General features: G+C 71.4%; 108 protein-coding genes, 1 pseudogene and 1 riboswitch (2 of these 110 only partly in view). Of the genes and pseudogenes, 46 read left to right on the forward strand and 63 right to left on the reverse strand.

What is annotated here, in order from left to right; genetic code table 11:
• The 12 genes from OG867_RS08685 to OG867_RS08740 form a co-directional block, all read right to left on the reverse strand.
• Positions 1-1,051: the 5' portion of a CHAT domain-containing protein gene (locus tag OG867_RS08685; RefSeq protein WP_406284067.1), read on the reverse strand. It extends 230 nt beyond the left edge of the window; the window shows 1,051 of its 1,281 coding nt (coding positions 1-1,051); the start codon lies at positions 1,049-1,051; its stop codon lies beyond the left edge, outside the window.
• The gene (locus OG867_RS08690; RefSeq protein WP_406284069.1) at positions 1,044-2,975 is read right to left on the reverse strand and encodes a hypothetical protein; all 1,932 of its coding nucleotides are present in this window, start codon (positions 2,973-2,975) and stop codon (positions 1,044-1,046) included. Before OG867_RS08690 ends, OG867_RS08685 begins: the two co-directional genes overlap by 8 nt.
• Positions 2,976-2,988: 13 nt before the next feature.
• On the reverse strand, positions 2,989-3,936 hold the full coding sequence (locus OG867_RS08695; RefSeq protein WP_406284071.1) for an AAA family ATPase: 948 nt from the start codon (positions 3,934-3,936) through the stop codon (positions 2,989-2,991).
• Positions 3,933-4,340 carry a CU044_2847 family protein gene (locus OG867_RS08700; RefSeq protein WP_328902359.1) on the reverse strand — a complete coding sequence of 136 codons (408 nt, stop codon included), beginning with the start codon at positions 4,338-4,340 and terminating at the stop codon, positions 3,933-3,935. Before OG867_RS08700 ends, OG867_RS08695 begins: the two co-directional genes overlap by 4 nt.
• 72 nt (positions 4,341-4,412) lie before the next feature.
• Positions 4,413-7,400: an FxSxx-COOH system tetratricopeptide repeat protein gene (gene fxsT, locus OG867_RS08705; RefSeq protein ID WP_406284074.1), complete on the reverse strand. Its 2,988-nt coding sequence runs from the start codon at positions 7,398-7,400 to the stop codon at positions 4,413-4,415.
• Between the two features lie 79 nt (positions 7,401-7,479).
• The gene (locus OG867_RS08710; RefSeq protein WP_406284076.1) at positions 7,480-8,871 is read right to left on the reverse strand and encodes an aKG-HExxH-type peptide beta-hydroxylase; all 1,392 of its coding nucleotides are present in this window, start codon (positions 8,869-8,871) and stop codon (positions 7,480-7,482) included.
• Complete coding sequence (locus OG867_RS08715; RefSeq protein ID WP_406284078.1) at positions 8,868-10,094, reverse strand: FxsB family cyclophane-forming radical SAM/SPASM peptide maturase; 1,227 nt, start codon at positions 10,092-10,094, stop codon at positions 8,868-8,870. The genes OG867_RS08710 and OG867_RS08715 overlap by 4 nt, the downstream gene beginning before the upstream one ends.
• Positions 10,095-10,240: 146 nt before the next feature.
• The gene (fxsA, locus tag OG867_RS08720) at positions 10,241-10,429 is read right to left on the reverse strand and encodes an FxSxx-COOH cyclophane-containing RiPP peptide (RefSeq protein ID WP_406284080.1); all 189 of its coding nucleotides are present in this window, start codon (positions 10,427-10,429) and stop codon (positions 10,241-10,243) included.
• A gap of 151 nt (positions 10,430-10,580) precedes the next feature.
• Entirely contained in the window at positions 10,581-14,000 is a 3,420-nt protein-coding gene (locus OG867_RS08725) for an SAV_2336 N-terminal domain-related protein (RefSeq protein ID WP_406284082.1), read from the reverse strand.
• Positions 14,001-14,007: 7 nt separating this feature from the next.
• A complete protein-coding gene (locus OG867_RS08730; RefSeq protein ID WP_406284084.1) occupies positions 14,008-15,033 on the reverse strand; it encodes an AAA family ATPase in 1,026 nt (341 codons plus the stop codon).
• 127 nt (positions 15,034-15,160) lie between these two features.
• Positions 15,161-17,224 carry a trypsin-like peptidase domain-containing protein gene (locus OG867_RS08735; RefSeq protein WP_406284086.1) on the reverse strand — a complete coding sequence of 688 codons (2,064 nt, stop codon included), beginning with the start codon at positions 17,222-17,224 and terminating at the stop codon, positions 15,161-15,163.
• Entirely contained in the window at positions 17,221-17,748 is a 528-nt protein-coding gene (locus OG867_RS08740; protein ID WP_406284088.1) for a CU044_2847 family protein, read from the reverse strand. The genes OG867_RS08735 and OG867_RS08740 overlap by 4 nt, the downstream gene beginning before the upstream one ends.
• Positions 17,749-17,861: 113 nt before the next feature.
• Between OG867_RS08740 and OG867_RS08745 the strand changes: the two genes are divergently transcribed.
• Entirely contained in the window at positions 17,862-18,047 is a 186-nt protein-coding gene (locus OG867_RS08745) for a DUF6104 family protein (protein WP_328902351.1), read from the forward strand.
• 3 nt (positions 18,048-18,050) lie between these two features.
• Here OG867_RS08745 and OG867_RS08750 read toward each other — a convergent pair whose 3' ends face one another.
• Complete coding sequence (locus OG867_RS08750) at positions 18,051-18,875, reverse strand: hypothetical protein (RefSeq protein WP_406284090.1); 825 nt, start codon at positions 18,873-18,875, stop codon at positions 18,051-18,053.
• Between the two features lie 161 nt (positions 18,876-19,036).
• Here OG867_RS08750 and OG867_RS08755 point away from each other — a divergent pair, with 161 nt between their 5' ends.
• Together OG867_RS08755 and OG867_RS08760 are read left to right on the forward strand one after the other, a co-directional pair.
• Positions 19,037-19,894: a hypothetical protein gene (locus OG867_RS08755; protein ID WP_328902349.1), complete on the forward strand. Its 858-nt coding sequence runs from the start codon at positions 19,037-19,039 to the stop codon at positions 19,892-19,894.
• Position 19,895: 1 nt separating this feature from the next.
• Positions 19,896-20,900, forward strand: coding sequence for a helix-turn-helix transcriptional regulator (locus OG867_RS08760; protein ID WP_406284092.1), 1,005 nt, complete (start codon positions 19,896-19,898; stop codon positions 20,898-20,900).
• A 51-nt stretch (positions 20,901-20,951) separates the two neighbouring features.
• On the opposite strand, the gene OG867_RS08765 is transcribed toward OG867_RS08760, so the two are convergent.
• The 4 genes from OG867_RS08765 to OG867_RS08780 all read right to left on the reverse strand — a co-directional run bounded on the left by OG867_RS08765 (position 20,952) and on the right by OG867_RS08780 (position 24,141).
• Entirely contained in the window at positions 20,952-21,530 is a 579-nt protein-coding gene (locus OG867_RS08765; protein ID WP_406284094.1) for a Clp protease N-terminal domain-containing protein, read from the reverse strand.
• A complete protein-coding gene (locus OG867_RS08770) occupies positions 21,530-21,739 on the reverse strand; it encodes a helix-turn-helix domain-containing protein (RefSeq protein WP_018102716.1) in 210 nt (69 codons plus the stop codon). The genes OG867_RS08765 and OG867_RS08770 overlap by 1 nt, the downstream gene beginning before the upstream one ends.
• A 31-nt stretch (positions 21,740-21,770) precedes the next feature.
• On the reverse strand, positions 21,771-22,742 hold the full coding sequence (locus tag OG867_RS08775) for a zinc-binding dehydrogenase (protein ID WP_328902346.1): 972 nt from the start codon (positions 22,740-22,742) through the stop codon (positions 21,771-21,773).
• Between the two features lie 187 nt (positions 22,743-22,929).
• Complete coding sequence (locus OG867_RS08780; RefSeq protein WP_328902345.1) at positions 22,930-24,141, reverse strand: NADP-dependent malic enzyme; 1,212 nt, start codon at positions 24,139-24,141, stop codon at positions 22,930-22,932.
• Between the two features lie 525 nt (positions 24,142-24,666).
• On the opposite strand from OG867_RS08780, the gene OG867_RS08785 reads away from it, so the two are divergent.
• Genes OG867_RS08785 through OG867_RS08795 form a run of 3 tightly spaced genes read left to right on the forward strand, consistent with a single transcriptional unit; the run spans position 24,667 to position 27,378 of the window.
• Positions 24,667-25,635, forward strand: coding sequence for an ABC transporter substrate-binding protein (locus tag OG867_RS08785; protein ID WP_328902344.1), 969 nt, complete (start codon positions 24,667-24,669; stop codon positions 25,633-25,635).
• Positions 25,636-25,663: 28 nt separating this feature from the next.
• The gene (locus tag OG867_RS08790) at positions 25,664-26,620 is read left to right on the forward strand and encodes an amino acid ABC transporter permease (RefSeq protein ID WP_328902343.1); all 957 of its coding nucleotides are present in this window, start codon (positions 25,664-25,666) and stop codon (positions 26,618-26,620) included.
• Positions 26,617-27,378 carry an amino acid ABC transporter ATP-binding protein gene (locus OG867_RS08795; RefSeq protein WP_161209407.1) on the forward strand — a complete coding sequence of 254 codons (762 nt, stop codon included), beginning with the start codon at positions 26,617-26,619 and terminating at the stop codon, positions 27,376-27,378. The genes OG867_RS08790 and OG867_RS08795 overlap by 4 nt, the downstream gene beginning before the upstream one ends.
• Positions 27,379-27,439: 61 nt before the next feature.
• Here the strand turns inward: OG867_RS08795 and OG867_RS08800 are convergent, their stop codons facing one another.
• Positions 27,440-28,213, reverse strand: a complete 774-nt coding sequence (locus tag OG867_RS08800) for a hypothetical protein (protein WP_406284098.1) — start codon at positions 28,211-28,213, stop codon at positions 27,440-27,442.
• Positions 28,210-28,698 (reverse strand): SigE family RNA polymerase sigma factor, encoded by a 489-nt coding sequence (locus tag OG867_RS08805; RefSeq protein WP_328902340.1) that lies wholly within the window; start codon positions 28,696-28,698, stop codon positions 28,210-28,212. The genes OG867_RS08800 and OG867_RS08805 overlap by 4 nt, the downstream gene beginning before the upstream one ends.
• Before the next feature lie 206 nt (positions 28,699-28,904).
• Here OG867_RS08805 and OG867_RS08810 point away from each other — a divergent pair, with 206 nt between their 5' ends.
• A complete protein-coding gene (locus OG867_RS08810; protein ID WP_406284101.1) occupies positions 28,905-29,534 on the forward strand; it encodes a CGNR zinc finger domain-containing protein in 630 nt (209 codons plus the stop codon).
• On the opposite strand, the gene sodX is transcribed toward OG867_RS08810, so the two are convergent.
• Complete coding sequence (gene sodX, locus OG867_RS08815) at positions 29,438-29,893, reverse strand: nickel-type superoxide dismutase maturation protease (RefSeq protein ID WP_406284103.1); 456 nt, start codon at positions 29,891-29,893, stop codon at positions 29,438-29,440. The genes OG867_RS08810 and sodX overlap by 97 nt on opposite strands.
• A gap of 172 nt (positions 29,894-30,065) precedes the next feature.
• Here sodX and sodN point away from each other — a divergent pair, with 172 nt between their 5' ends.
• Positions 30,066-30,461, forward strand: coding sequence for a superoxide dismutase, Ni (gene sodN, locus OG867_RS08820; RefSeq protein ID WP_018102729.1), 396 nt, complete (start codon positions 30,066-30,068; stop codon positions 30,459-30,461).
• A gap of 7 nt (positions 30,462-30,468) precedes the next feature.
• Here sodN and OG867_RS08825 read toward each other — a convergent pair whose 3' ends face one another.
• Both OG867_RS08825 and OG867_RS08830 read right to left on the reverse strand, forming a co-directional pair.
• Positions 30,469-31,623, reverse strand: coding sequence for a tyrosine-type recombinase/integrase (locus OG867_RS08825; RefSeq protein ID WP_406284105.1), 1,155 nt, complete (start codon positions 31,621-31,623; stop codon positions 30,469-30,471).
• Positions 31,624-31,647: 24 nt separating this feature from the next.
• Positions 31,648-32,148, reverse strand: a complete 501-nt coding sequence (locus tag OG867_RS08830) for a helix-turn-helix transcriptional regulator (protein ID WP_406284107.1) — start codon at positions 32,146-32,148, stop codon at positions 31,648-31,650.
• Positions 32,149-32,269: 121 nt separating this feature from the next.
• On the opposite strand from OG867_RS08830, the gene OG867_RS08835 reads away from it, so the two are divergent.
• From OG867_RS08835 to OG867_RS08850, 4 genes are all read left to right on the forward strand, one after another.
• On the forward strand, positions 32,270-32,464 hold the full coding sequence (locus tag OG867_RS08835; protein WP_406284109.1) for a helix-turn-helix transcriptional regulator: 195 nt from the start codon (positions 32,270-32,272) through the stop codon (positions 32,462-32,464).
• A 517-nt stretch (positions 32,465-32,981) separates the two neighbouring features.
• Positions 32,982-34,265: a DUF3631 domain-containing protein gene (locus OG867_RS08840; protein ID WP_406290841.1), complete on the forward strand. Its 1,284-nt coding sequence runs from the start codon at positions 32,982-32,984 to the stop codon at positions 34,263-34,265.
• 315 nt (positions 34,266-34,580) lie between these two features.
• Complete coding sequence (locus OG867_RS08845; RefSeq protein WP_406290844.1) at positions 34,581-35,156, forward strand: hypothetical protein; 576 nt, start codon at positions 34,581-34,583, stop codon at positions 35,154-35,156.
• The gene (locus OG867_RS08850; protein WP_406284111.1) at positions 35,146-36,840 is read left to right on the forward strand and encodes a relaxase/mobilization nuclease domain-containing protein; all 1,695 of its coding nucleotides are present in this window, start codon (positions 35,146-35,148) and stop codon (positions 36,838-36,840) included. Before OG867_RS08845 ends, OG867_RS08850 begins: the two co-directional genes overlap by 11 nt.
• Positions 36,841-36,884: 44 nt before the next feature.
• Here OG867_RS08850 and OG867_RS08855 read toward each other — a convergent pair whose 3' ends face one another.
• Both OG867_RS08855 and hemC (OG867_RS08860) read right to left on the reverse strand, forming a co-directional pair.
• On the reverse strand, positions 36,885-37,406 hold the full coding sequence (locus OG867_RS08855) for a hypothetical protein (RefSeq protein WP_406284113.1): 522 nt from the start codon (positions 37,404-37,406) through the stop codon (positions 36,885-36,887).
• Positions 37,407-38,326: 920 nt separating this feature from the next.
• Positions 38,327-39,241: a hydroxymethylbilane synthase gene (gene hemC, locus OG867_RS08860; RefSeq protein WP_406284115.1), complete on the reverse strand. Its 915-nt coding sequence runs from the start codon at positions 39,239-39,241 to the stop codon at positions 38,327-38,329.
• A 98-nt stretch (positions 39,242-39,339) separates the two neighbouring features.
• Here hemC (OG867_RS08860) and hemC (OG867_RS08865) point away from each other — a divergent pair, with 98 nt between their 5' ends.
• Positions 39,340-40,275 carry a hydroxymethylbilane synthase gene (gene hemC, locus OG867_RS08865; protein WP_406284117.1) on the forward strand — a complete coding sequence of 312 codons (936 nt, stop codon included), beginning with the start codon at positions 39,340-39,342 and terminating at the stop codon, positions 40,273-40,275.
• On the opposite strand, the gene OG867_RS08870 is transcribed toward hemC (OG867_RS08865), so the two are convergent.
• From OG867_RS08870 to OG867_RS08885, 4 genes are all read right to left on the reverse strand, one after another.
• Positions 40,259-41,281, reverse strand: coding sequence for a hypothetical protein (locus tag OG867_RS08870; protein WP_406284119.1), 1,023 nt, complete (start codon positions 41,279-41,281; stop codon positions 40,259-40,261). The two genes, hemC (OG867_RS08865) and OG867_RS08870, sit on opposite strands and share 17 nt — an antisense overlap.
• Positions 41,282-41,353: 72 nt before the next feature.
• Positions 41,354-41,800 carry a DUF6082 family protein gene (locus OG867_RS08875; protein WP_406284121.1) on the reverse strand — a complete coding sequence of 149 codons (447 nt, stop codon included), beginning with the start codon at positions 41,798-41,800 and terminating at the stop codon, positions 41,354-41,356.
• A gap of 429 nt (positions 41,801-42,229) precedes the next feature.
• The gene (locus OG867_RS08880; protein WP_406284123.1) at positions 42,230-42,730 is read right to left on the reverse strand and encodes a hypothetical protein; all 501 of its coding nucleotides are present in this window, start codon (positions 42,728-42,730) and stop codon (positions 42,230-42,232) included.
• A 26-nt stretch (positions 42,731-42,756) separates the two neighbouring features.
• On the reverse strand, positions 42,757-43,131 hold the full coding sequence (locus OG867_RS08885; RefSeq protein WP_406284125.1) for a hypothetical protein: 375 nt from the start codon (positions 43,129-43,131) through the stop codon (positions 42,757-42,759).
• Between the two features lie 238 nt (positions 43,132-43,369).
• On the opposite strand from OG867_RS08885, the gene OG867_RS08890 reads away from it, so the two are divergent.
• Together OG867_RS08890 and OG867_RS08895 are read left to right on the forward strand one after the other, a co-directional pair.
• Complete coding sequence (locus tag OG867_RS08890; protein ID WP_406284127.1) at positions 43,370-44,224, forward strand: helix-turn-helix domain-containing protein; 855 nt, start codon at positions 43,370-43,372, stop codon at positions 44,222-44,224.
• Positions 44,221-44,403: a DUF397 domain-containing protein gene (locus OG867_RS08895; RefSeq protein ID WP_093706308.1), complete on the forward strand. Its 183-nt coding sequence runs from the start codon at positions 44,221-44,223 to the stop codon at positions 44,401-44,403. Before OG867_RS08890 ends, OG867_RS08895 begins: the two co-directional genes overlap by 4 nt.
• Positions 44,404-45,068: 665 nt before the next feature.
• On the opposite strand, the gene OG867_RS08900 is transcribed toward OG867_RS08895, so the two are convergent.
• Together OG867_RS08900 and OG867_RS08905 are read right to left on the reverse strand one after the other, a co-directional pair.
• A complete protein-coding gene (locus OG867_RS08900; RefSeq protein WP_406284129.1) occupies positions 45,069-45,413 on the reverse strand; it encodes a hypothetical protein in 345 nt (114 codons plus the stop codon).
• A gap of 265 nt (positions 45,414-45,678) precedes the next feature.
• Positions 45,679-46,332, reverse strand: coding sequence for a TetR/AcrR family transcriptional regulator (locus OG867_RS08905; protein ID WP_406284131.1), 654 nt, complete (start codon positions 46,330-46,332; stop codon positions 45,679-45,681).
• Between the two features lie 94 nt (positions 46,333-46,426).
• On the opposite strand from OG867_RS08905, the gene OG867_RS08910 reads away from it, so the two are divergent.
• From OG867_RS08910 to OG867_RS08930, 5 genes and pseudogenes are all read left to right on the forward strand, one after another.
• Entirely contained in the window at positions 46,427-46,621 is a 195-nt protein-coding gene (locus OG867_RS08910; RefSeq protein WP_328902274.1) for a hypothetical protein, read from the forward strand.
• A 57-nt stretch (positions 46,622-46,678) separates the two neighbouring features.
• The gene (locus OG867_RS08915; protein ID WP_328902273.1) at positions 46,679-47,080 is read left to right on the forward strand and encodes a VOC family protein; all 402 of its coding nucleotides are present in this window, start codon (positions 46,679-46,681) and stop codon (positions 47,078-47,080) included.
• Between the two features lie 301 nt (positions 47,081-47,381).
• The gene (locus OG867_RS08920) at positions 47,382-47,729 is read left to right on the forward strand and encodes a DUF1330 domain-containing protein (RefSeq protein ID WP_406284134.1); all 348 of its coding nucleotides are present in this window, start codon (positions 47,382-47,384) and stop codon (positions 47,727-47,729) included.
• Positions 47,730-47,968: 239 nt separating this feature from the next.
• Positions 47,969-48,211, forward strand: a complete 243-nt coding sequence (locus OG867_RS08925; RefSeq protein ID WP_328902271.1) for a hypothetical protein — start codon at positions 47,969-47,971, stop codon at positions 48,209-48,211.
• A gap of 130 nt (positions 48,212-48,341) precedes the next feature.
• A pseudogene (locus tag OG867_RS08930) lies at positions 48,342-48,602 on the forward strand (transposase); the annotation flags it as partial.
• A gap of 7 nt (positions 48,603-48,609) precedes the next feature.
• On the opposite strand, the gene OG867_RS08935 reads toward OG867_RS08930, so the two are convergent.
• The 3 genes from OG867_RS08935 to OG867_RS08945 form a co-directional block, all read right to left on the reverse strand.
• Complete coding sequence (locus tag OG867_RS08935) at positions 48,610-49,251, reverse strand: acyltransferase (protein ID WP_328902270.1); 642 nt, start codon at positions 49,249-49,251, stop codon at positions 48,610-48,612.
• 289 nt (positions 49,252-49,540) lie between these two features.
• The gene (locus OG867_RS08940; RefSeq protein WP_406284136.1) at positions 49,541-50,776 is read right to left on the reverse strand and encodes a glycoside hydrolase family 64 protein; all 1,236 of its coding nucleotides are present in this window, start codon (positions 50,774-50,776) and stop codon (positions 49,541-49,543) included.
• A 361-nt stretch (positions 50,777-51,137) separates the two neighbouring features.
• Positions 51,138-54,005 (reverse strand): M4 family metallopeptidase, encoded by a 2,868-nt coding sequence (locus OG867_RS08945; protein WP_406284138.1) that lies wholly within the window; start codon positions 54,003-54,005, stop codon positions 51,138-51,140.
• Between the two features lie 147 nt (positions 54,006-54,152).
• Here OG867_RS08945 and OG867_RS08950 point away from each other — a divergent pair, with 147 nt between their 5' ends.
• A complete protein-coding gene (locus tag OG867_RS08950) occupies positions 54,153-55,163 on the forward strand; it encodes a LuxR C-terminal-related transcriptional regulator (RefSeq protein ID WP_406284140.1) in 1,011 nt (336 codons plus the stop codon).
• Positions 55,164-55,184: 21 nt separating this feature from the next.
• Here the strand turns inward: OG867_RS08950 and OG867_RS08955 are convergent, their stop codons facing one another.
• Complete coding sequence (locus OG867_RS08955) at positions 55,185-56,636, reverse strand: MFS transporter (RefSeq protein ID WP_406284142.1); 1,452 nt, start codon at positions 56,634-56,636, stop codon at positions 55,185-55,187.
• Positions 56,637-56,766: 130 nt separating this feature from the next.
• Here OG867_RS08955 and OG867_RS08960 point away from each other — a divergent pair, with 130 nt between their 5' ends.
• On the forward strand, positions 56,767-57,378 hold the full coding sequence (locus OG867_RS08960) for a TetR/AcrR family transcriptional regulator (protein WP_406284144.1): 612 nt from the start codon (positions 56,767-56,769) through the stop codon (positions 57,376-57,378).
• Between the two features lie 67 nt (positions 57,379-57,445).
• On the opposite strand, the gene OG867_RS08965 is transcribed toward OG867_RS08960, so the two are convergent.
• From OG867_RS08965 to OG867_RS08985, 5 genes are all read right to left on the reverse strand, one after another.
• The gene (locus OG867_RS08965) at positions 57,446-58,069 is read right to left on the reverse strand and encodes a nucleotidyltransferase domain-containing protein (protein WP_406284146.1); all 624 of its coding nucleotides are present in this window, start codon (positions 58,067-58,069) and stop codon (positions 57,446-57,448) included.
• Between the two features lie 5 nt (positions 58,070-58,074).
• On the reverse strand, positions 58,075-58,998 hold the full coding sequence (locus OG867_RS08970; RefSeq protein ID WP_406284148.1) for an SDR family oxidoreductase: 924 nt from the start codon (positions 58,996-58,998) through the stop codon (positions 58,075-58,077).
• Positions 58,995-59,351: a DUF952 domain-containing protein gene (locus tag OG867_RS08975; RefSeq protein WP_328902262.1), complete on the reverse strand. Its 357-nt coding sequence runs from the start codon at positions 59,349-59,351 to the stop codon at positions 58,995-58,997. The genes OG867_RS08970 and OG867_RS08975 overlap by 4 nt, the downstream gene beginning before the upstream one ends.
• A gap of 80 nt (positions 59,352-59,431) precedes the next feature.
• Positions 59,432-60,436: an NAD-dependent epimerase/dehydratase family protein gene (locus OG867_RS08980; protein ID WP_406290846.1), complete on the reverse strand. Its 1,005-nt coding sequence runs from the start codon at positions 60,434-60,436 to the stop codon at positions 59,432-59,434.
• Between the two features lie 122 nt (positions 60,437-60,558).
• On the reverse strand, positions 60,559-61,503 hold the full coding sequence (locus OG867_RS08985; protein WP_406284150.1) for a LysR family transcriptional regulator: 945 nt from the start codon (positions 61,501-61,503) through the stop codon (positions 60,559-60,561).
• Positions 61,504-61,760: 257 nt separating this feature from the next.
• Between OG867_RS08985 and snpA the strand changes: the two genes are divergently transcribed.
• Entirely contained in the window at positions 61,761-62,420 is a 660-nt protein-coding gene (gene snpA, locus OG867_RS08990; protein ID WP_406284152.1) for a snapalysin, read from the forward strand.
• Between the two features lie 65 nt (positions 62,421-62,485).
• Here snpA and OG867_RS08995 read toward each other — a convergent pair whose 3' ends face one another.
• The 5 genes from OG867_RS08995 to OG867_RS09015 all read right to left on the reverse strand — a co-directional run bounded on the left by OG867_RS08995 (position 62,486) and on the right by OG867_RS09015 (position 67,288).
• Positions 62,486-62,845 carry a GntR family transcriptional regulator gene (locus tag OG867_RS08995; RefSeq protein WP_406284154.1) on the reverse strand — a complete coding sequence of 120 codons (360 nt, stop codon included), beginning with the start codon at positions 62,843-62,845 and terminating at the stop codon, positions 62,486-62,488.
• Between the two features lie 2 nt (positions 62,846-62,847).
• Positions 62,848-63,831: a DUF1648 domain-containing protein gene (locus OG867_RS09000; protein WP_406284156.1), complete on the reverse strand. Its 984-nt coding sequence runs from the start codon at positions 63,829-63,831 to the stop codon at positions 62,848-62,850.
• A 102-nt stretch (positions 63,832-63,933) separates the two neighbouring features.
• Complete coding sequence (locus tag OG867_RS09005; protein WP_406284158.1) at positions 63,934-64,614, reverse strand: DUF6304 family protein; 681 nt, start codon at positions 64,612-64,614, stop codon at positions 63,934-63,936.
• A gap of 95 nt (positions 64,615-64,709) precedes the next feature.
• Positions 64,710-65,753 (reverse strand): family 2 encapsulin nanocompartment cargo protein polyprenyl transferase, encoded by a 1,044-nt coding sequence (locus OG867_RS09010; RefSeq protein WP_328902257.1) that lies wholly within the window; start codon positions 65,751-65,753, stop codon positions 64,710-64,712.
• A 128-nt stretch (positions 65,754-65,881) separates the two neighbouring features.
• Positions 65,882-67,288 (reverse strand): family 2B encapsulin nanocompartment shell protein, encoded by a 1,407-nt coding sequence (locus OG867_RS09015; protein ID WP_406284160.1) that lies wholly within the window; start codon positions 67,286-67,288, stop codon positions 65,882-65,884.
• A 201-nt stretch (positions 67,289-67,489) separates the two neighbouring features.
• Here OG867_RS09015 and OG867_RS09020 point away from each other — a divergent pair, with 201 nt between their 5' ends.
• From OG867_RS09020 to OG867_RS09035, 4 genes are all read left to right on the forward strand, one after another.
• On the forward strand, positions 67,490-67,939 hold the full coding sequence (locus OG867_RS09020) for an RrF2 family transcriptional regulator (protein WP_406290848.1): 450 nt from the start codon (positions 67,490-67,492) through the stop codon (positions 67,937-67,939).
• 88 nt (positions 67,940-68,027) lie between these two features.
• Positions 68,028-69,221, forward strand: coding sequence for a globin domain-containing protein (locus tag OG867_RS09025; RefSeq protein WP_406290850.1), 1,194 nt, complete (start codon positions 68,028-68,030; stop codon positions 69,219-69,221).
• A 121-nt stretch (positions 69,222-69,342) separates the two neighbouring features.
• Positions 69,343-69,936 carry an N-acetylmuramoyl-L-alanine amidase gene (locus OG867_RS09030; protein ID WP_026171860.1) on the forward strand — a complete coding sequence of 198 codons (594 nt, stop codon included), beginning with the start codon at positions 69,343-69,345 and terminating at the stop codon, positions 69,934-69,936.
• A gap of 34 nt (positions 69,937-69,970) precedes the next feature.
• Positions 69,971-70,894, forward strand: a complete 924-nt coding sequence (locus OG867_RS09035) for a 1-aminocyclopropane-1-carboxylate deaminase/D-cysteine desulfhydrase (RefSeq protein WP_406284163.1) — start codon at positions 69,971-69,973, stop codon at positions 70,892-70,894.
• Here the strand turns inward: OG867_RS09035 and OG867_RS09040 are convergent.
• Complete coding sequence (locus OG867_RS09040; protein WP_328902253.1) at positions 70,876-72,471, reverse strand: Na+/H+ antiporter; 1,596 nt, start codon at positions 72,469-72,471, stop codon at positions 70,876-70,878. The two genes, OG867_RS09035 and OG867_RS09040, sit on opposite strands and share 19 nt — an antisense overlap.
• 35 nt (positions 72,472-72,506) lie before the next feature.
• Between OG867_RS09040 and OG867_RS09045 the strand changes: the two genes are divergently transcribed.
• From OG867_RS09045 to OG867_RS09055, 3 genes are all read left to right on the forward strand, one after another.
• Entirely contained in the window at positions 72,507-72,767 is a 261-nt protein-coding gene (locus tag OG867_RS09045; protein ID WP_328902252.1) for a UBP-type zinc finger domain-containing protein, read from the forward strand.
• Between the two features lie 230 nt (positions 72,768-72,997).
• Complete coding sequence (locus tag OG867_RS09050) at positions 72,998-73,411, forward strand: anti-sigma regulatory factor (RefSeq protein WP_018105584.1); 414 nt, start codon at positions 72,998-73,000, stop codon at positions 73,409-73,411.
• Complete coding sequence (locus OG867_RS09055; RefSeq protein WP_406284166.1) at positions 73,408-74,385, forward strand: RNA polymerase sigma factor SigF; 978 nt, start codon at positions 73,408-73,410, stop codon at positions 74,383-74,385. Before OG867_RS09050 ends, OG867_RS09055 begins: the two co-directional genes overlap by 4 nt.
• A gap of 67 nt (positions 74,386-74,452) precedes the next feature.
• Here OG867_RS09055 and OG867_RS09060 read toward each other — a convergent pair whose 3' ends face one another.
• On the reverse strand, positions 74,453-74,911 hold the full coding sequence (locus OG867_RS09060) for a hypothetical protein (RefSeq protein WP_328902250.1): 459 nt from the start codon (positions 74,909-74,911) through the stop codon (positions 74,453-74,455).
• A gap of 141 nt (positions 74,912-75,052) precedes the next feature.
• Between OG867_RS09060 and OG867_RS09065 the strand changes: the two genes are divergently transcribed.
• Together OG867_RS09065 and OG867_RS09070 are read left to right on the forward strand one after the other, a co-directional pair.
• Positions 75,053-76,021: a diacylglycerol kinase family protein gene (locus tag OG867_RS09065; RefSeq protein WP_328902249.1), complete on the forward strand. Its 969-nt coding sequence runs from the start codon at positions 75,053-75,055 to the stop codon at positions 76,019-76,021.
• A gap of 319 nt (positions 76,022-76,340) precedes the next feature.
• Positions 76,341-76,598: a WhiB family transcriptional regulator gene (locus OG867_RS09070; RefSeq protein ID WP_003953983.1), complete on the forward strand. Its 258-nt coding sequence runs from the start codon at positions 76,341-76,343 to the stop codon at positions 76,596-76,598.
• Positions 76,599-76,760: 162 nt separating this feature from the next.
• Here OG867_RS09070 and OG867_RS09075 read toward each other — a convergent pair whose 3' ends face one another.
• Both OG867_RS09075 and OG867_RS09080 read right to left on the reverse strand, forming a co-directional pair.
• Positions 76,761-78,227, reverse strand: a complete 1,467-nt coding sequence (locus OG867_RS09075) for a histidine kinase N-terminal domain-containing protein (RefSeq protein WP_328904460.1) — start codon at positions 78,225-78,227, stop codon at positions 76,761-76,763.
• Between the two features lie 357 nt (positions 78,228-78,584).
• Complete coding sequence (locus OG867_RS09080) at positions 78,585-79,655, reverse strand: SIS domain-containing protein (RefSeq protein ID WP_406284168.1); 1,071 nt, start codon at positions 79,653-79,655, stop codon at positions 78,585-78,587.
• A gap of 197 nt (positions 79,656-79,852) precedes the next feature.
• Here OG867_RS09080 and nagB point away from each other — a divergent pair, with 197 nt between their 5' ends.
• Positions 79,853-80,638 carry a glucosamine-6-phosphate deaminase gene (gene nagB / locus OG867_RS09085; RefSeq protein WP_406284170.1) on the forward strand — a complete coding sequence of 262 codons (786 nt, stop codon included), beginning with the start codon at positions 79,853-79,855 and terminating at the stop codon, positions 80,636-80,638.
• Positions 80,639-80,698: 60 nt separating this feature from the next.
• Here nagB and OG867_RS09090 read toward each other — a convergent pair whose 3' ends face one another.
• The 4 genes from OG867_RS09090 to OG867_RS09105 form a co-directional block, all read right to left on the reverse strand.
• Positions 80,699-82,234 carry a glycoside hydrolase family 3 protein gene (locus OG867_RS09090; RefSeq protein WP_406284172.1) on the reverse strand — a complete coding sequence of 512 codons (1,536 nt, stop codon included), beginning with the start codon at positions 82,232-82,234 and terminating at the stop codon, positions 80,699-80,701.
• 9 nt (positions 82,235-82,243) lie between these two features.
• Positions 82,244-83,107, reverse strand: a complete 864-nt coding sequence (locus tag OG867_RS09095) for a carbohydrate ABC transporter permease (protein WP_328902246.1) — start codon at positions 83,105-83,107, stop codon at positions 82,244-82,246.
• Positions 83,104-84,117, reverse strand: coding sequence for a sugar ABC transporter permease (locus tag OG867_RS09100; protein WP_328902245.1), 1,014 nt, complete (start codon positions 84,115-84,117; stop codon positions 83,104-83,106). The genes OG867_RS09095 and OG867_RS09100 overlap by 4 nt, the downstream gene beginning before the upstream one ends.
• 115 nt (positions 84,118-84,232) lie before the next feature.
• Positions 84,233-85,531 carry a sugar ABC transporter substrate-binding protein gene (locus OG867_RS09105; protein ID WP_328902244.1) on the reverse strand — a complete coding sequence of 433 codons (1,299 nt, stop codon included), beginning with the start codon at positions 85,529-85,531 and terminating at the stop codon, positions 84,233-84,235.
• A gap of 281 nt (positions 85,532-85,812) precedes the next feature.
• Here OG867_RS09105 and OG867_RS09110 point away from each other — a divergent pair, with 281 nt between their 5' ends.
• The 5 genes from OG867_RS09110 to OG867_RS09130 all read left to right on the forward strand — a co-directional run bounded on the left by OG867_RS09110 (position 85,813) and on the right by OG867_RS09130 (position 92,469).
• Positions 85,813-86,583 carry a GntR family transcriptional regulator gene (locus OG867_RS09110; RefSeq protein ID WP_018105573.1) on the forward strand — a complete coding sequence of 257 codons (771 nt, stop codon included), beginning with the start codon at positions 85,813-85,815 and terminating at the stop codon, positions 86,581-86,583.
• 257 nt (positions 86,584-86,840) lie between these two features.
• Positions 86,841-87,095 carry a DUF3311 domain-containing protein gene (locus tag OG867_RS09115; protein ID WP_328902243.1) on the forward strand — a complete coding sequence of 85 codons (255 nt, stop codon included), beginning with the start codon at positions 86,841-86,843 and terminating at the stop codon, positions 87,093-87,095.
• A complete protein-coding gene (gene mctP / locus OG867_RS09120) occupies positions 87,092-88,708 on the forward strand; it encodes a monocarboxylate uptake permease MctP (RefSeq protein WP_406284176.1) in 1,617 nt (538 codons plus the stop codon). The genes OG867_RS09115 and mctP overlap by 4 nt, the downstream gene beginning before the upstream one ends.
• Positions 88,709-88,766: 58 nt before the next feature.
• Positions 88,767-88,899: riboswitch (cobalamin riboswitch) on the forward strand.
• A 139-nt stretch (positions 88,900-89,038) separates the two neighbouring features.
• Entirely contained in the window at positions 89,039-91,450 is a 2,412-nt protein-coding gene (locus tag OG867_RS09125; protein ID WP_406284178.1) for a ribonucleoside-diphosphate reductase subunit alpha, read from the forward strand.
• Positions 91,450-92,469 (forward strand): ribonucleotide-diphosphate reductase subunit beta, encoded by a 1,020-nt coding sequence (locus tag OG867_RS09130; RefSeq protein WP_328902240.1) that lies wholly within the window; start codon positions 91,450-91,452, stop codon positions 92,467-92,469. The genes OG867_RS09125 and OG867_RS09130 overlap by 1 nt, the downstream gene beginning before the upstream one ends.
• Here the strand turns inward: OG867_RS09130 and OG867_RS09135 are convergent.
• Positions 92,466-92,678 carry a hypothetical protein gene (locus OG867_RS09135; RefSeq protein WP_406284181.1) on the reverse strand — a complete coding sequence of 71 codons (213 nt, stop codon included), beginning with the start codon at positions 92,676-92,678 and terminating at the stop codon, positions 92,466-92,468. The two genes, OG867_RS09130 and OG867_RS09135, sit on opposite strands and share 4 nt — an antisense overlap.
• An 81-nt stretch (positions 92,679-92,759) precedes the next feature.
• Between OG867_RS09135 and OG867_RS09140 the strand changes: the two genes are divergently transcribed.
• Both OG867_RS09140 and OG867_RS09145 read left to right on the forward strand, forming a co-directional pair.
• On the forward strand, positions 92,760-93,734 hold the full coding sequence (locus OG867_RS09140) for a helix-turn-helix domain-containing protein (protein WP_328902238.1): 975 nt from the start codon (positions 92,760-92,762) through the stop codon (positions 93,732-93,734).
• 89 nt (positions 93,735-93,823) lie between these two features.
• Positions 93,824-95,734: a family 20 glycosylhydrolase gene (locus OG867_RS09145; RefSeq protein WP_406284183.1), complete on the forward strand. Its 1,911-nt coding sequence runs from the start codon at positions 93,824-93,826 to the stop codon at positions 95,732-95,734.
• Positions 95,735-95,783: 49 nt separating this feature from the next.
• Here the strand turns inward: OG867_RS09145 and OG867_RS09150 are convergent, their stop codons facing one another.
• The 9 genes from OG867_RS09150 to OG867_RS09190 form a co-directional block, all read right to left on the reverse strand.
• Positions 95,784-96,515 (reverse strand): D-Ala-D-Ala carboxypeptidase family metallohydrolase, encoded by a 732-nt coding sequence (locus OG867_RS09150; RefSeq protein ID WP_406284185.1) that lies wholly within the window; start codon positions 96,513-96,515, stop codon positions 95,784-95,786.
• Positions 96,516-96,658: 143 nt separating this feature from the next.
• Positions 96,659-97,297 (reverse strand): peptide deformylase, encoded by a 639-nt coding sequence (def, locus tag OG867_RS09155; RefSeq protein WP_406284187.1) that lies wholly within the window; start codon positions 97,295-97,297, stop codon positions 96,659-96,661.
• 59 nt (positions 97,298-97,356) lie between these two features.
• Positions 97,357-98,349 (reverse strand): hypothetical protein, encoded by a 993-nt coding sequence (locus tag OG867_RS09160; protein WP_018549909.1) that lies wholly within the window; start codon positions 98,347-98,349, stop codon positions 97,357-97,359.
• Between the two features lie 91 nt (positions 98,350-98,440).
• Positions 98,441-99,709 carry an HD-GYP domain-containing protein gene (locus tag OG867_RS09165; RefSeq protein ID WP_406284189.1) on the reverse strand — a complete coding sequence of 423 codons (1,269 nt, stop codon included), beginning with the start codon at positions 99,707-99,709 and terminating at the stop codon, positions 98,441-98,443.
• Positions 99,706-101,082 (reverse strand): HD-GYP domain-containing protein, encoded by a 1,377-nt coding sequence (locus OG867_RS09170; RefSeq protein WP_328902233.1) that lies wholly within the window; start codon positions 101,080-101,082, stop codon positions 99,706-99,708. Before OG867_RS09170 ends, OG867_RS09165 begins: the two co-directional genes overlap by 4 nt.
• A 122-nt stretch (positions 101,083-101,204) precedes the next feature.
• The gene (gene rsrA, locus OG867_RS09175) at positions 101,205-101,525 is read right to left on the reverse strand and encodes a mycothiol system anti-sigma-R factor (RefSeq protein ID WP_073964051.1); all 321 of its coding nucleotides are present in this window, start codon (positions 101,523-101,525) and stop codon (positions 101,205-101,207) included.
• A complete protein-coding gene (locus tag OG867_RS09180; protein WP_018105559.1) occupies positions 101,522-102,178 on the reverse strand; it encodes a sigma-70 family RNA polymerase sigma factor in 657 nt (218 codons plus the stop codon). The genes rsrA and OG867_RS09180 overlap by 4 nt, the downstream gene beginning before the upstream one ends.
• Before the next feature lie 285 nt (positions 102,179-102,463).
• A complete protein-coding gene (locus tag OG867_RS09185; protein WP_328902232.1) occupies positions 102,464-103,123 on the reverse strand; it encodes an alpha/beta family hydrolase in 660 nt (219 codons plus the stop codon).
• Between the two features lie 41 nt (positions 103,124-103,164).
• Positions 103,165-103,980 carry an SOS response-associated peptidase gene (locus tag OG867_RS09190; protein ID WP_406284193.1) on the reverse strand — a complete coding sequence of 272 codons (816 nt, stop codon included), beginning with the start codon at positions 103,978-103,980 and terminating at the stop codon, positions 103,165-103,167.
• Between the two features lie 64 nt (positions 103,981-104,044).
• Here OG867_RS09190 and OG867_RS09195 point away from each other — a divergent pair, with 64 nt between their 5' ends.
• The 6 genes from OG867_RS09195 to OG867_RS09220 all read left to right on the forward strand — a co-directional run bounded on the left by OG867_RS09195 (position 104,045) and on the right by OG867_RS09220 (position 109,216).
• Positions 104,045-104,758: a M50 family metallopeptidase gene (locus OG867_RS09195; protein ID WP_328902230.1), complete on the forward strand. Its 714-nt coding sequence runs from the start codon at positions 104,045-104,047 to the stop codon at positions 104,756-104,758.
• A 214-nt stretch (positions 104,759-104,972) separates the two neighbouring features.
• On the forward strand, positions 104,973-106,322 hold the full coding sequence (gene aroA, locus OG867_RS09200; protein WP_406284195.1) for a 3-phosphoshikimate 1-carboxyvinyltransferase: 1,350 nt from the start codon (positions 104,973-104,975) through the stop codon (positions 106,320-106,322).
• Between the two features lie 3 nt (positions 106,323-106,325).
• On the forward strand, positions 106,326-107,342 hold the full coding sequence (gene rsgA / locus OG867_RS09205; RefSeq protein ID WP_328902228.1) for a ribosome small subunit-dependent GTPase A: 1,017 nt from the start codon (positions 106,326-106,328) through the stop codon (positions 107,340-107,342).
• A gap of 111 nt (positions 107,343-107,453) precedes the next feature.
• Positions 107,454-107,777, forward strand: coding sequence for a multidrug efflux SMR transporter (locus OG867_RS09210; protein WP_328902227.1), 324 nt, complete (start codon positions 107,454-107,456; stop codon positions 107,775-107,777).
• A gap of 52 nt (positions 107,778-107,829) precedes the next feature.
• Positions 107,830-108,630, forward strand: coding sequence for a histidinol-phosphatase (hisN, locus tag OG867_RS09215; protein WP_328902226.1), 801 nt, complete (start codon positions 107,830-107,832; stop codon positions 108,628-108,630).
• Positions 108,631-108,814: 184 nt separating this feature from the next.
• Complete coding sequence (locus tag OG867_RS09220; RefSeq protein ID WP_328902225.1) at positions 108,815-109,216, forward strand: CBS domain-containing protein; 402 nt, start codon at positions 108,815-108,817, stop codon at positions 109,214-109,216.
• 80 nt (positions 109,217-109,296) lie between these two features.
• Here the strand turns inward: OG867_RS09220 and OG867_RS09225 are convergent, their stop codons facing one another.
• Positions 109,297-110,721, reverse strand: partial view of a catalase gene (locus tag OG867_RS09225; protein ID WP_406284199.1) — the 3' portion only. Its footprint extends 27 nt past the window's final position; 1,425 of the gene's 1,452 nt are visible here — the last part of the coding sequence; its start codon lies beyond the right edge, outside the window; its stop codon occupies positions 109,297-109,299.

Consider the following 110,721-nt stretch of genomic DNA (forward strand, 5'->3'; position numbering starts at 1 on the left):
CGGCGACGGGCCGGCCGGAGTCCTCGGTCACGGTGTCGACGATGCGGCGGATCATCACCCGGGCCTCGGGATCACCGACCGCGCCCGCCGAGACGATGCAGCCGCCCGCGCCGTTGCGCAGGAAGATCTGTGTGAACCCGCGCAGATACTGCCTGCCGTCGCCGCCGTAGTCGAGGAAGCGCCCGGAATGGCAGGCGTTGAGGCAGACCAGGGCCTCGTCGCGGCCCAGGAGGCGCATGTCGAGGTCGTGGTAGTCGGCCCAGGTACCGCCGGCCAGGGTGAGCTTGCTGAGTTCCTGGTCGAAGGTGCCGTGGGAGCCCATGTACACGAGGCCGGTGCGCTGCCCGGCGAGATCGTCCAGGCTGTTCAGGAAGCTCTCGATGCCGAAGTGCGGCCGGTGTTCGTACGGGGCGAAGAACTCCTGGTCGCGGGTCATGTCGGCGTGGAAGAAGCTCAGGACCCGGCCGTCGGGGGCGACCGCCCGGTCCGGGAAGTCGTCCAGCCAGCGCGCCACGTCCACGAGCGCGCCGAGCGGCCCGCCGCGCAGCCCGGCACCCGGTTCCGGGGGCAGGTCCAGGGCTTCCCAGGGCAGTTCGAAGCCGGTCTGGTCCAGGACGACGATCTGGAGGGCGTCGCCGTGGACCCGCCGGCACCGGTTGATCCAGTCCGTCAGCCGGTGCTGGTACGTCGACCAGCGCCGGATGGACCGGAAGAGCTCGGAGGGCGGGGTGCCGCCCCGGCGCGCGTGGCCGAATCCGATGTCCCCGGGCCTGAGCTGGCCGGGTCCCGTGGTGTACGGGAGGTGGTCCACGCCCGCGCACCACGCCTCGACCCCGAACGCGTCGGGGGCGCCGGCGCCGGTGTGGTGGCGCGCGACCCGGACGCGGGCGTACGCCGTGGCCGGCGGGCGGGCGGCGTCCACGGGCGCGGCGCCCAGGCCGCGCGGCTCCGCGGTGCGCGCCTCCCCCGGGCCCGGCGGGCGCCGGCCGGGCAGCGCCTGTGCGGCGGAGGTGACCATGCTCCGGATCAGCCGGAGCCGGCCGTCAGCCATGGCGCGCCTCCCGGTCCGGGGCGCCGGGGGCGTCCTCGTCGTCGGCCCGCCCGACGACCCCGCCGCCCAGGGCCTCGGCCAGGGCGGCCGGGAGGCGGGTGTACGGGGGCCGGCCGGGGTCCACGACGACGCTGCGGAGGCGGCTGCGGCCCAGGGCGCGGATGTGTGCCGCCACGGCCACGGCGTCGTCGACGCCCGTACGGCGCACCGGGCCGTGGACCGGCCGGCCGGTGCGGCTCACGGCGAGCGGGACGTTGCCCCGGCCGTCGGTGGCGACGACCAGGAGCGCTTCGACCGGTCCGGCGCTGTGGTGCCGGAGCGCCCGCCGCAGCGCCTGTCCGGCCAGGTCGAGACCGTGGGCGAGCGGGGTGGCCCGTCCGGGGCGCCTGGCCAGCGCGGCGGCGATGCGGGGGTCCCGGGTGGAGCGGGCGGTGAACGCGCGGGCCCGGAGCTCGTCCGGTTCGCCCCCGCCGCCGACCTCCACCACATCGACGGAGGCCCGGGTGACGTACGCCCAGCGCAGGAACGGTTCGAGGGCCGGGTACCAGTCCCAACCGCCCCGGCACGTGTGGTCGAGGACGACGGTCAGCATCCGTACGGGCTCCGGGGCCCGGACATAGCCGCGCAGGTCCGCCGGGGCGATCACCAGCGGGCCTCCCGTACCGCCCCGGACGGCCCGGTACTTCGCGGCCTCCATCGCGGTGCGGACCGGGGCCAGATCCCACAGGTCGCGGGCGCGCCGCACCCCGGTGACCGGCCCCCGGGAGGTACGCGCCCCCGCGCCGCGCCGGGCCGGTACCCGCAGCGTGGCCTCGCGGTGCCCCGGACCCGCCGCGTCCTCCGGATACGGGAGGTTCACGGCCGGTGACGGTTCACCGGGGGCCGCCGCCGCGCCGAGCGGCTGCGCGGATTCCGGCCCGTGCACGGGGACACCCGCTTCGGCCTCCTGCTCCGCGCCGCGCGGGGGCTCCGGGCGCGGCAGCGGGCGGCCCGCCCCCGGCGGCTCGGGCGGTTCCCCGTCCGGGGCGTGCTCCGGCCGCGCTTCCGGGCGGTGCGGGGTACGGAGCCGGATGAGCCGCGCGGCGCGGTCGACGTGGGCGGGGGTGACGGGGAGCGCGGTGGCGGTGGGGCCGTCCCGCGGCGGGTCCACCGCGTCCGCCGCGCCGTCCAGCCGGCACAGGGTGCGGGCGATGCGGGCCAGGGCGAGGGTGCGCCGGTTGCCGGCGCCCTCCTGCTCGTCCAGGAGGTCCAGCACGGCGGAGGCGGCCTCGTCGGTGAGTGTGACGCGGGGCCGGGGGGTCTGCGGGGCGAGGGCCGTCGCCCAGGCGGCGGGGAGCGGGCCGAGCGGGTCCGGTCCGGGGCGCGGGCGCAGGTCCGGGGCGGCGAGGCGCAGGGCGAAGCGGTCCAGGAGGTGCGGGGAGAGGAGTGCGGCGTCCTCGGACCGGCAGCACGCCAGCCACCGTGCGCGGGGCCGCCAGTGGTGCCGGATGCCGGAGTGCTCCAGGGCGGCGGTGTCCGAGCCGAGTAACTGGACGGCGGCGCGCCGGCCGGGGACGCTGAGCCGGGCGAGATCGGGGACGACGACCAGCCGGGGCCCGGCGTCCGGCTCGGCGAGGGGGCCGGGACCGAAGGTGAACCCGATGCCTTCCGGGCCCCGGCGCACCCGGGGGCGTATCCACAGGTCCTCGTCCACCGTGGCGGAGTCCAGCACGGTCCGGGGCGCGGGGCGGCCGGGCGGGGCCCCGCACGAGCGGCCGAGCAGGTGGGCGAACGTCCTGGAGACGGCGGGCAGGTGCTCGGGCGGGAGGTCGAAGAGCAGGACTCCGGGGAGCGAGGGCTCCAGCGCGGCGGAGACGAGCACGGTGAGCAGGCGCCGGAGGGGCCCGTCCGGCTCGTCCGGGTCCTGGTCACCTGTCGCTCGCACCGGTGTCCCCATGTCAGCCGAAGAGCTCGTCCAGCTTGGATTCCTCGTCCGGCCCCCAGACCGGCTCGGGCCCGTGCACGGAATCGGGCCGGCGGTGGCGCAGGGCGAGCGGCACCACCCGGCGTACGTGGGCACGCTCCACGGACCGGGCGCACTCGCGCGCGGCGAGCGCGCGGGCCGCCTTGGCCACGAGCAGGTCGCCCCGCTGGCCGACGGCCCCGATGCGGGCGGCGGCCTCGGCGCAGAGCCTGCTGATGTCCGGATCCAGCCGGACCGCCGTGAGCCGTTCCCGGGCGGTGACCAGGGCGTCCCGCAGGCGCTCGTTGTCGTCCTCGGCGGCCCGTAACCAGGCGGAGTCCGCGACGAGGCGTTCCTCCTCGAAGGCGAGCACGGTGGTGATCATCCGGTGCCGCTCCTCGATGTCCAGCTCGGCGGCGGTCACCATCAGCCCGAAGCGGTCGAGCAGTTGGGCGCGCAGGCTGCCCTCCTCGGGGTTCATCGTGCCGACGAGCCCGAACGAGACGTGGGCCTCGGTGTCGATGCCCTCCCGCTGCACGGACAGGACCCCGGTGGAGACGACGTCGAGGATGATGTTGACGATGTGGTCGTCCAGGAGGTTGACCTCGTCCACGTACAGCAGGCCCTTCTCGTGCGCCTCCTCCAGGAGGCCGGGCTGCCGCCGCGCCCGGCCGTGCATCAGGGCGTCCAGCTCCCAGCCGCCGAGCACCCGGTCGTCGGTCGCGTTGATCGGGAGGGTGACGGGCAGGCACCCGCCGGTCATCAGCGCGAAGGCCCGCACCACGGTGGACTTGGCCGTGCCGCGCTGTCCGGCGATGAGGACGCCGCCGATGGCCGGTGCGATGAAGTTCAGCTCCAGGGCCAGCTTCAGCTCGTCCTGCCCGACGATGCGGCTGTACGGGAGGATCGGCACGGTCGACGCCTCGGCCGCCGCGTCGCTCACGAGGGCGCCACCACCGTGGACACCCGCTCCTCACGTCCCGGCTGCCAGCGGAAGGTGACCTGGATCTGCGCCTCCGCCCCGGCCTTCACCACGGCGGCCATCCCCGCCTCGAAGGTGATGCCGACCTGGAGCTCGACCTCGTCGGGCCGCAGCCCGTCCCCGAGGTCGCCCAGCCTGCGCATCGCCTGCGACGCGCAGCGCCGGGCGAGGTCGAGGCCGTCCCCGTACAGATCCTGCGCCGCGCCGAGCGCCCGGCGCCCGGCGTTGTCCCGGGTCTCCTCGCTCCCGTAGAGGGAGTCCGCGTCGGTGACGGGCAGCCCGGTGGCGGCGAACGCGATTGCGTCCACGACCACCGGGATGGGGCCGTCCTCGCCGTGTGCCGGCGAACCCACCACAACTGCCATCGTCGCCCCCGAATGAGTTTTGACCGACCTACTGAGCAGGGTTACCGATCACCGATCACCGACGTCACGGCATCAGGTGGTCACCGGCTCGAAGTCCCAGTAGGGACGGTTGCGGGAGCGGGCCGAGACGGTATGGACGTGCTGGGCGCCGAGGGTCGCCGCCAGGTCCTCCAGGGCCTCGCTCTCGATCTTCTCGGCCTTCGTCCGGTCGCGGAGGCCGCGCAGGTCGGCGGCGTGGGCGATGCGGGCGGACAGCGTCAGCGGATGGGTCCGGCCGAGGACCTCCACGGCGCGGGCGATGACGAAGTCCGTCAGCGTCGCCGCGCCCTCGGGGTCACCCACGAGGTTCCGCAGCGCCGAGGCGTTGATGCCGCAGCCCAGTGTCCACGGATGGTGCTCGCCGACGGCCTGCGTCATGCCGGCCAGCGCTTCCTCCAGTAGCGCGTGGGCGTGCTCCCGCTCCCCCACGTTGCGGAGGATCAAGGCGTGGTTGGACCGGGTGCCCGCCGAGTACGGGTGGTCCTCGCCAAGCATGTCCGTGTACCCGTTCACGACCTTCTCGCTTATGGCCCGCGCCTGGTCGATGTTGCCGTGCTCGCGGGCAAAGCAGCTCTGACCGGACGCGAACAGCCTCGTCAGCGGGTCGTTCTCGCCCAGGACGCGTTCGCCCCGCTCCAGGACGCGGGTGAACAGCGTGGCGGCCTGGGTGCGTTCACCGTTGCGGTAGTGACAGAGCGCGAGGTTGTACTCGGCGCGCAGCGTCTGCGGGTTGTCCGACCCCAGAACGCGTCGGTGCACCTGGGCGCTCTGGCTCTGAAGGGAGAACGCCTCGTTGTAGCGGCCGAGGAGGCGCAGGTCGGTGGAGTAGCTGATCTCGGAGATCAGGGTCCAGGCGTGCCGCTGGCGCAGCAACTGGCGGCGCGCGTCCAGAGTGCGCCCGTCGAGTTCGAGTGCCTCTTGGTACCGGCCCAGCAGCCTCATCGTCACGGCCAGGTTGTTCTGCGCGTTGAGCGTGCGCGAGTCCTGGTCGCCGAGCAACTCGCGGTAGCCGGCCAGGAGCCACTGGGAGATCTCCAGCGCCTCGTCGTAGTGGCCGAGACCGCGCAGGTCGGCGGCCAGTCCGCCGGCGGCGCGCAGATGTTCCAGGTCCTGGGGACCGCGCTCGGCGCGCAGGTGTTCCACCGCCGCGCGCTCGATGACCTCGGTGGCCGCGTAGTCACCGACGGCCCTGAGCAGATTGGCGTAGTGGTAGCCGAGGTCCCAGATCCTGGGGTGGTCCTCGCCGAACAGCTCCCGCCAGGCGGCCATGGCGCGTTCACCCAGCTTGATGCCGGCCCGGTACTCCCCCGAGAGGTACATGTACCGAAGGCAGTTGAGCACCAGCGTCTGTACCGCGGGATCGTCGCTCTTCAGTACGTCGGCCCACTTCAGGTGAGGGGTGATCTCGGCGTACGCGGGCCACAGGCGGGTGTCGGTCGGGCGTCCGGGGTCGGCCGCCGCGAGGGCGCGCCGGACAACGTCGATGAACTCCTGGCGGTTCTCCTCCGACATGTCGTGGCCGACGATCTGGTGGACCATGCGGTGCATGTAGATGGACTCACCGGCGGAGGCCGCGTCGACAGCTGACTCGTGGGACTCCAGCCGGACCACGGAGTACTGGCGGAGTTGGTTGATGGCCTTGTTCCACAACAAGGGGTCGCTCATCAGCCCGGCGACCTGTTCCGGCAGGTCCCCCGGCGGCATCTCCTTCAGCAGCCGTACGGGAATCGAGCCGGGTGCGAAGAAGCTGCACAGCCGCAGCAGGTCGACGGACTCGGGGACGGTGTCCCGGAGCTTGTTCAGCAGTATCGACCAGGCGGTCTGGAAGGCCAGCGGGAAGTCGGCGGAGACCTTGACGACGTCCTGGTCGATGCCGCCTTCGAGGAGTTCGATGTACTCCTCCACCGACAGGTCCGAGTCGTTGAGCCACCCGGCGGTCTGGTCGAGGAGCAGCGGCAGGTCTTCGAGTGCCTCGGCCAGCTGGTCGGCCTCGGCCGGGGTGAGGCGCGGGGCGCGGCGGCGGATGAAGGCCACGGACTCGTCGCGCCGGTAGACGGGCACCTCGACCAGGTTGCTGTTGTGCTCGCTCCACTCCGGGTTGCGGGAGGTGATGAGCACGTGCCCGGGCCCGGTGGGCACCAGGTCCCAGATCTGGTCGGGTTCGTCGGCGCCGTCCAGGATCAGCAGCCAGTGGGCGTGCGGGTCGCCGCGGCGCAACGAGTCGCGGACGGCACGGAGCCGCTCACCGTACTCGGGGCCGGTGGACAGGCCGAGTTCCGGGGCGAGTTCGGCGAGCTTCTGCCGGTAGAGGGCGCGCCGGTCGGCCTGCACCCACCAGACCACGTCGTACTCGGAGCCGAAGCGGTAGACGTACTCCGCCGCCAGCTGGGTCTTGCCGACGCCGGACATGCCGTGCAGGGTCACGACCCCGGCGCCCGGTCCGGACTCCTGGAGCGCCCGGTAGGCGTCGGTGAGCAGTTGCTCACGGCCGGTGAAGCGGATGTTGCGGCGCGGCACTCCGCCCCACACCTGCGGGGTGTCGGACGGGAATCGCGGGCCTGCGGGGGTGCCGTCGGGCAGCGGGTCGGTGGGTAGCCCCAGCCGGACGAGGAGCCGCCGCTCCGCCTCCTCGGCGCCGACGTTGGTCAGGTCGGCGGCGCCCAGCGCGGACGTGGCTCCGGGCAGGGCGGACGTGGTGACGCATACCGCCGCGAACCGGTCCGGGTTGGGGGCGACTTCGGAGCGCAGCGCCCGGTTCCACTCGTCGTGGCTCCGGGGGCCGAGCTGGAAGTACCAGTCACTGAGGACCACCAGGACGCGGCCGCGTGCCAGCGTCAGGTCGCGCAACGCCTCCTCCAGCGGAACCGAGACCGGTGGGTCCCAGCGCTGCTGGACGACCGTCACCCCGCGCCGCTCCAGACGGTCCGCGATCCACGCCGCCCAGGCGCGGTTGAAGCCGGCGAAACTGATCGTGACGGTGTTCGCCCCGACTACTCCAACTGGCCTACGCGTTCCGGGCATTCAGCCGTCTCCCTGCCTCGATACGAGCCTTGTCAACATACACCGGAGCACTGTCGCTCCAGCGGGAATCCCCGGCTTCTCACTGCCTTCGAAAGCCGTTCCTCTGCTGCCATATCACCTTGGTGGTGGACACGTGTGCCTGAGCGCGCGCGAGGTGCCCGGAGGGGGGCGGATTGTCGTCCAAACGGTGGTAGACGGAGATCATCTCGTTGACCAGCGTCCGGCCCTCCGCGGTGAGCGCCGCCGAGCCCGCAAGCACGGGCAGCACGGCGCCGACCTGTTCGCGGCAGCGGGCGTGCTCGGCCCATGCCAGGTCATGGTGGGTGACCCGGCGCGCGTGCAGGGCGAACCGCTGCCAGTAGTCGGCGAGCGCCAGGTGCGAGTAGGCACCCTGGAGCAGACCGTCGAAGGGCCGGGGATCGGGGCGCCAGGGGGCGAAGTACCGCTCGGTCGCGTCCTCGCGGTGGAGCGATACCAGGGCGGTGAGGGCGGACAGCTTGGTGTGCTGGAGTTCGTGGACGAGCGTCGAGGCGAAGAAGGCCGCGGTGGCGGGCTTGCTGCTGAGTACGGCCCCGAATGCCTCGCGCCTGGTGGCACTGCAGTGCGCCGCGCCCTCGCCGTCAGGTCCGGCGCCGCCCGGGTGCCCGAGGGGCACCATGCACCGGAGCAGCACGGCCGTCTCGGCGAGGCGGTGTTCGCCGCCGACCCTGAGCAGGGGTTCGAGACCGGACCAGGACTGGGCCCACTCCTTGCGTTCGCGGTCATCGACGTGGGCGGCCCCGCTCAGCCGGTGCGACGGGCGGTCCCCGACCTCCATGCCGTAGGGATCGACGTCGTCGAGGGATACGGGCGCACTGCCCGGCGCGACGGGGCGGAGCATGAGCACCGGAAGCCAGCGCGGGTCGGCCGAGCTCAGGGTCTGGTCGGTGTGGCGACGGACCGTGAACGGCGGACCGTCCTGCGGGGACAACGTCAACTCGTCCCCGCGGTACGAGAGCCGGACCTGGCCCGTACCGGACCGGACGGCGCCGAGCGTGGGCAGGGAGACCAGCCCCCGGCGCGGGGTGAGCCGGACGTCGAGTCCCACCCCCGCCCGCACCGCCCCCGCCGCCGCCAGCGCCGTCAGATGCGCCAGGTCGGCGCGGAGGTCGGGCCCGGCGGGGGCGCCGGAAGTGAGCCCGCCCAGCAGCCGCCCGGCCCACGGCCCCACCAAGGGGTGGAACAGAACGGTTCGCACCGCCCCCCGGTCCGCGTGTTCGGCGGCTTCGAGGAGGGCCCAGTCCTCCCGGAGCCGGTCCAGCAGCGGGGGTGGGCACACGGTGGCCGGGGCGGCCTCCGCCGCGTCGAGCACGGCGCGCAGGAGGACGAGGCGGCGGGTGTCCTGGTCGCGGACGAGCAGGCCCAGCGACGCGGCGTCGCCCTCGGTGCGGCCGAGCTCGCGCAGGACGTGGTCGGGGACGGCAGAACTCATGGGGGGTCTCCAGCGGTTGCTTCGGCGAGCCGGTCCGCGAGGTGGCGGATCAGCCGTTCGAGGTCGGCGCAGTAGACGGAGGGGTTCCGGAAACCGTTGTCTGCGCGGTAGCGGTGTGCGTAGTGGCCGCCCCCGCACACGGTCAGCAGCGGGCAGGCGCGGCAGGCGGCGGCGAGCGCGCCGGCCCCCGCCTGGCGGGCGGCCACGCCCGGGTGGCGCAGCGCCTCGTCGAAGGTGTGGTGGAAGACGTCGAGGCCGGTGGCGGCCGCGCCGTCGTACGCGGACTTGAGCGAGTCGACCTGCTCGATGGAGCCGTCCGTCTCGACCACGACCGCGTTGAGCGGGTCCAGGCCGAGGGATTCGGTCGCGGCGGGCAGCCCGAGGAGGAGCGCGAAGCACTCCTCGAACAGCCGGATCCGGGTCTCCCGCCGGGGCGCCGCCCACCAGCGGTCGAAGACCGTGCACAGCCAGTCGCCGTACGGGGTGGGGCGCCCCGGACCGGGAGCGGCGGAAAGGCCCGGCGGCGGGCTGGACCAGTTGCCGTGCGGCAGCAGGAGGTCCAGGGCCGGAGGGCGCAGGGCGAGCAGTGACTCGTACATCTCCACCGGATCGGTGCCCGGGTCCACGACGGTGAGGATGCCCGCGTACGCCTCGGGGTGGTGGTCGGCCAGGAGCCTGGCGCCCCGGGAGGCGGCCGGCCAGGAGGGGCGGCCCGCGTGGTCGGTGCGCAGGGTGTTGTGGGCGGCGAGCCCCCCGTCGAGGCTGATGCCGACGCGGATGCCGTGCCCGGCGAGCGTGGCGATGCCCGCGTCCGTGAGCAGGGTGGCGTTGGTCTGCACGGTGGTGTGGACGGCGCAGTCCGCCGGCACCCGTGCGCGCACCGCGTCGGCGAGGGCGGCCAGCCGGCCCGGCCCGGCGAGCAGGGGTTCGCCGCCGTGCAGGACGAGGGCGACGTTCGTGAGTCCGTGGGCGGCCGCGTGCTCGGCGATCCGGGCGGCGGTGCGGTCGAGGACGGCGGGCGACGCGGCGGACGGGCGGTCGCGCCAGGTGCGGTCGGGGCCCTCGTACAGGTAGCAGTAGCGGCAGGCCAGGTTGCAGCGGCCGTGCACCTTCACGATGAACTGCTCGAAGGGCACCGGGTGCGCGCGGCTGCGCGCACGGGCGTCACCGCGCGGCGCCGGCTCCGCGGGCCGCTCCTCCCGCGGCGTCGTCCGTCCAGCCATTCGAGCACCCCCGTGCTGTACGCCGGCCGGGATGGCCCCGCCGTCGGCCCGGGGTGAGTGTCCCCGGAGTACGGCGGACGCAGGCCCGGCCAGGGCCATGATGTCCTGATCAGGCACACCCCCGGCCGAAACCGTGCGGTTCACGCTCAGAACGCGTTGGTGAACCCCCAGAGCATTTCCTTCGGCTGCTCCGCCCGCCCGCGCAGATCGGCCACCACCTCGGACAGCACCGGGTGGTCCATCGTCCGCAGGGTCGCCAGGTCCAGGCCCAGCAGGTCCGGCAGTTCGCCCGCGCCGCCCGCGCCCGTTCCCTCGTACCGTGTCGACTCGCTCATCACGCCTCCCCGTACCGCAGCACCGGGCCGGCCGGTGACCCGCTCGCCGTTGAGCGCGTCCCGCCGGTCCCGCATCCGTGACCTGCCCTGTCGTCCTCTGCCCTACGCGTACGCCGGGGCCCGGGCGCGCTCTCCGTCGAGCGCGCCGCTCTCACCGCTCCAGCTCCGCCAGCCGCTCGGCGGTCGCCTCACCCGCCGAGCCGCCGGTGTCCGGCAGTTTGCGCCACTCCTGGCGGGCCGCCCGGTACGCGTCGCGCGCGGCCCGGGGGCGTCCCGCCCTCTCGTACGTCATACCCCGCCAGTGGTTGGCTGTAGCAGCCAACTCCACGGCTTCCTGGAGATGTTGTGGACTCTCCAGCTCCGTTTGCGCCTCGCCGGCCGCGTCGGCGGCCGACCGGAACGCCTCCGCCGCCTCGTCACGGCGGGCCGGGCGGTCGAGGACGCCGGCGGCCTGGAGGAGGGCCCGGCCCAGCTCCAGCCAGCAGCGGGCGGCGGTGAGCGGGGCGGTGGCCTCCTCGGCCGCCAGCTTGAAGAGGTACTCGGCCTCCCGCAGGTCGACCCGGTCCGCCGTGGCGCGGTGGCGCAGCATCAGGGCGCGGCCCAGCATCAGCAGCCGCTCGGACTGCTGGGCGCCGCCGGCCGGCATCTCGGAGCGGCAGTCGCGCAGGACCCGGACCGCCGCGCCGATGTGCGGGCGGCCGTCCGGGAGTTCGGCGCGGCGCAGCAGCGTGGCGCCCCACTCGGCGAGCAGGTCGGTGTAGGCGCGGGAGTCGCGGGGGATGCCCCGGGCCGCGCGGGCGAACCACTCGGCGGCGGCGACGAGTTCGGCGGGGTCGCCGGTGTGTTCGTAGCGGGCGGCCCGGACCCGGCCGGCCCGGGTCTGGAGCTGGGCGCGCTGCCGCTGGTCGCGTACGGTCTCCAGCGACTGGGCGGTGAGGGTGGCGGCCTCCTCCGGCTCGGCGCCCGAGGCGAGCAGCGCGTCGACCAGGTCCAGGACGACGCGGACCTCGGTGCCCATGGTCTGCCCGGTGCTCCGGGTGAACGCGGTGCGCAGGGACCGGGCCGACTGGCGGGCGTACTCGCGGGACTGTTCGCCGTCCTGGGTGGCGCGGGCCAGCTTCAGGAGGGTGCGGCCGTGCTGGAGGGGCAGGACGGCGGGGCGGTTCTCCTGGTCGGGCCAGGCGTCGGCGAACGCTTCGAGCATGCCGCAGGCGCTCTGGAGGAGGGCGGTGTCGCCGTCGAGCCGCCACTGTGCCTCCAGGGCCCGGACCCGTTCCAGGGTGAGGCGGAGGGCTTCGCCGGGCTCCAGGCCGGGGCTGGCGCAGGCAGCGGTGTACTCGCGGTCGGCGCGCCGGAGCAGCTCCAGCGCGCCGCGCCGGTCGCCGCGCCTGCGCCGGTCGTCGGCGGCCGCGTGCAGCACCTTGGCGAGCACCGCGCGTTCCCGTACGGCGCCGGGGCGGGCGGCGGCCCGTTCCGCGGCGCGTTCGGCCTCTTCGAGCAGGTCGGCGCCGCCCTGGACCTCCCACAGGCGCAGCACGCAGCGCGCGTACTCCGCCTGGAGCTCGGTGTCGTCGTCGGGCGCCTGGCCGTGCTCGGCGGCGCCCCTGAGCAGCTGGACGGCGTCGATCAGGCGCTGCACCATCTTGTCGGTCTCGAAGTGGCGCACGAGTTCCCGCGCGCGGCGCACGGCGAGGCCGGCGGTCTGGGGGTGTCCGGGGGTCTTGGGCTCCCGGGTGACGAATCGTGGCGGTACGGGCATGAATCGCTCCAGTACGCGGGCTGCGACTTCGGCAAAGGCGTGGGGGACGCGCGGACCCCCGGGTCTTTCGTTCCCCCCGTTCCCGTCGTGCTCCTCACTGTCGTCGGCGTCCTCCGTGTCCCCGTCGGCGTCCCGGGCGGGGAGGGGCCAGGCGGTGTCGTGCGTGGCGTCGCGGGTGGTGCCGTCGCCGAGCTGGGCGTAGGCCAGGGCCGGGAAGTTGGGCCCGCCCTTGCCGAACCGCTGCTCTATGTACTGCGAGCAGTGCTTGAGTACGAGGAGGGCCTCGTCGCGGCCGAGGGGCCCGAGCAGTGCTTCCTGGACGTCGGGCTCGAAGACGTACCACTGTCCGCGTCCGGTGCCGCCCTCCTGCCGCTTGAGAAGGCCGCTCAGCAGGACCTCGGCGAGTTCGGAGGGGCCGGAGTGGGGCAGCATCGTGCGCTGGACGAGCTGCATGACGGGCAGGTAGAGGGGGGCCGCCGCGAGGTAGACGGCGAGCTGTCCGGCCGCCGGGGAGGCCGTCGAGCGGAACCGGCTGACCAGGTGCAGCGAGGACGGGGCCTCGCCCGGGCGGCGGGCGGGGGCCGCGGGCTGGTCGGCCCGGACCCAGCCGACGGCGCCCGGGACCGAGGCCGCGCCGGTGCCGGAGAGCAGCCGGGCCCAGGCGGCGAGCGCGTCCGCGACCGGTGGCAGCACGGGGACGGCGAGGGCGCCGGGGTGGGCGGGGCCCGTTCCGGCGTCGCCGCTGACCTTGAGGAGGGTGGCCCCGGCCGGGCCCTCGCCCCGGGTGAGGGAGCCGAAGGTGACCGGCAGCCGGGTCCGGTTCCACATGCGCTGCGGCAGCGGCTGGAGCACGGCGACCGGGGCGAGCCGGGCGAGCTGGTGCAGCAGCCGGTGGGCGTGTCCGGTGCGCCAGAGGGGGCCCGCGCAGTCGCTGACCACGACGGTCACCCGGCGTCCGGTGGGGTCGCTGAGCCGGTCCGCCGAGTGGAGCGGGGCGGCGGTGGGGTCGGGGCTGCGACTGACCGTGCAGCCGCCGTCAGGGCCGGGGTGGAGGTAGCGGATCTGGACGTCCCGGAACGCGCCGATCCGGGCGAAGATCTGCTGGAGCTCCTCGAACAGCCGGTCCCAGACCAGCATCGAGGAGGAGGCGTCCATCACGCACTGCACGACGGCGTCGCCGCGCCGGACTCCCCGGAAGACCGGCATGACCACGCCCCCGGCGCGGGCGCTGCGTTCGGCGGTCGCCGACTCGTCCAGGACCTGGCGCAGTGGTGCGGAGACCGGGCGGTAGCGCTGCAACGGGCGAAGTGCGCGGGTCAGTTCGAGGGGGGCGGGCAGCACGGGCGCGGCCGGTACGCCGAGGGGCAGCACGGCGGCGCGGGCGTCCGCACGGGACCGCGCGCCCGCCGGGTCCGGTGCCGGGTCCGGGCCGCCGGTCCGCGTACGGCCGGGGACGGGGTGCAGGGAGATCCGCTCGCCATCTCCCGATGCGGGCGTCTCCTCGCGTCGGGTGTCCGGGTCCGCGTCCGGGGTGCGGACCTCCGGCGTGGTGGTGCGGCGGGGGTCGGGGCGCTCTTCGGCGGGGCTGTGGCCGGGGCGGCGCGCGGGGTCCGGCCCGGCGCCCTCCTCGTCGGGCGCGGACGCGCCGCGGGTCCACCGGGCCAGCCAGAGGGCGTCGCAGAGCTGCTCGACGTCCGGGTCGAGCCCGGCGCCGCGCAGCCGCGCGACCAGCTCGGGCAGTAACCCGTCGTCGTGGAGCTCCGGGGCCCCGGGCCCGCCGCCGCCACCGTTCTCGTCCGCCGCACCGGACATCAGAACCTCACCTCGGCCGGTCGAGTCGCTGGATGAGCAGGTCGGCGAGCCGGTCGCGGCCCGCCGGTGACGCGGCGTGCGTGAGGTATATCGCGTTCAGCAGCTGGTCCGTGGCGAGGAGTTCGGTGCGGGAGCGTTCCAGGAAGTGGGCGATCAGGTCGTCGCTGGCGCGGGCGGCCTCCTCGCCGAGGTGGGCCTTGACGAAGGAGGCGAGGCGCTTGTGGTCGGGGCGGCCGAGTTCCAGGTGGATGCAGCGGCGCATCAGCGGGGCCGGGAAGTCCCGTTCGCCGTTGCTCGTGAGCACCACGAAGGGGAAGGCCCGGCACTGCACCCGGCCGCCCTTGATGCGGACCTTGTTGCCGTCGTGGTCGAGGACGTCCGCCTCGCCGTCGGGCAGCCGGTCGGCGATCCGCTCCAGCTCGGGGATGGCGAACTCGCCCTCCTCCAGGACGTTCAGCAGGTCGTTGGGGAGGTCGATGTCGCTCTTGTCCAGCTCGTCGATGAGCAGGACGCGCGGCCGGTCCGAGGGCAGCAGCGCGGTGCCGAGCGGGCCGAGCCGGATGTAACTGCCCACGCTCTGCGCCGCGTCGGCCCCTTCCGCGCCGCCGGCCGCCGCGTGCGAGGCGATCTGGACGTCCTGGAGCCTGGCGATGGCGTCGTAGTGGTAGAGGCCGTCCTGGAGCGTGGTGCGGCTGACCACGGGCCAGCGCAGCGCCTTGCCGAGTTCGAGCTCCCGCGCCACGGAGTGGGCCAGGGTGCTCTTGCCCGCGCCCGGGTCCCCGGTGACGAGCAGGGGGCGCCGCAGGTACAGCGCCGCGTTGATCATCTCCAGTTCCTCGGCGCCGGGCCGGTGCTCCTCGGCGACGCGCCCGGGGATGCCGAGCCGCCGGTCGGCGGACTCGCCGCCGTCCGCCCCGCCGGGCCCGCGGCCTCCGGTGAAGTCGCGCCAGGGCGGCGGGGGCGGCAGCTGGGGAACCTCGTCGTGCGGTTCGCCGATGCCCCGGTAGATGAGCCACTCGCTCGGTTCACTCATAGCGTGTCCCTCGTTGTCACTCGTCCGCCAGGGGCGGCCTGCGTCGGACGTGCCCTACCGTAGCGATCCGGTTCAACACCCGTAAGGGGAAGGTCAGTTCGCTTACACGACTGATGCTTCGGGTGGCTCACGGCGCCTCCAGGAAGTCGGAGCCCGGCAGCGGACGGTGTGGGTCGTCGTAGTAGAGGGCGGCGCCGGCGGACCAGTACATCTCCGTCCGCCCCGCGCTCACCCCGCGTCTCAGTTCGTGGATCTTCCACGGCAGCCGGTCGTGGGTGCGGGTGTCCGACACCGCCTCGGCCACGCGCCGGTGGAACTCCTTGCAGACCGTGTCGCCCTCCGCCGTGCGCCGCTGGAGCAGCGCCACGCCGAAGCCGCTGTCGAGCAGCCGCACCACCCCGGCCGTCACGTCGGCGTCCGGGTTGCCGTAGCGGCACAGGACGGGCACGGTCTCGTGAGCCAGGGCGCGCAACCGCGCCGACTCCGGTACACGTACCCGCAATTCGTCCTCGCAGTCGACCACCTCGGCCCGGATCGTGGCCGCCAGACCCGCGTCCCACCGGGCGGGCCGCTCATGGGCCGCACCCTGGTACGGGCTGCGCAGCACCACCGGTCGTACGGCTCCGAGCCGCATCCCGGACGGCGGCAGCTCCCAGTCGTCCACCGGGAGGCCGAAGAGCGCGGGCGCGACCACGACCTGGAGCATGGCGGGGCTGCCCGGTTCGTCGCACCGGCGGAACGCCTCGGTCAGCGCGGCGGCGAGCCGGTCCGGGACGGTGCCGAGCGGCACGCCGCGGCTGTCCTCGTCCACGGGCTCCGCCTCGCCGGCCCGGCGGTCCACGGCGACCCGCCAGTCGTACTGGTCGCGGGCCCAGCCCTGGAGGTCCACATGGAGCACGACGCGGTCGCGGTCGCCGTAGAGGACCGGTTCGTCCGCCGGGGCGCGGGCGGCCCGCTGGCGGTTCTGTTCCAGGCGGAGCCGGATCGCGGCCCACTCCACGTCGAGCTGCCGGCGCAGGTCGCGGGGCAGTTCGGTGTCGGCGATGCGCTTGACCCAGCCCCAGAGCGCCTTGGCGTTGCGCACGGAGAGCTGGCCGCAGGGGCGGTCGGCCGCGAGGACGCCCATGCAGTAGCGGACGATCAGCTCGAACCGCGCCTCGCGGTCGCGGGCCCGGGCGTCGTACAGCGCGCCGAGTCCGTCGCGCCAGCCGCGCGGGGCCGGGCGGTGGTCGCGGGCGTACACCCCGGGCAGCCGGTCGAGCAGCGTCAGCAGCGACCGGGTGCTGGCCGGGGGCGAGAGCTCGGCGAGCCGGCCCAGGAGTTCGGCGCGCAGCTTGGGGCCGAGGATGCCGCCGGGCGGGTCGGGCAGGTCGCTCTGCGCGTCGGTCCAGGTCCGCCCGGTCCCGGCGGAGCTGGTGTGCCGGTCGGCGTGGTAGCGGTCGTGGGCGTGGAAGACGGACTGGTATATGTCGTCGGTCTCGGTCTCGACGGGCCCGGCCGGCACCTCCAGGGTGCGCAGTCGTTCCACGCCGACGGCGGTGCCGCCCTGGTGGCCGTTGATCTGCGACTTGATGACGCCGACGACCTCGCCCCGGGCGAGGTCCACCAGCGGGCCGCCGGACATGCCGAGCTCCACCCAGTCGCCGTCGATCCTGACGACCTGTTCGGCGTCGCCCGACCCTCCGTACGAGCCCTTGACGACGCAGACGCCGCTGCGGTTCCGGAGTCCGCCGCCTTGCTCCTGCGCCCAGCCCACACAGCGGACCTCGCGGCTGCGGAGCATCGCCTCGGACCGCTCGGTGACGTACACGCAGGGGTGTTCGACGGGGCGCTGGAGCTGGATGAGCGCCAGGTCGGGGGCCGGCCAGCCGCCCGGGCCCGGGGGCCGGGCGCCGGGCAGGGCGGCGACGACCCGGCCCGGCACCTCGGTCAGTTCCGTGCTGTAGCGGTCCTCCTTGAACCACACGCCCACCATGCCCGCCTCCCCCCGCATCGCCACGTGCGCGCACGTGAGGACCCAGCTGGGTGCGACGAAGAAGCCGCTGCCCAGGAAGTCCCCTTCCGGTCCGTCCTGGGCATACCCGGACGGCGGGCGATGGATGCGTACGGTGGCGTCCTGGACGAGGTCCATGAGGGCGGCCTGGGCGGGGCCGAGGGACCCCTCTGCGCCCCCCTGTTCCCCGAAGGTCATGCCCCGCCGCCGTCGGTGTCGTCCGCACCGCCGGGGTGTGCCGGTGCGCCGGGGGGTGCCCCGGCGGGCGGGAAGCCGGGAGGTGCGCCGGCGCCCGGCGGGGGCGCGAAGGGCACGGCCGCCTGCGCCGGTACGGGGGCGGGCGGGGGCGCGTCGATGGGTGGCCCACCGCCGTTCCAGGTGAGGGTGACCGTGATGGCACCCTTCGCCTCGCCGTCCGCGAGCAGCCCGACGATCCTCCCGGCCTTGGCGGTCAGCTCGATGCCGAACTCGACGCTCACCTCGTCCGGCCGCACCGCGCGCAGCGGCACGGCGAGCGAGCGCGCGACCCCGGTCACCACCGAGTGCAGGCTCTCGACCCGGGCCTGCACCTGGTCCGCGAAGTCCCCGAAGCCGGTGTCCGTATAGGTCGGACCACCGCCGCCGCCCGGCCCGGTCAGCTCCTCGGCTCCGGAGATCCTGGCCCAGACCGGTGTGCCGTCCGGCAGCTCGATGCGCGTAATACGGGACCCACTGTCACCCATGACACCCCCCGTTTCACCAACTACCCGCAGATTAACGGCCGTAGTCGGCGGATGCGGGGTGGATGGGCGAGGAGGCGTCCTGAGGTGCGCGAAGGCGGCTCTAGAATCGGGCCATGTACTTCACCGACCGCGGTATCGAGGAGCTGGAGAAGCGGCGAGGCGAGGAGGAGGTCACTTTCGAGTGGCTCGCCGAGCAGCTTCGTACGTTCGTCGATCTCCATCCCGACTTCGAGGTGCCGGTCGAGCGCCTCGCGACCTGGCTGGCCCGTCTGGACGACGAGGACGACGAGGACGAGTAGGGGTCACTCCCCGCCGGCGCGGCCTTCGCGTACGCGGTCGTACGCGAGTCCCAGCGCCCCGTGCACCATCAGGAGCACCCCGGCGAAGGCCCAGCCGCCGCTGCGCCGGGCCGCTCCCCACAGGGCGAGCGGCAGTCCCGCCGCGAGCTGGGCGCCCGCGAGTGCCCGCGCCCGCGGACCCCGCACCCACGGTCCGAACCGGCTGCTCTCCACCGCGCCCAGGTCGACCTTGACCGCGTCGCGCCACCCGGGCCAGTCGATGCGCTCGGCCCCTTGCCACCCCTCGCTCCCGGGCTCGCTCCCGGCCGGGAGCGCGAGGCCGGTGCGGGTGAGCACGGCGATCAGCCCGCGCAGCCGGGCCCGGGCGTCGGCGTCCGGGTCGGGCCGGGTGAGCGCTTCGAGCGACTGCACGTCCAGTACGGGGTCGAGCCCCAGCCGCTCGGCGAACGTACGCATGGCCTCGTCCTCACCGGCGGGGGTACCGTCCGCGAGCCAGACGTAGCCCACGGGGCGGCGGAATCCCGAGGCGAGCGTGTATCCGGCCCGGTCGCCGTCCCACCACAGCGCGAGCACCGGCCAGGTGGAGCCGACGGCGAGCGCGGTGGCCCAGCCGCCCAGCACCCGGTCGACGGGCTCGGCCCGCTCCCCCTCCCCCGCCCTGGCCCGGCGGCCGCCCTGCCAGGGCTCCCCCTCTGGTACGAGAACGCTCCAGCCCGGCCCGGCCGGCGCGAGCAGCAGCGGTTCGCGGAGCAGTTGCGCGACCGGGCGCACGGCGTCCGGCACGGTCCGGCACAGCAGCAGGGCACCCACGGGTGAGCTCGCGTCCATGCCTCACACCGTAGGACACCTCGTCACCGTTTGTGGGGTTTTGCGCACACCGCCCCCTCCGCACCCGGGCCCCTTTTCTTGACTTCCCACATCCGCGATATATCGTGTTCTCCAAGAGACGCGATATGTTGCGTCGCCAGTGCTATCGGGAGGTCAGATCCATGCCTGTCTCGACGTGGGCCGTCGCCGAGCCTCGGAAACTGACCTTCGAGGAACCCGTGACCGCGCTGAAGGTGCGCGTCGTCAACGGCACGGTCAACGTGGTCGGCACCGACGAGCCGACCGCGCGCCTGGAGGTCTCCGCCATCGAGGGCCCGCCGCTGGTCGTGACGCAGGAGGACGGCGTCCTGACCGTGGCGTACGAGGACCTGGCCTGGCAGAACCTGCTGAAGTGGTTCGACCGCAAGGAGTGGCGCCGCACCGCGGTCGTCTCGCTCGCCGTCCCGGCCGGCGCCTCGGTGGAGGTCGGCGTGGTCGGCGCCGGGGCGTTCGTCTCCGGTGTCCGGGGCCGTACGGAGGTGCGTGGCGTCACCGGGGACACCACACTCGTCAAGCTCTCCGGGCCGGTCGGCGCGGAGACCGTGTCGGGCAGCGTCGAGGCCCAGTCCGTCACCGGGGACCTGCGCTTCAAGTCGGTCTCCGGCGAGCTGACGGTGGTCGAGGGCGCGGGCGCCTCCGTGAAGGCGGAGTCCGTCAGCGGCGCCATGGTGCTCGACCTGGACCCGACCGGGAAGCCCACGGACATCCGGCTGACCACGGTCTCCGGCGAGATCGCCATCCGGCTGCCGCACCCCGCCGACACGCGGGTCGAGGCGAACACGGCGAGCGGTTCCGTCTCCAACGGCTTCGAGGACCTGCGGGTCGGCGGCCAGTGGGGCGCGAAGAAGATCACCGGCACGCTGGGCCCCGGCACCGGCACCCTGCGGGCGACGACCGTATCGGGGTCGATCGCGCTCCTGCGCCGCCCGCCGGCCGAGGAGGAACCGTACGACGCCGAGCCGACCGGAAAGGTGCTCTGACATGCCCCCCGTATTCGCCCACGGCCGTCTGCGGCTGTACCTCCTCAAGCTGCTGGACGAGGCGCCCCGGCACGGCTACGAGGTGATCCGGCTGCTGGAGGAGCGCTTCCAGGGCCTGTACGCCCCCTCGGCCGGCACGGTCTACCCCCGGCTGGCCAAGCTGGAGGCGGAGGGCCTGGTCACGCACGCCACGGAGGGCGGCCGCAAGGTCTACTCGATCACCGACGCCGGCCGCGCCGAACTGGCCGACCGCACCGGGGAGCTGGCCGATCTGGAGCTGGAGATCCGCGAGTCGGTCTCCGAGCTGGCCGCCGAGACGCGCGACGACGTGCGCGGGGCCGCGGGCAAGCTGCGCAGTGAGATGCGGGCGGCGGCCGACGAGTCGCGCCACACGCCGGGCGCCGCTCCGGGCGCTACTTCGGGCGCCGCTCCGGGCGCCGCTCCGGGCGGCAAGGAGCCGTTCGGCGGGCTCGGTGACTTCGGTGACCACGAGACGTGGCGTACCGCCAAGGACGAGCTGCGCAAGGCCAAGCAGGAGTGGAAGGAGCAGGCCCGCCGCGCCAAGGACGAGTCCCGGCGCGCCCGCCAGGACGCCCAGCAGGCCCGCCGCCAGGCCAAGGAGGCCCAGGACCGGGCGCGCGAGCAGATGCAGAACGCCGCCCGCCAGGTCCAGGAGCACTTCGCCCGGGGCGACTGGCCGGCCGGGGTCCGCGAGGGCCTGGCCGAGATCACCGGCCAGCTGGGCGGCTTCGCCCGTACGGGGAGCTGGGGGCCGTACGTCAAGCCGGACGCCGCCGGAACCGACCCCGAGTGGGGCCGGGACACGGGCGGCACGGGTGACCCGGCCCGCGATCTGGACCGGCTGCTCGACCGCTTCCGCGACGAGATCCGCGACGCCGCGCGGGACCACGGGGTGACGGAGGCCCAGCTCGCGGAGGCCCGCCGCCACTTGGCGACGGCGGCGGGGCAGGTGGGTGCGGTGCTGCGGGGGGACGCGGATAAGTAGGTACGGGGGCCGGTCGCCCGGCCCCCGTCGGCCCTGCTCGCCCCCGCGCGTTCAGCCCGCCTTGCGGTGGCCCTCCGCGCCACCGGCCCCGTTCCCGTACAGCGCGCGCTCGACCGAGGCGTACGTCGCCCCGTGCTCGGCGAGCACGTCGGCGACGGGGCCGGGGGTCGCGGTGAGGGCCAGCAGGAGGTGTTCGCCGCCGATGGACCGGTCGCCGCGCCCGAGTGCGACGCGCAGCGACTTCTCCAGGGTCTTCTTCGCCTCCCGGGAGAAGGACGGCCGGCCCGCCCGGCGCCGGCGCCCGCCGTCGCCCCGCAGGGCCCCCTCGCCGTGCGCCTCCTCGATGCGTGAGACGACGGCGCCGAGGTCGATGCCGATGTCCGCGAGCGCGTCGGCGTCGGCCCTGCTCATGCCGCCGCGCCTGCGGGCCTCGGCGAGCGCCGCCTCGACGGACTCCCTGCGGTCCACGAGGCCCAGCGCGGTGAGCGCGAACGCGGCCCGGCCGCCTTCCTGGTCCAGCAGGGCGAGCAGCAGCTGTTCCCCGGTGACCGTGGCGGCCCCGGTCCGCCCGGCGTGTTCCACGGCGCCGGTCACCGTGGCGCGGGCGTCCTTGGTGAATCGCTCGAACATCAATGCCTCCCGTACTTCTTGTGCACGGCCTGCCTGCTGACGCCCAGTTCGGCGGCGATCTCCTGCCACGACCAGCCCTTGGCGCGGGCGCTTCTGACTTGTACGGCTTCCAGCTGCTCCAGCAGCCGCCGCAGCGCGGCGACCGACCGCAGCCCCACGCGGGGGTCGCGGTCGCCCGCCCGCTCGGCGAGATCCGTTGCTTCGGTCATGATGTCAACTTACGTTGACATGCGGGCCTTGTCAACCGTTGTTGACAGTGAGCACGATCTTCCCGAACTGGTCGCCCGCCGCGAGACGTTCGAAGCCGTCCCGGGCGCGGTCCAGGGGCAGCACCTCGTCGATCACGGGGCGCACGCCGGTGGTGGCGCAGAAGGCCAGCAGATCCTCCAGCTCGTCCTTGGAGCCCATGGTCGAGCCGACGACCTTCAGCTCCAGGAAGAAGATCCGGGTCAGCTCGGCGTGCGAGGGGCGGTCGCCGCTGGTGGCGCCGGAGATGACCAGGGTGCCGCCGGGGCGCAGCGACTTGACGGAGTGGGACCAGGTGGCGGCGCCGACCGTCTCGATGACGGCGTCCACCCGGTGCGGCAGCCGGGCCCCCGCCTCGAACGCCTCGACGGCGCCCAGCTCGACGGCCCGCCCGCGCTTGGCCTCGTCGCGGCTGGTGGCGTAGACCCGCAGCCCGGCGGCCCGGCCGAGCACGATCGCGGCGGTCGCGACCCCGCCGCCGGCGCCCTGCACGAGCACGGAGTCCCCGGGGCGCACCCCGGCGTTGGTGAACAGCATCCGGTACGCGGTGAGCCAGGCGGTCGGCAGGCAGGCGGCCTGCTCGAAGCTCAGCTCCCGAGGCTTGGGCAGCACGTTGTACGTGGGAACGGTGACCCTCTCCGCGAACGTGCCCTGGTAGCGCTCGGTGAGGATGGACCGGGGCTCGTCGGGCCCGACCCCGTGCCCGGTCTGGCCGATGACGGAGTGCAGGACGACCTCGTTGCCGTCCTGGTCGATCCCGGCGGCGTCGCACCCGAGGATCATCGGCAGCTTGTCCTCCGCGAGGCCGACGCCGCGCAGGGACCAGAGGTCGTGGTGGTTGAGGGAAGCGGCCCGGACGTCGACGGTGGTCCACCCGGGCCGGTCCTGCGGGGCCGGGCGGTCGCCCAGCTCCAGACCGTTGAGGGGGTGGGCGGGGTCCAGGGTGGCTGCGTAGGCGGCGAACATGCCGCCGACGATAGGGGGCGCCGTACTGACGCGTAACCGCCTGCGACTGTGACGCGCCGCGCACCGGGGCTCCGCCCCGGACCCCGCGCCTCAAACGCCGGCGAGGCTGAAAGTGGCCGCGCGGCCAAAATCAAGCCCCTCCGGCGATTGAGGACCGGGGGTACGGGGGCAGCGCCCCCGCAACGCCTCAGCGCCGGGCGACACCCTCCGCACGGGCCGCCGCGGCCACAGCGGCCGTCACCGCCGGAGCAACCCGCTCGTCGAACGGCGACGGAATCACGTAATCCGCCGCCAGCTCATCGCCGACCACGTCGGCCAGCGCGTTGGCCGCCGCGATCTTCATCCCCTCCGTGATCCGCGAAGCCCGCACCTGCAGCGCCCCCGCGAAGATCCCGGGGAAGGCCAGCACGTTGTTGATCTGGTTCGGGTAGTCCGACCGCCCCGTCGCCACGACGGACGCGTACTTGTGGGCGATGTCCGGGTGGACCTCCGGGTTCGGGTTGGCCATCGCGAAGACGAAGGCTCCCGGTGCCATCGAGGCGACCGCCGCCTCCGGGACCGTACCGCCGGAAACGCCGATGAAGACGTCCGCGCCGGCGAGCGCCACCTCCAGGGGGCCGGAGATGCCCGCCCGGTTGGTGAGCTCCGCCAGCTCGCGCTTGACGTCGGTCAGGTCCTCGCGGTCCCGGCTCACGATGCCCTTGCGGTCCGCGACGGCCACGTCGCCGAGCCCCGCCTCCAGCAGGAACTTGGCGATGGCGATCCCGGCCGCACCGGCGCCGGAGATCACCGCGCGCAGATCGCCCAGGGCGCGCCCGGACAGCTTCGCGGCGTTGCGCAGGGCGGCCAGCGTGACGACGGCCGTGCCGTGCTGGTCGTCGTGGAAGACCGGGATGTCCAGCCGCTCCTGGAGCTTGCGCTCGATCTCGAAGCAGCGCGGCGCCGAGATGTCCTCCAGGTTCACCCCGCCGAAGGAGGGGGCGAGCCGGACGACGGTCTCCACGATCTCGTCCGCGTCGGTGGTCGCGAGCGCGATCGGCACCGCGTCCACCCCGCCGAACTGCTTGAAGAGGATCGCCTTGCCCTCCATCACGGGGAGGGACGCCTCGGGACCGATGTCGCCGAGACCGAGCACCGCCGTGCCGTCCGTGACGACGGCGACGACCTGCGACTTCCAGGTGTAGTCGTGGACGAGCTCCGGGTGCTCCGCGATCGCGCTGCACACCTTCGCCACGCCCGGCGTGTACGCGAGGGACAGGTCGTCCCGGTCCCGGATCGGGACGGTGGCCCGCACGGCCATCTTCCCGCCGCGGTGGAGCGCGAAGGCCGGATCGAACGGCTCGTCGGTGGTGCTGTCAGTACTGCTGTCGCTGCGAGGATTGACGATCTCCGCTGCCATGGTGTTGACCCCTTAAGTCTTCATCGTTTGAGGGTGGCCACTCCTGGTTGAGGAGGGGTGGGCGGACCCGCGTACGTGCCCTGCGCCTGGCGGTTGGCCCGCCCCGGCAGGGGGAGGTACGTACGCGCGGGCGCGCCGCACACGCGCCCTGAGCCCCGGATGAGGGGTGTAAAGGTCTTTCTTACCGGACGGACCTGGTCACGGACGAGTCCATATGCGCTCCGTGACATGACTCATAGTGGGCTGCCATTTCAACAGGTCAGCCTCGTGCCGGACCTGAGTCCGGCACGCGAGACGCGCCGCAGATCCTCCGGCCGCGAGAAGGAAACCCCATAAAAGGTCCGGCCTTGGTGTACCGGCCTCAAGAGGTTCGGGGATCGCCCGTTACCCGATTTTGACATGCCGGGCCCCCTGTTCGGGCTAATCCGCATGGCAACATGCCGTAATCACACAAGGCGGCGACACCCGACGCCGTGTGCCATTACCGCCTGGCGAACCGTCCCCACCTGCCGGAGGAACCCGAACATGACCGCACGCTTCACCCGTCGTACGGCCGCGACCACCCGCATCGCCGCGGTCGGCGCCATCGCGGTCGCCGGCACCATGCTGCTGACCGCCTGTGGCGACCAGACGAAGAACAACGACTCCGGATCGACCAAGGCGAGCACCGGCGCCTCCGCCGGTACGGCCTCCCCCGCCGACCTGCTGCCCGCGGACATCAAGTCCAAGGGCGTCATCCGGGTCGGCTCCGACATCGCCTACCCGCCGGTCGAGTTCAAGGACAAGTCGGGCGAGACCGTGGGTATCGACCCCGACCTCGGCGCCGCGCTCGGCAAGGTGCTGGGCGTCGAGTTCAAGTTCGAGAACGGCACGTTCGACACCCTGGTCACCGGCCTGCGCGCCAAGCGCTACGACGTCGCGATGTCGGCGATGACGGACAGCAAGGAGCGCCAGGAGGGCATCGACCCGGAGACGAAGAAGAAGGTCGGCGAGGGCGTCGACTTCGTGGACTACTTCACCGCCGGTGTCTCGATCTACACCAAGAAGGGCGACGACCAGGGCATCAAGACCTGGGCCGACCTCTGCGGCAAGAAGATCGCCGTCCAGCGCAACACCGTCTCGCACGACCTGGCCAAGGACGAGTCCAAGAAGTGCGCCGGCGGCAAGAAGATCGCCATCGAGCCGTACGACACGGACCTGGAGGCCCAGACCCGTATCCGCTCGGGCGGCGCCGACGCCGGCTCCTCCGACTTCCCGGTCGCCGCGTACGCGGTGAAGACCTCGGGCGGCGGCAAGGACTTCCAGATCGTCGGCGACCAGGTCGAGGCGGCCCCGTACGGCATCGCCGTCGCCAAGGGCAACGACAAGCTCACCCAGGCCATCAAGGCGGCCATGGACGAGATCATCAAGAGCGGCGAGTACGACAAGATCATCGCCAAGTGGGGCGTCGAGGCCGGTGCGGTCACCGAGGCCAAGGTGAACGGCGGGTCCTGACCGGATCCGGCGCTGAAAGGCATCAGCCGTGACTGACATCAAGAAGGCGGGACCGGCCGACGAGCCGCCCGCATCCTCCGCCTCGGAGGCGGCACCCGCACCGGAGGCCATCCGTGCCATCCCGGTCCGGCACTACGGGCGGTACGTCGCGGCGCTCGTCGCCATCGCCCTGCTCGCGTCCCTCGTCTACGCCTTCAGCCAGGGCAAGATCAACTGGGGCGCGATCCCGGACTACTTCTTCGACGACCGCATCATCGACGGGGTCGGCCAGACGCTGCTGCTGACCGCCCTGTCGATGCTGATCGGCGTGGTCGGCGGCATCCTGCTCGCCGTCATGCGCCTGTCGAAGAACCCGGTGACCTCGTCCATCGCGTGGTTCTACATCTGGTTCTTCCGGGGCACACCCGTCCTGGTGCAGCTGTTCGTGTGGTTCAACCTGGGTCTGGTCTTCGAGTACATCAACCTCGGGCCGATCTACAAGGACTACTGGTCCAGCTTCATGACGCCGCTGCTCACGGCGCTGCTCGGGCTCGGTCTCAACGAGGCCGCGTACATGGCGGAGATCTGCCGGGCCGGTCTGCTCTCGGTGGACGAGGGCCAGACCGAGGCGTCGCACGCGCTGGGCATGAGCCACGCCAAGACCCTCCGGCGCGTCGTGATCCCGCAGGCCATGCGGGTGATCGTGCCGCCCACGGGCAACGAGGTCATCAACATGCTGAAGACGACCTCGCTGGTGGCGGCGGTGCAGTTCTACGAACTCTTCAAGAACGCCCAGGACATCGGTCAGGCGTCCGGGGCTCCGGTGGAGATGTACTTCCTCGCCGCCGCCTGGTATCTGATCATGACCTCGGTGCTGAGCGTCGGGCAGTACTACCTGGAGCGGTACTACGCGCGTGGATCGAGTCGCAGCCTGCCGCCGACCCCGTTCCAGAAGCTGAGGGCCACCGTGCTCTCGGTGGGCCGCCCGAAGGGAGGCATCGCATGACCGCGATGGTGAAGGCCGAGGGCGTCCACAAGTCCTTCGGCGCCGCGCACATCCTCAAGGGCATCGACCTGGAGGTCGCCCCGCAGGAGGTCTTCTGCCTGATCGGCCCGTCCGGCTCCGGCAAGTCGACGTTCCTGCGGTGCATCAACCACCTGGAGCAGATCAGCGCCGGACGGCTGTACGTCGACGGCGAGCTGGTGGGTTACCGCCAGAAGGGCGACAAGCTCTACGAGCTCAAGGACAGCGAAGTCGCCCTGAAGCGCCGGGACATCGGCATGGTCTTCCAGCGCTTCAACCTGTTCCCGCACATGACGGCGCTGGAGAACGTCATGGAGGCGCCCGTCCAGGTGCGCCGCGAGTCCAAGGCGGTCGCCCGGGCCCGTGCCGAGCGGCTGCTCGACCGGGTCGGCCTGCGCGACAAGGCCGGGAACTACCCCTCGCAGCTCTCCGGCGGGCAGCAGCAGCGGGTGGCCATCGCCCGGGCGCTGGCCATGGAGCCGAAGCTGATGCTCTTCGACGAGCCCACGTCGGCGCTCGACCCGGAGCTGGTCGGTGACGTGCTCGACGTGATGCGGGGCCTCGCCGAGGACGGCATGACGATGATCGTCGTCACGCACGAGATGGGCTTCGCCCGCGAGGTCGGCGACGCGCTGGTCTTCATGGACGACGGCGTGGTCGTCGAGTCGGGCCACCCGCGCGACGTCCTGAGCAACCCGCACCACGACCGGACGAAGTCGTTCCTGTCGAAGGTGCTCTAGGCGGTGCGGAAGAAGGGCGGTACGGACCCCGGGGTCCGTACCGCCCTTCTTCCGTACGGGGTCACTGCTTCGGCAGCAGCTCCGGACGCAGCACCAGTTCGCGCAGCTGCGCGCGGGTGAGCGGCGGGGACGTGAGCATCGGCCCCTGGACGACATCGGCCTCGAAGCCGGTGCTGTCGCGTACGCCCACCAGCGAACCGTCCGCCAGGGTGAGCCGGGCTGCCAGCTCCGGCCCCCACTGCGGGGTGCCGTCGCCGTAGTTCATCTCGTCGCTCCAGATGGTGAGCACCCGCCCGCCGGACAGCTCCTCGCGCACGCAGTTGTCGGGGGCCGGCTCCCCGTTCGTCGGCTTGCACAGGTTCACGACGGGCGACCCGCCACCGAGCTTCTTCGCCACGGCCTTCGCGTCCATGACGTCGATGGTCAGGTAGCCGACGCCGCCGTCCCGGCGGATCTCGTACTGCCCGTCCAGCGGCCCTGTCCTGGGGGGCTCGGGCGGCAGGGGCGAGGCGTGCTTGATGATGTCGGCGAACGACACCTCCTCGACCGTGCCGGTCAGATCCGGCAACAGCTTGAGCAGCCGCACGTCTCGCGGCGTCTCACCGGGCTCCTGCGCCAGGGACCCCACGGACGAGGTCCGCGGGGAGGCCGGCGCCGAGGAGAGCTGGGGCACGAGGAACGCCCCCGCCGCCACCGCGCACACCGCCGTCGCCGACACCGCGGTCCGGCGCCGCCACTGCACCCGCCCGGCCTTCGCGTACACCGCCTCCGTGCTGATGACGGGCCGTCCGGCGTCGTCGGCGGCCTTCCCCAGCAGCTCACGCACGTCGTTCATACCCATACCTCCGCCATCTCGGCGCGCAGCGCCGCCAACCCCCGAGCCGTGTGGCTCTTGACCGTGTTCTCCCGCATCCCGAGCGTCGCGGCCGTGGCCTCGACGCTCAGGTCCTCCCAGTAGCGCAGCACCAGGACCGCCCGCTGCCTGGGCGTGAGCCGGGCGAGCGCCGCCCGTACCGCCAGGCCGGTATCGGTGTCGGGTGCCTCGACGGCCCGCTCGGGCAGCTCCCCGTATGCCTGCTCGCGGCGCCAGAACCGGCGGCGGCCCGCGATGAAGGTGTTGACCAGGGTCTTGCGCGCGTACGCCTCGATGTTGTCGAGCCGCCCGTACCGCCGGCCGCCGAGCACGACCTTGACCAGGGTCGTCTGGACCAGGTCCTCGGCCTCGTGGCGGTCGCCGCAGAGCAGGAACGCGCTGCGGAACAGCGCGGTACGCCTGCCCTCCACGAAGGCGTGCAGCGCGGCGTGGTCATCGCTCCGCATCCGGTTGTCCCTCCCCCGGCCCGCGGGCGCGGACCGTCTCACCCTTCCAGTGCGGTGGCCGGCCCGGCGGGTTGCGGCGTGTACGGGGCCAATTCCACGGCATGGCCGCTTTGGCCCGCCACCCCTCCCCCGTAATAGCCTGTACGCTGAGCGACCCATTACGCCTGCTTCGCACCGCCCCTGGACCGACGCCGTAAGGACACCTCGTGGAACTGGCCTATTACGCGGACTATGCCGTGCGCCTGGTCAACACCGAGCAGCCGGCCCGGAACACGGACGCCCTCACCTCGGTCGACGCGGTCCGGGACCTCTTCGGCCCGAGCGGCCAGGCGGCCCGCCGGGCGACCGACGCGGACGTGACCCGGTTCCGTTCCGTACGGGCCCGGCTGCGCGCGGTGTTCGAGGCGGCCGACACCGGGGACGAGCGGCTCGCGGTGGACCGGCTGAACTCGCTGCTGATGGAGTTCCCGGTCAGCCCGCAGGTCTCCGGGCACGAGGAGCGCGACGCGGACGGCAGGCCGGACTGGCACATGCATCTGGCGGACCACCCGTCCAACGCGACCGCGGGGTACGCCGCGATCGCCTCCATGGGCCTGGCCTTCCACCTCACCTCGCACGGCGTGGACCGGCTCGGCCTGTGCGAGGCGGCGCCGTGCCGCAACGCCTACCTGGACACCTCGACCAACCGCTCCCGCCGCTACTGCTCGGACCGCTGCGCGACCCGGGCGAACGTGGCGGCCTACCGGGCCCGCAAGCGCCTGGAGACGGAGCGCGCCGCCGATACCGGGCGCAGCGCGGAGACCGCCCAGCTCACCACCCCGCGCACCGAGCGCTGATCCCTCGTCAGGGGCCGGTAGCGCGCCCGGACCCGAGCCAGCACCAGCTCCTCGGGCACCGCCCCGTAGTCCGTACTGTCCCCGCCCGCGTAGCCGTTGTCCCCCAGCACCCACCAGCCTTCGGCCCGCCGCTCCACGGCCCGCTTCACCACCAGCAGGTCCTGCTGGAACGGGTGGCGCAGGATCACCACGTCACCGGGGCGCACCGGCGCCCCGTACTGCACGAGCAGCCAGTCCCCGTGGTAGAGCGTGGGCACCATCGAGGGCCCCGTCACCTCCACCACCTGGAACGGCACCCGCCCCAGCCCGCGCACGGGCTGCTCGTCGGCCGGCTCCGGCACCTCCGGCACCTCCCTCATCTCCTCCTCGGTCCGTCCAGTACACCGTCCCTCACAGGGTTTCGTACATTCGGTCACTGGTCCCACACTCATCCCGGACTTTTGGCCTAAGCCTCCGGGGGCACTCGCTGAAACAGGCTTCTCACGGAGTAATGTCCCACCTGAGAAGACGATCACGAGGAAGGACAGCTCAATGCTTTCCCGCCTGTTTGCCCCCAAGGTGAAGGTCAGCGCCCACTGCGACCTGCCCTGCGGCGTGTACGACCCGGCCCAGGCCCGCATCGAGGCGGAGTCCGTCAAGGCCGTCCAGGAGAAGTTCCAGGCCAACGAGGACCCGCACTTCCGGGCCCGCGCCGTGGTCATCAAGGAGCAGCGCGCCGAGCTCGCGAAGCACCACGTCTCGGTGCTGTGGAGCGACTACTTCAAGCCCCCGCACTTCGAGAAGTACCCGGAGCTGCACCAGCTGGTCAACGACACCCTGAAGGCCCTCTCGGCCGCCAAGGGCTCGACCGACCCGGCCACCGGCCAGAAGGCGCTGGACCTGATCGCGGAGATCGACAAGATCTTCTGGGAGACCAAGAAGGCTTGATCTACGGTTAGGCCGTCTGACCTGCGGTTTCGCTGGCCAGACTCCGTACCGGTCCGCACCCGGTCCGCAGGCCGCCGAGCACGGCGTCCATCGCGGACCGGGTGCGGTCTTCTTCTCCCGGCCACAGATGTGCGTAGATCCGCAGCGTGATGACGGCGGACGCGTGGCCGAGGACGAGCTGCACCTGCTTGACGCTCGCCCCGCCCGCGATGAGCGCGGAGGCGTAGAAGTGCCGCAGGTCGTGGGTCACCATGTGCGGCAGCTCGACGGGCTTGCGGCCGTCACACTTGGCCGCCTTGTTCTCCTCCGCCTGGAGCGCCTTACGGGCGCAGTTCCACTCGGTCTTCCAGCGGCGGTAGTTGAGGGGCTCCCCCTCCTCCATCGTGAACAGCCACTCCGTGGAGGGGCGCGCGGCGAGATGCCCGAGGAGCGCGTCGGTGACGACCTCCCCGACCGGGACCGTACGCCGGGACTTGGCTGTCTTCGGCGGGCCGATCTTCCCGGACTGAAGCCGCTGCCGGTCGACCCGGATGGCGCCGGCCTTGAAGTCGACGTCCGACACCTTCAGGCCGAGCAGCTCGCCGATGCGCAGCCCTGATCCGGCGAGGGTAACGATCGCCGCGCGGATGTACGGCGGCATCACGCGGGCCATGGCCTCGACCTGGGCGACCGTGGGCGGGGTGACCTCCTCGTCAGCCATGGCCGGGAGAGTGATCCGGCGGCACGGGCTGGAGGCGATGACCTTGTCGTCCACAGCCGCCGTCATGACGCGAACGAGGACGTCGTAGACGTTCCGCACGCTGCCGGGGCCGAGCTGGTCGGAGAGGCGCTTGAAGAGCACCTGTATGTCGTTGCGGCGTATCGCCGCCATGGACCGGGCGCCCAGCGCCGGTACGAGGTGGAGCCGGAGTGCGTTGTCGGTTATGCGCTCGCCCGCCTCACTGGCGATGAGCGAGCCCTCCCACCTCTCGGCGTACTTCTCGAAGGTGACGCGGCCGGCTCGCGGGTCGACGTACTGGCCGGTGACCATGCTGGTCGTGACCTCGTCGAGCCAGCGCTGGGCGTCGAGCTTCCGGTCGAAGTGGCGGGCGTGTTCCTTGCCGTCAAGGTCGCGGTATCGGGCCCGCCACTTGCCGGTGGGGCGCTTCTGAACGTTGGCCAAGTGGCCTCTCCTTCGTCTCGGTTGTCAGTAGTGGCCGCCGTCCGCAATGTCGTTGCTGAGCGTGCGAGCGTCGCGCTCGTCGCCCATGAGACGGAGGCACTGCTCGTGGATCGCCCGCGAGCTGTCAGGGTGGGCCTTGATGTGGTCGGCAACGGCGACGACGGCACGGTGCAGGCGGTCCCGGGCGTCACGAGTCTCGTAGAACGCCTCAACGGCTTCCTGGACTAGCCGCCGACTGTCGATGTCGAGCCCTTCGAGGGGCGGTGACATCAGCTCTTCGAGGGGCAGCTCGAAGACGCGGGAGAAGGCGAGCGCCTCATCGAGATTGATCCGCCTGCGGGGTGATCCGTTCTCGATGCGCCAGACAGCCGTCTGGTTCATCTTCACGCCCGCTCTGGTCACGCGCTCTGCCAGCTCGGTCGTGCTCCACCCTCTGACCTCGCGCTCCAGGGCCACACGGCCTGCCACGTTGCCTTCGCTGTAGAGCAGCGGCACCTCGCCGCCCTCGGGCCTGTCGCCTGCCATCGAACCTCCATCATCACCGTCACTATCCCAATTGAAACATGAGCTTCCCGATTTGGGTATCCGCCGATCCTGGGGTACAACTTTATGCAGATCGAATCGCCATCTAGCCGAATGGGAATGCATGCGATACCTGACCACCGCCGAGGTCGCCAAGCGCTACCGCACAGCCGAGAGCACCGTCCGCTACTGGCGCCAGCTCAAGAAGGGGCCGCGCGGCATCAAGGTCGGCAAGCGGGTGCTCTACCCCGAGACCGAACTGCTGCGCTACGAGCGCGCGCTGGCCGACGGAGGAGACGAGTGGGGCCTGGCCTCATGAGCCGCAGGCAGTCCCTGACACAGCAGCGGCCCCCGGCGCGCCAACGCCGAGGGCCGGAGATTCCCCTGCCCATCGCCCATCCCTGAACGAACGAACCGGTGAGGGGCGGGACCTTGCCCGTCCCGTCCCTCACCTGAGAGGAACGTCGATGGAGGACTCTACGTCCCCCGCCAACTCGAACCCATCCCACAAGGTCGTCTGGCCTGCCGCTGCGGTCCCTGGCCAGGGCATCCCGTGCCACCGTCCGGACCGAGCGGACGACCGGTCCCCTTCTCCGGGGATCGGCGATCGACCGGTCCGTGCCGCTGGTCCGGTCGGTCCGGTCCCGGACCGGTCCGCGACCGAGCCCCGGACCGAGGTTTCGGTCAACCCGGACCAGGGGCCCGGACCAACGGAGAACGCGCAGCTCAGTGGCCTATCGGACCGGACCGGGAACCCGGACCATGGACCCGGTCCGGAAGCCGGGGACCGGGCGGAGAGTTCCGGTCAGTCGGCTGGCGAACCCGGACCAACAGTCCTGGCGGACCACGGTGCTCCGGGGACGGTCCGCGAACCCGGACCGGGGACCGGGGGCCGTGAGGGTGCCGGACTCACGACGGACCGGGACCAGGAAGGGACCGTCGTACTGGACGATCTGCGGGCTGCGATCGGCCGGTATGTGGTGCTGCCGAGCGAGGAGGCGCTCTCGGCGGTCACGTTGTGGGTGGCGGCTTCCCATATTCAGCCCGCTCTCCAGCATGCGCCGCGTCTGGCGGTGGTGGGGCCGACCAAGGGCTGCGGCAAGTCCCGCGTCCTGGACGTGCTCCACGAGACTGTCCATCAGCCGATGATGACGGTGAACACCTCGCCTGCGGTGGTCTTCCGCGTGATTGGCAATAACCCGCCGACGCTGCTGGTGGACGAGGCCGACACCATCTTCGGCCCCAAGGCCGGGGACAAGGAAGATCTGCGCGGTCTGCTGAACGCCGGGCACCAGCGCAACCGCCCGGCCTGGCGGATCTCCGGTCCGGAGCACAAGCCGACGGCGTTCCCCACCTTCGCCATGGCAGCGCTCGCCGGGATCGGCGACCTACCGGACACGATCATGGACCGGGCGGTCGTGCTCCGCATGCAGAAGCGCAAGCCGGGCGAGCGCATCGCCCCGTTCCGCTCGCGGTACTCGGTTCCGGAGCTGAACGCGCTGCGGGACCGGCTGACCGCCTGGCTGGCCCCGCTGCGGAGCACCGCTGGGGGCCTGGTTCCCCGGATGCCGGTCGAGGACCGTGCTGCCGATACGTGGGAGCCGCTGGTGATCGTCGCCGACCTGGCCGGCGGGCACTGGCCTTCCCGGGCCCGTGCCGCCTGCCTGGCGATGACCAGGAACGAGGTGGTGCAGGACGAGCAGACGACGCTGAAGACCCGGTTGCTCCGGGACATCCGCCGCGTGTTCGAGCAGCAGGGCGACATAGGGGCCATGCGCAGCCACGACCTGCTCGCCGCCTTGGTCCAGGACGCCGAGGCGCCGTGGGCCGAGTACGGCACCAAGGGGTTGAACGCCTATCACCTGGCGAACTTGTTGCGCGACTTCGGCATCAGCCCGGCCAATCACCGCTTCGAGAACGGCAGGCAAGCCAAGGCGTACGCCCGCAACCAGTTCGTCGACGCCTGGGCCCGCTACTGCCCCGATTCCGCCCCACCGGCCCCCGCAGCCGGCGAAAGCGCCCTCGCGCGTCGGATCCAGGGCAAGCCACCGATCTCTCCGTCCGGGACACCGCCCGTTGGCCCGCCCGGCGGGCCTGCCGGCCCCCGGCGCACTCGCTGACCCCAGCTCCGTATCCATCCGTCGCATCCGTCCCCGCGCAGGTCAGCGCGGGGACGGAGTTCCATGCCAATACGGATCACTCCGTACCTGCAAGGGTCTCCGTACCTGTGCTGACCAGCAACGGGACGGATGCGACGGACGTGACGAAGCCCCACCACACACGACCACCGGAGCACCGCCATGCCCGAACCGAGCACCGACAACGCTCCCACCCGCCGCCGCAAGGGGTTCTTCGGCCTGACCCGCCGATCAGCAGCAAGCTGGAGCGAACGAGCCTCTAACGAGGCTTCGTCCGCGCTTGCCCCCGCCCCAGGGGTGGCGGAGGAGAAGGCCGGGCGCCAGGGGGCGCCCGAGCCGGAGAAGGCAGGAGCCGAGAACATCCGCCCGCCGGCAGTCGACTCCGCCGCCCCGTGCACTCAGCCGTCGACCGACGTCCCGCCGACCGTCGAGCAACCCTCTTGGCGAGATCTCGACGCCCCAGCCCTGCCCTCACTGATGAACCGCAAGCGCACCGTGGAGAGGCGAGACCAGGAGAAGACCATCCGCTTCACACGAACCGCGGTCGGTGTGATCAGCGCCGCCGCTCACCAGCGCGGTCAGAAGTTCGCCGGATTCGTCGGTGACGCCGCCCTCGCCGTCGCCCAGGGCAAGCCAGGGCTGGTCGGCAGCCCGGAGGACGATCCCCTCCGCCCAGTGATCGCGGCTGTCGAGGCACACACCGTCGCGCTCGACCGCATCGGCCGCAACCTCAACCAGATCACCGCGGCCATCCACCGAGGAACCGTGCCCGAGCGCGCCGAGGCGGTGCTGGACCGCGTCGAGCAAGCCGCCGAGAACAGCTACCGACTGATCGACCAGCTCCTGACGGAGGGCACCGCGCATGGTTCCTGACGTCTCCACCGGCTCCGACACCCGCGGACTGATCGCCTACCTCTTCGGCCCCGGCCGACGCGACGAACACACCGACCCTCACATCGTCGCCGCCTGGAACATGGCCGGCGCCCCCGACCCCGGCCGCGTCCCCGAGGCCACCTACACCCAGCTCGCCAAGCGCCTCGACGCCCACGTCGACCTGCGCACCCGCGAGCTGGGCGGCAAGAAACCATCCCAGCACGTCTGGCACTGCCCGGTCCGTACCGCGCCCGGCGACCGCTACCTCACCGAAACCGAGTGGGCCGAGGTCGCCCGCCGCATCCTCCACGCCACCGGCATAGCCCCCGAAGGCGACGAGAAGGCATGCCGGTGGATCGCGGTACGCCACGCCGACGACCACATCCACCTCATGGCCACCACCGTCCGCGCCGACGGACGCCGCCCACGCACCCACCACGACGGCCAGCGCGCCCAAGCCGAATGCCGCAAGATCGAGGCCGAGTTCGGCCTGCGCCGTCTGAAGTCCGGCGACCTCACCGCGCCGCGCACCCCCACGGGCGCCGAACGCGCCAAGGCCGAGCGTCAGGGCCAGACGGTCACGGCACGGCACTGGCTGCGCGAGCAGGCGTACGCGGTCGCCGCCGCCGTACGAACCGAGGCCGACTACTTCACCGTGCTGCAGTCCCTCGGCATCAAGGTCAAGACCCGCCTCGGCCCCGAAACCGGCGACATCATCGGCTACAGCCTCGCCGCCCCCGGCGACACCAACGCAGCCGGCGAACCCGTCTGGTACGGCGGCTCCAAACTCGCCCCCGACCTCTCCATCAACCGCCTACGCGAACGCCTCCCCAACCAGCAGGCTGCCGACTGCCCCCGGTACGTGGCTGACCCCGCCGCCCCGTGGCGGCACACCACCACCGCCATACACGCGGCGCACACCATCCTCGACTCCGGCGACGATGCCGCCGCCCAGGGCCACCTGGCCGCCTTCGGCGACGCTCTGTACAACATCGCCAGCGCCACACCCGGCCCACACCGGACAGAACTACGAGCGGCGGCAATGGCGTTCAACCGCGCCCGCCGCTCCGCCACCCGCGCCGACCACCAGGCCGCCACCGCCCTACGCAAGGCCGCCAAGGCACTCGCCTACGCCTCCAACCAGCCGGGCGGACTCGCCATCGCCCTGCTCTTCGCCACCGTGCACCTGGCCCGCGCCGCCGCCAAATGGCACGAACAACGCGGCCACGAACAACAAGCCGCAGCAGCCGAGGAAGCCTTCCGCCACCTCCAGTCGGCATACCAGCAGGCCGCCACACCCGCCCTCGCGGACTTGGCCCGCCGCGCACCACGAGCCACAACCGCCCACCGCTACGAGCAAGACGTGCGCGCGGCCCTCCCCGACCACGCCAACCGAATCCTCACCGACCCCAACTGGACGGCCCTAACCACCACCCTCGCCCACGCTGAAACCGCCGGCCACAACCCCCGACGCCTCCTAGCAAAAGTGGGCACCGAGCGGGAACTGGACAGTGCGGAGCGCCCCGCCGAGGTCCTCAACTGGCGCATCACAGCTCAGCCGAACCGACGGACACAAGCGGCTTACAGCCGAAGCACCATCAACGGAACATCGCCCATGTCTGCCACCCCACGCCCCTCGGCCCCACCGGTGGCCGCGAGGCGAGAGGTAATCAGTCGGCACTGATGACGCCTCTGCTTGGGGCCGCCGCACTCCGTCCATGCCCCCAGTCACGGCCCCTTCGCCAGCCGTTGGATCGTCCTCCAGCGCGGGGCGTCGTCATCAGGGACGTCTGGAGACGCGAAGTGGAAAGGCACGCGAAGGTGGCCGGCCAGCGCCCGGCCGGCCTTGGCTGCGGCAACACCAGGAGGAGGGCCGTCAGATCGGTGGTACACGGTCGCCAGGTGGCCTTCCCCATCTGGGGCGTCCAGGACCGCGACCAGGAGCACGAACCAGTCGTGCACCGTATCGCCGTCCCAGAGCGCCTCCACTGCCGCCACGCGGCCTGGGAGAGCCGCGGCGCGGGCTGCGAGCGAGGGGAGGTCCAGCGGATCGGGCGGGGTGGACTGTACGCGGTCACCCAGAGCCTCATATCGCGCGTGGACCACCCGCTCGGCTTCGTGCAGGCCCACCCCCAACGGGCGCAGCGCCTCCCAGACGGACCTGACCGCCGAAAGCCGGCGGTCGCGCAGCACATCAGCATCGACCTCTCGACAGGTCCGTTCCTCCAAGTAGGCCCACCAGCCGCTCATTGGGCCACCAGTCGGGATCTTCTGAGGGTGCGCGTCATGGGCTCGAACGTACGTCAGGGCTCGGTGCCCGCCCCGGCCGCCCCCTTGGTGGTGCTGTCGAGTCTCGGGCTGCTCTGGCACAACGTCTGTGGAGCTACGCCCACCGGGCCTGCGTTTCCCTCTTGGCAAGCCCCTGTGTCTGGGACGGTCTTCTTTAGCCCCAGGGGACCGGCTTCGTCTGGCCCCACCGCGGAATGCAAGCGGCGGTTGATCGGAGCCCACTCCGCCCGGTCCGGTAGACGAGAGGCCGAGCCTGCTCGTCGGTGACTGACCAGCAATCAGAAGCGGCGCCAAATTGCCGGAATCTGGCATGACGCCCCTTCCCCCCTCCCGGCGTACCGTGCACCTGCCGCACCCCTGGACCGGAGGAACGGATGTATTTGGCACCTCTACTGCTGGGTCCCGGGATGATTCTGGCGGGACTTGCGCTGGCGACGGACTACCGCGGCATCGCGAAACGGACGGTGGACACCTACCTCAACCCTGCCCACGCCGATCCCGGCCTCCTGCGAACGTTCAACCGACTGGGATTCGAGCATCCAGGGATGGACTTTCTCCGCTATGCGCCCCTTCAGCGGAAGCTCTTGCGGATCTGGGGCGGGCTCCTCTGCGCTCTGGGGGGCGCGGCCCTGGCCACAGGCATCGCGCTCATGATTCGCGCTTAGTCGCCGCTGCGCGGGCTACGGCCCGAGATGACGTCCCAGGGCGCGCTCCGCAGGTCGTTAACTGCTCCACGGCATGTGCGCCAGAGCCCGCTACTGGACATCGAGCCGAGAAGGAGGCCACTGCCGGAGGTCGGCTGAGATGCTTCCGCTGACCACCTGGCCGTCGCTCGTTGGTGGCCCGGGACAGGTGTGTCTCCGGGCCACCAAGTACTTCCTTCAAGACCTGGCGGCCACTGCCTGGGCTCCGAGTCGCGTCAGTTCCTGGCTGACGGCCAAGGCCGCCGTCCTGGCGTCGCTGCTGGTGCGGCGAACATCGACCGAAGAACCACCGTCCACCGTGAAGGATCTGGCGCGGACCGTGTAGGTGGCGGCGTCCTGTCCCCCGTCCGTTCGGCAGTACCCCGCCAGCGGGGCATTGCAGAAGCCGCCCAGCCGGCGGAGTACCAGGCGCTCGGCTTCCGCTTCCGTGGCGGTAACGGGGTCGTGGAGGAAGTTGATGGCCTCGCTCGTGGCCTTGTCGTCCTCGCGTGTCTGGAAGGCGATGATCGCAGCGCCGAGCGGAGGACAGATCACCTCCGGGCTGATCCGTTCGGTGATCAGGTGGGGCAGGCCGAGGCGTTCCATGGAGCATGTGGCGACGACCAGCGCGTCGATCCGGCTGTCGGGCTCGTGCAGCGCTCGAAGGCGTTCGTCCACCGGCCCTCGTAGCGGCACGACGTTGATGTCTGGGCGATGGATGCGCAGTGCGGCGGTCCGGCGTAGGGACGCAGTGGCTACCTTCGCCCCGGCGGGGAGGGTGGCCAGCGTGACATCGGGATCGCGGGCGACCAGGCAGTCCCGGATGTCGTCGCGCCGCAGGTAAGCGGACATTGTCAGGCCGGGAGTGTCGATGGTCGGCGCGTCCTTGAGGCAGTGGACAGCGACATCGATCTCGCCCGCCAGCAGGGCGGATTCGATCTCTTCGGAGAAGACCCCGTCCGCCTCCAGCGCGGCCCGATTCACCGACCGATCCCCACCCGCCTCGGTGAAGGGGCGCAGGATGGTGGGGCCAGCGGCGGAGAAAGCGGATAAGACCGGGGCCGTCTGCATGAGGGACATCTTCGAGGCGCGAGCGCCCACACGAAGGGTCACAAGTTTCTCCTTTAGTGACAAACTGTCGGAATCTGCATGGTTCTGGTGCAAGTACGATTGCGAGTCAACGGGACTGCTATCGCAAGGAGTTGACCTGAATGGGCGACGTGGTGCGCATCGGCTCCAGGGCTAGCAAGCTAGCGAGGAGGCAGGTCAGCGAATGGCTGGCGCCTCTGGTCGGGCAGTTCCCGGAAGTCGCCTTCAAGCGCGAGGTCATCCTCGAAGGCGGCGACCAGGACCGCGTCACGCCCACGCTCGCGGAGGTGGCCAAGACGGCCGGCGGGTCCGCTTTTTCCACCAACCAAGAGGCAGCCTTGGTCACGGGCAAGGTCGACGTGATCGTGCACTCCTTGAAGGACCTCCCTACGGCCGTTACCGAAGGAACGACCCTGCTGACCACGCCTGGCCCGCGTGAAGACGTACGCGATGTGCTCTGCGGGGCGACCCTGGCCGGTCTCCCCGAAGGGGCGACCGTGGGCACAGGGGCGCCCCGCCGCGTGGCCCAGCTCCTCGCGCTCCGCCCCGACCTCAACGTCGTACCGATCCGGGGAAACGTGCCAGGGCGGCTTGCCCGCACCACCAAGGGCGCGCTCGACGCGGTGGTTCTCGCCGCTGCCGGACTGAATCGACTCGGGCTGACGCCCGAGATCCACGAGGTTCTGGACCCGCGTCATTTCCTCCCGTCACCCGGGCAAGGCGCACTCGGAATCCAGGTCCGTACAGACTCGCTGGCCGCACGACTGCTCACTGGGACCGGGGACAGCGACGTCGATGCCTGCGTACGGGCGGAGCGCGCCTTGCTTGCCGACCTGCATGGCGGATGCTCCGTCCCCGTCGGCGCATGGGGGCGGGTGGAACGGGACGGACTGCTGCACCTGTCGGCCGCCGTTACGTCCGCCGATGGGACTCGGCAGGTAACCGCGGAAGCCACTGGGCCGGCGGACGAGCCGGAGAAGCTTGGCTTCACCGTTGCGGCAGACCTGCTGAACCAGGGCGCCGCCGACATCCTCTCGGCGATCAGAAGCAGCCTTTGAGCCTGCGCGCGATCTCCATCGCACCGTACGTAATGATCCGATCGGCGCCAGCCCGTTTGAGGACGGTGTACGCCTCAACCAGACCGCTCACGTCGATTTCCCCGTCCGGCTGGCGGTCCGTGAGGCGCAGGTACTCTCCCGACACGGAGAACGGAACCACAGGCACGGGAACCTTGTCCTTGAGGCGGACGAGGGTGTCGACGGTGTGCAGCGCAGGTTCCGTAAGGATCATGTCCGCGCCCTCACGAACCATCTCAAGGGCGAAGCGCACGGCCATCTCTGGCCACTGCGGATTGATCTGGAAGGCCCGCGTCCCGGACTGAGGGGTGGCCCCCATCGTTGCCCGGTAGCCCTGGTAGAGCCCGGACTCGAAGATGAGGTGCGGCATGATCGCCACATCACGGTGCCCGGAACCGTCCAGAGCTTCGCGGACGGCCTGGACGGAGCCCGAGATCATCGCTGCAGGTCCAACGATGTCGGCGCCGGCCTCGGCTTGCATCACTGCCTGGGCCGCCAGGACCTCGGTGGTCCTCACGAGGTCCATGCCGCCGTCACGCTCGTTGGCGAGCCAGCACTCCCCCGAGTCGGTGTGGGAGCACACGCAGGTCTCGGTCATGACCGCGAGCCCAGGTGCGGACTTCTTCACGGCTGCGATCGTACGGGCCATGAGCCCCGTGGGAGAGGTGGCCTGCGAGGCGTGGCCATCCCGGAGACGCGAGCCCGCGAACACCTTGACGGATCGCATGCCCAGGTCCTGGATCATCTGCGCGTCTTCGACGGCCTCTCCCACCGTGTGCGTGGGCATTGAGGTGACTGCCCTGTCGTCGCCCTCGCGCATCAGGAAGACCATCGTGAGGTCCTGGGGGGTGAGTGCCGGCCCACCGAGATAGTTCCGGACCGATAAGCGTGGGGTGCGCAATGCTCCTCCTATGGCCTGCGGGGTGTGCGGTGAAATGGGAGGGCCAGTGGTCAGGGCCCCCACCAGGTCGTGCGGTTCGAATGACATCGGTGCTCTTCTGGCTTGGGCGAACCCGCCCGGCCGCGACCGTCACGCAGCAGCCGGGCGGGAGATTGACGGTCAGGCCGCGTCGGCACGGGCCTCCTGATACGCCTCGTTCATGAGGCTGTTGAAGGCCGCGTCGTGCTTGTCGCGCGCCGTGATGCGGCGATGGTCGCGAGCCTGTTCCCAGAACTGGCGGCCCACAGGGCGCCTCATGAACTCAGCCGCCACCTGACGCATGCTGTTGGGCGGCATGAAGCGCAGGCGGAGCATCGTGCTCCAGAGGCTGACCCACCTGTTGGTGTGAATGAGCCGCGCACGAGTCGGGTCGTCCAGATCTTCCAGGTAGGGGTAGTTCGTGATCTGTTTGAACTCCAGGTTCGCGGCTGTGTCTCGGATCAGCTCGCCATGCATCTGCGCCAGCCCGAAATGCCGCACGTCGCGGTGGTGCCTGGCCGTGAGCGCCAGGTGCGCAGCACCGACAGCCGTACCCAGAGCCAGGGCGAGGGGAATGGTGGACTTCATTCGTTCTTCCTTCGCGATTGGAGAGGGTGTCGGGGCCTCGTCCCGATCCGTCTGCCGCGTGAAGGAGGGGCGGACAGAGCGGGCCAAGGGCCGACTACCGCCTCCGGGGAGCGCTGTGCTCTCACCGGGACGGAGCCTTAACTTCGTCGGGCAGGACGCATCACGTCGAAGGTGCTGGGGAGCATCCAGACGCCCGGCAGGCCGTTGATCACGGCAGCCCTTCCGCCGCGCCCGGTGCGGCGGAGATCCCGAATCGTTCGCCACGACCCCTCGCAGCGGACGAGGTCGCCGGCACGAACCTGCGCAGGGGTCACGGTGACAGTCGTAAGCACATGACTGCCGCTCATCGGCTTGCCCAGATTCCGCCGACGAGCAGAACCGTGAGGCCCGCCAGAACGCTGAGGTAGATCCACTCGGGCGCCTGTCGGCTCACAGGGGCACCTCAGCGACGAGGGCATGGACACGCGTGGCCAGCTCGATGTCCGCCTGAGCCAGCGGCACCCACGTCTGAGGGGCGCCCGGAGCGAAGTGGCAGAGGCCGGCATGCGTGCGAAACAGGTATCGGGCCGCGACCCGCATACGCTCACCATCTTGAGCATCGGCGCGAGCCGCGTGGAGTTGAACCGGGTCTTCGCAACCCGGCTGAGTCCACAACTCATGAACTCCAAGGGCTCGCGCCAGCATCGAAGCCGCTTCAGCGAGGGTGTCCCACCCATCCTCGAACCGAGCCTCGGGAATCCTTACGGTGCCGCGCCCGACCCCGAGCACCAGCACTTCCTGACGCTCGTTGAGCACGATCGGGCTTGCCGTAACAATCGGACAGGTTCCACGGTGGTGGCAGGTCCCCGCCTTCGCGTGCTGGGAGAGCGTCTGCCACAACGGGGCGAGCGTCAGGCTCTCCCCGGGGCGGCGGTGCATGTAGTCGCTCACCGCACGAGCCACGGCGGCCGTCCCGATCACTGGTGCCCTCCCGCCGAACGGTTCAGCCACTGCTGAGCACGCCGCATCTCCAGGACGGTAGGAACCCGGTAGACGCCCTTGGGCTCACCCCTGTCAGTAGCTGCCGGCACTTCCCTCGGGGTGTCGTCCCCCGGGGCTCGGTCCTCGCCAAGCTTCCGGTTGGTGTACTGGGCAACGTGCCGCCGCAGAACGCGGCCCAGCGCCCGCATGCGCGTCCACGTACGCCAGGCCACGTCATCCCCGGCGGGCACTTCCTCCAGGAGCGGGAGGATCTCCTGGCGCTGCGCGTCGGCCTCCTCCTGATCCTCGGGAAGACCGGCCTCGAAGAAGCAGCGGATCTGCGTCACCAGAAGTGCAACCTGGACTTGCATGGCGGGGAGTGTGGTGGTTCCGAGCTGGAGACGCAGCGTTTCGTCGGCAAGGGTGATCGCGGCTGCGGGGCTCAGAGCTGGCGCCTGTTGGGACTCGTTCGGGGGGTGCGACATAGCTGCTCCTGGCTTCTCCTGTGTCCGGTGATCCGTTGCCTTCCTTCGGCCCTCCCAAGATGCCGCCAGTAGCCCTACGATCACTAGGAGTTGAGTACCGGGCGGCGATCGGGATATCCGGCATATGACAAAGACGAGGGATGTAGACCCCAGCCAGGGGCTGGAGCAGTACATCGGGCGGATGGTTCAGGACGCTCGCCTGAGGCGACAGCAGGAGGCCAAGGAAAAGGGCGACTTCCAGGACGCGCCTTGGAGCCAGGCGTTCGTCGCCAAGCGCACGTACACGTCGCAGAGCCGGATCTCCGAGGTCGAGACGGGGGAGGTCCCGCCCGACACCGACCTGGCGCAGAAGCTCGAAGAAACCCTGGGCCTCGACCCCGATGCCCTCGTCAACCTGGTTCGCATCCTGAACCAGGAGAACGTCAACGACTACGCCAGGCCCTACATCCGTCGCCTCCCCGAGGCAACGATGCTCTACGACTTCGGCCTGATAGTCCCTGGCCTTCTCCAGACACCCGGGTACGCCCGAGCCCTGGTACTGGCCGGACAAGCCGGCGATCCCCGGCGCATCCAGCACATCGTGGACCAGCGCATGGAACGCGCTCGCCGCATCCTGAGCGGAGAGCATCAGCCGTGGCTGACGGCGATCATCTACGAGGCCGTACTGCACTGCGACATGGGGGAACCCGAGGTCGCCCGCGAGCAGCTTGAGCACCTGCTGAAGGCGCAGGAGCAGCCGAACATCAGCGTCCGGGTTCTGCCGTTCACGGCCGCCATCGTCAGCGGATCGTTCACCCTCCTCACCCTCAGCAGCGGCCGGCGGGCCACGTACACAGAAGGCTTCGGAACGGGTAGCTACTCTGAGGAAACAGCGACGGTCATGCAGTACCAGCGGGTCTATGATCGCCTTGCCGAGGAGGCGTTGAGCGCCCGTGACTCCACCGGCCGAATCCACGAAGTACTGAAGAGGTTCAAGTGAGCGAGCAGCCGACCTACCGCAAGTCCTCCTACAGCGGCTCCAGCAACGACGCGTGCGTGGAGGTCGCGGACAACCTGCCTCAGGTCATGGTCCGCGACTCCAAGCACAAGGACGAGGTCGGTCCGGAGCTGAACGCCTCCCGGCCGGCCTGGACGGCCTTCATCAGCTCGATGAAGTGACGCCTAGAGCGCCCCGACGGCCCCCCTCTGCGCGAGGGGGGCTTTTTGCTGCCTTTGATGGGCGTACCCGGGGCCCCACATGAAGGATGCCGGTGTCACTCTCCCGACTCTGAGGACCCAATCCTCCACGCGTGAGGGCAAGTCGCGCATTGAGATCGGCTACCAGATCGTCTGCGAAGGCGCCCTACGTACAGTCTCGGCCACATCAACGGCCAGACCGAGGCTCTTCTCCACATCACCCAGGCCCGCGCTTACGCCGCCTGCGGTGAGAAGCCCGCCGCCTCCCACGCCCTGCGCGCCGCGGATGACGCCCTCCTACGGGGCGACACAAGCACGCCCAGGTCCAATGGGTCGACACCGAGGACATCCCGGAGTCCTTCGCGGACACCGCTGCAGGCGCGCGCCCTCCACCAGCAATTCGTGCGCGACGCGGAAGTCTCCTTCGCTGGCTGACAATAGAGCCAAATTGACCGGACTGACACATCCGATCAACCGACTAATCAACCAAAAGAGACATGTCCTCAAGCGCGTTGCAGAACCACGGAATGATCCTCTGTGGTCATTCGCTGGGTGGTGGTCAGGATCACCGAAACGTGGACATACACGGGCACTCGCCCCTGTCTCGGATGGCTGAACTGGGCAAGATCAGCGTTCGGCAGCGCTCTTTAGCTGCGTTGCCACATGGTGGCAGTGAATTCGATCTGAGTGGGGGGTTCGGTGTACGAGTCGCGGTCGCCTCCTACGAAGCGGGTGATCTCAGCGTTAACAATATTCCCCTTATCCGTAGCAAAGCAGAACTTTTGGTGGAGCTTGGTGGGCCATTCCGACATCTTCGCCTCGGTGAAACCGCCAAGGTTGGCACTACGGGCACAGGCTTCTGCGTCGTTTGGTGTCTCATCGATCTGCGCCGCGTTCCGGCCCGCCCGAACCGACAGATAGCCCCAGAGGTCGTTGTTGTAGCTCAGGTCCTGTTCAAGCGGTTGCTCCTGCGACTCTGCGTCCTCCTTCATCTGGTTCCACAGGTTCTCGGCCGTCCGCCGGGGCGGACTGGCCCAACGGCGTGGGAGCGGATAGCGCTTCCGGGAGCCGTTGAACTACTCCCGGCCGGGCGACAACGTGCACACCTACGAGACGTACCGCCTCGTGCATGGCACCGGGCCCATGTGCCGACGCCGGCACGGGTCCAGCACGCCCCTGGAGGTGTGGCCGTTTCGGTGAATCACGTGTGCCGCCAGGGTCCGGGCCGTGCCGGAACACCGACGAGTGACGCGTGGCTCACGCCACGGCGTAGTCGGCGAGCGAGGGTTCCAACAGGCCGAAGGCGGTGTCCGCCTCCACGATGACCGTGGCGGAGATCCGGGCGTTGTCCTGGCCGGCGAGGGTGAGTTCCTGGATCCGCTGGAACAGGGTGCGGTGTACGGAGCCGAGAAGGGCGGCGGCGGTGCGGGGGGTGATGTCGCCGCGGGATGCGCCGACAGCGTCGGCCAGGGCATCGGCCAGGGCCGCCTCGCGCAGGTCGTGCAGATCGCGCAGGCGGGCGGAGAGGGTGGGGCTGTCGGCGACCATGCGGGCGAAGTCGGGGCCGGAGAACCCGGCGACCGGATCGGCATCCGTGGCCGCGTCCAGGAAGGCGCGACGCAGGGCCGACAGAGCCGACTCGCCGACCCGACGGCCTGTCACGGTGCGGGCCAGGGAGGCGGTGAAGGCGTCCTGATGGTCCAGGGCCAGGTCCTCCTTGCGTGGGAAGTAGTTGGTCACCGTCTTCTTCGCCACCCGTGCGGCGGCGGCGATCTCGGCGATGGTGGTCCGCTCGAAGCCCTGGGTGAGGAACAAGCCGGTGGCGACGTCGGAGATGAGCTGCCGAGTCTCTTGCTTCTTCGATTCCCGCAGGCCGGCAGGGGGTGCGGACGACGTGGCGTCTGTAGTCATGAGGCAATCTTACCCTCGTAGCATTTATATGTTGACGCCCCGATGCAGTTCGGGCTAAGTTTACGTCCATCGCAAGTTTTCCACGGAACTAAGAATGGATGTGCCCTTGCTCGAACTCCGCCCTGTCGCCGTTCGAATCGCACCCGTCAAGATCGGCCCGGTCCTGACCGAGCGCACCAGCCGCACCCCGGCCCTGCCTCGCGGAAAGCGCCCCACCCGCGCCATCCCCGCGCCCACCCGCGAAGTTCCCCCGAAGGCCCGCAATCTGCCGCGCCGCGCCGGGTACTGACCTGCACCCACCCGCCACCCGGCCCCCGCCTCCCGGAAACCACAGAGGAGAATCACCTTGCAGATCACCGCCTCCACCGTCTCGCTCACCGTCGACGACGTCGCCACCTCCCAGGCGTTCTTCACCACCCACCTCGGCTACACCGAGCAGGCCGCCGCCGACGGCTTCGCCTCGCTCACCCGGCCGGACGCGGCCGCCGACATCGTCCTGCTCGCCGGCGGCATCGAGATACTGCCGCCCGAGCAGCGGGACCAGCGCGCCTCCGGCCTCATCCTCGCCTTCACCCTCACCGCTGGGATCGAGGACGAGGAGAAGCGGCTGCGCGCCGAGGGCGTGGACATCACCATGCCTCTGCGCGAGGAACCCTGGGGCGAGCGACTCTTCCAGGTCACCGACCCCAACGGCGTGATCGTCCAGTTCGTCGAGTGGGTCACCCCGCCCAGCTCTGAGAACGCGTGACAACCCTCCGCCCCGCTGCGTCACATCGCATCCACATTCGGTACCGCAGGCCCTGATCATGTGGCACGAACCGCAACCCGGCAGCCGCGGCATCCTTGCCCGCTCGGCGAGGCTCATCCGGTCGTGGATGCCGCACCAGATCGAGGTGTCCACCTCGATGCGGCCTCCTTGCGGAACACCGCCTCAGCGATCTGCCCTGTCTGGAACCGCTTGTACCTCGCCCACCCGCCGGCGCGCCTCAGCACGTTGCCGCTCAGCGGTGCGGCCCGCCCCGTGCAGCCCGACCGACCGTAAGGACGCCATGCCCGCCTACGCCATAGCCCACCTGCAAGAGGCCGCACCACACCCGGAGATCGTCGAATACATCGAGCGCATACCCGCCACCTTCGAACCGCACGGCGGCCGCTTCCTCGTGCACGCCACCCAGCACGAGGTGAAGGAGGGCAAGTGGCCCGGACACGTCGTGCTGATCGGCTTCCCCGGAATCGCCCAGGCCCGGGCCTGGTGGAACTCACCCGCCTACCGTGAGATCGCACCGCTGCGCTCACGGCACATCGAAGGCGACATCATCCTGGTCGAAGGCGTTTCCGAGGACTACGACCCGACCGCCACCACAAAGGCTATGCGGGAGGCTCCGTCTGCCGACTGAGACCGACCGGCAAAAGGGTTGCCCTGGGGTGGGTTCAGACGGACGAGAGTGTGCTCTGGGACGCTCGTGTTGAAGCGTCGAGAAGGTCGCTGAGTGACGCGCGAGCCCATCGGAGGTCCGTCATGCGGCTGTCCAGCTCGCGCAGTTGCGTCCGCAGGTGTTCCTGGACGCAGGCATCGAGTTCGGGACCGTCGCCGAGGAAGCACGGCAAGAGATCCCGGATCCCTGGCATCGACGGCATGACAACAACGAAAGCACCCATCTCCCTCTGTGGCTTCCTGCGCCCCAGGCCGGAGCGTGCCGACGAGGTCCGCCGGCTCTTCCTGTACGAGGTCTGGCGTTCCCAAGAAGATCCGGACCGACACAACTCGACCCCGCTGCTGCGCGCCTTCTTGGACCATCTGCTGGATTTCCTCGAAGAAGCCCCTGACGGCTACTTCGACACCATGATCAGCCCGTACCCGACGAAAAACGGCAACTAGTGCCACGTAAGGCCACGTTGGCCCTGGTGTGGGCGTCGTCCGGCTGATGGGCCGGGCGGCTTCGGGCGGTCAGAATGATCGCTTGGCTGAACGTGTGCACGTCGCCTTCTGCATGGACGCGTTCGGCCCGCTCAACCTCCCACGCTGCCGACGGGTCGGGACGTGGGCCGCGGCGAACAATGCCGAGATCGCCTGCACCCCGACCAACAACTCCTGGCTCAACCGCATCGAGGCCCAGTTCACCGCCCTGCGCCACCTCGCCCTCGACGGCACCGACCACGCCAGCCACAAGGAGCAGGGCGGCATGATCCGCCGGTACCTCATCTGGCGGAACAAGCACGCCGCCGACGACCGCCTACGCGCAGTCGTCACCCGGGCCAACGTCTCCTGATGCGGCGCTAGCCGAGATTCAGAACCTCATCGTCCGCGTGCGTGCCGAACTCGGCGACGCGCACCTCCGCGACGTGCTCGTACCGGCTGATCCGGTCGGTCCACTCCGCGTCGACGCCGAACGCCACCTGCGCGAAGCCCACCCGCCTGACCGCCTCGGCCAGGCCGGGATCGCCAGGGGCCAGCAGCCGCACCGGCGCGTCAAGCGCCACGGTGTGCGGCGGCACGAAGTACTCGTCCGGCAAAACGGTGCGCGCATGGATGAGCGCGCCGACAGCGACAACCGAGCCGGCCCCCACCCGTGCGCACTGCAGGACCGTCGCCGCGGTCGCCACGTAGACGCACCTGTCGACCTCGCAGCCCAGCAGCGTGGCATGCGGCCCCACGAAGACGTGGTCGCCGACGAGCACCGGCTGATCGCCGGCGACCGCGGACCCGCGCAATACCGCGTTCTCGCAGATCACCGCCGCCTCCCCGATCTCGATCCGAGACCCCTCGGCATCGAGCACCGCGCCGTACATCACCCGCGCCCTCGGCCCCACGCGGACATCACCGACGAGCGTTGCTGTCGGGGCGATGTAGGCGGTGGGATGGACCTGCGGTTCATGCCCGCGGTGCCGGATGCGGATTCCCTGCGTCTCAGCGATCATGGGCGGACTCTAGTTCGACCGACCACGAGCATGCTGGCGGATTTCCGACGTCGCGTTCACCGAGACGGGCGCCATCCGCGATCTGAGGCGCCGGCTGCTCGGACCGTACGATCGGGCGCCGCATCAGGCAGTGGGCCGAACCAGGCACAGCCCAGCAGGTCCACGCCCCGGCGCCGGCGGGCCTTCCGGTCCGGTGCGGATGGCTGCATCCGCGCCGAACCGGAAGGCCCTCACTCGTTCAGGATCACGCCACCGTGAAACCTGTCATCGACCGCCGGGAAGAGAAGATCTAGTTGAACGGGTCCAGCGTGATGTACGCCTGCTGCGGGTTTCCGTCGTGCACGAGCGATTCGTGCGCGCCGACGTCGTCGAAGGCGAAGCCGTACGCCTTGCCGTCGGCCATCTGGGCGTGGATCTTGGCGGCGTAGTGATTGGTGACCGCGTCCTTGTAGAAGTTCGCGTCACTCGCGTCGGGCTGGTTGGGATTGCTCAACAGCGTCGACCGGTTGTAACCGGCGCACAAAGTGCGGGAGATGGGCCCCCGAACCAGGTCGTTGGGGGCGTCGAGGAGCTTGTAGCAGCCGAAGATGCTGTCCGAGTCGGGCTTCTGGAAGCTGGTGACGACCGCTCCCGAACTGTTGGTGAAGTTCATGGTGTTGCCCTGGACCCGTCCGAAGTACTTCGTGTACGGCTGGTCCGCGAACGGCTGGACGGTCAGCGTCTGCGAGGAGTACTTGCTCCACACCCGGTTGACGTAGTCGTTCATGACGGAGGCCGGCAGCGCCCCCGCCTCGATGCCATGGCCGGGGGCGAGCGCCCGCAGGATCGTCCCGTCGGAGCGGGTCCTGATGAGCCCGCCCCAGCCACCGGACTGGCTGCGCAGCGAGTCGAAGAACGCTTTGTAGCCGCCGGGCTTGAGGTGGCCCGTACTCAGGGTGGTGCCGTTCGGGCGCTTCACCCCGACCGCGTAGGGGGCGGAGAACATGTCGACCTGGGTGCTGTTGATCCACAGGCCGGCGTCGTTGAGCGTGTACTCGGTCCAGTTGAAGAGGATGTTCGCGTTCGGGTCGCTCGGGTTCTGCACCGCGGGCTGCACCAGACCGCCGGTGGTGAGCTTGAAGACCAGCTTCTGCCCGTAGGAGAAGTAGACCCGGCCGGAGAACTTCGGCATCCGGATCGTCTTCGCCTGCCCGTTGGCCGGCCCAGCGATCGACGCGTCGGGAGCGGGCGTCGGGGGGTTGCCCCCGACGGGCCACGGATGGAAAGTGCCGTTCGCGTCGGCCCAGCCCTGACGCCCCGACGAGAGTTCGGTGCCGATGACGTAGACGTGGACCTGATCGCCCCGCCCGGAGTTGTTGGTGAGCGTGAGCGGGATGGTCGCGGGGACGGCCGCAGCCTCGGTGGCGGCGGTGACCTGGGTGGCGACGAGGCATCCACCCGCCAGCGCGAGCGCGGCAATCAGGGCGGCGGCCCTGGGGCGGCGGGCTCGGCGTGTACGGGGGGCGGAAGGAAGGTTGGCAGACAAGCTCTACTCCTCATCCGGAAGGCCGTGCTGTGGAGGTAGCCGGTGCGAGACGCCCGAAGTGGCTTTGAGAGCGCTCTCACGAGAGCTCTTGGAGCGTATCGAGGGGTCAGGGACACGTCAATTGGCTGGTCTGGACCAGAATTCCCCCATCGCCGCCGGGAGCTCGTGCGCTGGTGGCTCCGGCTGATCGTGAACGGCAGCCCGGCGCCCGGCGCGGGCGGTGACCTGATCACGTATGAGGGGCGGCCCACTGGCGGAGTCCGTTGTCGGGGAGGCGGCGCGCCTGCTCCGGAGGCCGGCGTGAAACACGAGCGGCCGGGCCCCCGAAGGAGCCCGGCCGCGCAGGTGTTACGGGGTCAGGTCAGCACTTGCCCGCCGGGCGGTCGCGCTTGACCAGGTTGGTGTAGCCGGTGGTGCCGTCGAGCCACAGGACGCGCTGGCCCTCGTCGGCCACGCCGAGCGCCTGCTCGCCGCGGTTGCAGGACATGCGCTGCGGGCCGCCCTTGCCGTCGGGCGCGACCTGGTACAGCTTCGCCATCGTGTCGTTGGCCCACCACGTGGCCGGCGGGGTGTTCGTGATGGTGACCGCGTCGTCCGAGGCCGTCAGGGTGTAGGCGTAGAGGGAGTCCGCGCCCGCCTCCGGGGTGACGGTGACCGGGTTCGAGCCGTCGAGGTTCGCGCGGCGCACGGCGGCCTTGCCGGAGTCGGTGAGGTCCTTGTCCTCGATCCAGAAGACGCCGTCGTCGGTGATCGCGGTCTGGCCGACGCCCATGACGTCGCCGGCGACGGGCATCTGCGTCTTGGTGCCGGTCACCGCGTCGAAGACCTCGACGCCGAGCTGCATGTTGCCGTTCGCGTCAGGGGCCACCTTGGCGTAGGCGATCTTGCCGTCCTTGATGGAGGCCAGGCCCGAGATGTTGTAGGGGCGGCCGCCGTCGACCAGACCGGTCTCGCCGGTCTTCATGTTGACGTACCGGACGTTCGTGACGCCGAACTGCGGGTTGAAGGCGGTGTACGCGACCCAGTCGCCGTCCACGACGAGGCCGTTGACGTCACTGCCGATCCCGTCGACCACCTTGGCGATCCCGCCCTTGACGGGACGCGCCATGATGTAGATGCCCGTGCTGCTGTAGTCGGCCCACACCACCGTCTTGCCGTCGGTGTTCGCGTAGACGTTGTAGTCGCCGTTGTTGGCGCTCATGAGCTGCGGCTGGCCCTTGCCGGTCGTGTTGCCCATCCACACCGAGTACGGCTCGCTGCCGTCCTCGTTGGAGCGGGAGACGGCGTACTTGCCGCCGCCCGCGCCCACGCCGGTACCGGCGATGTTGACCTTGGAGAGGATCGTGTCGGTGTCGACGCCGAGGGCCTTCTCCCAGCCGGGCGCGATGCCGTGGGCGTCGAAGGACCGCTTGACGATCTTCAGCTGGGCCTTGGTGACACCCAGCTCCTGCGCGGCGGCGATGACCGCGGCGCGGCCCTCGGTGAAGCCGTCCAGAGGGGTCATGTACGCGGACAGGGCGCGGTAGACGATCTGGTCGGCGAGCTCGGCGCCGAGGTCCTGGCGCATGTCCCACAGGGCGCCGGAGAAGATCGTGGAGTTGAGGTGCACCCCGCCGTTGTCGCCGCCGTAGGTGGCGCCGATGAAGTTCTTCGACGTGGTGGCACCGTCATTGAGGTCGCGCAGGGCGCACTCGCGGGGGCTGAGCGTCGTGCACAGGTCCTCACCGAGGAGGCCGGCGTCCGGGTCGTTCATCGACTGGCCGTTGGCCTCCAGGTCGATGGCGTTGCCGAAGTAGTCGGCGAGCGCCTCGTTCATGGCGCCGGACTGGCCCGCGTAGACCAGGTTCGCGGTGTGCTCGACGACGCCGTGCGTCATCTCGTGGCCGACGACGTCGGTGTCCGCGGAGAAGGTGCGGTAGTCACCGCCGCCCTGGCCGTACACCATCTTGGAGCCGTCCCAGAAGGCGTTGTTGTACGGCTGGCCGTTCTGGACGACGCCGACCAGGGAGTAGATGTAGCCGTCCTTGCCGTCGAGGCTCTTCCGGCCGAAGTGGTTCTTGTAGTAGTCGTAGACCTTGCCGGCTGCCCAGTGGGCGTCCACGGCACCGGAGTTGGTGTACTCCTCGCCGAGGTCCGGGGTGGCGGGCTGGAAGTACTTGACGCCGGTGGGCCAGACTCCGGAGGCGCTGCCCGCCTCACGGCCGCGGGCGTCGTAGGTGGCGATCATGGGGCCCTCGTACGGGGAGTCGTCCGCGGCCCGCTTGCTGTAGTCGATCATCTGCAGGAGACCCTTGGTGTCCTTGTACAGATTGATGTCGACCTTCTGGCCGTTGTAGCGGACCCCGCTGCCCTTGACGACGAGCTGGTCGGCGGCAGCGGCGGAGGCGTCGGCGGGAGCCGCCGCGCCCTCCGTGGCGCCGGAGGCCGTGCCCGTGGCACCGAAGGTCTTGATGCCGCTGTACTGCATGACCGGGAAGCCGGAGTGTGCGTCGATGTACACCTCCTGCTGGACCGGCGAGCCGTCGGCCGGGTTGGTGCCCGTGACGGTGATGTGGCGGGTCAGCACGCCGGTGCCCTGCGGGAGGATCGTGACGTCGCCGGCGCTGCCCTTGAACTCGGCCTCGGCCTGCTTCTCGCCCTTGGCCGGGGCACGCAGGAGGCCACCGGCGAACTGGGTGGAGACGGCGCCGACCGCCCGCTCGATCGCGGTCTTCTCGGAGACCTTCGGGGTGACCGTGTCCAGCTTCAGCTTCGTGAAGTAGTTGCCGGAGGTGCCGGTGACGGCGCGCTTGCCGCCCTTCTTGGTCATCCGGACGAGGTACTGGCCGCCGAGGACCTCGACGCCCTTGTACTTCTGCTGGAGACGGACCGTCTCCTTGCCGCCCTTCTCGGTGGTGGTCCCGACGGAGGTCAGGTCCTTGGCCGAGGTGTCGGCGATGTGGTAGCGGCCCTTCTTGGCCTTGAGGTGGCCCCGGGCGGCGTCGGCCGCGGTGCCGGAGGCGGCGACCTCCTCGTGCAGACCGGTGACGAGCGAGGGGGTGTCGGTCTCGCTGCCGGGCGTGGTGTCGGAGGCGGCGGGGGCGGCCGCCGCGGTGTCGGCGTGTGCTGCCGGCATGGCGGTGGCCATCAGGCCCGCCGTGGCCAGCAGCGCGGCTATGCCCTGACCGACAACGACGCCGGTGCGGCGCCCCTGGGAGCCAGCTGCTCGTCTGCGTACTGAAGTCCGCACGGTGTTCCTCCGGTTGCCACAAGGGCGTGAACGGTTATCGGATGCCGTCATGGAAGACCCGGAGCGGGATGTGAACAATGCGTTCCACCTGCAGACTTCTGTACGTGCACACTTGTGTGGCCTGCACGCAGCGGCGAAAATCGGCTGGTGAAATGGGCTGATCTGGACGAACAGTGGCAGGCCCTCGGGCTCGGAGCGGACGAACTCCGGGTGTACGAGGCCCTGCTGAACACCCCCGGCGACACCACCCGGTCCGCCCTCGCCCAGGGCGTCGCTCTCTCGCCCCGGCAGCTCCGCCACGCGCTGGACCGCCTCGACGAGCGCGGCTTCACCCGCCCCGCCCGGGGCTCCGGGCTGCCGGTCCCGGACGCCCCGGCCACCGCACTGCGCAACCTCATCCATCTGCACCAGGCGGAACTGCTCAGGCGTGAGGCGGAGTTGGAGGAGCTGACCGGCTCCGTGGACCGGATCGCGGCGCAGCTCATGTCCGCCTCGCACACCCCGCGCACCCTGGGGATCGAGACGCTGCGGGGGCGGAAGGCGATCGCCGAGCGGGTGACCTCGCTGGTGGTGTCGGCGACCGAGGAGGTGGCCCTCCTGGACCGTCCCCCGTACGCCGCGAGCGAGCCGGACGGCATGCCCGAGCCGATCAACATGGCCGAGCCGGTCCGGCGCGGGGTACGGGTGCGGGCCGTGGTCGACCGGGAGGGGCTGAGCTTCCACGGGCGGGCGCGCGGGCTGAACGTGCTGGCCGCGGAGGGGGTGCAGATCCGGCTCGGCATGGCCCTGCCGACGAAGCTGATCACCGTCGACCGCCGGATGACGCTGCTGCCGCCGACCGACGCGGCCGACCCCACCGCCACCGCCCTGGTGGTCAGCGACGCGCTGCTGAGCAACGCGCTGGTGCCGCTGTTCGAGGCGGTGTGGGAGCGGGCCGTACCGATCGGCTCGGTCGACAACGGCCAGGTCACGGACGAGGACCGGGAGCTGCTGACGATGTTGTCCTCCGGCCTGAAGGACGAGGCGATAGCCCGCCGCCTGGATGTGCACGTCCACACGGTCCGCCGACGCATCAGCCGCCTGATGCAGGAACTGAAGGCGGAGACCCGCTTCCAGGCCGGCGTACAGGCGGCTTCGCGTGGGTGGCTGACGCTTTAGCGGCGCCCTTCCCCCGTACGCTCACCCCTCCCGGCGCGTCCGCAGAAACGTACCGGCGAGCAGCGCTCCGGCCAGGACCAGCGCCGAGTTGACCAGGACGGCGACGGAGACCCCGGAGAGCACGCCGTCCGGGCCGGTGTCGCCCAGCGCGGTCATCCGGGCGGTCGCGAGGGCGCTCATGACCGGGATGCCGAGGGTGATGCCGACCTGCTGGGTCATCGTGGCGAGCCCGGTCGCGAGGCCCTGTTCCTCGTCGGGGAGGCCCGAGGTCGCGGTGACCATGAAGCCGACGATCATCAGCATGTTGCCGATGCCCCCGATGAACGTGGCGGCCAGCAGCAGCCAGATCCAGGCGCCCGAGGTCCCGAGCGCCACCAGCGAGAGCGTGGCGAGGGCCTGGACGACTCCCCCGGCGACGATGGTCCTCCGGTTGCCGAAGCGGCCCACCACCCGGCCGCCGAGGGTGCCGCCGATCACGGTGCCGATGCCCAGCACTCCAAAGGCGAGACCGGTCGCGAGCGGGGTGTAGCCCAGGACCTCCTGGAGGTAGAGCGTCAGCAGGAAGACCAGGGACGTCTCCGTGACGAAGGCGATGAGCCCGGTGGCGTTGCCCCAGATGACGCTGCGGCGCTTGAGGATGCGTACGGGGACGAGCGGCGCGGTCGCCCGCTTCTCCACGAACCAGAAGGCGACGAGCAGGGCGAGTCCGGCGAGGAGCGCGGCGAGGGTGGCGGGGGTGGTCCAGCCGGTCGTCCCGGCCTGGGTCAGCCCGTAGACGAGGAGCAGCAGGCCGCCGGTGACGGCCGCGGCGCCGGGGACGTCGAGCCGGGGGCGCTCGGCGGGGCGGGAGTCGGCGATGACGGCGGGGGCCAGGGCGACGACGAGGGCGGCGACGGGGACGTTGACCAGGAAGGCCCACCGCCAGGAGAGCAGGTCGGTGAGGAGCCCGCCGAGGATCGCGCCCGCGGTGAACCCGGCGGACATCAGGGCGCCGTTGAGGCCCAGGGCACGTTCGCGCAGCGGGCCCTCCTTGAACGCGGTGGTCAGCAGGGCGAGCCCGGCGGGCGTGACGGCGGCGGTGGCGAGGCCCTGGAGCACGCGGGCCGTGAGCAGGGTCTCCGGCGAGGTGGCCAGGCCGCCCAGCAGCGAGGACAGGCCCAGGACCGCCATGCCCGCGATGAACAGGCGCTTACGGCCGACGAGGTCGGCGACGCGCCCGAACAGCAGCGTGAACCCGGCGGCGGCGAGGGCGAACGCGGTGGCGATCCACTGGAGGTCCTGGAGCGCGAAGCCGAGCCCTTCCCCGACGACGGGCAGCGCGACGTTCAGGATCGAGAAGTCCACGGCGATCATGAACTGGGCGCCGAGGAGCAGGGCCAGGACGAGCTTCTGGCGCCCGGTCATCCGGGCGGGCGGCGGCGGTACGGAGGCGGTGGGGGCGGGGCGTGACGGGGTGCGGCTGGGCGCGGACATGGTCGTCCCTCCTCGGACGGAAGCTGAACGGACGGAAACGGAACGGACGGAAGCTAAACGGTTCCGTGGTTCCGTTAAGATGGAGTGACCGTAGCAGAGGAATGCTTCCTAATGGAACTGGAGACCCGTTATGCCATCCGAGAGCGTGGAACCGGGCACCGTACGGCCCGGCGGGCGGACCGCCCGGGTGCGCGAGGCCGTCCTGCGCGCGGCGGGCGACGCACTGGCCGAGCACGGCTTCGACCGGCTCGACCTCGCCGATGTGGCGCGCCGCGCGGAGGTCGGCAAGACGACCGTCTACCGGCGCTGGTCCTCGCCCACCGGTCTCATCGCGGACCTGCTGGACGACATGGCCGAGCAGTCGTCGCCGCGCGCGCGGACCGGCTCGCTGGAGGGTGACCTCAGGGCGAACGCGCGGCTGGTGCTCAAGACGCTGACCGATCCGCGCCAGGGCGCGCTGTTCCGCTCGGTGATCGCGGCGGCCACCTGCGATCCGCGTACGGCCCAGGCACTGCACCGCTTCTACGCGATCCGGGTCGAGGAGTGGGCCGGCTGTGTCACCGAGGCCGTCGAGCGGGGCGAACTGCCGTCCGGGACCGACGCGGACGAGGTCGTACGCGCGGTCTCCGCGCCGCTCTACTACCGCCTGCTGGCCAGCGGCGGCCCGCTGGACGAGGCAGCCGCCGACCGCGCCGCCGACGCGGCGGTCCTGGCGGCGAAGGCGGGGGCGTACGTGGTGTGAGTGCGGGGTGCTCTGCGGAGGCGGGCTCGGGGCTTCCGGGCCGGGCGCCCCGGTCCGCCGCCCCGCCCTACCCCGCGAGTGCCGCCCGCAGCCGGACCGCCCACGGGTGGTCCGCGCCCTCGGCCAGGGTGATCGTCTCGGCCAGCCAGGCGCGTCCGTGGTCGTCCAGGACCGGCAGCGCCTCCTCGAAGTCCCGCTCGTCCTTGGGCCTCCGGGACGTGGACTTGTAGAGGAGCTGGATCCCGGGCGCGAGGTAGGGGACGCCGTCCGGCGAGACCCGGCCCAGCCGCTCCAGCGGCAGGCGGACCCGGGGGTCGCGGCGGAACACCCAGTCCTCGCCGTCCGTGTCGTCCAGCATGAACTGCAACCGCCACGGCTCGTCCGGCCCCGGGCGGCACCAGATGTCGTGGACTCCGGCGGGCAGGGTCTCGCCGGGGCGCCAGGGCCGCAGCGTGCCGGGCGGATCGGCGGCCCACCACTCCCAGCCGGCCAGGACCCGCTGCGCCTCCGCCTGGTCGCGGCGCAGCAGGAGCACGTCGATGTCCCCGTGCGCCCGGTAGGCGCGGCCCACCGCCAGCTCGACCGCGTACCCTCCGGCGATCCACCACGGGGCGCGCAGCGGGGCGAGCAGGCGGACGGCATCGGCGAGCGGCGGCGGGTCCCAGACGCCCCAGGGGGTTTCCGTGCGCACGGCGGTCAGTCCTGCTTCAGGAGGTGGCGGTAGCTGTCGGGGTGCTCCCGCAGATAGGTGGCCAGGTCCGTGGCGGGGCGGCCGGTCAGTGCCGGGACGGCGTCCGAGACGGTGTCCATCTCCCCGGCCGCGATGGCCTCGTACGAGGTGACCCAGCCGGCCACCTCCCAGTCCTGGGCCCCGTAGCCCGCCCGTGAGGCGTACGCCTCCTCGCGGGTCTCCGGCACATAGCTGACGGCCCGTCCGGTGACCCGGCCCAGCTCCTCCGCCGCCTCGGCGAGGGTGAACGCCTCGGGGCCGGTCAGGTCGTAGGTGCGGCCGTCGTGCGAGGGGCCGGTCGCGTCGGTGTCCGCGAGGAGCACGGCGGTCGCGGCGTCGGCGATGTCCTCGTGGGCGACGGCGGCGACCCGGCCGTCCCCACCGGGGCCGCGCAGCACGCCGTCGGCGCCGGTCATGGCGGGGAGCCCGGCGAGATACCAGCTGTCGCGCAGGAAGGTGTACCGGACGTCGGCGGTCCGGATGTGCGCCTCGGTGTGCCAGTGGTCCCTGGCGAAGGTGAAGGTGGCGTCGGGGGCGGCGCCCAGGAAGGAGACGTACACGATGCGTTCGACCCCGGCCGCGACCGCCGCGTCCACCGCCGTCGTGTGCTCCCGGACCCGGTCGGGGCTCTCGTGCGCCGAGACGAGGAACAGGGTGTGCGCCCCGGCCAGGGCGCGCCGCATGGCCTCGCCGTCGCCGTAGGGCGCGGGCGGTGCGAGGTCGGCGCCCGGGAGGGCGGGCAGCCGGGACGGGTCGCGGCCGAGCAGCCGGACGGGGACGCCGGCCCGGGCCAGCCGGGTCGCGACGCGGCCGCCGAGCGCGCCGCTCGCCCCGGTGACGGCGGTGGGCGGGCCGCTGGTGACGGGCCCGGAGGCGGGGTCGGGGCTCATGCGGGGGTGCCCTCCTCGGACGGCCAGGGGCGCACCTCGACGACCGCGTCGACGGGAAGCGGTCCGTAGAGGTGCGGGAACTCCTCGCCGCCGGGCGCGGCCGCCTCGTACCGCAGGGGTGCGGTGAGCCGGGCGGGGTCGATGACGAGGACCACGAGCTCCTGGTCGGCGGCTCCGGCCCGGCTCTCAGCGCCGTACAACAACTCGGCCACACCGGGGAGCTGGTGGGGCAGCGAGCAGTGGATGAAGCCCTCTTCGTGCAGGGTGCGGCCGCGGGTGGACATCTCGTACGTCCCGATCCCGCGCGCCGCCTCCCAGAGCGGTCCTTCGGTGAGGTGCAGCAGTTCGGCCATGGGCCGAGGCTAACGCCGTGACGTGCCTCGGGCCGGACCCTGTGGATAACTCCTCGCCGCGTCGGCGCGGCGGCCGCTCCTCAGCCCGCCAGGAGCTTCGCCTCCGTCTCCGGGGCGAGGCCCACGGCGGGGCGGTCGGGGCGCTGCGGAGCCGTACCGCCCAGCTCGCGCAACCAGGCCCAGGTGTCCGCGACGGTCTCCTCGACCGGGCGGCAGCGCAGCCCGTTCGCGTGGGCGAGCCCGACGTCGCCCTGGTGGAGGGCGTCGTACGTCTCCCCCGGCGGCAGCCACACCGGCAGGTCGGTCCACGGCTCGACGCCCGCCGCGAGGATCTGCTCCGCCGGGGTCCAGCGCAGTTCGGCGTCCGAACCGGTGGCGCGCACGCAGGCGTCGAGCAGTCCGCCCATGGTGGTGTGCCCGGGCCTGCTGACCAGGTTGTACGGGCCGTGCAGCCCGCGCTCCGCCGCGTCGAGCACCCAGTCGGCGAGGTCGCGGGCGTCGATGTACTGGATGTCCGCGTCCGGGGTGCCGGGGGCCAGGACCGGGCCGCCGCGGGCGATCCGGTTCAGCCACCAGGGCAGTCGGCCGATGTTCTCCCAGGGGCCGAGGATCAGGCCCGCCCGGGCGAGGAGGGCACGGTCGCCGAAGGCGTCCTGGGCGGCCAGTTCGCCGCCGCGCTTGGCCAGGGCGTACGGCTGGTCGTCACCGGCGTCCGGCGAGGCGCCCGCGACCACGGGGCCGTCCTCCGGGAGGCCCGCCGGGGTCGGGTGGGCGTAGACGGAACGGCTGGATATGTATGTGTAGCGGGCGGCTCGGCCGGAGAGCAGCCGGGCGGCGTCGCGCACCGCCGAGGGCGCGCCGCTCCAGGTGTCGACCACCAGGTCCCAGGTGGGGCCCTCGCCGTCCGGGGCCCCAGCGGCGGCGAGCGCGGCCAGGCCGTTGCTGCCGGTGGTGCGGTCGCCGATGATCTCGGCGGTCCCGGGCGGGGGCGCGTGGTGGCCCCGGTGGAAGACCGTGACCTGCCAGCCGCGCGCGAGGGCCGCCTCGGTCACGGCCCGGCCGACGAACTGCGTACCACCCAGCATCAGAAGCCTCATGTCCCCGACTCTGCCCTGTCGCGGCCCGGTCCGGAACGGCACACGCTCTCGGCTGAATTACCCGGAAGCGGGAACTCCCCGGGCACGCCGCCGGGCCGGACGCCCCGGCCTCAGGAGAGGGCCAGCGGGCTGCGGTGGCGCAGCAGCCACTGGTGGTATCCGGCCACCCGTCGCGCCGCATCCCGGTAGGCGGCCTCCAGTTCCGCGTAGACCGCGGTCATGTCCGCGCCGGGCCGGGAGACCAGGAGCAGCCGGACCGCGAGCGGGTCGTCGCGCAGCGGGCGGATCGCCATGTCGTCGCGGGGGCCCGAGGTCGGCTGGCAGGGGGCGACCGCCTCGCCGAGGACGACGAGGGAGGCGGCGGTGAGGTAGTCGCCGTGGAGCACGACGGGCGCCAGCCCGGCTTCGCTGAACATCCGGCGCAGTCCGTCCCATTCGCCGTCCACCGTGGGGTCGACCATCCACCGGTCGGCGGCCAGGTCCGCCAGCTCGACCACGGGCAGCGCGGCGGCCGGGTGGTCGCGGGCCATGGAGACGAACTGCGGTTCGCGGTCCACCAGGACCCGCTGTTCCAGCCCGTCCGGCACGGCGAGCGGGCAGCCCTCCACCTCGTGCACGAAGGCCACGTCGAGCCGGCCCGCGTCGACCGCGCGGAGGAGGGCGTGGGCGGAGACGTCGACCCGCAGCGAGATGTCGGTCCCGGGCAGCCTCACCCGCAGCCGGCGCAGCCAGCCGCCGATGACCCGGCTGGCGGTGCAGCCGATGCGCAGCCGGGGCCCTTCGACGGCCGCGGCCTCCGCCTTCGCGTCGCTGACCAGGGCGCTCAGGCCGTCGACCAGGGGGCGGGCGCGGCTGAGGACGGCGCGGCCGAGGAGGGTGGGGCGGCAGCCGGTGCGTTCGCGGCTGAAGAGTTCGGCGCCGAGCGCGTTCTCGATCCGGCGCAGCTGGGTGGTGAGCGCGGGCTGGCTCACGCCCAGGGTGCGGGCCGCCCGGTGCAGGCTGCCGCTGTCGGCGATGGCGCACAGCGCCCTGAGGTGTCTCACCTCAAGCTCCATGGTGCCGAGATTAGGGCGGGCCGTCCGGGCGCACCATGGGCCGTAACCCTGTCAAAAGCGAGCAATTCAGCGGTGGTTGGGCATGGGGGCCGCATACGTGCACGAGATGTGCACACGAGGGCGATAGGGCCGCGTTATCACCGGCTGACATCATCCGCGCGGGCTCCGCTTCCCCGACACTCACTCCGTACCGTCCCCGTCCGAGTCCGATCATCGGACGGGTTCCTCTGACAGGTAACTGGTAGGAGACCCCCCACATGAGACACCCCAGGACCGTCATGTCGGCCGTGCTCGGACTCGGCCTCTCGCTCGCCGCCGCATTCGGCACCGCCCCCGCCGTCGCCGCTCCGGACGCCTCCGCCACGGCCCCCCACGTGGCGTTCACCGGCCCGTCCGACTCGCACGAGAGCGCCGCCGCCAACAAGGCGTTCTTCGAGGCGGTCATGAAGTCGGTGGCCGAGAAGCGGGCCGCCAACCCGGGCGCCCAGTCCGTCACCATCGTCTACAGCACCGCGAACGCCCCGAGCTTCCGCACCCAGATAGCCAACAGCGCGTCGATCTGGAACGGCTCGGTCTCCAACGTCCGGCTCCAGGAGGGCTCGAACGCCGACTTCACGTACTACGAGGGCAACGACCCCAGCGGCTCGTACGCCAGCACCGACGGGCACGGCAACGGCTACGTCTTCCTGGACTACGCCCAGAACCAGCAGTACGACTCGACCCGGGTCACCACCCATGAGACCGGGCACGTGCTCGGCCTGCCGGACCACTACTCGGGGCCGTGCAGCGAGCTGATGTCCGGCGGCGGTCCCGGCCCGTCCTGCACCAACCCGTATCCGGACGCCAATGAGCGCAACCAGGTGAACTACCTCTGGCAGAACGGCTTCGCGGCCGCGCTCGCCGGCGCCCGTTCCTGACCTGTTCCGCTCGCACGCGCGCCGATGGGCCGCCCCGCAGGACGGGGCGGCCTGTCGGTGTGCCGTCAGCCGGTGCCGTATTCGGTACGGACCAGGGTCAGCAGTTCGTCCACCGTGAGCCCCAGGCCCCGGGCCTCGCCGACGGTCTCGCGGACCCGTTCGAGAAGGCGGGCGCGGTGCGGGGACGCGCCGTCCGCGATGGCTGCGCCCCGGCCCCGGCGCAGCTCGATCAGGCCCTCCTCGCGCAGCCGCTGGTAGCCCCGCAGCACCGTGTGCACGTTGACGCCGAGCGATTCGGCCAGGACGCGGGCGGCGGGCAGCCGTTCGCCGGGGGTCGCCGCACCGTCGGCCACGGCGCGGCGCACACAGGCGGCGATCTGGTCGCCGAGCGGCACGGTGGAGGTGGGGTCGACCCGGAAGAGCATGGTCAGTGGTCCGTTCGGCGCTGGTCGATCAGGGTGTTGAGGAGCGCGGCCCCGGTCGCCGAGTCGTCCACGGTCACCGCGAAGTCGCGGCCGTTCGTCAGCCGGGCCACGATGCCCTCCCCCGACCGGATCATGACACCGCTGCGCCCGGGACGGATGCGGTAGCCCCAGCCGCCGTACTCGGCGAACGGCCTGATGTCGCGGCTGGCCGCCGCCTCTATCCGGTCCAGCGGGACCCGGATACGCGGCCGGGGGAGCAGCCCGGAGACGGTGATCCCGCGCCGGTCCACGGTGACGTACGGGCGGGCGAAGGTCGTGAGCAGCACGCCGATGACGAGGGCCGGCAGGGCCGCGGGCCAACCGGCCGTGAACAGTATGGTGACGCCGGCCCCGATGACCAGGAGCGCGGTGAGCGGCAGCCACCAGGAACCGGCGCCCCGGCCCCACCCGGCGACCTCCCCGGCGCTCAGCGCGATGCGCGCGCCGTCGCCCTCGGGGCCGTCGTCCGCGACCGGTTCGGGGACGGGCGTCAGCATCGCCGCGAGGTAGCCGATCCCGAAGGCGACGACGCCCACCCCGAAGGCCGCGGCCATGTGCCACATGGGGAAGTGGACGTCCTGCCCCCGGCCCTGCGCGTCCTCGACGGCGTCCACGTTGATGAGGAGCACGGCCCCCATGAGGTAGCCGAGGAAGGCGGCGAAGGCGTACCCGAGGCCGACCATCACGCGGTAGGCCGTGCCGGCGAACTTCCCGAACCCCGTCATCAGCGCCCACAGGAGACCGATGCCGAGCAGTACGAGTGTGGTGACCACGAGGTACGAGGTCTGGCCGGCGTAGTCGTCCACCCGGCCGTTGCCCACGAAGTGGCTGGCCAGTTGCGAGGGCAGCCGGTCCCGGCGGGTGGCGAAGAGCAGCAGGTCGACGGCGAGCGCGAGCAGGAACGGCAGGGCGGTGAGCACCACGCGGCCGATGGATTTCAGGTTCATCAAAACCTCCCTTGTTCGCATGTTAGTAGAACAATGGAGGTGGTCGCAATGAAGGTGTCGCCCTTGACCAAGGGGTACGCGGGTGGCCAGGCGCCCGGCCGGTCAGGCCGTTTCGAGCGGGAACGCTCCCCGGTGGCCCGTACCGGCGCCCTCCGTCGGCCGGGATTCGAACTCCCGGCAGCTCCAGACCTCCTGGACGAAGCCGGTCCGCCGCTCCCACAGCCCGAGCACGTCCTGCTCACCGGCCGTGCCCCGGTACGCCTCCTTGGCGCCCCGGAAACAGGCGAGCCCGCCGGACAGACCGCGCCCCGGCGCCGGGTCCGGGGCCGGGAAGTAGTCGGAGAACGCGCAGGCTATGCAGGTCCGCAGCCGGACCCCGGGCGGCAGCTCCCGCTGGATCGTCGCCAGCGCGGACCCGAAGTCGCTCTCGGCCCGTTGCGAACCGAAGGCCGCCCCGTCGAACCGGAGTTCCAGGTAGAGGTACGGGTCGGGCTTGCGCAGCGCGAGCAGGCAGCTCAGGGTCGCCTGCCGCTCCGCCCCTTCCGCCACGACGGGGAACGGCAGGTCCCACTCCAGGACGCAGTCGCCCAGGACGCCGTCCGTCAGCGCGAACAGCCCCTGCTCGGCCGGTCCGGCCGCCACCGGGCGCAGGCCGTCGAAGCTGCCGCCCTCGAAGTCCACGCCCCGGACGCGGAGGCGGAGTTGCTGCCCGTCGGTGGTGAGGATGACGGCGTCCGATCCCTGCCGGTCCCGGTACCACCCTGCCCACGACTCATCTGTCATGAGCAGGGACTGTAGCCCCTGCCTCCGACACCGCCCCTGCCGCCCTCCGCTTGGCCGGCGACGCCCTTCGACACCTCCTTCCGGTGGGCGGCCTGTCAGTGCTTCCGGCGGGTGACGAACTCGGCCAGGGCCAGCAGATCGCCCGCCGCCGAGAGGTCCGGGACCGCCCTGGACAGGTGGTGCACGGCCCGCGCCATGCGGTCCGCGGCGCAGCTCTGCGCCCAGTCCCGGCCGCCCGCCCGGTCCACCGCCTCCGCGGCCCGGTTCACCTCGGCGCGGGTGTTCATCGCGCCCCGGTACAGCTCGGCGAGCTCCGCCGAGGCCGGGCCGCCCGCGGTGAGCGCGGCCACCACGGGCAGCGACTTCTTGTGGGCGCTGAGATCGGCGCCGACCGGCTTCCCCGTCTGGGCCGGATCGCCCCAGATGCCGATCAGGTCGTCGATCAGCTGGAAGGCGAGCCCCGCCTCCCGGCCGAAGCCGTCCAGGGCCCGGACGGCCCGGTCGTCGGCGCCCGCGTAGAGCGCGCCCAGGGCGCAGGCACAGCCGAGCAGCGCGCCGGTCTTCGCCGTCGCCATGGTCAGGCACTCGTCCAGCGACACCTGGTCCGGGTCGCGGTCCTCGAAGGCGCAGTCGGCCTGCTGGCCCGCGCACAGCTCGATGACACAGGTCGAGAGCCGGGCCGAGGCGCCGGGCGACATCGCCCTGCCGTCCTCGGCGAGCAGCCGCTGGGCGAGGGCCAGCATCGCGTCTCCGGCGATGACCGCGTCCGGGACGCCGAACACCGTCCAGGCGGTGGCCCGGTGGCGGCGGGTGTGGTCCTCATCGATGACGTCGTCGTGGAGCAGGGTGAAGTTGTGGACGAGCTCGACGGCGACGGCGGCCCGGACGGCCTGTTCGGGGTCGCCGCCCAGGGCGCGGGTGGCCGCCAGGACGAGCGCCGGTCTGATCGCCTTGCCCGCCCCGCCCGCCGCCGGGCTGCCGTCGGCGTGCTGCCAGCCGAAGTGGTACATCGCGACCCGCCGGATCGAGCCGGGCAGGGAGGCGACCGCTGCCCGCAGGTGCGGGTCCACGAGGGTCCGGGTGTACTCAAGGAGCGCCGCGGCCTCGTTGCCCTCGGTCGCGGCGTCTGTTCGGGTCATGGTCAATCGGTCACCCCTGTCGTTGCCGCCCCGCCCCGGCCGCTGGCGCGGCGGGGCCGGGGACGTGGGTGGTTGCTGGGAACGCGGGCGGCCGGGGGCCCGGACCGCGAGGGTCCGGGCCCCGTGGCTCACCGCCAGCGGCTGACCTCGACGTTCTCCAAGACGCCGAGGGCGTCCGGGACGAGGATCGCCGCGGAGTAGTAGGCCGTCACGAGGTAGGAGATGATCGCCTGCTCGTCGATGCCCATGAAGCGGACCGAGAGGCTGGGTTCGATCTCGTCCGGGATGCCCGTCTGCTGGAGGCCGATGACACCCTGCTCGGCCTCGCCGGTCCTCATGCAGATGATCGATGTGGTGCGGGCGTCGCTGACCGGGATCTTGTTGGACGGGAAGATCGGGACACCGCGCCAGGCCGGCACGTGGTGGCCGCCGATGTCGACGCTCTCCGGCACCAGTCCGCGCTTGTTGCACTCGCGGCCGAAGGCGGCGATGGCGCGCGGGTGGGCGAGGAAGAGCTTGGAGCCGCGCCGGCGCGAGAGCAGTTCGTCCATGTCGTCGGGGCTCGGCGCCCCGTCGTGCGGCTGGAGCCGCTGGCCGTAGTCGCAGTTGTTGAGCAGGCCGAACTCGCGGTTGTTGATGAGCTCGTGCTCCTGGCGCTCGCGCAGCGCCTCGACCGTGAGCCGCAACTGCTGCTCGGTCTGGTTCATCGGCTGGTTGTAGAGGTCCGCGACCCGGCTGTGGACCTTCAGGACGGTCTGGGCGACGCTCAGTTCGTACTCGCGCGGCGCCGCGTCGTAGTCCACGTACGTGTGCGGGACGACGGCCTCGCCGATGTGGCCCGCCGAGAGGTCGATCTCCGCCTCGCCGTACGTGTTGGTGCGCTGCTGCGGGACGGACAGCAGCCCGGCGAGATGGCTGCGCAGCGAATCGGCGCGTTCGGCGAGGTTGAGCACGTCGGCCCGCCGCAGTGTGAGCACCGTGCACGCGGTGACGGCACGGGCCGTGTACTCCCAGACGGCGTCGCCCTCGATGAGGGAGTGGTCCCCGAAATAGGCCCCGTCCGCATGGACCCCCAGCACCGTCTCGTCCCCGTAGGGGCCGGTGCCGACCTTCTCGACCTTGCCGTGCGCCAGCAGGTAGACCCGGTCCGCCGCCTCGCCCGCCGTGGCCAGGAGCTGCCCGGCGGGGATCTCGCGCTGCTCGCACCTCCGGGCCAGCTCGGCGAGCGCCTCCTCGTCCTCGAAGTCCCTCAGCGCCGGGAGCTCACCCAGCTCGGCGGGGATGACCGTGACCCGGTCCCCGGTCTGCACGAACGTGACCCGGCCGTCCCCGACCGAGTAGCTCAGCCGGCGGTTCACCCGGTACGTGCCGCCCTGCACCTGGACCCACGGCAGCATCTTCAGCAGCCACCGTGAGGTGATCTCCTGCATCTGCGGAGCGGACTTGGTGGTCGTCGCGAGGTTCCGCGCGGCCGCCGTGCCGAGACTCTGCTGCGGCGGCACCTGCACGTTCTGAACCTCTTCACCAACGGACATCTGTCGTCCTCTCGATCTATCGGCTGACCTGCGGGAAGAACACTTCCAGCACGAGGACGGGGCACGCCATTACACAAAAGAGTGTGACTAATCGGGCTTTGGGCGGGGCACAACGCTGCGCGATGCCCACGCGGCGCCCCTGCCATGCTCCCCGCCGGCTTGAATTTGGATCCGGAATGCCAATTAACTAATCTGACCGCCATGCGGCTGACCAAGTTCACCGACGTCGCGCTGCGCGTCCTGATGCGCCTCGCCGTCGTGAAGCACGAGGACCCGCCGACCACCCGCGAGGTGGCGGCGGTCATGCGGGTGCCGTACTCGCACGCCGCGAAGGTCGTGGCCCGTCTCCAGCACCTCGGCCTGGTCGAGGCGCGACGGGGCCGGGGCGGCGGCCTCACCCTCACCCAGGCGGGCAGGACCGCGTCGGTCGGCGCCCTCGTCCGCGAGCTGGAGGAGCCCGGCGACGTGGTCGACTGCGAGGGCGCCACCCCGTGCCCGCTCCGGGCGGCCTGCCGGCTGCGCGGCGCGCTGCGCCAGGCGCAGGAAGCCTTCTACGCCTCCCTGGACCCGCTCACCATCGCGGAGTTGACCGCCGCACCCACCGGCCCCCTGCTGATCGGCCTCGGCGCCGGGCCGCCCCCCGGGGACTGACCCCCGCCGCACCGGGCCGCCGGCCCGGTGCCTACACTGCCGTTAAATGCGCATCCAAGATGCCAATTCAATATCCGAGGAGTCACCGATGCTCTCCGAGTCGTCCACCGCCACCGTCCGCGCCACCCTGCCCGCCGTCGGCGCGGCCATCGGGGACATCGCCGATCTCTTCTACCGCAAGCTGTTCGACGCCCACCCGGCGCTCCTTCGCGACCTGTTCAACCGGGGCAACCAGGCGTCCGGCGCCCAGCGCCAGGCGCTCGCCGGCTCCATCGCCGCCTTCGCGACCCAGCTGGTCGAGCAGCCCGACACCCGCCCCGATGTGATGCTCGGCCGGATCGCGCACAAGCACGCCTCGCTCGGGGTCACCCCGGCCCAGTACGACGTCGTCCACACCCACCTGTTCGCCGCGATAGCCGAGGTCCTGGGTGACGCGGTGACCCCCGAGGTCGCCGCCGCCTGGGACGAGGTCTACTGGCTGATGGCCAACGCCCTGATCGCGATCGAGGAGCGGCTGTACGCGGAGCAGGGCGTCGTCGCCGGCGACGTCTGGCGCGCGTGGGAGGTCGTCTCGCGCACCGAGGAGACGGACGACGTGGCCCGGTTCCGCATCCGCCCCGCCGACGGCTCGCCCGCCCCCGCCTTCCGCCCCGGCCAGTACGTCTCCGTCCAGGTCGAACTCCCGGACGGCGCCCGTCAGATCCGCCAATACAGCCTCTCCAGCGCCCCCGGCTCGGCGCTCCGCTCGATCACGGTCAAGCGGGTGCACGGCAACGACGCCCCGGACGGCGAGGTCTCCCGCCACCTGCATGCCCGGGTCCGCGCCGGTGACCGGCTCCGGGTCTCGGCCCCGTACGGCGACCTCGTACTGAAGTCCGACGAGGCCCCGCTGCTGCTCGCGTCCGCGGGCATCGGCTGCACCCCGATCCTGTCGATGCTGGAGCACCTCGCGGAGTCGGAGCGCCGCGCACCGGTCACCGTCGTGCACGGCGACCGCTCCCCCGCCGGCCACGCGCTGCGCACCGACCACCTCGCGCTCACGGCCAAGCTGCACGACGCCGCGGCCCACTTCTGGTACGAGAACCCGGAGGACGGCCACCCCGCCGACCGCACCGGGCTCGTGGACCTGAGCGGTCTCGCCGTCCTGCCGGGCACCCACGCCTACCTCTGCGGCCCGCTCCCCTTCATGCGCTCCGTCCGCACCCAGCTGCTCGCCAAGGGCGTCCCGGCCTCCGACATCCACTACGAGGTCTTCGGCCCCGACCTGTGGCTCGCCTCCTGAGCCAGGACATGTCCGGATCGGCTCGCACAGGATCCGAACAGGGCCCCGCCGTCGCCCCGCGACCGGTCGGGGCCCCTCCGGCCGGGTAGAACCGCTCCCACCCGCACAAAAGGAGCCGGTCATGTCCTCACCCATGTCCGCGAGCGCGTTTCTCGCCGCGCTCAAGAAGGAAGGGCTCACCGTCGTCGAGGTCGGCGACTGGCGCAGCCACAACCGGAACCACAAGGGCCCCTGGGGCCCCGTGAACGGGGTGATGATCCACCACTCCGTCACCAAGGGGACCGACGCCACGGTGAAGATGTGCCGCGACGGCCACCCCGACCTGCCGGGCCCGCTGTGCCACGGCGTCATCGCCAAGGACGGCCGGGTCCATCTGGTCGGCTACGGCAGGACCAACCACGCGGGGATGGGCGACGACGACGTCCTGCGCGCGGTCGTCGCCGAGAAGAAGCGCCTTCCCCACGACAACGAGGCCAACACCGACGGAAACCGGCACTTCTACGGCTTCGAGTGCGAGAACCTCGGCGACGGCAAGGACCCCTGGCCCGACGCCCAGCTCGAAGCGATCGAGAAGGTCTCGGCGGCCATCTGCCGCCACCACGGCTGGACCGCCCGCTCGGTCATCGGCCACCGCGAGTGGCAGCCCGGCAAGGTGGACCCGAAGGGCTTCTCGATGGGCGACCTGCGCGACCGCATCCACGACCGCCTCAAATGAGCCCGGGGCGGCGACCGCCGCCACAATGGAGCGCATGTCCGCCCCGTCTCCCGCATCCCGGCTGCGCCCGCTGCTGCCCTCGCCCGTGCAGCAGGCCGAGGACGAGCGCTTCGCCCGGCACGGGGTGACGCTGCTGCTCAAGCGCGACGATCTGATCCACCCGGATCTGCCGGGCAACAAATGGCGGAAACTCGCGCCCAATCTGGCGGCCGCCGCCGGGCGCCCGGTGCTCACCTTCGGCGGCGCGTACTCCAACCACCTGCGGGCCACCGCCGCCGCCGGACGGCTCCTCGGATTCCGCACCATCGGGGTCGTACGCGGGGACGAGCTGGCCCACCGCCCGCTCAACCCCTCGCTCGCCCGGTGCGCCGCCGACGGCATGCGGCTGCACTTCGTGGACCGGGCGACGTACCGCGCCAAGGCCGACCCGGCGGTCCTGGCCGGGCTGCTGGCGGCGTACGGGGACTGCGAGGTCGTCCCGGAGGGCGGCAGCAACGCGCTCGCGGCCCGGGGCTGCGCCGACCTCGGGCGCGAGCTGCGGGGCGTGGCCGACGTGGCGGCGGTGGCCTGCGGGACCGGCGGCACCCTGGCCGGGCTCGCCGCCGGACTCGCGCCGGGGCAGCGCGCGCTCGGCGTCCCGGTCCTGCGCGGCGGCTTCCTGGGCGAGGCGGTGCGGGAGCTCCAGCGGGAGGCGTTCGGCGGCCCGGCGGGCGACTGGTGGCTGGACGAGCGGTTCCACTTCGGCGGCTACGCCCGTACGACACCGGCCCTGCACGCGTTCGCAAAGGATTTCGAGGACCGGCACGGGCTGCCCGTGGAGCGACTGTATGTGGCCAAAATGCTGCACGCGCTCACGGTGCTGACCGAGGAGGGTGCCTTCCCCGCCGGGACCACGGTCGCGGCCGTGATCACCGGCCGCCCGGAGGATCCCGAAGGCGCTCAGCCCTCCTCCCGGTAAGCCGCCGCCTCCTCCAGGTCCAGGCGGCGCAGCAGGGTCCGCATCATCTCGTCATCGATCCTGCGCGCGTCCCGCAGCCGTACGAAGACCTCCCGCTCGGTCTCGATCATCTCGCCGGCCAGCCGCCGGTAGGTCTCGTCCGCCGACTCCCCGGTGACCGGGTTGGCCGCGCCCAGGCGTTCCCAGACCGCGTTGCGGCGGCGTTCCAGGACGGTCCGCAGGCGGTCGGCGAGCGGCTGGGGCAGCCGGTTGCGCTCGTCGGTGAGCAGCTCGTCCAGGCGGGCCTCGGCGGCCGTGGACGCCTCGTTCTGGGCCTGCGCCTCGGCCAGGGTGTCGGCCTGCCGGTCCCGGCCCGGGAGCTTCAGCACGCGCACCAGGAGCGGCAGCGAAAGCCCCTGGACCACCAGCGTGCCGATGACGGTGGTGAACGTCAGGAACAGCACCAGGTTGCGGGCCGGGAAGGCGTCGCCGTCGGCGGTGACGAGCGGGACGGAGAAGGCGATGGCGAGCGAGACGACCCCGCGCATCCCGGCCCAGCCGACGATGAGCGGCGAGGTCCAGTCCGTACCGGTCTCCCGCTCCCTGATCCGCCGCGACAGCCACCGGGGCAGATACGTCGCCGGGTAGACCCAGACGAACCGGACCACCACCACGGCCACGAAGACCAGCACCGCGTACCCGAAGGCGTCCGCCACGGAGTACGTGCCGAGCCCCTTGAGCACGAACGGCAGCTGGAGGCCGATCAGCGCGAACACGGCCGACTCCAGGACGAAGGCGACCATCTTCCAGACGGCGGCCTCCTGGAGCCGGGTGGCGAAGTCGACCTGCCAGGACCGGTGGCCCAGGTACAGCGCGACGACGACCACGGCGAGCACCCCCGAGGCGTGCACGCGCTCGGCCGCCGCGTACGCCACGAACGGGATGAGGAGCGACAGGGTGTTCTGGAGCAGCGGCTCCCTGAGACGCGTGCGCAGCCAGTGCAGCGGGACCATGAGCAGCAGGCCGACCCCGACGCCCCCGACCGAGGCCAGCAGGAATTCCCGCGCTCCCGCGCCCCAGCTGATGCCCTCCCCCACGGCGGCGGCGAGCGCCACCTTGAACGCGGTGATCGCGGTGGCGTCGTTCACCAGGGACTCGCCCTGGAGGATCGTCGTGACACGCGCGGGCAGTCCCACCCGCCGGGCGATCGCCGCGGCGGTGACGGCGTCCGGCGGAGCGATCACGGCGCCGAGCACCAGCGCGGCGGTCAGCGGCAGGTCGGGCACCAGCAGATAGGCCAGCCACCCCACCGCGACCGTCGCGAACAGGACGTACCCGACCGACAGCAGGGCCACCGGCCGCAGGTTGGCCCGCAGGTCCAGGTAGGAGCTGTCCACGGCGGCCGTGTAGAGCAGCGGCGGCAGCAACAGGGGGAGCACGATGTGTGCGTCCAGGGTGTACGACGGCACCCCCGGCACGTACGAGGCGATCAGTCCGGCGGCGACCAGGAGAAGCGGGGCCGGCACCGGGGTGCGGCGTGCGAGGCCCGCCGTCGCGGCACTGCCCGCGACCAGCGCCACCAGGGGCAATGCGTCCATCTCGTGATCCTCGCATCCGTCGTAACCTGGCCATCATGAGTGGTTGCCCGCATGTACCGGACCTGCCGCGCCCCGAGCCCGCGCCCCTCGGCGAAACCTGTCCCGAGTGCCTGGCGGCCGGCACCCACCCCGTGCAGCTGCGGCTGTGCCTGAGCTGCGGCCATGTCGGCTGCTGCGACTCCTCGCCCGGGCGGCACGCGACGGGGCACTTCGAGCGGACCGGCCATCCGGTCATGCGGAGCTTCGAACCGGGCGAGAACTGGCGTTGGTGCTTTGTCGACGGTTCGATCGTCTGACGCACGGGTACGTCAAACCGGCGCGCGTTGTTCGTAATTGAGCGACGCAGACCCCTAGGCACTGTGCGTACCCATGGGCCTACCATGAGTGACAGCCACAGGAGGGGGTTCCGGCGACACGGCATCATGGATCGCGATAGCGTCGCCGGACCGAGAACCGAAGACGTACCGCATGGCTCCGGGCGTTCTCCCGGAACCTCGAATGAGTTTGTGCCACCTTGGAGGTGAGGGTGTCCCAGATCGCAGGCGAGCCCGGGAATCAGGACTTCGTAGAGGTCCGGCTGCCCGCTGCGGGTGCCTACCTGTCGGTGCTGCGCACGGCCACGGCCGGGCTCGCAGCACGCTTGGACTTCACCCTCGACGAGATCGAGGATCTCCGCATCGCGGTGGACGAGGCGTGCGCGATCCTGCTCCAGCAGGCCGTGCCCGGTTCCGTCCTGAGCTGCGTGTTCCGTCTCATCGACGATTCACTCGAGGTGACGGTCGCGGCCCCGACCACGGACGGCCGCGCCCCGGAGCGCGACACCTTCGCCTGGACGGTGCTCTCCGCACTGGCCGGAAAGGTCGACTCCTCGGTCGCCGACGACCGTACGGTCAGCATCAGCCTGTACAAACAGCGCGGCGCGGGACCCGGGCCGGCGTGAGCAACGGGAACGGGGACGGTCCTGTGCGGGACGAGACGATCCGACCAGGGGTGGTGCGTGCGGGCATCCCGGAGCAGCAGGCCCTGCCTCATCCGGTGGACGGGGCGGAGCTGCCCCGTGCGGTGGACGGGACGGACGGGCCCGCCGGCATTACGGTCGCGGTGGAGCAGTCGCAGGCGGAGCGGGCAGGCCAGATGAGCGAGCACGGGCACCACGATCCAAACGACCGCAGCGAGGCGCGGGCGTTGTTCATCGAGCTGGGCAAGCTCGCCGACGGTTCGCCGGAGCGGGCGGAGCTGCGCAACCGGCTGGTGCGGATGCACCTGCCGCTGGTGGAGCACCTGGCGCGCCGCTTCCGCAACCGCGGGGAGCCACTGGACGACCTGACCCAGGTCGCCACGATCGGGCTGATCAAGTCCGTCGACCGGTTCGACCCGGAGCGGGGCGTCGAGTTCTCGACGTACGCCACGCCGACGGTCGTCGGGGAGATCAAGCGCCACTTCCGCGACAAGGGCTGGGCGGTGCGGGTGCCGCGCCGCCTCCAGGAGCTGCGGCTGTCGCTGACCTCGGCGACGGCGGAGCTCTCCCAGCTGCACGGCCGCTCGCCGACGGTGCACGAGCTGGCGGAGCGGCTGGGGATCTCCGAGGAGGAGGTCCTGGAGGGCCTGGAGTCGGCCAACGCGTACAGCACGCTCTCGCTGGACGTGCCGGACACCGACGACGAGTCGCCGGCCGTGGCGGACACGCTGGGCTCCGAGGACGTGGCGCTGGAGGGCGTCGAGTACCGGGAGTCGCTGAAGCCGCTCCTGGAGGACCTGCCGCCGCGCGAGAAGCGGATCCTGCTGCTGCGGTTCTTCGGCAACATGACCCAGTCGCAGATCGCGCAGGAGGTCGGCATCTCGCAGATGCACGTCTCGCGGCTGCTGGCCCGCACGCTGGCGCAGCTGCGCGAGCGGCTGCTCGTGGAGGAGTAGCGGGCGCGGTGACGCGGAGGAGGCCGCCGGATCGTCTCCGGCGGCCTCCTCGTGTGTCCGGGAGCCGTCAGGCGTCCTCGGTGTCCGCGTCGGGCGTGGCGCCCGGCCCGCGGATGCCGAGGGCGTCGATGGTGGCGGGCCTGACCAGCTGGTAGAGCGCGGTCAGCGCGACCGCCGCGAGGACGATGCCGGCCGGGATCAGCACGCCGTGGGAGCGCAGCAGCGTCCAGGCCACCGGCAGCGCGATGATCTGCGTGATGAGCGCCGGGCCCCGGCTCCAGCTGCGGCGCAGCAGCAGGCCGCGGGCGGCGACGAGCGGGATCAGGCCGAGCGCGATGACGGTGAGACCACCCATCTCGGCCTGCTCGGGGCTGTCGGGCCGGCCCAGCAGGCCCATGACCAGCATGTAGATCCCGCCGATGACGAGGGCCGCGCCTTCGAGGCCGCTGAATGCGGCGACCAGCGTGATCCTGGCCGGTTTCGCCGGCTCCGCCAGGGGCGAGGGCGCGTTCTGCTGAGTGCTCACCCTTGCAGGTTGGCATCCCGGACCCGGCGAAGGAAAGCCGGGGTGGCGCGCGCCACCACCACACCCCCGCACCATCACTGAGCGTGAGGGCCTGCGGTCAGGACTTCAGGGGGGTACCCCGCGGTAGGTAGGCTGGCAGTCATGCGCGCACTTCTTGTGGTCAATCCAGCCGCCACCACCACCAGTGCGCGGACCCGTGACGTGCTGATCCACGCGCTCGCGAGCGAGATGAAGCTGGAGGCCGTCTCCACGGAGTACCGCGGGCACGCCCGCGACCTGGGGCGGCGGGCCGCCGACAGCGACGACATCGACCTCGTGGTGGCGCTCGGCGGTGACGGCACGGTCAACGAGGTCGTCAACGGCCTGCTGCACCGGGGCCCCGATCTGGACAGCCTGCCGAAGCTGGCCGTGGTGCCCGGCGGCTCCACCAATGTCTTCGCGCGGGCGCTCGGGCTCCCCAACGACGCGGTGGAGGCGACCGGCGCCATTCTGGACGCGCTGGCGAACCGGACCGAACGCACGGTCGGCCTCGGGCTCGCGGCGGGGACTCCGGGCACGGAGGACGAATCGGTGCCGGAGCGCTGGTTCACCTTCTGCGCCGGCCTCGGATTCGACGCCGGAGTGGTCGGGCGGGTCGAACAGCAGCGGGAGCGCGGCAAGCGTTCGACCCATGCCCTGTACGTGCGCCAGGTGCTCCGGCAATTCCTGGAGGAGCCGCACCGCAGACAGGGCGTGATAACGCTCGACGTGCCCGGCGAGGAGCCGGTCACCGATCTCGCGCTTTCCATAATCTGCAACACGACCCCGTGGACGTACCTGGGGAACCGGCCGGTGTACGCGGCCCCGAAGGCGTCCTTCGACACCGCCCTGGACGTGCTGGGCCTGCGGAAACTCTCCACGGCGGCGGTCGGCCGGTATGCCACCCAGCTGCTCATGTCGAGCCCGGAGAAGGGTCCGCGGGGGAAGCACGCGGTTTCACGGCATGACCTCACGGACTTCACCTTGCATTCAAAGGTTCCACTGCCCTTCCAGATGGACGGTGACCACCTCGGAGTGCGTACCAGTGTGACGTTCACAGGCGTACGCCGTGCACTGCGTGTGATTGTGTGAGCGGAAGGGACCAAAGTCCTTTAACTCGAACGTTTGGACTGGCTTCCACCCTCTAGAAGTACGGCTGTGACCTAGCCGACACCGAGGAATCAAAAAAAACTTTCCTGAAGGGGTTGTATCCGCCGCCGAGGTTTGCGAATCTCTACATGGCGATCGGGACGGCCCGCAACAACGGCCTCCACTGAGAGCCAGAACCCCTCCTCACTTCACAGGACCACAACCAGTTCATCTGGGCGTCGGGCCTACACCTGTGGGGGGATTCGTGAAAGCGTTCACATTCACAAGCCACAGTACGTATCACCAAGGAGAGGTAGCAGCCATGGACTGGCGTCACAACGCCGTTTGTCGTGAGGAAGACCCGGAGCTGTTCTTCCCCATCGGCAACACCGGTCCTGCGCTGCTGCAGATCGAGGAAGCCAAGGCCGTCTGCCGTCGCTGCCCCGTCATGGAGCAGTGCCTGCAGTGGGCGCTCGAGTCCGGCCAGGACTCCGGCGTCTGGGGTGGCCTCAGCGAGGACGAGCGCCGCGCAATGAAGCGCCGCGCCGCTCGCAACCGGGCGCGCAACGCCAGCGCCTGACCGACGCCACCGCTACGAACCTCAGCGCAGGCGGCGCGTACAGCGCGTACGCACCACCCCGCCCCCCGAGTCGCAGCGCGCAGTACCCCCGAAGCGCATGCTTGACCAGAGAGCCCGGACCGTTCACCTACGGTCCGGGCTCTCTGCTGTGTTCGGGCCCTGCTACGTCTCGTTGCGGACCGGGATGTCGAGGACGACCTGTGTCCCGCGTTCCGGCGCCGGCACCATGCCGAACGTGCCGCCGAGCTCGCCCTCGACCAGCGTGCGGACGATCTGGAGGCCGAGGTTGCCGGCCTTCTGCGGGTCGAACCCCTCGGGCAGACCGCAGCCGTCGTCCTGGACGGTGATGAGCAGCCGTCCCTCGGTGGGCGAGCCGCCCCGGACGGCCGAGACCTCGACGGTGCCGGACTCCGCGACGGAGAAGGCGTGTTCCAGGGCGTTCTGCAGGACCTCGGTGAGGACCATCGAGAGCGGCGTCGCGACCTCGGCGTCGAGTATCCCGAAGCGTCCCGTGCGGCGGCAGGTCACCTTGCCCGGCGAGATCTCCGCGACCATGGCGATGACCCGGTCGGCGATGTCGTCGAACTCCACCCGCTCGTCCAGATTCTGGGACAGCGTCTCGTGGACGATGGCGATCGAACCGACGCGCCGCACCGCCTCGTTGAGCGCCTCGCGGCCCTGCGGCGAGTCCATCCGGCGGGCCTGGAGGCGCAACAGGGCGGCGACCGTCTGGAGGTTGTTCTTCACCCGGTGGTGGATCTCCCGGATGGTGGCGTCCTTGGTGATCAACTCGCGCTCCCGGCGGCGCAGTTCCGTCACGTCGCGCAGGAGGACCAGGGAGCCGATGCGGACGCCCTTGGGCTTGAGCGGGATCGCGCGCAGCTGGATGACCCCGCCGGTGCACTCCACCTCGAACTCACGGGGCGCGTAACCGCTGGCCATCTTGACCAGAGCCTCGTCCACCGGGCCCCGGGACGGGGCGAGTTCGGCGGTGATCTGGCCGAGGTGCTGGCCGACGAGGTCGGAGGCGAGGCCGAGGCGGTGGTAGGCGGAGAGGCCGTTGGGGCTGGCGTACTGCACGACCCCGTCGGCGTCCAGCCGGACCAGGCCGTCGCCGACGCGCGGGGACGCGTCCATGTCCACCTGCTGGCCCGGGAAGGGGAAGGACCCGGCGGCGATCATCTGGGCGAGGTCCGAGGCGGACTGGAGGTAGGTCAGCTCCAGCCGGGACGGTGTGCGGACGGTGAGGAGGTTGGTGTTGCGCGCGATCACGCCGAGCACCCGGCCCTCCCGGCGTACGGGGATCGACTCGACCCGTACGGGCACCTCCTCGCGCCACTCCGGGTCGCCCTCGCGCACGATCCGGCCCTCGTCCAGCGCGGCGTCGAGCAGCGGGCGGCGGCCGCGCGGGACCAGGTGGCCGACCATGTCGTCCTGGTAGGAGGTCGGGCCGGTGTTGGGCCGCATCTGCGCGACGGAGACGTACCGCGTGCCGTCGCGGGTGGGGACCCACAGGACGAGGTCGGCGAAGGACAGGTCGGAGAGCAACTGCCACTCCGAGACCAGCAGGTGGAGCCACTCGAGGTCGGTGTCGCTCAGAGCGGTGTGCTGGCGTACGAGGTCGTTCATGGAGGGCACGTGTGCGAGCGTACCCGTGGATGCGTGCCGGTCCGAACCGGAAGCGCCGCCCGTACGTGCGGTGAACCGGGGCCGACATTGGCGCCGCGCATGGATGGACACGGCCCAGTGGTCTAGTCCACAATGCTTGATGTAGGGCCTCCGCTCTCCCCGCACAGGAGAGCGGAACGAGGTACCCGCGCTCTCTGCCCTGACTGCGCCGGTGCCTCTCCCCCGGCCGGGGGCACCGCACACCGCCGGCCGAGCCGGCCGCCCGCGAGGGCGGCCCTACTCCGGGCTGCGGTGCTGGTCGGGCTGAGGGTCCCGGCCCGGCGCCGCGGCCCGCGGGTTCTTCCGGGGCCTCCCGCCTCAGCGGGTCTCGGTGACCTTCGCGAGCGCGCGCGGCGCGTCCGGGTCCTGGCCCCGCGCGATCGTCACCTCGTACGCCAGCATCTGGAGCGGCAGGATCTCCAGGACCGGCTGGACCTCCTCCGCCACCCCGGCCGTCGGCAGCACGAACCCCGCCGACGCCGCCGCCACCTGGGCCGCGGGCCCGACGACGAAGAGGTCGGCGCCCCGGCCGCGCAGCCGGTCCAGGACGGGCTGAAGGGCCTCGCCGCCCCGGCCGTCGGTCACCACGGCGATGACCGGCGAGATGTTGTCGACCATCGCGAGGGGGCCGTGCAGCAGGTCGGCGCCGGAGTACGAGAGAGCGGGGATGTAGCTCGTCTCCATGAGCTTCAGGGCGGCTTCCTTGGCCGTGGGGTAGCCGTACCCCCGCGAGGTGATGACCATGCGCTCGGCGAAGCGGTAGCGCGACGCCAGGGACCTCACCTCGTCCTTGCGGGCGAGCACCTCCTCCGCGAGGTCCGGCAGGGCGGCGGCCGCCGCCCCGTCACCGCCGCGCAGTCCCTCCACGAACAGGTACAGCGAGAGCAGGGACGCGGTGTACGTCTTGGTGGCCGGCAGCGCCTTCTCGGGCCCGGCCAGGATGTCGATGTGGTACTCGGAGACTGCCGCGAGCGGCGAGTCCGGGTTGTTGGTCACCGCCAGGGTCACCGCGCCGGCCTCCCGGGCCGCCTTGGTGGACGCCACCAGGTCGGGCGAGCCGCCGGACTGGCTGACGGTGACGACCAGGACGTCGCGGAGGTCCGGCTTCGCGCCGTACGCCGTGGTGGTCGACATCGAGGCCAGCCCGCAGGGCAGCCCCAGCGTGATCTCCAGCAGGTACTTCGCGTAGAGCGCGGCGTTGTCGGAGGTGCCGCGGGCGGTGAGCAGGACGAAGCGCGGGTTCCTGGCCGCGATCCGCCCGGCGGTCTCACGGATGGCGGGCGCGCCGCGCTCCAGGATGCGGCGGAGCACCGCGGGCTGCTCGGCCATCTCGCCGGACATGATGCGGCCGGGCCACTCGCCCTCACCGGCCGGGTACGTGGCGGACATGTCTGGTACCTCCCGGGGGTCGCGCTACCTCGCCCAAGTCGAACACGGGGTGCGCGGGGGCCGCCAGCGGGCGGCGGCCGGCAGGTCGCGTCCGAGTGCCGGTACGGACTCCTCGGGGCAGGGTGAGTCTGCTAGATTGGAACCTTGATTGGTCTATACCACATATCGTCACTCTCGATCGGATCGGCAGGCCCCGCGTGGAAGTTGTCATCGTCCCGGACGCCAAGGCAGGCGGCGAACTGATCGCGGGGGCCATCGGCACCCTGCTCGGCCGCAAGCCCGACGCCCTTCTCGGCGTTGCCACCGGCTCTACCCCGCTGCCCATCTACCAGGCCCTCGCGGACCTGGTCCGCTCCGGTGCCGTGAACGCCTCGCGCGCCCGCGTCTGCCAGCTGGACGAGTACGTCGGGCTGCCGGCGGGCCACCCGGAGTCGTACCGCTCCGTGGTGCTGCGCGAGGTGGTCGAACCGCTCGGGCTCTCCGAGGCCGCGTTCATGGGCCCCGACGGCTCCGCCGAGGACGTCCAGGCGGCCTGCGAGGCGTACGACAGGGCGCTGGCCGAGGCCGGTGGCGTCGACCTCCAGCTGCTGGGCATCGGCACCGACGGGCACATCGGCTTCAACGAGCCGTGCTCCTCGCTCGCCTCCCGCACCCGGATCAAGACGCTCACCGAGCAGACCCGGGTCGACAACGCGCGCTTCTTCGACAACGACATCGACCAGGTGCCGCACCACGTCATCACCCAGGGCATCGGCACGATCCTGGAGGCCCGCCACCCGATCCTGCTCGCGACGGGCGAGGGCAAGGCGGACGCGGTGGCCGCGACGGTCGAGGGACCGGTCGCCTCGATCGTGCCGGCGTCGGCGCTCCAGCTGCACCCGCACGCGACCGTGGTCGTGGACGAGGCGGCGGCGTCGAAGCTGAAGCTGGCGGACTACTTCCGGGCGACGTACGCGGCGAAGCCGGCCTGGCAGGGGCTGTAGTTCCTACGCGAGAGGGCCGGGACACCGTGGTGGTGTCCCGGCCCTCTCGTATGCGCGGGGTCAGCTCCCGGCGATGATCTCCGCCGCCGCCCGGCCGCAGACGCGGGCGGCACCGTGCGTCGCGATGTGCAGGGCTCCCCGGGGCTCGGCCTGGGGGACGCCCATCTCGACCACGACGGTGTCCGGGCGCGCCGCGAGCAGCGCGTCCAGGGCCTTGGTCATCCACGCGTGGCGGTGCGCGTCGCGGACCACGGCGACGATGCGCCGCTCCCCCGCCGCCCGCAGCGCGGCCTCGGCCGGGGCCTCGGACTCGCCGTCGTACGTGTCGGTCCCGGTGCCCGGGACGAGCCGGGTCAGCTCGGCCGCGACGCCCCAGGGGGTCTCGTCGCCGACCGCGATGTTCGCGACCGGGGTGAAGGCGGCCACGTACGCCGGACCGGTGAGTGGTGCGACCTCGCCGGTCACCGTCACCGCGCGGCGGGCGGCCACCAGACCGATGTCCGAGGCGATGCCGGTGGTCTGCGCGGTGCCGGGCCCGGTCCCCTCCTGTGCTGCCGCGCCCGGCTCCCGTACAGCCCCCCGTGCCTCCCGCGTCCAGGACGCGAGGGCGCGGACCCGGGCAGCGGCATCGGCGAGCCGCTCCTCGGGAAGTTCACCGGAGCGCACCGCCGCGACCAGCGCGTCGCGCAGCCGCAGGACGGTGCTGTCGTCGTCGAGCCCGCCGCCGACGCAGAGCGCGTCGGCACCGGCCGCGACGGCGAGGACGGAGCCGCGTTCGATCCCGTACGTCGAGGCGATGGCCTGCATCTCCACGGCGTCGGTCACGATGAGCCCCTGGTACCCCAGCTCCTCGCGCAGCAGACCGGTGAGGATCTGGGGGCTGAGGGTGGCCGGGCGGTGCGGGTCGAGAGCGGGCAGCAGGATGTGCGCGCTCATCACCGACTTGGAGCCGGCCGCGATGGCCGCCCGGAACGGGACGAGCTCCCGGGCGTGCAGCGTTTCCAGGTCGACGTCGATGCGGGGCAGTGCGTGGTGCGAGTCGACCGCGGTGTCGCCGTGCCCGGGGAAGTGCTTGGTGCAGGCGGCGACCCCGGCGGCCTGGAGGCCCTCGACGTACGCGGCGGTGTGCCGGGCGACCAGGTGCGGGTCGGCGCCGAAGGAGCGGACGCCGATGACGGGGTTGCCCGGGTTGGAGTTGACGTCCGCGGACGGGGCCCAGTTGAGGTTGACCCCGCACGCGGCGAGCCGGCGGCCCAGCTCGTGGGCGACGGCCCGGGTCAGCTCGGTGTCGTCCACCGCGCCGAGCGCCAGGTTGCCGGGGAAGGACGAGCCGTGCCGCACCTCAAGACGGGTGACGTCGCCGCCCTCCTCGTCGATGGCGACGAGCACGTCGTCCCGCTCGGCCCTGAGCTGGGCGGTGAGCGCGGCGAGCTGTTCGGGCGTCTCGATGTTGCGGCCGAACAGGCCGACGGAGGAGAGCCCTTCGCCGACCCGGCGCAGCAGCCACTCGGGCGCCGTGGTGCCGGTGAAACCGGGCTGCAGCACGGCGAGCGCGTCACGGGTGACGGTGTCCGTGGTGGAGGTGAGGGTGGTCATGGGGCGGCGTTATCCCTTCACGGCGCCGGAGGTGAGCCCCGCGGCCATCTTCTTCTGCACGAACATGAAGAAGATGACGACCGGAAGAGCGATCATGGTGGACGCCGCCATCAGGGCGCCGTAGTCCGTACCACGCTCGCTGGTGAACGTCATCAGCCACACGTTGAGCGTGTACTTGGAGTTGTCGTTGATCAGGATGTAGGCGAAGAGGTACTCGTTCCACGCGTTCACCAGCGCGAAGATCGACGCGGCGGCGAGGCCGGGCGCGAGCAGCGGCAGGATCACGCGGCGGAAGGCGCCGAAGCGGGTGCACCCGTCCACCATGGCGGACTCCTCCAGCTCCACCGGGATGTTCACCACGAAGCCGCGGATCATGATCGTCGCGAACGGCAGCGTGGAGACCAGGTAGACGACGATGAGGCTCCAGTACTCGTCGATGCCGCCCATGGCGTTGAGCTGGGCGTAGATCGGGATGAGCATCGCCGTGGGCGGCAGCATCTGGACCAGGATCAGGATCAGGACCAGGGGCTTGCGGCCGAAGAAGCGGAACCGGCCGATGGCCAGGGCCGCCAGGGTGGCGATGATCATGCCGCCGACGACGGCGGTGATCGTGACGATGAGGCTGGACTGGACCGCGGTGCCGAAGTTCGGCTGGTCGACCGCCTTGACGAAGTTGTCGAAGGTGATCGAGGAGGGCCACAGGGTCTGGTCGTACGAGCGGATCTCGCGGCTGGGCCGCAGGGCGCTGATCACCAGCCAGTAGACCGGGAAGACCATGACCAGCGCGACGGCGAGGCCGAGGATGTTCAGGCCGACGCGGGTGTTCTTGCGGTCCGGGCGCAGGACCTGTGGTGTGTCGGTCGTGGTGCTCATTCGACCTCTCCCGTCTTCATGAGCTGGCGCAGGTAGTACACGGCCACCGCGGACAGCAGGATCACCGTGATCAGGGCGATCGCGGTGCCCTGGCTGAAGGAGGTGGACTCGAATGCCTTCGAGTAGGAGTACAGGCCGAGGGTCTCGTACTCGGGCTCGGGCTTGCTGCCGCGCAGCAGCCAGATCTGGCCGAAGACGTTGAAGTCCCAGATCACCGACAACGTGGCGACCATGCTGAAGACCGGCTTGATGACCGGCCAGGTCACGTAGCGGTAGACGCCGAAGCCGGTGGCGCCGTCGAGGGACGCGGCCTCCTCCAGTTCCTGGGGGACCTGGGTGAGGGCGGCGTACAGGGTGACGACGACGAAGGGGATGGCGCCCCAGACGACCAGCAGCGTGATGATCGCGAAGCCCTGGACCGGGTCGAGGTACCAGTTGTGGCCGAGCCAGTCGTCGCCGACGACCTTCGCGATGAGGGTGTTGATGAGGCCGTAGTCGGAGTCGGCCATGAACCGGAAGATGGAGGCGGCGACCATCAGCGGCATCGCCCAGGCGGCGATGAGGCAGAAGGTCAGGATGAGCCGCACCCAGTTGGACAGCCGGCGCATCAGCAGGGAGATCAGCAGACCGATGCCCATGGTCAGCGACACGCAGACGGCCATGAAGACGACGGTGCGGAAGGTCACCCACCAGAACTCGGAGTCACCGAGGATGTTGGTGAACTGGTCGAAGCCGACCCAGGGTGCGGGATCACCGGTCCACAGCTCGCGCCGGCCCATGTCCTGGAAGGACATGATGACCGTCTTGGCGAGCGGGTAGAGATAGACGGCGGCGATCGCCACGATCGCCGGGAGGATCAGGAAGTAGGGCAGCAGTTCGCCCTTCTTCCGCTTCCTCTTCTGCTTCAGGGGTGCGTTGCCGCCCTCATCGGACAGCGGGCCCCCGTCCGCCTTGAGATCACGTGGTACGGGGACCGGTGGCCCGGCGGCCTTGGTATCGGCGGCAGTCACGTGGCTGACCTTCCATCGCGGGTCCGAGGCAGCCCCCGGAAAACACGGCGTTCTTGAGCTAAAGGGAGCGGGGGCCGCGGCGCAATGCCGGGCCCCCGCCTGGCGATCGGAAGACTTACGCCTTCTTGTTGATCAGTGCGTCGATCTCGCTGTCGGCCTTCTTGGTGGCGTCGGCGACGGACGTGCCCTTGAGGATCTTCAGGAGCATGTTCTCCAGAATCTCCTCCTTCTCGATGGAGGCCCAGCCCGGAGCGATCGGCGTGAACCAGGCGTCCGGCACCGCGTTGGCGATGGCGGCCGTCTCGGGCTTGGCCTTCAGCGGCTCAAGCTGCTTCTCGTTGTTCGGGAGGATGTTCTTCGACGCGAGGACGTCCATGGACTTCGCGTTGGTGAAGAGGGAGATCCACTCCTCGCCGAGGTCCTGGACCTTGGACTTGGAGATGGTGGCGAGGTCGGAGCCGCCGATGAAGGACGGGAGCGCCTTGCCGTTCGGGCCGGGCATACCGGCCGTGGCGATCTTGCCCTCGAGCTTCGGGTTGCCGTTCTCGCCCGTGGTGACGCCGCCGGCCTCCCACGCCTGGCCGTAGATGACCGCGGCCTTCTCGTTGGCCATGACGTTGGCGTGGTCCTGCTCGTCCTTCGTCTGGTCGGCCTTGTTGTACTTCTTGACCAGGTCGACGAAGTGCTGGATGCCCTTCTGCGCCTCGGGGGTGGAGAGGCTGGCCTTCCACTCCTTCGAGCCCTCGTCGTACTTGGCGATCTGGCCGCCCTCGGCCGCGACGTAGGACATGGCGGCGTACCAGTAACGGCCCGGGTAGTACAGGGACGAGGCGCGCTTGTCCTTCTTCGCGAGCTCGGCCTGGACCTTGTCCATCGCCTTGAGGAAGTCGTCCTCGTTCTGCGGGAGGACGTCGCTGCCGGTACCGGCCTTCAGCATGTCCTTGTTGTAGACCGCCAGGCGGGCACTGGCGTAGTAAGGAACGCAGTAGATCTTGCCCTCGTAGGAGCAGGTGTCCTTCAGACCCTTGATCCAGGTGTCCGAGTTCTCGTACTTCGAGGTGTCGATCTCGCCGAGCGCGCCGTTGAGGATGTACTGCATGGTCTCGGTGTTGCCGAGTTCGACAACGTCCGGGAACTTGTCGCCACCGAGGGAGGTGTCGAGCTTCTTGACCTTGTCAGCCCAGCCCTGGTACTGGATCTTGACGTTGACGTTCGGGTACTTCTTCTTGAACTGGGCGTTGACGTCCTTGACCAGTTCGGGCCAGGTCGACTGGGCCTCGCCCATGAGCCAGACAGTCAGGTCTTCCTTGCGGTCCTTCGGGTCCTTCGAGGACGTCTTGTCGTCCGAACCACACGCCGCGATGGAAACCAACATGCCCGCGACGCCGATCGCCGCGATGAGCTTGCGCTTCACGCCACCCTCCTCAGGGATGCTGCAACCCCTCCCCCACCGCGCGAAAACGTCGACGAGTACCTCTGGGGCTGAGACCTGGTCTTTAATGGTTTAGACCAGTACCGGGAGCTTGGCCTAGACCTTTAGGGGTGTCAAGGGTGTATAAGAAGTGCACTCGCGTCCGTTATAGGACCGACACCTGAGGGAGGGCGACGAGCCGTGACCGGACCGTGCCACCATGTGAGCCGCGACAGACGGAGGAGCCGGTGACGGCAGCAACGCAGCAGTCGGGAAGGCGGGCCATGGGTGCCGACGGGGGCAGTTCGGAGAACGAGACGGGCGCGGGCGCCGGGACGCGCACCGCGCGCGTACCCAAGTACTACCGGCTGAAGCGACATCTCCTCGACATGACGGACACCATGCCGCCGGGCACCCCCGTCCCCCCGGAACGGACCCTGGCAGCCGAGTTCGACACCTCGCGCACCACCGTGCGCCAGGCGCTCCAGGAACTGGTGGTCGAGGGCCGGCTCGAACGCATCCAGGGCAAGGGCACGTTCGTCGCCAAGCCGAAGGTCTCCCAGGCCCTGCAACTCACCTCGTACACCGAGGACATGCGCGCCCAGGGGCTCGAACCGACCTCGCAGCTCCTGGACATCGGCTACGTCACCGCGGACGACACCCTCGCCGGACTGCTCGACATCAGCGCCGGCGGCCGGGTCCTGCGCATCGAGCGCCTGCGCCTGGCGAGCGGCGAGCCGATGGCCATCGAGACCACGCACCTCTCGGCCAAGCGCTTTCCCGCGCTGCGCCGTTCACTGGTCAAGTACACCTCGCTCTACACCGCGCTCTCCGAGGTGTACGACGTCCGGCTGGCGGAGGCCGAGGAGACCATCGAGACCTCCCTCGCCACCCCGCGCGAGGCCGGGCTGCTCGGCACCGATGTGGGCCTGCCGATGCTGATGCTCTCCCGGCACTCGCTGGACGAGCAGGGCGAACCGGTGGAGTGGGTGCGCTCGGTCTACCGCGGCGACCGCTACAAGTTCGTGGCCCGCCTGAAGCGGCCGCTGGACTGACCCTCGTACGGACTGACCCGTCGTACGCATGTGCTCCTCGAACGGCCCCCGGACCCGCCCCCGGGGGCCGTTCGGCGTTCCCGGGGCGCGAGTTGGTCCGGACCAAGCCTCGGACGTTTGCCGCCATTGGGGCCATCCACCCGTCCCCTGACGACCGTTGCCGGACCGCAATGCGGACGGGGGGTGACGGTGGCCGGGACCCTCGCCTAGATTTCCTGCGCATTACAGGTGATCAGCGAGGGGACGGAGTCGCCGCCATGGCGGAAGAACCAGAAGGAAAGCCACCGACGGTCACACCGTTGCGGGTGGTCATCGCCCTGTGCCTCGTCGCGCCGTTCGTGGCGATGCTCTGGGTGAGTTCGTACGCGAAGGTCGACCCGGCCTTCATCGGCATCCCGTTCTTCTACTGGTACCAGATGCTCTGGGTGCTGATCTCCACCGCGCTCACCATGATCGCGTACAAGCTGTGGCAGCGTGACCAGCGCGCCCGCAAGGGGGGTGTGTCGGCATGAAGGACGGCGTGAACGGCGTCGCGCTCGGCGTCTTCATCTTCTTCTTCCTGGCCGTCACGGTCATGGGCTTCCTGGCCGCCCGCTGGCGCAAGGCCGAGAACGAGGCCACGCTGGACGAATGGGGCCTGGGCGGACGGTCGTTCGGCACCTGGGTCACCTGGTTCCTGCTCGGCGGCGACCTCTACACCGCGTACACCTTCGTCGCCGTGCCCGCGGCGATCTACGCGGCGGGCGCGGCCGGCTTCTTCGCCGTGCCCTACACCATCCTGGTGTACCCGCTGATCTTCACCTTCCTGCCGCGCCTGTGGTCGGTCTCGCACAAGCACGGGTACGTCACCACCTCGGACTTCGTCCGCGGCCGGTTCGGCTCGAAGGGGCTGTCGCTGGCCGTCGCGGTCACCGGCATCCTCGCCACCATGCCGTACATCGCGCTCCAGCTCGTCGGCATCCAGGCGGTGCTGGACGTGATGGGCGTCGGCGGCGGCGAGAACACCAACTGGTTCGTCAAGGACCTGCCGCTGCTGATCGCGTTCGCGGTGCTCGCCGCGTACACCTACTCCTCGGGGCTGCGAGCGCCCGCGCTGATCGCGTTCGTCAAGGACGGGCTGATCTACCTGGTCATCGCCGTCGCGATCATCTACATCCCGATCAAGCTGGGCGGCTTCGACGACATCTTCGCCTCCGCCCAGGACAAGTTCACCAAAGCGGGCGCGGGCGGCCTCGCACCCGCCGCGGCCGGTCAGTGGGGGTACGCGACCCTGGCGCTCGGGTCCGCGCTGGCGCTGTTCATGTACCCGCACTCGATCACGGCGACGCTCTCCAGCCGCAGCCGTGAGGTGATCCGCCGCAACACCACGATCCTGCCGCTGTACTCGCTGATGCTGGGCCTGCTCGCGCTGCTCGGCTTCATGGCGATCGCCGCCGGCGTCAAGGTGGACAACGGCCAGCTGGCCATCCCGCAGCTGTTCGAGAACATGTTCCCCGACTGGTTCGCGGGGGTGGCGTTCGCCGCGATCGGCATCGGCGCCCTGGTGCCGGCCGCGATCATGTCGATCGCCGCGGCGAACCTGTTCACGCGCAACATCTACAAGGACTTCCTGAAGCCGGACGCGACGCCCGCGCAGGAGACCAAGGTCTCCAAGCTGGTCTCGCTGCTGGTCAAGGTCGGCGCGCTCGCCTTCGTCCTCACCATGGACAAGACCGTCGCGATCAACTTCCAGCTGCTGGGCGGGATCTGGATCCTCCAGACGATGCCGGCCCTGGTCGGCGGCCTGTTCACCCGGTGGTTCCACCGCTGGGCGCTGCTCGCCGGCTGGGCGGTCGGCATGATCTACGGTACGGCTGCCGCGTACGGGGTCGCGAGCCCGACGCAGAAGCACTTCGGCGGGTCCTCCAAGGAGATCCCGGGCCTCGGTGAGATCGGCTACATCGGCCTCACCGCGTTCGTGCTGAACGTCGTGGTCACCGTGGTCCTGACCTTCGTCCTGAACGCCGTGAAGGCGCCCGCGGGGATCGACGAGACCTCCCCGGGCGACTACACCGCGGACGCGGGCGACCCGGGCGTCAAGGAGAAGCTGCCGCCGGCCACCGCGGGAGCGCCGGGCGGTCACTGACCGCACACCTTTACGCCTCGCGACACAACATGTGGGGGCTGCCCGGCAGGGCGGCCCCCACATGTATGCTCATGCTCGCTGTCGCCGCAGGGGAATCCGGTGCGAATCCGGAACTGTCCCGCAACGGTGCAATCGGTGCGCTTTCGCGCACCCGTGGAGTCCGAGGACCTGCCGACGGCGCATCCGGCTCGACCGAACCGGATGCCCAGACGTCCGGGCCTCGTGGATGGGCCGGTGGACGCCGCACGGAGTGCCGCCCCACCCGGGCCCGCTCCTGCCCGGCTGCCCCCGCCCCCCGCCGGCCCAGAGCCGAGCGAGGGAGAGCACCACGTGACCATCGCGCCAGCCGATCCGGTTTCAGCACCGAAGACGGCCGCGTCCGCAGCCACCGGAACCGCGAGCGACGGCCCCGGCACCGCACTGCTGCGGACCCTGACCGACCTCACCGCCGACCTGCCCGACACCGACCCCGGCCGCGTCGCCGCCGCCGCACTGCGCGGCCGCAACGCCCGGTCGGACGAGGCGGAGCTGCGCTCGCTGGCCACCGAGGCCGCGGCGGGCCTCATCTCCGAGGACCCCGCCTACTCCCGCCTCGCCGCCCGGCTGCTCACCCGGACCATCGCGGACGAGGCCGCCGGGCAGGGCGCCACCGCGTTCTCCGCCTCGGTCGCCGTGGGCCACCGCGAGGGCCTGATCGCGGACCGGACCGCCGAGTTCGTCACGCTGCACGCCGCCGCCCTGGACGCCCTGGTCGAACGGTCCCTCGCGGACGGGGCGGACGACCGCTTCGGGTACTTCGGGCTGCGCACCCTGCACAGCCGCTACCTGCTGCGCCACCCGATCACCCGCCAGGTCATCGAGACCCCCCAGCACTTCATGCTCCGGGTCGCCGCCGGGCTCGCCGAGGACACCTCCGTGCGGGCACTGGACGAGGTCGCGGCGCTGTACGGGCTGATGAGCCGGCTGGACTACCTGCCGTCCTCGCCGACGCTCTTCAACTCCGGCACCCGCCACCCGCAGATGTCCTCCTGCTACCTGCTGGACTCGCCGCTGGACGAGCTGGACTCGATCTACGACCGCTACCACCAGGTGGCCCGCCTGTCGAAGCACGCGGGCGGCATCGGCCTCTCGTACTCCCGCATCCGCGCCCGGGGTTCGCTGATCCGGGGCACCAACGGGCACTCCAACGGCATCGTGCCGTTCCTCAAGACGCTGGACGCCTCCGTGGCCGCCGTGAACCAGGGCGGCCGGCGCAAGGGTGCCGCCGCGGTCTACCTGGAGACCTGGCACGCGGACATCGAGGAGTTCCTGGAGCTCCGCGACAACACGGGCGAGGACCAGCGGCGCACGCACAACCTGAACCTGGCGCACTGGATCCCGGACGAGTTCATGCGCCGCGTCGACGCGGACTCCACCTGGTCGCTGTTCTCCCCGGCGGACGTGCCCGAGCTGACCGACCTGTGGGGCGACGACTTCGACGCCGCGTACCGGGCGGCCGAGGCGAAGGGCCTGGCCCGCAAGTCCATGCCGGCCCGCGAGCTGTACGGCCGGATGATGCGGACCCTGGCGCAGACCGGGCAGGGCTGGATGACGTTCAAGGACGCCTCCAACCGCACGGCGAACCAGACCGCCGAGCCGGGCAGGGTCGTGCACTCCTCGAACCTGTGCACCGAGATCCTGGAGGTCACCGACGACGGCGAGACCGCCGTCTGCAACCTCGGCTCGGTCAACCTCGGCGCGTTCGTGGACGGCGGCTCGATCGACTGGGAGCGCCTGGACGCCACCGTGCGGACCGCGGTGACCTTCCTCGACCGGGTCGTGGACATCAACTTCTACCCGACCGAGCAGGCCGGCCGGTCCAACGCCCGCTGGCGGCCGGTGGGCCTGGGCGCGATGGGGCTCCAGGACGTCTTCTTCCGGCTGCGGCTGCCCTTCGACTCCCCCGAGGCCCGGGCGCTCTCCACGAAGATCGCCGAGCGCGTCATGCTCGCCGCGTACGAGGCGTCCTGCGACCTCGCGGAGAGGTCCGGTCCGCTGCCCGCCTGGTCCGAGACCCGGGCCGCGCGCGGGGTGCTGCACCCCGACCACTACGACGCGGAACTGAACTGGCCGGAGCGCTGGGACGCGCTGCGCGCCCGGATCGCGCAGACCGGGATGCGCAACTCGCTGCTCCTGGCGATCGCCCCGACCGCGACGATCGCCTCGATCGCGGGCGTCTACGAGTGCATCGAGCCCCAGGTCTCCAACCTCTTCAAGCGGGAGACCCTGAGCGGTGAGTTCCTCCAGGTCAACGGCTATCTGGTGGACGAGTTGAAGCGGCTCGGCGTGTGGGACGCGCGGACGCGTGAGGCGCTGCGCGAGTCGAACGGCTCGGTGCAGGGCTTCGCGTGGATTCCGGCGGACGTGCGGGCGCTGTACCGCACCGCGTGGGAGATCCCGCAGCGCGGCCTGATCGACATGGCGGCGGCCCGTACGCCGTTCCTCGACCAGAGCCAGTCGCTGAACCTGTTCCTGGAGACGCCGACGATCGGCAAGCTCTCCTCGATGTACGCGTACGCCTGGAAGCAGGGCCTGAAGACGACGTACTACCTGCGGTCGCGTCCGGCGACCCGGATCGCCCGTGCCGCGTCCGGGGCCGCGTCGGCCGCCGCCCCCATCCCCGTACAGCAGGCGCAGGCTCCCGACGCGGACGCCATCGCCTGCTCCCTGGAGAACCCCGAGTCCTGCGAGGCATGCCAGTAATGAGCACCACGACCACCGAGAAGAACCTGCTGGACCCGGGATTCGAGCTGACCCTCCGGCCGATGCGCTACCCGGACTTCTACGAGCGCTACCGGGACGCGATCAAGAACACCTGGCACGTCGAGGAGGTCGACCTCCACTCGGACGTGGCGGACCTCGCCAGGATGACGCCCGCCGAGCAGCACCTGATCGGGCGGCTCGTGGCGTTCTTCGCGACGGGTGACTCGATCGTCGCGAACAACCTGGTGCTGACGCTGTACAAGCACATCAACTCCCCCGAGGCGCGGCTGTACCTGTCGCGGCAGCTGTTCGAGGAGGCCGTGCACGTCCAGTTCTATCTGACGCTGCTCGACACCTATCTGCCCGACCCGGACGACCGCGCGGCGGCGTTCGCGGCGGTGAACAACATTCCGTCGATCCGCGAGAAGGCGCAGTTCTGCTTCACGTGGATGGACTCGGTGGAGAAGATCGACCGGCTGGAGTCGAAGTCCGACCGCCGTCGCTTCCTGCTGAACCTGATCTGCTTCGCGGCGTGCATCGAAGGGCTGTTCTTCTACGGCGCCTTCGCGTACGTGTACTGGTTCCGCTCGCGCGGGCTGCTGCACGGTCTCGCCACGGGGACCAACTGGGTCTTCCGCGACGAGACCATGCACATGAACTTCGCGTTCGAGGTGGTGGACACGGTCCGCAAGGAGGAGCCGGAGCTCTTCGACGACGCCCTCCAGCAGCAGGTCACCGACATGCTGAAGGAGGCTGTCGAGGCGGAGCTGCAGTTCGGCCGCGACCTGTGCGGCGACGGGCTGCCCGGCATGAACACCGAGTCGATGCGCGCGTACCTGGAGTGCGTCGCCGACCAGCGGCTCACCCGGCTGGGCTTCCCGGCGGTGTACGGATCGCAGAACCCGTTCTCGTTCATGGAGCTCCAGGGGGTCCAGGAGCTCACGAACTTCTTCGAGCGGCGCCCCTCGGCGTACCAGGTGGCCGTCGAGGGCACGGTCGGCTTCGACGACGACTTCTAGATCCTCGCCCAGCTCCTGACGTACGGACGCCGTGCGGCCGCCACCGGCCGCGCGGCGTCCGCCGTTCGCGGTGGACGGGTACCGCGGTCCTGTGCCGCTGCGCGCAGCTCGCGGTCGATGCGGCGCTCGCGGGCCATGCCGGCCAGCGCCGGCAGCAGGACGAGGGCGAAAAGAGCGGAAATGCCGAGGAAGTTCTGGAATGTGTTCATGCCTCTACTGTCCTCGTTCCGGAGGGACTGCGGCAGTGGCAGGACTGTCACACAGCATCGAATTACTGCCACACTGGTGCCATGCTGAACAACGTTGCCGCCCTCATGCTCGATGACGTCCACCCCTTCGAACTGGGTGTGCTCTGCGAGGTGTTCGGCCTCGACCGCAGCGACGAGGGCCTGCCGGTGCACGATTTCGCGGTGGTCTCCGGCGAGGGGCCGCAGCTGCGCACCCACGCCGGCTTCACGATCAACACCCCGTACGGCCTCGACCGGCTGGAGGAGGCCGACCTCGTCGCCGTACCGGCCGGCAGCCGCTTCGGGGAGCGCGAGTTCCCCGAGGAGGTCCTGACCGCCCTGCGCCGGGCCGTGGAGCGGGGCGCCCGGGTCCTCAGCGTCTGCTCGGGGGCGTACCTCCTGGGCGCGGCCGGACTGCTGGACGGCCGCCGCTGCACCACGCACTGGCGGCACGCCGACGACCTGGCCCGCCGCTTCCCCGAGGCCGCCGTCGAGCCGGACGTGCTGTACGTGGAGGACGGGCCGGTCACCACGTCGGCGGGGACGGCCGCGGGGATCGACGCCTGTCTGCACCTGGTCCGCCAGGCGTACGGCCCGGCCGCCGCCAACACCATCGCCCGGCGGATGGTGGTGCCGCCGCACCGGGACGGCGGCCAGGCGCAGTACATCCAGCGGCCGCTGCCGCGCACCCGGTGCGACACCGTGGGCGACACGCTGGCCTGGATGGAGCGCCACCTCGACCGCGAGATGACCGTCGAACAGCTCGCGGACCGGGCGCACATGTCGCCGCGCACCTTCGCCCGCCGCTTCCAGCAGGAGACCGGGACCACTCCGTACCGCTGGCTGCTGCGCCAGCGCGTCCTGCTGGCCCAGCATCTCCTGGAGACATCCGACGAAACCATCGACACCATCGCCGACCGGACCGGCTTCGGGACGGCGGCGGCGCTGCGCCATCAGTTCGTACGGGCACTGGACACCACGCCACAGGCGTACCGGCGTACCTTCCGGGGGCCTTCCGCCCTCACCGAGGCGGCCTGAGGCGAGCGGGGTACATCCGATCATTCGTCCAACCGATCGCACGACCTGTCCATGGACCGGGCTTTCGCGCGCGCGTCAGGGTCGATGCCATGAACATGCTGAAGGCAAGACGAAGGACCATCGGGGTCGTGGTGGCCGCGCTCGCCGCCGCCCTGCTCCCCTGGCAGACCGCCTCGGCCCAGGAGGCCCCGGCGACGGCTCCCCCGCCGGAGGTGCTGCCCACCCTGCGCCAGTGGCAGCCGGGCAGCGGGGAGTTCGTCCTCACCGGCCGGGCCCGGATCGTGCTGGACGGGGTGCGCGAGCGGCGTACGGCGGACGACGCGGCCCGGTTCGCCGCTGAGCTGGCGGGCAGGCAGCAGGTGTCCCGGGGCCGTCCGCGCGCCGGTGACATCGTGCTGCGCCAGGACGCCTCGCTGAAGGGCTCACTCGGGGCGGAGGGCTACCGGCTGGAGGTCGGCGACCGGGTCACGGTCACCGCGGCCACCTCGGCGGGCGTGTTCTACGGCTCGCGCACGGTGCTCCAACTCCTGAACGACGACGGGCGGGCCGCGCGCGGCGCGGCGACCGACGTGCCCGCGTACCGGGAGCGCGGGGTCGGGGTCTGCGCCTGCTACATCAACGTGTCGCTGCCCTGGTTCGAGCGGCTGATGAAGGACATGGCGTCCCAGAAGCTCAACCAGCTCTGGATCGAGGCGAAGGTCCGCAGCGACACCGACCCGGAGTCGGCGTTCTGGGGCTACTACACCAAGCCGCAGATCCGCGTCCTCGCCGCGATGGCGAAGAAGTACCACATCGACCTGGTCCCGGAGATCAACTCCCCCGGCCACATGGACCCCTACCTGGAGAAGCATCCCGAGCTCCAGCTCAAGGACAAGGACGGCGTGGCCTCTCCGCCCCGCCTGGACATCTCGCGGCCCGAGGCACTGACGTACTACACCTCACTGGTCGATGAGGCCCTGGACGTCTGGGGCACCGACACCTGGCACATGGGCGCCGACGAGTACATGCTCGGCTCCTCCTACCCGGACTATCCGCAGCTCCAGGCGGCGGCCGTCGCGAAGTTCGGCGCGTCGGCCACCCCGGACGACCTGTTCGCGGACTTCGTCAACCAGGTCAACGCCCATGTGAAGGAGCGGGGCCGTTCGCTGCGCATCTGGAACGACGGGCTGCTGGGCCGCAACACGCTCGTCCCGCTGGACCGTGACATCACCGTCGAGCACTGGCTCGGCGGCGGCGCCATCCAGCAGCCGTCCGCCCTGCTCGCCGAGGGCCGCCCGGTGATGAACTCCGCCTACGCGCTCTACCTGGTGCGCGGCGGCTACACCACCAAGACCCAGGAGCTGTACGAGAGCGACTGGACGCCCCTGCGCTTCGAGGGCGAGACGCTGCCCGCCACGGCGGCGAACCTGACCGGCGCGAAGATCAGCCTGTGGCCGGACAGCGCGGCGGCCGAGACCGAGAACGAGGTCGAGGCGAAGGTCTTCATGCCGCTGCGCTTCCTCGCCCAGGCCACCTGGGGCGGCCCGAAGCCCAGCCCGACGTACGCCGGTTTCGAGGCCATGGCCCGCCGCATCGGGCATGCCCCCGGCTGGACGGACGCCGACCGCGCCCCGCTGGCCGACGGCACCTACCGGCTGACATCCGGCGCGAAGGCGCTGGCCCCGGCCGCCGACTCCGGGGTGGCCCTGGTGAAGGGCACGAAGGCCGCCTGGACGCTCACCGCGACCGCCGACGGCTACTACACGGTCCGCTCGGCGGACGGGCTGTGCCTGGACGCGGTGCGCGGCAAGAAGTATCTGGGCGCCCCGCTGGAGGTGGGCGCCGAACTGTCGCTCGGGGCCTGCTCGGCGGGCGCGCGCACCCAGCGCTGGCAGCTGGACGCGGGCCACGGGACGTTCGTCCTGCGCAACGCGATCTCGCAGCTGCGGCTGACCGAGCGCTCATCGGACGGCGCGGCGGTGCAGACGACGGGCGGCACTCCGCTGCGCGCCGGGGCGTAACCACGCGGGTGGGGGCCCGCCGGTCACCGGCGGGCCCCCATGGCGCGGGTCAGATACCGCAGTTGGGCGCCGACCAGTAGTGGCTGGGGCCCTGGTTCACGTGGACGTGGTCGTTGTGGTCCGGGTAGCCCGGGCCGAGGATCCCGTTGAACCCGTGGTTGCGGGCCTCCTTGGCGAGGGTGCAGAACGCGATCCCGCCGAGGTCGGCCGCGTCACCATACAGATGGCGGCTGTTCGAGGCTCCGCCGACGGCACTGTTGCAGGACGTCGAGCGGAACCCGCTGTTGATGTTGATGGGCCGGTCGCCGAGCGCGTGGCGCAGCGCCTCCAGCCTCCACATGGTGCTCAGCGCGTTGGCCTTGGCCGTGGCCGCCGAGACCGCGCCCCCCGACCAGGTGCTGTTGCAGCGGTTCATCTCGGCGTACGTGAAGTGCACCGGGGTGCAGTCGTTGTCCTGGAGGGCGTAGAGCTTGGCCTGTGTGGCGGGGCCCGCGACGCCGTCGGCGGCCAGCCCGTAGGCGGCCTGGAAGCGCTTGACGGCGGCGGTGGTGGCGGGGCCGTACGAGCCGTCGATGGCCAGGACCGAGTTGTAGCCGGGGTAACCGGCGACCCGGATCTGGAGCTGCTTCACGTCGTTGCCGGTGGCGCCGGACTGCAGGGTACGGGTCCAGGTGTAGCAGCCGTCGGCGTGCGCGGTACCGGCGGTGACCACGGCACCGCCCAACGCAAAGGCCATGGTCATGACAAGGCTGAGCAGGAGTCGTGCGGAACGTCTGATCACGGGGGCTCCCTACCACGGTCGAAGGTGTGGTGCACGAGCCTGTCGGATGAGGCGGAGCACGTCAACTACGCGTGTAGAAACGGGTGTTGACGGAAAAACGAACGCGGCGCGGGACGGGCCCGCGCCGCGTTCGCCGCAAAGGATCAGTCGTTCGGGACGACCTCGTAGCGCGGGGTGTTCTCCGCCATCTGCCGCAGCGCGTCCTTGCGCTCGCGCTTGGAGAGCCGGTCGATGTACAGGTAGCCGTACAGGTGGTCCGTCTCGTGCTGGAGGCAGCGCGCGAAGTAGCCCGTGCCGCGCACCCGGACCGGATGGCCCTGCGCGTCCTGGCCGCGCACCACCGCGTAGTCCGGGCGGGCCAGCTTGGCGTACGCCGTCGGCACGGAGAGGCAGCCCTCGCCGGAGTCGTCCAGGACCCGCGCCTCGGGCGGCAGCTCCTCCAGGACCGGGTTGCAGATCGCGCCCACGTGCCGCACGCCCTCGTCGTCGGGGCAGTCGTAGACGAAGACCTTGAGGTCGACGCCGATCTGGTTGGCGGCGAGGCCGACGCCCTCCGCCGTGCGCTGGCTCGCGAACATGTCGTCGATCAGCGCGGCGAGCTCGTCGCCGAACTCCGTGACGTCCTTGCACTGCTTGTGCAGGACCGGGTTGCCCACGACCGTGATCGGACGGGAGGTACCGCGCTCGCGGTGTGCCGTCTCGCGCGCCTCACAGTCCTCGGTGTCGATGAGGAAGCCCTCCTCGTCGACGCTGACCTGCTCGTCCGTCTCCTGCTGCGCCATGTCCGCCGTACGCCTTCCTCAAAACCCGAATCGGTGCGTACACAGACTACGGGCAGCGCTCAGCAGACTTCTTCGAGATCGCGCCACTCGCGGCTGTCCGGGCTGTCCGCCACCCAGCCGTCCAGCAGCCCGCGCACCAGACCGGCCGGGGCCGCGAGGCCGCACTCGCGCTCCGGCACCCACAGCTCACCGGCCGTGCGGTGGCCCAGCGGGCCCGGGTGCCCCGGCTCGCTGTGGTCGTGCGGGTCCAGATGCTCGCCGTCGCCCTCGTCGCTCTCCATCCGGCTCTCCGAACAGGAACGGCACAGCAGCCGCACCGACGAGGACCAGTCCTCGGCGGCGAAGCCCGCGTCGGAGGCCAGCTGCTCCAGCGCGTCCCGGTCCGCCTCCGTGGCCGCCTCAAGCAGCACCACCCAGGTCGGCACGGGCGACGGGGCCCACAGCTCGATCTCGTCGAACACCGGGTAGGACGGGCCCGCCGCGGTGATCCGCTCGCCGTTCGGCACCCCGTCGTGCAGCACGACCTCGCCCCAGCGCCGCCCGGACGACGGCAGCGGGATCGACAGCACCTCTATGCGGGCCGGGTCGAGACGGCGGCCCCACACGACCTCGGCCTCGCCCTCCGGCGACAGCCGTACCGCCGCGCTGCCCAGCTCCATGCCCACCGGCTCGCTGCCCGCGGCCGGGGTCTGCTGCCCGCCGCCGGGGACCTTCAGGCCGTACGCCTGCCAGGCGCGGCGCGCCAGCGGCCAGTCCTGAAGGGCGGTCGCGGCGATGCCCACGTTCCACCAGTCCGGCGCCCCGGACTCCTTGTCGAGCAGGGCGACGGCCCGCAGACCGGCGGCCCTCGCCTGTTCCCAGTCGTGCCGGAACTTGTGCAGCAGCGCCAGGTTGAACCACGACTCGGAGAGCCAGGGCTCCAGGTCCGCGGCGCGTGTCAGCAGCGCCCCCGCGTCCTCGTACCGGCCGTCGCCGATCAGCGTGAACGCGCGGTCCGTGGCCTGCCGCCAAGAGGCGGACGGCCGATGCCGTACCTTCCCGAAGATCCTCACGATTCCCGCCTGTCCCGACTGGACACCCTCGTTCTACCGCTCTCTTCGCATCCAACCATGCCGGGCCTGGGGCCCGCTCATTACCCATCGGTTACCCGGGCGGGACGGGGGTCAGACCACCCCGGGCCAGAACCCGGGCCAGCGACTCCACGACCTGCGGCTGGTAGTCGTGCCCGGTGCCGAGCCTGAGCTGTTCCAGCGCGCCCAGTGGCCCGGAGAGACTTTCCCCGCTGAGGTCGTCGTATGCGTTCACCGCCCGGACGATCCTGGCGGACAGCGGCTGCTCGCGGTAGGGATCGGCCTGCCGCTCCACCACGACGGCCACCTTCGCGTCCACCCCGGTCTGCCGGACCACCGCACCGCCGAGCAGCGCGATCCGGCGCTGCTCGGCGGCCGGCAGCAGGGCCGTCGCCCCGTCCGGCACCGGGTCGAGCAGGGAGAGCTGGCCGATGTCGTGCATCAGAGCCGCGTACTCCAGGACGGTGAGCTCCGGCCCGGACAGGCCCATCTCGCGCCCGACGGCCGTGCACAGCTCGGCCACCCGGCGGGCGTGGCCGTGCGGGGTGTAGCCGGCGATCTCGGTGGACCGGGCGAGCGAGGCGATGGTCTGCCGGTACGTGGTGCGCACGGCGGCGAACCTGCGGTACGAGAGCTGGGTGAGCAGCAGCGGTACGCAGAGCACGGGCAGCGCCCACAGCCCGGCGGCGGCCACCCCGAGCGCCATGACCGCGCCGGTCGCGCAGACGGCCGAGCCGATGCCGGTGAGCGCCCGCAGCTCGTCGCGGAGCAGCGGCCCGTACGGGGCGGGGGCGGCGCGGGAGCCACGCGGCCGGGTGCGGGCGCGGTGCAGGAGCGCGGCGAGCACGGCGTCGCAGAGGGCGGTCAGGCCGAGCAGCAGGAGCAGGAAGGCCGCGTAGTACGGGCCGTCGCCGAACCATCGCTCGCTGCGTCCGGCGTTGTACAGCGGCTGGAAGCAGACCGCCGCGAAGGTCACGGTGAGCAGCCGCCGGGCCACCTGGTCGGCGCCCGGCCCGTCGTCCCGGGCCAGCTGCGGCACCGAGGCGACGAGCTGGGCGGCGGCGAGGACGGCGACGACCTGGAGGACCCCGTGGCTGGTGGGCTGCCCGCCGCTGCGCCCGAGCAGGGCGTACGCGAGGGCCCCGGCGGCCCCGAGGGGCGCGGGCTCCCGCTCCCCGGGCAGGGCGCCCCAGCGGGCCAGCTCCCCGATGGTGATGAGGGCGCCGAAGGCGAGGGCGTGCCCCGGATCGTGGACCCCGCGCCACAGGGTGTACCCGAGCCCGGCGGCGGCGAGCAGCAGGGCGGCGCCGCGCACGCCGAGGGTCGCGGGCCCCGGGGTCACCGCGGCCCCTCGGTGGCGTCGGGCGGCTGTGCGGTCAGCGGTGTTTGGAGGGCGCCGACGCCCCCGCCGCCGTCCTCCTCCTCGCGCGGCGGCGGGAGCTGCGCGTCGTCCGCCGTGACGGCCCCGAACCAGCCGTACCGCTCCAGGCCGCGCGCCAGGGCCCGCACCATCTGGGGGTCGAACTGCGTGCCCGCGCACCGCTTCAGCTCCTCCACGGCGACCGGGACCGGCCGGCCCCGCCGGTAGGAGCGGGTCGAGGTCATGGCGTCGAAGGCGTCGGCGACGGCGACGATGCGGGCGCACTCGGGGATGCCCCGGCCGGAGAGCCCGTACGGGTAGCCGCTGCCGTCGAGGCGTTCGTGGTGGTGCAGGATCGCGGCCCTGGCCTCGCCGAGGAAGCCGATGCCCCGGACGATCTCGTGCCCGTACTCCGGGTGCAGCTCGATGACGCGCCGCTCCTCGGGGGTGAGGGGGCCGTCCTTGCGCAGCACGCGGGTGGGGACGCCCAGCTTGCCGACGTCGTGGAGGATGCCGGCGAACCGGAGGACCTCGACGCGTTCCCGGTCGAGGCCCAGTTCATGCGCGATGAGGACGGAGGCGCGGCCGACCCGTTCGCTGTGGCCCCGGGTGTAGGTGTCCTTGATGTCGACGGCCTGGACGAGCGCCCTGATGGTGGCCCGGTGCGCGGCGTGCTCGCGGTGGTACTGGGCGTACACCCAGCAGGAGATGTACATGGGCAGCAGCACGAAGAGCGCGGCGAGCGGCCCGTAGGAGCTGTTCCAGAGGACGGCCATCATCAGCCCGGCGAGGCCGTGGACCAGGTGGGGGGCGAGCGAGCGCGGCAGGAGCCCGCGCCAGGCGCGCCGGACCGGGAGCTGTTCCGCGGCGACCAGGATCGATCCGTCGAGGGTGGCGAGCACGGCGCTGAAGGCGAGGGCCGCCGCGCAGACGGGCAGCAGCGCGTACGGCAGGTCGGGCGGGCTGCCGAGCGCGGCGGGCCCGCCGAGCAGCGCGTGGACCCGGGCGGCCGCCCAGACGGCGAGGGCCAGCTCGGCGGTGCGCCAGATCCGGCGGGCGGCGGCGGGCGGTTTCCCGGCCCGGCCCGCGAGGGAGCCGGGGACGGCGACGAGCGCCGCCGCCGCGGGTGGCAGCAGGAAGGCGGCGGCGAGCAGCAGCGGGAAGAAGGAGCCCGCGCCGACGAAGCCGACGGGGAAGGGGCGGCGGCCGAGGAGTTCGCAGGCGAGGTAGAGCCCGGCGAGCAGGGCGAGGGTGGTCCAGGGGGTGCCGGGGCGCAGGGCGGGCGCGGCGCACAGGGCCGCGCCGAGGGCGACGGCGCCGATATGGGCCCGCGCCGCCCCGCGTGTGGCTCTCACCCTCGCTCGCCCCCCAGCTCCGCTCGTGGAGGGGCCACGCTAACGAGCGGGGCGATCCGGGCGGGTGCCGTTGGGGGCGATTAGCACGTTCGGGTGAAGCGCGGAGGTGAAGCGCGGGGCGTCTACTCCTTGGCGGCGCTCGGGACCTCGGGGCCGGAGACCGTGACGTCCTGTTCCGGCACCGCCTGTCCCGAGCGGATGAGGTCGATGCGGCCCATCACCTTGGAGCGCAGGTCGGCCGGCACGTCGTCCTGGCCGCAGCAGCGCTTCACGAGCTTCTTGACGGCCTGCTCCAGGCCGTATTTCTCCAGGCAGGGGGAGCACTCCACGAAGTGCTCCTCGAACTTGGTGCAGTCGCTGTCGGGCATCTCCCGGTCAAGAAACTCGTAGAGGTGATCGAGGACCTCTGCGCACTCCGTCTCGTGCGGCTCTCCGCAGCTCATGAGCCCGAGCCTTTCCGATCGTCCGACTCCCCGGCGCCGGCCGGGACGAGCCCGCGGTCACGGGCGTAGTCCTCCAGCATGCCGCGCAGTTGACGGCGGCCCCGGTGCAGTCGGGACATCACCGTACCGATGGGAGTCCCCATGATGTCCGCGATCTCCTTGTAGGCAAAGCCCTCGACATCGGCGAGATAGACCGCGATGCGGAACTCCTCCGGGATCGCCTGCAGAGCGGACTTCACGTCCGAGTCGGGCAGGTGGTCCAGGGCCTGCGACTCAGCGGAGCGCAGCCCGGTCGACATGTGCGACTCGGCGCGGGCCAGCTGCCAGTCCTCGATCTCCTCGGCGGCACTGCGCTGGGGTTCGCGCTGCTTCTTGCGGTACGAGTTGATGAAGGTGTTCGTGAGGATGCGGTACATCCACGCCTTGAGGTTGGTGCCCTCACGGAACTGGTGGAAGGAGCCGTACGCCTTGGCATACGTCTCCTGGACCAGGTCCTCGGCGTCCGCGGGATTGCGCGTCATGCGCAGGGCCGCCGAGTACATCTGGTCGAGGAAACCGAGGGCGTCGCGCTCGAAACGCGCGTTGCGCTCGGCCGTCGTCTCCTGCGGGCGGCCGTCGTCGGTCCCTGTGTCGGTCCCTGTGACCGGACCCACCTCCTCCAACGCTGGGGCGGAGCCGAAACCGGACCCGCTCGAATCGGAGAATAGTCGACCTTGGTCCGGCGCGGGCTGTCGTTCCGTCCCGCCGAGTGACCGCTCGGGAGTGGTCTTGGCCGCGTGCAGGACCGTCCACTCCAGGTCAGCGGTGTTCGAGCGACGTGGGCAGATGGTCGAACCCATGCGACGGACTCCCTCTCCACTTACGACGTTGGCGTACCGATGTCCCTCACAACAGCGGCCCCCCTCGGGGCATTCCCGGGTGTGCGAGGGGCCCACGCGTCACGCGAGAGCCGCCAGCCACTCGGTGACGGACGCGGTGAGGATCTCCATCGCCCGCTCCTCGGTGAGCCCGGACTTCTTCGGTACGGAGAAGCCGTGGTCGCCGTACGGCACTTCGGTGATCCGGTAGTCGCCGGGCGGGAATTCGGCGGGCTTCCCGAACGGGTCGTTGCCGCCCTGGACGACGAGGGCGTCCACCCCGCAGCCCAGCAGCTCGTCGGCGCGGGTCTTCTCGGGGCGGCCCGGCGGGTGCAGCGGGAAGCTGAGCGCGAGGACCGCCCGGGCGCCGAGCTCCGCGGCGGTGCGGCAGGCCACGCGGGCCCCGGCGCTGCGTCCCCCGGCGACGACCGGCAGCCCGGGGCCTTCGAGGGCGGGCCAGAGTCCGCGCCAGCCGGCGTCCAGGGTCTTCGGGGCGGGCGCGAGCTTCTTGCCGGCCACCCGCCAGGGCTGCTCCACGAGGGCGACGCTCACGCCGTGCGCGGGCAGGGCGGCGCCGAGGGCCTTGAGGTCGCGGGCCTCGATGCCGCCGCCCGCGCCGTGGCCGAGGGCGAGCACGAGGCGCGGGGCGGGGGCGTCCAGCCAGGTGACGCGGGCGGTGCCGGCCCCGGTCCCGACGGTCTCGGCGCGGGGGGTCACGTCGTCGGTGTTCACGGTGTCCATCCAACCAACACCCGGTGGGCGGTACGGGGATGGCGCGTGGCTCAGAAGAGGGTGCTCACCTCGGGCTCGGCCAGCTCGTCCTTCAGCTCGGGCCCGTTGTTGCGGACGTTGCTGACGGCGGTCGCGACCGGGTAGGCGCGCATCAGGCCGGGCGGCGGCGGTGCCAGCAGGGCACGCAGCTCGTCCATGTCGGTGTGCGAGGGGTCCAGCCAGTCGTCCCAGCGGTCCGGGGTGAGCATCAGCGGCATCCGGGGGTGGATGTCGGAGAGCGAGGCCGGTCCGTCGGCGGGGGCGACGGCGAGCGGGCTGGTCTCCGCCTCGGTGGTGATCACCGAGCAGGTGACCCACCACGCCTGCGGGTGGTCGTCGGGCAGGGTGTCGTCGCGCCAGAACTCGTAGAGACCGGCCATCGCGAAGACCGAGCCGTCGGCCGGGGTCACGAAGTAGGGCTGCTTACGGGGGCGCTTGCGGCGCCCCTTCTCCTCCAGCTGCCGTTCCTCGGCGCCGGTCACCCACTCGTAATAGCCGTCGGCGGGCAGGATGCAGCGCCGGGAGACGAAGGGGCGGCGGAAGGAGGGCTTCTCGTGGACGGTCTCGGCCCGGGCGTTGATCATCCGGGCGGCGCCCTCCGGGTTCTTGGCCCAGGACGGGACGAGCCCCCATTTCAGTGCCCGCATCTGGCGAACCGGGCGCTGGTCGTCCGCGTCTTTCACAGGACGTTCCAGTACGGCGTAGACCTCCTTGGTCGGCGCCACGTTGTAGTCGGGCTCCAGCGCCTCGGCCGGTTCCCACTTCTCCACCTGGAAGAGTCCGGTCAGGTCCTCGGGCCGCCGACTCGCTGCATACCGTCCGCACATAAGTGCCAGACTGCCACGACCGCCGTCCCGAACGGACCCGATCCGGTAAGGAGCCGCCCGCCCCATGGACAGCACCGATCTCGGCAACCTGTGGGACCGCGTCACCGGCACCCAGCCCGCCCCGGAGCAGTGGCTGGTGGTGGTGACCGCGACCGCGGCGCTCATCGCGGTCGTGCCGAACATCCTGTGGCGGATGTCCCGGAACGCGATCACCATCGCGCACGAGGGCGGCCACGGACTGGTCGCCCTGCTCACCGGCCGGCAGCTCTCGGGCATCCGGCTGCACTCGGACACCAGCGGCCTGACGGTGAGCCGGGGCAAGCCGACCGGGATCGGGATGGTGCTGACCGCTGCGGCGGGCTACACCGCGCCCTCGCTGCTCGGGCTCGGCGGCGCCTGGCTGCTGGTGGACGGCCGGATCACGCTGCTGTTGTGGCTGGCGACGGCCCTGCTCGCGGTGATGCTGGTGATGATCCGCAATGTGTACGGGGCGCTGACGGTGATCCTCACCGGTTCGGTTTTCCTGCTGGTCTCGTGGCTGGCCTCGCCCGCCTGGCAGTCGCTGTTCGCGTACAGCGTGGTGTGGTTCCTGCTGCTGGGCGGTGTACGCCCGGTGTTCGAGCTCCAGTCGAAGCGGCGGCACGGCGGGGCGCCGGACTCGGACGCGGACCAGCTGTCCCGCCTGACCGACGTCCCGGCCGCGCTGTGGCTGTTCCTCTTCCACGCGGTGTCGCTGTGCTCCCTGATCGGCGGCGGGCGCTGGCTGCTGGGGCTGTGACCGGGCTCGCTCCGGACCAAACCTCTAGGTCCTGTCTGGAGTTCCCCGTCGTCCGCGCGGAGCGCGGGCGCAGCGGCGGTCGGTGCGTGCGATCGGTGTGCGGGGTCGCAGGTCCTGTGGCGGAGCCACCTGTCCTGCGACCCCGTGCGGCGAGCGTGCGTGCCGGGCGTCGGGGCGCAGGCGGGGAACTCCAGACTGGACCTAAAGTAGGCGCATGACCGAAAGCGCCGTGCACCCCGTCCTCTGGCCCGCCCCCTTCGCGAGCGGGGCCGTCGACGCGACCGTCACGGTGCCCGGTTCCAAGTCGGTCACCAACCGGGCGCTGGTGCTCGCCGCGCTCTCCTCGGAGCCGGGCTGGCTGCGCCGCCCGCTGCGCTCCCGGGACACCCTGCTGATGGCGGACGCGCTCCGCGCCATGGGCGTACGCATCGAGGAGACGGTGTCCTCCAGCTCCGCCGCGACCGGCGCGGCCGCCGGGGCCGAGGCCGCGGGCGAGGCGTGGCGGGTCATCCCGGCCCCGCTGCACGGCCCGGTCACCGTGGACGTCGGCAACGCCGGTACGGTCATGCGCTTCCTGCCCCCGGTGGCCACGCTCGCCGGCGGACCGGTCCGCTTCGACGGCGACCCCCGCTCCTACGAGCGCCCGCTGACCGGGGTGATCGAGGCGCTGCGGGTCCTCGGCGCCCGGATCGACGACGACTCCCGGGGCTCGCTGCCGATGACCGTGCACGGCGGCGGCGCGCTGGACGGCGGCCCGGTCGCGATCGACGCCTCCTCGTCCTCCCAGTTCGTCTCGGCGCTGCTGCTGTCCGCGCCGCGCTTCAACCAGGGCGTGGAGGTCCGGCACACCGGCGACCGGCTGCCCTCGATGCCGCACATCCGGATGACCGTGGACATGCTCCGGGCCGTCGGCGCGCAGGTGGACGAGCCGGAGACCGGCGGCGAGCCGAACGTCTGGCGGGTCTCCCCCTCGGCGCTCCTCGGCCGCGACCTGACCATCGAGCCGGACCTGTCCAACGCCCAGCCGTTCCTGGCGGCGGCGCTGGTCACGGGCGGCCGGGTGACCATCCCGGACTGGCCGGTGCGCACCACGCAGCCCGGTGACGCGCTGCGCGACATCTTCACCGCGATGGGCGGCGGCTGCGAGCTCACCGAGCACGGGCTGACCTTCACCGGCTCCGGCCGGATCCACGGCATCGACGTGGACCTCTCCGAGGTGGGCGAGCTCACCCCGGGCATCGCCGCCGTCGCCGCCCTGGCCGACTCCCCCTCCACGCTGAGCGGCGTCGCCCATCTGCGGCTGCACGAGACGGACCGGCTGGCCGCGCTCACCAAGGAGATCAACGGGCTCGGCGGCGACGTCACCGAGACCGCCGACGGCCTGCACATCCGCCCGCGCCCGCTGCACGGCGGTACCTTCCATACGTACGACGACCACCGGATGGCCACCGCGGGGTCCGTCATCGGCCTGGCCGTCCCCGGAGTGGAGATCGAGAACGTGGCGACAACCGCCAAGACCCTGCCGGACTTCCCGCAGATGTGGGCCGGAATGCTCGGGGCCTGAGACATGCGCCGCTACGGCAAGAACCCCGACGAGGACGACATCCGCGTCCGCCCCAACCGCAAGGGCAACCGCCCGCGCACCCACACCCGGCCCAAGCACGAGGACGCCGAGGACGGCATGGTCCTCACCGTGGACCGGGGCCGCCTCACCGTCCTGGTCGGCGACCGCACGATCGTCGCGATGAAGGCCCGCGAGCTGGGCCGCAAGGCCACGGTGGTGGGCGACACCGTCTCGCTCGTCGGTGACCTGTCCGGGGACAAGGACACCCTCGCCCGGATCGTCCGCATCGGTGAGCGCCGCTCGGTGCTGCGCCGGACGGCGGACGACGACGACCCGTTCGAGCGGGTGGTCGTGGCCAACGCGGACCAGCTGGCGATCGTGACCGCGCTGGCCGATCCGGAACCGCGTCCGCGCATGATCGACCGGTGCCTGGTCGCCGCGTACGACGGGGGGCTCTCCCCGCTCCTGGTGCTGACCAAGTCCGACCTCGCGTCCCCGGACCCGCTGTTGAGCGCGTACACCCCGCTGGGTGTGCCGTTCATCGTCACCAGCCGCGAGGAGCTGGAGAACGGGGACGCGGCCGACCGGGTCCGCGAGCAGCTCAACGACCGGGTGACGGCCTTCGTCGGACACTCCGGCGTCGGCAAGACCACGCTGGTCAACGCGCTGGTACCGAAGGAGAAGCGGCGCACCACGGGGGTCGTGAACGCGGTGACCGGCCGGGGTCGGCACACCACCACGTCCGCCCTGGCGCTGCCGCTGCCGGGCTACCGGGGCTGGGTGATCGACACCCCCGGGGTGCGTTCGTTCGGGCTGAACCACATCGACCCCTCGCGGGTCATCAACGCCTTCCCGGACCTCCAGCCCGGTACGGAGGAGTGCCCGCGCGGCTGCACCCACGACAGCCACGAACCGGAATGCGCGCTGGACGCCTGGGTGGCGGCGGGGCACGCGGATCCGGCGCGGCTGGACTCGCTGCGCCGGCTGCTCTCCACCCGTAACCGGCGCGAGGGCGACTGAGCGGCGACCGGGCCGGGCACGTTTGCGATCACTCGCTTCCGGTAAGTGCATAATCACGCCCAGCGGCACCGGCCGGTGCCGGGCGGTCGGCGATGCGGGAGGGTGCGGACGATGGCATGGCTGCTGGTCGTGGTCGCGGGACTTCTGGAGACCGGGTTCGCGGTCTGCCTGAAGCTCTCGCACGGCTTCACCCGGCTGTGGCCGACCGTCGCGTTCTGCGTCTTCGCGCTCGGCAGCTTCGGTCTGCTCACCATGTCGCTGAAGAAGCTCGATGTCGGGCCCGCGTACGCGGTGTGGACCGGCATCGGCGCGGCGGGGACGGCCATCTACGGCATGATCTTCCTCGATGACGTGGTCTCCACGCTCAAGCTGGTGTCGATCTCGCTGGTGATCCTCGGCGTGATCGGCCTCCAGCTCTCCGGCTCCGCGCACTGACCGCCCAGGGCCCGTGTGGCCCGGCTCGCCGGCGGGTCGATACTGTGACGGCATGCCCGATTACCACGATGATCTGCGCCTGGCCCACGTACTGGCGGACGCCGCCGACGCGGTGACGATGGACCGGTTCAAGGCTCTGGACCTCAAGGTCGAGACCAAGCCGGACATGACGCCGGTGAGCGAGGCCGACAAGGCCGCCGAGGAGTTGATCCGGGGCCATCTGCACCGGGCGCGCCCGCGCGACGCGATCCTGGGCGAGGAGTACGGCATCGAGGGCACGGGGCCGCGGCGCTGGGTGATCGACCCGATCGACGGCACCAAGAACTACGTGCGGGGCGTGCCGGTCTGGGCGACGCTGATCTCGCTCATGGAGGCGGGCGAGGGCGGCTTTCAGCCGGTCGTGGGGGTCGTCTCGGCGCCCGCGTTGAACCGGCGCTGGTGGGCGGCGAAGGGCTCGGGGGCGTACACCGGCCGCAGCCTGACCTCCGCGACCCGGCTCAAGGTCTCCAGCGTGGAGCGGATCTCGGACGCCTCGTTCGCGTACTCCTCGCTGACCGGCTGGGAGGAGCAGGGGCGGCTCGACGGCTTCCTGGACCTGACCCGGGCCTGCTGGCGCACCCGCGGTTACGGGGACTTCTGGCCGTACATGATGGTCGCCGAGGGGTCCGTGGACATCTGCGCGGAGCCCGAGCTGTCGCTGTGGGACATGGCGGCGAACGCGATCGTCGTCCAGGAGGCGGGCGGCCGGTTCACCAGTCTGGATGGAGTGGACGGGCCGGGCGGCGGGAATGGCGCTGCCTCGAACGGCGTGCTCCACCGCGAGCTGCTGGGGTATCTGAACCAGCGTTACTGAGTGCGCTCCGCCCGCAGGGCGGCGTAAAAGCATTCGAGGGGCGTGCGGCGGGGCCGCGCGCCCCTTTTGTGATCTTCGCGACCCCTTGTCGCCTTCCCGCATCGGTGCGACTCTGAACATTCCCCCACTTGTGAACTTGTGAATCGGCTCACGCGGTCGCTTCACCGAGGAGGTGGCACTCTTCATGCTCGTCCGTGACGCCATGAGCACGATGGTCCTCACCATCGGCCCGGCCCATACGCTGCGCCAGGCCGCCCGGCTGATGTCGGCCCGCCGGATCGGGGCGGCCGTCGTCCACGACCCCGATACCTGCGGGCTCGGCATCCTCACCGAGCGCGACATCCTCAACGCCGTCGGCTCGGGCCAGAACCCCGACACCGAGACGGCCTCCGCCCACACCACCACCGACGTGGTCTTCGCCGCGCCCGGCTGGACGCTCGAAGAGGCCGCGGCCGCCATGACGCACGGCGGCTTTCGCCATCTGATCGTCCTCGACGACGGCGGCCCGGTCGGCGTCGTCTCCGTACGCGACATCATCCGCTGCTGGTCCCCGTCCCGCCCCCGCCCGGCCGAACTGGTCGGCTGACCGCCCCCGCGCATGCGACCGGCCCGGCCCCCGGGTGCGGGGCCGGGCCGGTCGTACGGCCGGACAGGCCCCGAGGGGACTCAGGGGCGCAGCGCCTGCACGGCCGCCTCCAGCCGCTTGCCGAAGTCCTCGTCGGCACGGCGGAAGTTGCCGATCGCGCGCTCGGCGATGTCGTCGCGCGATACCTTCGCGATGAAGCCGGACAGGTTGTCGACCAGCCGGGCCTTCTCATCCTCGGACATGAGCCGGTAGAGGTTCCCGGCCTGCACGAAGTCGTCGTCCTCGGCGTGCGGCGGAGTCGGGTGACCACCCGTGACGCCCGAGACGGGGGTGGCGCCCGAGAGCGGCCGGCCCGTCTCGGCGGGGCCGCCGAAGCTGTTGGGCTCGTAGTTCTTCGCGCCCTTGTGGCGGCCGTCGTACAGGTAGCCGTCCCGGCTGTTGGTCCGCGCCTCGGTGGCATGCGGGCGGTTCACCGGGAGGTGGTCGGCGTTGATGCCGACGCGGTAGCGGTGCGCGTCGCCGTACGCGAAGAGACGGCCCTGGAGCATCTTGTCCGGGGACGGACCGATGCCGGGGACGAAGTGCGCCGGGCTGAAGATGGACTGCTCGACCTCGGCGAAGATGTTCTCCGGGTTGCGGTTGAGCTCCAGCTTGCCGATCTCGACCGGCGGGTAGTCCGCGTGCGGCCACACCTTGGTGAGGTCGAACGGATTGAAGCGGTACGTCGCCGCCTCGGCCGCCGGCATGATCTGCACCTGCACCGTCCAGGACGGGAAGTCGCCGCGCTCGATGGACTCGCGCAGATCCCGCTGGTGGCTGTCCGGGTCCACACCGGAGAGGCGGACGGCCTCGTCGGTGGTGAGGGTCTTGATGCCCTGGTCGGTCTTGAAGTGGTACTTGACCCAGAAGACCTCGCCCGCCGCGTTCTGCCACTGGTAGGTGTGCGAGCCGAAGCCGTCCATGTGCCGGTACGAGGCGGGGATGCCCCGGTCGCCGAAGAGCCAGGTCACCTGGTGGGTGGACTCGGGCGAGAGCCCCCAGAAGTCCCAGACGTTGTCCGCCTCCTGGGAGCCGGTGTACGGATCGCGCTTCTGGGTGTGGATGAAGTCGGGGAACTTGATGGCGTCCCGGATGAAGAAGACCGGGGTGTTGTTGCCGACGAGGTCGTAGTTGCCGTCCTCGGTGTAGAACTTCAGCGCGAAGCCGCGCGGGTCCCGTACGGCGTCGGCGGCACCGAGGTTGCCCGCGACGGTGGAGAAGCGCAGGAACGTCTCGGTCTGCTTGCCGACCTCGGAAAGGAAGGTCGCCCGCGTCCACCGCGACACGTCACGGGTCAGCGTGAACGTCCCGTACGCTCCGGCGCCCCGGGCGTGCACCACGCGCTCCGGGATGCGCTCGCGGTTGAAGTGCGCCAGCTTCTCCATCAGCAGCTGGTCCTGCACCAGGACCGGGCCGCCGAGCCCGGCGGTCTCGCTGTTCTGGTTGTCGGCGACCGGTGCGCCTGC

This window comes from Streptomyces sp. NBC_00209 (assembly GCF_045206345.1).
Lineage (GTDB): Bacteria > Actinomycetota > Actinomycetes > Streptomycetales > Streptomycetaceae > Streptomyces.

What these genes read in the sequence shown, in the direction of transcription:
- OG867_RS08835 (WP_406284109.1), top strand. Translation starts at nt 32,270, where the DNA reads ATGCGATACCTGACCACCGCCGAGGTCGCCAAGCGCTACCGCACAGCC.
- OG867_RS08875 (WP_406284121.1), bottom strand. Translation starts at nt 41,800, where the DNA reads ATGAAGTCCACCATTCCCCTCGCCCTGGCTCTGGGTACGGCTGTCGGT.
- OG867_RS08735 (WP_406284086.1), bottom strand. Translation starts at nt 17,224, where the DNA reads ATGACCTTCGGGGAACAGGGGGGCGCAGAGGGGTCCCTCGGCCCCGCC.
- OG867_RS08900 (WP_406284129.1), bottom strand. Translation starts at nt 45,413, where the DNA reads ATGAAGGAGGACGCAGAGTCGCAGGAGCAACCGCTTGAACAGGACCTG.
- OG867_RS09075 (WP_328904460.1), bottom strand. Translation starts at nt 78,227, where the DNA reads ATGAACGACCTCGTACGCCAGCACACCGCTCTGAGCGACACCGACCTC.
- hisN (WP_328902226.1), top strand. Translation starts at nt 107,830, where the DNA reads ATGCCCGATTACCACGATGATCTGCGCCTGGCCCACGTACTGGCGGAC.
- OG867_RS08910 (WP_328902274.1), top strand. Translation starts at nt 46,427, where the DNA reads ATGGATGTGCCCTTGCTCGAACTCCGCCCTGTCGCCGTTCGAATCGCA.
- OG867_RS09130 (WP_328902240.1), top strand. Translation starts at nt 91,450, where the DNA reads ATGAGCACCACGACCACCGAGAAGAACCTGCTGGACCCGGGATTCGAG.
- OG867_RS09190 (WP_406284193.1), bottom strand. Translation starts at nt 103,980, where the DNA reads ATGTGCGGACGGTATGCAGCGAGTCGGCGGCCCGAGGACCTGACCGGA.
- OG867_RS09195 (WP_328902230.1), top strand. Translation starts at nt 104,045, where the DNA reads ATGGACAGCACCGATCTCGGCAACCTGTGGGACCGCGTCACCGGCACC.
- OG867_RS09145 (WP_406284183.1), top strand. Translation starts at nt 93,824, where the DNA reads ATGAACATGCTGAAGGCAAGACGAAGGACCATCGGGGTCGTGGTGGCC.
- OG867_RS09030 (WP_026171860.1), top strand. Translation starts at nt 69,343, where the DNA reads ATGTCCTCACCCATGTCCGCGAGCGCGTTTCTCGCCGCGCTCAAGAAG.
- OG867_RS08715 (WP_406284078.1), bottom strand. Translation starts at nt 10,094, where the DNA reads ATGGCTGGACGGACGACGCCGCGGGAGGAGCGGCCCGCGGAGCCGGCG.
- OG867_RS09015 (WP_406284160.1), bottom strand. Translation starts at nt 67,288, where the DNA reads ATGTCCGTTGGTGAAGAGGTTCAGAACGTGCAGGTGCCGCCGCAGCAG.
- OG867_RS08805 (WP_328902340.1), bottom strand. Translation starts at nt 28,698, where the DNA reads ATGCGGAGCGATGACCACGCCGCGCTGCACGCCTTCGTGGAGGGCAGG.
- OG867_RS08980 (WP_406290846.1), bottom strand. Translation starts at nt 60,436, where the DNA reads ATGCTGGGTGGTACGCAGTTCGTCGGCCGGGCCGTGACCGAGGCGGCC.
- OG867_RS08785 (WP_328902344.1), top strand. Translation starts at nt 24,667, where the DNA reads ATGACCGCACGCTTCACCCGTCGTACGGCCGCGACCACCCGCATCGCC.
- sodX (WP_406284103.1), bottom strand. Translation starts at nt 29,893, where the DNA reads ATGAGGGAGGTGCCGGAGGTGCCGGAGCCGGCCGACGAGCAGCCCGTG.
- OG867_RS09035 (WP_406284163.1), top strand. Translation starts at nt 69,971, where the DNA reads ATGTCCGCCCCGTCTCCCGCATCCCGGCTGCGCCCGCTGCTGCCCTCG.
- OG867_RS08960 (WP_406284144.1), top strand. Translation starts at nt 56,767, where the DNA reads ATGCCATCCGAGAGCGTGGAACCGGGCACCGTACGGCCCGGCGGGCGG.
- OG867_RS09220 (WP_328902225.1), top strand. Translation starts at nt 108,815, where the DNA reads ATGCTCGTCCGTGACGCCATGAGCACGATGGTCCTCACCATCGGCCCG.
- fxsT (WP_406284074.1), bottom strand. Translation starts at nt 7,400, where the DNA reads ATGCCCGGAACGCGTAGGCCAGTTGGAGTAGTCGGGGCGAACACCGTC.
- rsrA (WP_073964051.1), bottom strand. Translation starts at nt 101,525, where the DNA reads ATGAGCTGCGGAGAGCCGCACGAGACGGAGTGCGCAGAGGTCCTCGAT.
- OG867_RS08740 (WP_406284088.1), bottom strand. Translation starts at nt 17,748, where the DNA reads ATGGGTGACAGTGGGTCCCGTATTACGCGCATCGAGCTGCCGGACGGC.
- OG867_RS09065 (WP_328902249.1), top strand. Translation starts at nt 75,053, where the DNA reads ATGCGCGCACTTCTTGTGGTCAATCCAGCCGCCACCACCACCAGTGCG.
- OG867_RS09095 (WP_328902246.1), bottom strand. Translation starts at nt 83,107, where the DNA reads ATGAGCACCACGACCGACACACCACAGGTCCTGCGCCCGGACCGCAAG.
- OG867_RS08920 (WP_406284134.1), top strand. Translation starts at nt 47,382, where the DNA reads ATGCCCGCCTACGCCATAGCCCACCTGCAAGAGGCCGCACCACACCCG.
- OG867_RS08800 (WP_406284098.1), bottom strand. Translation starts at nt 28,213, where the DNA reads ATGAACGACGTGCGTGAGCTGCTGGGGAAGGCCGCCGACGACGCCGGA.
- mctP (WP_406284176.1), top strand. Translation starts at nt 87,092, where the DNA reads ATGAAGGACGGCGTGAACGGCGTCGCGCTCGGCGTCTTCATCTTCTTC.
- OG867_RS08995 (WP_406284154.1), bottom strand. Translation starts at nt 62,845, where the DNA reads ATGCTCTTCCGGGTCGACCCCACCTCCACCGTGCCGCTCGGCGACCAG.
- OG867_RS08970 (WP_406284148.1), bottom strand. Translation starts at nt 58,998, where the DNA reads ATGAGCCCCGACCCCGCCTCCGGGCCCGTCACCAGCGGCCCGCCCACC.
- OG867_RS08975 (WP_328902262.1), bottom strand. Translation starts at nt 59,351, where the DNA reads ATGGCCGAACTGCTGCACCTCACCGAAGGACCGCTCTGGGAGGCGGCG.
- OG867_RS08755 (WP_328902349.1), top strand. Translation starts at nt 19,037, where the DNA reads ATGCCTGTCTCGACGTGGGCCGTCGCCGAGCCTCGGAAACTGACCTTC.
- OG867_RS08750 (WP_406284090.1), bottom strand. Translation starts at nt 18,875, where the DNA reads ATGGACGCGAGCTCACCCGTGGGTGCCCTGCTGCTGTGCCGGACCGTG.
- OG867_RS08745 (WP_328902351.1), top strand. Translation starts at nt 17,862, where the DNA reads ATGTACTTCACCGACCGCGGTATCGAGGAGCTGGAGAAGCGGCGAGGC.
- OG867_RS08890 (WP_406284127.1), top strand. Translation starts at nt 43,370, where the DNA reads ATGACAAAGACGAGGGATGTAGACCCCAGCCAGGGGCTGGAGCAGTAC.
- OG867_RS08760 (WP_406284092.1), top strand. Translation starts at nt 19,896, where the DNA reads ATGCCCCCCGTATTCGCCCACGGCCGTCTGCGGCTGTACCTCCTCAAG.
- OG867_RS08780 (WP_328902345.1), bottom strand. Translation starts at nt 24,141, where the DNA reads ATGGCAGCGGAGATCGTCAATCCTCGCAGCGACAGCAGTACTGACAGC.
- sodN (WP_018102729.1), top strand. Translation starts at nt 30,066, where the DNA reads ATGCTTTCCCGCCTGTTTGCCCCCAAGGTGAAGGTCAGCGCCCACTGC.
- OG867_RS08935 (WP_328902270.1), bottom strand. Translation starts at nt 49,251, where the DNA reads ATGATCGCTGAGACGCAGGGAATCCGCATCCGGCACCGCGGGCATGAA.
- OG867_RS08955 (WP_406284142.1), bottom strand. Translation starts at nt 56,636, where the DNA reads ATGTCCGCGCCCAGCCGCACCCCGTCACGCCCCGCCCCCACCGCCTCC.
- OG867_RS09115 (WP_328902243.1), top strand. Translation starts at nt 86,841, where the DNA reads ATGGCGGAAGAACCAGAAGGAAAGCCACCGACGGTCACACCGTTGCGG.
- OG867_RS09185 (WP_328902232.1), bottom strand. Translation starts at nt 103,123, where the DNA reads ATGGACACCGTGAACACCGACGACGTGACCCCCCGCGCCGAGACCGTC.
- fxsA (WP_406284080.1), bottom strand. Translation starts at nt 10,429, where the DNA reads ATGAGCGAGTCGACACGGTACGAGGGAACGGGCGCGGGCGGCGCGGGC.
- def (WP_406284187.1), bottom strand. Translation starts at nt 97,297, where the DNA reads ATGGCGCAGCAGGAGACGGACGAGCAGGTCAGCGTCGACGAGGAGGGC.
- OG867_RS08830 (WP_406284107.1), bottom strand. Translation starts at nt 32,148, where the DNA reads ATGGCAGGCGACAGGCCCGAGGGCGGCGAGGTGCCGCTGCTCTACAGC.
- OG867_RS08775 (WP_328902346.1), bottom strand. Translation starts at nt 22,742, where the DNA reads ATGTTCGCCGCCTACGCAGCCACCCTGGACCCCGCCCACCCCCTCAAC.
- OG867_RS08725 (WP_406284082.1), bottom strand. Translation starts at nt 14,000, where the DNA reads ATGTCCGGTGCGGCGGACGAGAACGGTGGCGGCGGCGGGCCCGGGGCC.
- OG867_RS09110 (WP_018105573.1), top strand. Translation starts at nt 85,813, where the DNA reads ATGGGTGCCGACGGGGGCAGTTCGGAGAACGAGACGGGCGCGGGCGCC.
- OG867_RS08710 (WP_406284076.1), bottom strand. Translation starts at nt 8,871, where the DNA reads ATGAGTTCTGCCGTCCCCGACCACGTCCTGCGCGAGCTCGGCCGCACC.
- OG867_RS09090 (WP_406284172.1), bottom strand. Translation starts at nt 82,234, where the DNA reads ATGACCACCCTCACCTCCACCACGGACACCGTCACCCGTGACGCGCTC.
- OG867_RS09010 (WP_328902257.1), bottom strand. Translation starts at nt 65,753, where the DNA reads ATGACCCGAACAGACGCCGCGACCGAGGGCAACGAGGCCGCGGCGCTC.
- OG867_RS09020 (WP_406290848.1), top strand. Translation starts at nt 67,490, where the DNA reads ATGCGGCTGACCAAGTTCACCGACGTCGCGCTGCGCGTCCTGATGCGC.
- OG867_RS09040 (WP_328902253.1), bottom strand. Translation starts at nt 72,471, where the DNA reads ATGGACGCATTGCCCCTGGTGGCGCTGGTCGCGGGCAGTGCCGCGACG.
- OG867_RS08730 (WP_406284084.1), bottom strand. Translation starts at nt 15,033, where the DNA reads ATGAGTGAACCGAGCGAGTGGCTCATCTACCGGGGCATCGGCGAACCG.
- OG867_RS08855 (WP_406284113.1), bottom strand. Translation starts at nt 37,406, where the DNA reads ATGAGCGGCTGGTGGGCCTACTTGGAGGAACGGACCTGTCGAGAGGTC.
- hemC (WP_406284117.1), top strand. Translation starts at nt 39,340, where the DNA reads ATGGGCGACGTGGTGCGCATCGGCTCCAGGGCTAGCAAGCTAGCGAGG.
- rsgA (WP_328902228.1), top strand. Translation starts at nt 106,326, where the DNA reads ATGCGCCGCTACGGCAAGAACCCCGACGAGGACGACATCCGCGTCCGC.
- OG867_RS09135 (WP_406284181.1), bottom strand. Translation starts at nt 92,678, where the DNA reads ATGAACACATTCCAGAACTTCCTCGGCATTTCCGCTCTTTTCGCCCTC.
- OG867_RS09070 (WP_003953983.1), top strand. Translation starts at nt 76,341, where the DNA reads ATGGACTGGCGTCACAACGCCGTTTGTCGTGAGGAAGACCCGGAGCTG.
- OG867_RS09005 (WP_406284158.1), bottom strand. Translation starts at nt 64,614, where the DNA reads ATGACAGATGAGTCGTGGGCAGGGTGGTACCGGGACCGGCAGGGATCG.
- OG867_RS09045 (WP_328902252.1), top strand. Translation starts at nt 72,507, where the DNA reads ATGAGTGGTTGCCCGCATGTACCGGACCTGCCGCGCCCCGAGCCCGCG.
- aroA (WP_406284195.1), top strand. Translation starts at nt 104,973, where the DNA reads ATGACCGAAAGCGCCGTGCACCCCGTCCTCTGGCCCGCCCCCTTCGCG.
- OG867_RS08850 (WP_406284111.1), top strand. Translation starts at nt 35,146, where the DNA reads ATGGTTCCTGACGTCTCCACCGGCTCCGACACCCGCGGACTGATCGCC.
- OG867_RS08870 (WP_406284119.1), bottom strand. Translation starts at nt 41,281, where the DNA reads ATGTCATTCGAACCGCACGACCTGGTGGGGGCCCTGACCACTGGCCCT.
- OG867_RS08985 (WP_406284150.1), bottom strand. Translation starts at nt 61,503, where the DNA reads ATGGAGCTTGAGGTGAGACACCTCAGGGCGCTGTGCGCCATCGCCGAC.
- OG867_RS08770 (WP_018102716.1), bottom strand. Translation starts at nt 21,739, where the DNA reads ATGACCGAAGCAACGGATCTCGCCGAGCGGGCGGGCGACCGCGACCCC.
- OG867_RS08885 (WP_406284125.1), bottom strand. Translation starts at nt 43,131, where the DNA reads ATGCAAGTCCAGGTTGCACTTCTGGTGACGCAGATCCGCTGCTTCTTC.
- OG867_RS09140 (WP_328902238.1), top strand. Translation starts at nt 92,760, where the DNA reads ATGCTGAACAACGTTGCCGCCCTCATGCTCGATGACGTCCACCCCTTC.
- OG867_RS09210 (WP_328902227.1), top strand. Translation starts at nt 107,454, where the DNA reads ATGGCATGGCTGCTGGTCGTGGTCGCGGGACTTCTGGAGACCGGGTTC.
- OG867_RS09025 (WP_406290850.1), top strand. Translation starts at nt 68,028, where the DNA reads ATGCTCTCCGAGTCGTCCACCGCCACCGTCCGCGCCACCCTGCCCGCC.
- OG867_RS08925 (WP_328902271.1), top strand. Translation starts at nt 47,969, where the DNA reads ATGACAACAACGAAAGCACCCATCTCCCTCTGTGGCTTCCTGCGCCCC.
- snpA (WP_406284152.1), top strand. Translation starts at nt 61,761, where the DNA reads ATGAGACACCCCAGGACCGTCATGTCGGCCGTGCTCGGACTCGGCCTC.
- OG867_RS09080 (WP_406284168.1), bottom strand. Translation starts at nt 79,655, where the DNA reads ATGTCCGCCACGTACCCGGCCGGTGAGGGCGAGTGGCCCGGCCGCATC.
- OG867_RS08700 (WP_328902359.1), bottom strand. Translation starts at nt 4,340, where the DNA reads ATGGCAGTTGTGGTGGGTTCGCCGGCACACGGCGAGGACGGCCCCATC.
- OG867_RS08795 (WP_161209407.1), top strand. Translation starts at nt 26,617, where the DNA reads ATGACCGCGATGGTGAAGGCCGAGGGCGTCCACAAGTCCTTCGGCGCC.
- OG867_RS08765 (WP_406284094.1), bottom strand. Translation starts at nt 21,530, where the DNA reads ATGTTCGAGCGATTCACCAAGGACGCCCGCGCCACGGTGACCGGCGCC.
- OG867_RS08905 (WP_406284131.1), bottom strand. Translation starts at nt 46,332, where the DNA reads ATGACTACAGACGCCACGTCGTCCGCACCCCCTGCCGGCCTGCGGGAA.
- OG867_RS09000 (WP_406284156.1), bottom strand. Translation starts at nt 63,831, where the DNA reads ATGAACCTGAAATCCATCGGCCGCGTGGTGCTCACCGCCCTGCCGTTC.